109 protein-coding genes, 1 tRNA gene and 2 pseudogenes (1 of these 112 only partly in view) are annotated in these 111,018 nt (G+C 72.1%); 45 read left to right on the top strand and 67 right to left on the bottom strand.

Annotation, left to right across the window (positions count from 1 at the left end):
- From lepB to ffh, 10 genes are all read right to left on the bottom strand, one after another.
- Window positions 1-297 carry the 5' portion of a signal peptidase I gene (gene lepB, locus ACLJPY_RS24520; RefSeq protein ID WP_410591783.1) on the bottom strand. It extends 642 nt beyond the left edge of the window, so only the first 297 of its 939 coding nucleotides appear in the window; the start codon lies at window positions 295-297; its stop codon lies beyond the left edge, outside the window.
- Window positions 298-328: 31 nt separating this feature from the next.
- Window positions 329-697, bottom strand: coding sequence for a 50S ribosomal protein L19 (rplS, locus tag ACLJPY_RS24515; protein WP_091306793.1), 369 nt, complete (start codon window positions 695-697; stop codon window positions 329-331).
- A 165-nt stretch (window positions 698-862) separates the two neighbouring features.
- Entirely contained in the window at window positions 863-1,609 is a 747-nt protein-coding gene (trmD, locus tag ACLJPY_RS24510) for a tRNA (guanosine(37)-N1)-methyltransferase TrmD (RefSeq protein WP_410591782.1), read from the bottom strand.
- 1 nt (window position 1,610) lies between these two features.
- Window positions 1,611-2,123: a ribosome maturation factor RimM gene (gene rimM / locus ACLJPY_RS24505; protein WP_410591781.1), complete on the bottom strand. Its 513-nt coding sequence runs from the start codon at window positions 2,121-2,123 to the stop codon at window positions 1,611-1,613.
- A 22-nt stretch (window positions 2,124-2,145) separates the two neighbouring features.
- A complete protein-coding gene (locus tag ACLJPY_RS24500) occupies window positions 2,146-2,385 on the bottom strand; it encodes an RNA-binding protein (protein ID WP_003103110.1) in 240 nt (79 codons plus the stop codon).
- Entirely contained in the window at window positions 2,382-2,825 is a 444-nt protein-coding gene (gene rpsP, locus ACLJPY_RS24495; protein ID WP_043780385.1) for a 30S ribosomal protein S16, read from the bottom strand. Before rpsP ends, ACLJPY_RS24500 begins: the two co-directional genes overlap by 4 nt.
- Before the next feature lie 159 nt (window positions 2,826-2,984).
- A complete protein-coding gene (locus tag ACLJPY_RS24490) occupies window positions 2,985-3,788 on the bottom strand; it encodes a CPBP family intramembrane glutamic endopeptidase (RefSeq protein ID WP_410591780.1) in 804 nt (267 codons plus the stop codon).
- A gap of 100 nt (window positions 3,789-3,888) precedes the next feature.
- Complete coding sequence (locus tag ACLJPY_RS24485) at window positions 3,889-4,614, bottom strand: CPBP family intramembrane glutamic endopeptidase (protein ID WP_410591779.1); 726 nt, start codon at window positions 4,612-4,614, stop codon at window positions 3,889-3,891.
- Window positions 4,615-4,660: 46 nt separating this feature from the next.
- Window positions 4,661-5,737 carry an amidohydrolase family protein gene (locus ACLJPY_RS24480; protein ID WP_410591778.1) on the bottom strand — a complete coding sequence of 359 codons (1,077 nt, stop codon included), beginning with the start codon at window positions 5,735-5,737 and terminating at the stop codon, window positions 4,661-4,663.
- A complete protein-coding gene (gene ffh, locus ACLJPY_RS24475) occupies window positions 5,734-7,302 on the bottom strand; it encodes a signal recognition particle protein (RefSeq protein WP_410591777.1) in 1,569 nt (522 codons plus the stop codon). The genes ACLJPY_RS24480 and ffh overlap by 4 nt, the downstream gene beginning before the upstream one ends.
- A 195-nt stretch (window positions 7,303-7,497) precedes the next feature.
- Here ffh and ACLJPY_RS24470 point away from each other — a divergent pair, with 195 nt between their 5' ends.
- Complete coding sequence (locus tag ACLJPY_RS24470; RefSeq protein ID WP_410591776.1) at window positions 7,498-9,276, top strand: ABC transporter ATP-binding protein; 1,779 nt, start codon at window positions 7,498-7,500, stop codon at window positions 9,274-9,276.
- 9 nt (window positions 9,277-9,285) lie between these two features.
- On the top strand, window positions 9,286-9,765 hold the full coding sequence (locus tag ACLJPY_RS24465) for a MarR family winged helix-turn-helix transcriptional regulator (RefSeq protein WP_410591775.1): 480 nt from the start codon (window positions 9,286-9,288) through the stop codon (window positions 9,763-9,765).
- Window positions 9,766-10,040: 275 nt separating this feature from the next.
- Here ACLJPY_RS24465 and ACLJPY_RS24460 read toward each other — a convergent pair whose 3' ends face one another.
- Together ACLJPY_RS24460 and ACLJPY_RS24455 are read right to left on the bottom strand one after the other, a co-directional pair.
- Window positions 10,041-10,922, bottom strand: coding sequence for a Ku protein (locus tag ACLJPY_RS24460; protein WP_410591773.1), 882 nt, complete (start codon window positions 10,920-10,922; stop codon window positions 10,041-10,043).
- Window positions 10,923-10,975: 53 nt separating this feature from the next.
- A complete protein-coding gene (locus ACLJPY_RS24455) occupies window positions 10,976-11,338 on the bottom strand; it encodes a hypothetical protein (protein WP_410591772.1) in 363 nt (120 codons plus the stop codon).
- A gap of 120 nt (window positions 11,339-11,458) precedes the next feature.
- Between ACLJPY_RS24455 and ACLJPY_RS24450 the strand changes: the two genes are divergently transcribed.
- The 3 genes from ACLJPY_RS24450 to ACLJPY_RS24440 all read left to right on the top strand — a co-directional run bounded on the left by ACLJPY_RS24450 (window position 11,459) and on the right by ACLJPY_RS24440 (window position 14,835).
- Window positions 11,459-12,046: a TetR/AcrR family transcriptional regulator gene (locus ACLJPY_RS24450; RefSeq protein WP_410591770.1), complete on the top strand. Its 588-nt coding sequence runs from the start codon at window positions 11,459-11,461 to the stop codon at window positions 12,044-12,046.
- Window positions 12,047-12,069: 23 nt separating this feature from the next.
- On the top strand, window positions 12,070-12,822 hold the full coding sequence (locus tag ACLJPY_RS24445) for a glucose 1-dehydrogenase (RefSeq protein ID WP_410591769.1): 753 nt from the start codon (window positions 12,070-12,072) through the stop codon (window positions 12,820-12,822).
- A gap of 720 nt (window positions 12,823-13,542) precedes the next feature.
- Window positions 13,543-14,835 carry a diguanylate cyclase gene (locus tag ACLJPY_RS24440; protein ID WP_410591768.1) on the top strand — a complete coding sequence of 431 codons (1,293 nt, stop codon included), beginning with the start codon at window positions 13,543-13,545 and terminating at the stop codon, window positions 14,833-14,835.
- On the opposite strand, the gene ACLJPY_RS24435 is transcribed toward ACLJPY_RS24440, so the two are convergent.
- The 3 genes from ACLJPY_RS24435 to ACLJPY_RS24425 are packed head-to-tail and all read right to left on the bottom strand — an operon-like array spanning window position 14,832 to window position 18,878.
- A complete protein-coding gene (locus tag ACLJPY_RS24435; RefSeq protein WP_410591766.1) occupies window positions 14,832-17,144 on the bottom strand; it encodes a [protein-PII] uridylyltransferase in 2,313 nt (770 codons plus the stop codon). The genes ACLJPY_RS24440 and ACLJPY_RS24435 overlap by 4 nt on opposite strands.
- Before the next feature lie 10 nt (window positions 17,145-17,154).
- Window positions 17,155-17,493, bottom strand: a complete 339-nt coding sequence (locus ACLJPY_RS24430) for a P-II family nitrogen regulator (RefSeq protein WP_410591764.1) — start codon at window positions 17,491-17,493, stop codon at window positions 17,155-17,157.
- Window positions 17,490-18,878, bottom strand: coding sequence for an ammonium transporter (locus tag ACLJPY_RS24425; protein ID WP_410591763.1), 1,389 nt, complete (start codon window positions 18,876-18,878; stop codon window positions 17,490-17,492). Before ACLJPY_RS24425 ends, ACLJPY_RS24430 begins: the two co-directional genes overlap by 4 nt.
- A gap of 173 nt (window positions 18,879-19,051) precedes the next feature.
- Here ACLJPY_RS24425 and ACLJPY_RS24420 point away from each other — a divergent pair, with 173 nt between their 5' ends.
- On the top strand, window positions 19,052-19,900 hold the full coding sequence (locus ACLJPY_RS24420; protein ID WP_410591762.1) for a putative RNA methyltransferase: 849 nt from the start codon (window positions 19,052-19,054) through the stop codon (window positions 19,898-19,900).
- A gap of 18 nt (window positions 19,901-19,918) precedes the next feature.
- Window positions 19,919-20,545 (top strand): (2Fe-2S)-binding protein, encoded by a 627-nt coding sequence (locus ACLJPY_RS24415; protein WP_410591761.1) that lies wholly within the window; start codon window positions 19,919-19,921, stop codon window positions 20,543-20,545.
- Here ACLJPY_RS24415 and ACLJPY_RS24410 read toward each other — a convergent pair.
- Entirely contained in the window at window positions 20,542-21,396 is an 855-nt protein-coding gene (locus ACLJPY_RS24410; RefSeq protein WP_410591760.1) for a sigma-70 family RNA polymerase sigma factor, read from the bottom strand. The two genes, ACLJPY_RS24415 and ACLJPY_RS24410, sit on opposite strands and share 4 nt — an antisense overlap.
- Window positions 21,397-21,477: 81 nt before the next feature.
- Entirely contained in the window at window positions 21,478-22,386 is a 909-nt protein-coding gene (locus ACLJPY_RS24405) for a LysR family transcriptional regulator (protein ID WP_410591866.1), read from the bottom strand.
- A 71-nt stretch (window positions 22,387-22,457) separates the two neighbouring features.
- Between ACLJPY_RS24405 and ACLJPY_RS24400 the strand changes: the two genes are divergently transcribed.
- Window positions 22,458-23,276: a carbonyl reductase gene (locus tag ACLJPY_RS24400; RefSeq protein WP_410591758.1), complete on the top strand. Its 819-nt coding sequence runs from the start codon at window positions 22,458-22,460 to the stop codon at window positions 23,274-23,276.
- 1 nt (window position 23,277) lies between these two features.
- Here the strand turns inward: ACLJPY_RS24400 and ACLJPY_RS24395 are convergent, their stop codons facing one another.
- On the bottom strand, window positions 23,278-23,715 hold the full coding sequence (locus ACLJPY_RS24395; RefSeq protein ID WP_410591756.1) for a VOC family protein: 438 nt from the start codon (window positions 23,713-23,715) through the stop codon (window positions 23,278-23,280).
- A 75-nt stretch (window positions 23,716-23,790) separates the two neighbouring features.
- Between ACLJPY_RS24395 and ACLJPY_RS24390 the strand changes: the two genes are divergently transcribed.
- The 4 genes from ACLJPY_RS24390 to ACLJPY_RS24375 are packed head-to-tail and all read left to right on the top strand — an operon-like array spanning window position 23,791 to window position 26,556.
- Window positions 23,791-25,077 (top strand): O-acetylhomoserine aminocarboxypropyltransferase/cysteine synthase family protein, encoded by a 1,287-nt coding sequence (locus ACLJPY_RS24390; RefSeq protein WP_410591755.1) that lies wholly within the window; start codon window positions 23,791-23,793, stop codon window positions 25,075-25,077.
- Entirely contained in the window at window positions 25,074-25,550 is a 477-nt protein-coding gene (locus tag ACLJPY_RS24385) for a CoA-binding protein (RefSeq protein WP_410591753.1), read from the top strand. The genes ACLJPY_RS24390 and ACLJPY_RS24385 overlap by 4 nt, the downstream gene beginning before the upstream one ends.
- A gap of 35 nt (window positions 25,551-25,585) precedes the next feature.
- A complete protein-coding gene (locus ACLJPY_RS24380) occupies window positions 25,586-26,335 on the top strand; it encodes an MBL fold metallo-hydrolase (protein ID WP_410591752.1) in 750 nt (249 codons plus the stop codon).
- A 47-nt stretch (window positions 26,336-26,382) separates the two neighbouring features.
- Window positions 26,383-26,556 (top strand): hypothetical protein, encoded by a 174-nt coding sequence (locus ACLJPY_RS24375; RefSeq protein WP_410591751.1) that lies wholly within the window; start codon window positions 26,383-26,385, stop codon window positions 26,554-26,556.
- Here ACLJPY_RS24375 and alc read toward each other — a convergent pair.
- Together alc and allB are read right to left on the bottom strand one after the other, a co-directional pair.
- The gene (gene alc / locus ACLJPY_RS24370; RefSeq protein ID WP_410591750.1) at window positions 26,553-27,566 is read right to left on the bottom strand and encodes an allantoicase; all 1,014 of its coding nucleotides are present in this window, start codon (window positions 27,564-27,566) and stop codon (window positions 26,553-26,555) included. The genes ACLJPY_RS24375 and alc overlap by 4 nt on opposite strands.
- Window position 27,567: 1 nt before the next feature.
- Window positions 27,568-28,896, bottom strand: coding sequence for an allantoinase AllB (allB, locus tag ACLJPY_RS24365; RefSeq protein ID WP_410591748.1), 1,329 nt, complete (start codon window positions 28,894-28,896; stop codon window positions 27,568-27,570).
- Window positions 28,897-29,025: 129 nt separating this feature from the next.
- Here allB and ACLJPY_RS24360 point away from each other — a divergent pair, with 129 nt between their 5' ends.
- From ACLJPY_RS24360 to ACLJPY_RS24335, 6 genes are all read left to right on the top strand, one after another.
- The gene (locus ACLJPY_RS24360; RefSeq protein WP_410591747.1) at window positions 29,026-29,502 is read left to right on the top strand and encodes a helix-turn-helix domain-containing protein; all 477 of its coding nucleotides are present in this window, start codon (window positions 29,026-29,028) and stop codon (window positions 29,500-29,502) included.
- A gap of 79 nt (window positions 29,503-29,581) precedes the next feature.
- Window positions 29,582-30,046, top strand: coding sequence for a 2-oxo-4-hydroxy-4-carboxy-5-ureidoimidazoline decarboxylase (gene uraD / locus ACLJPY_RS24355; protein WP_410591746.1), 465 nt, complete (start codon window positions 29,582-29,584; stop codon window positions 30,044-30,046).
- On the top strand, window positions 30,043-30,360 hold the full coding sequence (gene uraH, locus ACLJPY_RS24350) for a hydroxyisourate hydrolase (RefSeq protein ID WP_410591745.1): 318 nt from the start codon (window positions 30,043-30,045) through the stop codon (window positions 30,358-30,360). Before uraD ends, uraH begins: the two co-directional genes overlap by 4 nt.
- Window positions 30,361-30,362: 2 nt before the next feature.
- The gene (gene pucL, locus ACLJPY_RS24345; RefSeq protein ID WP_410591744.1) at window positions 30,363-31,244 is read left to right on the top strand and encodes a factor-independent urate hydroxylase; all 882 of its coding nucleotides are present in this window, start codon (window positions 30,363-30,365) and stop codon (window positions 31,242-31,244) included.
- Between the two features lie 51 nt (window positions 31,245-31,295).
- Window positions 31,296-31,856, top strand: a complete 561-nt coding sequence (locus ACLJPY_RS24340; protein WP_410591865.1) for a TetR/AcrR family transcriptional regulator — start codon at window positions 31,296-31,298, stop codon at window positions 31,854-31,856.
- 119 nt (window positions 31,857-31,975) lie between these two features.
- Entirely contained in the window at window positions 31,976-33,547 is a 1,572-nt protein-coding gene (locus ACLJPY_RS24335; RefSeq protein WP_410591743.1) for a glycoside hydrolase family 27 protein, read from the top strand.
- Here the strand turns inward: ACLJPY_RS24335 and pucD are convergent.
- From pucD to ACLJPY_RS24315, 4 genes are read right to left on the bottom strand one after another with little or no spacing between them, the layout of a single operon-like run.
- Window positions 33,540-35,798, bottom strand: coding sequence for a xanthine dehydrogenase subunit D (gene pucD, locus ACLJPY_RS24330; protein WP_410591742.1), 2,259 nt, complete (start codon window positions 35,796-35,798; stop codon window positions 33,540-33,542). The two genes, ACLJPY_RS24335 and pucD, sit on opposite strands and share 8 nt — an antisense overlap.
- Entirely contained in the window at window positions 35,795-37,135 is a 1,341-nt protein-coding gene (locus ACLJPY_RS24325) for an 8-oxoguanine deaminase (protein WP_410591740.1), read from the bottom strand. The genes pucD and ACLJPY_RS24325 overlap by 4 nt, the downstream gene beginning before the upstream one ends.
- A complete protein-coding gene (locus tag ACLJPY_RS24320; RefSeq protein ID WP_410591739.1) occupies window positions 37,132-37,599 on the bottom strand; it encodes a (2Fe-2S)-binding protein in 468 nt (155 codons plus the stop codon). The genes ACLJPY_RS24325 and ACLJPY_RS24320 overlap by 4 nt, the downstream gene beginning before the upstream one ends.
- On the bottom strand, window positions 37,590-38,462 hold the full coding sequence (locus ACLJPY_RS24315) for an FAD binding domain-containing protein (protein WP_410591738.1): 873 nt from the start codon (window positions 38,460-38,462) through the stop codon (window positions 37,590-37,592). Before ACLJPY_RS24315 ends, ACLJPY_RS24320 begins: the two co-directional genes overlap by 10 nt.
- 122 nt (window positions 38,463-38,584) lie before the next feature.
- Here ACLJPY_RS24315 and ACLJPY_RS24310 point away from each other — a divergent pair, with 122 nt between their 5' ends.
- The 3 genes from ACLJPY_RS24310 (at window position 38,585) to ACLJPY_RS24300 (ending at window position 41,650) form a co-directional block, all read left to right on the top strand.
- On the top strand, window positions 38,585-39,904 hold the full coding sequence (locus ACLJPY_RS24310; RefSeq protein ID WP_410591737.1) for a PucR family transcriptional regulator: 1,320 nt from the start codon (window positions 38,585-38,587) through the stop codon (window positions 39,902-39,904).
- Window positions 39,905-40,018: 114 nt separating this feature from the next.
- Complete coding sequence (locus ACLJPY_RS24305; RefSeq protein WP_410591735.1) at window positions 40,019-40,507, top strand: MarR family winged helix-turn-helix transcriptional regulator; 489 nt, start codon at window positions 40,019-40,021, stop codon at window positions 40,505-40,507.
- Window positions 40,508-40,531: 24 nt separating this feature from the next.
- On the top strand, window positions 40,532-41,650 hold the full coding sequence (locus ACLJPY_RS24300) for a DUF2786 domain-containing protein (protein WP_410591734.1): 1,119 nt from the start codon (window positions 40,532-40,534) through the stop codon (window positions 41,648-41,650).
- A gap of 4 nt (window positions 41,651-41,654) precedes the next feature.
- Here ACLJPY_RS24300 and ACLJPY_RS24295 read toward each other — a convergent pair whose 3' ends face one another.
- Window positions 41,655-42,842 carry a DUF6986 family protein gene (locus ACLJPY_RS24295; RefSeq protein WP_410591732.1) on the bottom strand — a complete coding sequence of 396 codons (1,188 nt, stop codon included), beginning with the start codon at window positions 42,840-42,842 and terminating at the stop codon, window positions 41,655-41,657.
- Complete coding sequence (gene aceB, locus ACLJPY_RS24290) at window positions 42,842-44,428, bottom strand: malate synthase A (protein WP_410591730.1); 1,587 nt, start codon at window positions 44,426-44,428, stop codon at window positions 42,842-42,844. The genes ACLJPY_RS24295 and aceB overlap by 1 nt, the downstream gene beginning before the upstream one ends.
- A 112-nt stretch (window positions 44,429-44,540) precedes the next feature.
- Here aceB and ACLJPY_RS24285 point away from each other — a divergent pair, with 112 nt between their 5' ends.
- Together ACLJPY_RS24285 and ACLJPY_RS24280 are read left to right on the top strand one after the other, a co-directional pair.
- Window positions 44,541-45,314: an IclR family transcriptional regulator gene (locus tag ACLJPY_RS24285; RefSeq protein WP_410591728.1), complete on the top strand. Its 774-nt coding sequence runs from the start codon at window positions 44,541-44,543 to the stop codon at window positions 45,312-45,314.
- A gap of 41 nt (window positions 45,315-45,355) precedes the next feature.
- Entirely contained in the window at window positions 45,356-45,649 is a 294-nt protein-coding gene (locus ACLJPY_RS24280; protein WP_410591727.1) for a hypothetical protein, read from the top strand.
- Here the strand turns inward: ACLJPY_RS24280 and ACLJPY_RS24275 are convergent.
- Window positions 45,618-46,118 carry a GNAT family N-acetyltransferase gene (locus tag ACLJPY_RS24275; RefSeq protein WP_410591725.1) on the bottom strand — a complete coding sequence of 167 codons (501 nt, stop codon included), beginning with the start codon at window positions 46,116-46,118 and terminating at the stop codon, window positions 45,618-45,620. The two genes, ACLJPY_RS24280 and ACLJPY_RS24275, sit on opposite strands and share 32 nt — an antisense overlap.
- A gap of 148 nt (window positions 46,119-46,266) precedes the next feature.
- Between ACLJPY_RS24275 and ACLJPY_RS24270 the strand changes: the two genes are divergently transcribed.
- Window positions 46,267-46,716 carry a hypothetical protein gene (locus ACLJPY_RS24270; protein ID WP_410591724.1) on the top strand — a complete coding sequence of 150 codons (450 nt, stop codon included), beginning with the start codon at window positions 46,267-46,269 and terminating at the stop codon, window positions 46,714-46,716.
- On the opposite strand, the gene ftsY is transcribed toward ACLJPY_RS24270, so the two are convergent.
- On the bottom strand, window positions 46,713-48,065 hold the full coding sequence (gene ftsY / locus ACLJPY_RS24265; protein WP_410591722.1) for a signal recognition particle-docking protein FtsY: 1,353 nt from the start codon (window positions 48,063-48,065) through the stop codon (window positions 46,713-46,715). The two genes, ACLJPY_RS24270 and ftsY, sit on opposite strands and share 4 nt — an antisense overlap.
- A gap of 138 nt (window positions 48,066-48,203) precedes the next feature.
- Here ftsY and ACLJPY_RS24260 point away from each other — a divergent pair, with 138 nt between their 5' ends.
- The 4 genes from ACLJPY_RS24260 (at window position 48,204) to ACLJPY_RS24245 (ending at window position 51,862) form a co-directional block, all read left to right on the top strand.
- Window positions 48,204-49,412 carry an anhydro-N-acetylmuramic acid kinase gene (locus ACLJPY_RS24260; RefSeq protein WP_410591721.1) on the top strand — a complete coding sequence of 403 codons (1,209 nt, stop codon included), beginning with the start codon at window positions 48,204-48,206 and terminating at the stop codon, window positions 49,410-49,412.
- Between the two features lie 15 nt (window positions 49,413-49,427).
- Complete coding sequence (locus tag ACLJPY_RS24255) at window positions 49,428-50,987, top strand: sodium:solute symporter (RefSeq protein WP_410591720.1); 1,560 nt, start codon at window positions 49,428-49,430, stop codon at window positions 50,985-50,987.
- Window positions 50,988-51,075: 88 nt separating this feature from the next.
- A complete protein-coding gene (locus ACLJPY_RS24250) occupies window positions 51,076-51,576 on the top strand; it encodes a DUF3455 domain-containing protein (RefSeq protein ID WP_410591719.1) in 501 nt (166 codons plus the stop codon).
- Window positions 51,577-51,637: 61 nt separating this feature from the next.
- Window positions 51,638-51,862, top strand: a complete 225-nt coding sequence (locus tag ACLJPY_RS24245; protein ID WP_410591717.1) for a hypothetical protein — start codon at window positions 51,638-51,640, stop codon at window positions 51,860-51,862.
- A 6-nt stretch (window positions 51,863-51,868) separates the two neighbouring features.
- Here the strand turns inward: ACLJPY_RS24245 and smc are convergent, their stop codons facing one another.
- Both smc and ACLJPY_RS24235 read right to left on the bottom strand, forming a co-directional pair.
- Complete coding sequence (gene smc, locus ACLJPY_RS24240) at window positions 51,869-55,471, bottom strand: chromosome segregation protein SMC (RefSeq protein ID WP_410591715.1); 3,603 nt, start codon at window positions 55,469-55,471, stop codon at window positions 51,869-51,871.
- 156 nt (window positions 55,472-55,627) lie between these two features.
- Window positions 55,628-55,915, bottom strand: coding sequence for an acylphosphatase (locus ACLJPY_RS24235; protein ID WP_410591713.1), 288 nt, complete (start codon window positions 55,913-55,915; stop codon window positions 55,628-55,630).
- Between the two features lie 172 nt (window positions 55,916-56,087).
- Between ACLJPY_RS24235 and ACLJPY_RS24230 the strand changes: the two genes are divergently transcribed.
- Window positions 56,088-56,705 (top strand): hypothetical protein, encoded by a 618-nt coding sequence (locus ACLJPY_RS24230; protein WP_410591711.1) that lies wholly within the window; start codon window positions 56,088-56,090, stop codon window positions 56,703-56,705.
- A gap of 76 nt (window positions 56,706-56,781) precedes the next feature.
- Here ACLJPY_RS24230 and ACLJPY_RS24225 read toward each other — a convergent pair whose 3' ends face one another.
- A complete protein-coding gene (locus ACLJPY_RS24225) occupies window positions 56,782-57,423 on the bottom strand; it encodes a TetR/AcrR family transcriptional regulator (RefSeq protein WP_410591710.1) in 642 nt (213 codons plus the stop codon).
- Between the two features lie 65 nt (window positions 57,424-57,488).
- On the opposite strand from ACLJPY_RS24225, the gene ACLJPY_RS24220 reads away from it, so the two are divergent.
- On the top strand, window positions 57,489-58,655 hold the full coding sequence (locus tag ACLJPY_RS24220; protein ID WP_410591708.1) for an acyl-CoA dehydrogenase family protein: 1,167 nt from the start codon (window positions 57,489-57,491) through the stop codon (window positions 58,653-58,655).
- Here ACLJPY_RS24220 and ACLJPY_RS24215 read toward each other — a convergent pair.
- From ACLJPY_RS24215 to ACLJPY_RS24175, 9 genes are all read right to left on the bottom strand, one after another.
- Window positions 58,652-58,885, bottom strand: a complete 234-nt coding sequence (locus ACLJPY_RS24215) for a hypothetical protein (protein WP_410591706.1) — start codon at window positions 58,883-58,885, stop codon at window positions 58,652-58,654. The two genes, ACLJPY_RS24220 and ACLJPY_RS24215, sit on opposite strands and share 4 nt — an antisense overlap.
- Before the next feature lie 55 nt (window positions 58,886-58,940).
- Entirely contained in the window at window positions 58,941-59,111 is a 171-nt protein-coding gene (locus tag ACLJPY_RS24210) for a hypothetical protein (RefSeq protein WP_410591704.1), read from the bottom strand.
- Between the two features lie 69 nt (window positions 59,112-59,180).
- Complete coding sequence (locus ACLJPY_RS24205) at window positions 59,181-59,879, bottom strand: response regulator (RefSeq protein ID WP_364251484.1); 699 nt, start codon at window positions 59,877-59,879, stop codon at window positions 59,181-59,183.
- Window positions 59,876-62,425, bottom strand: coding sequence for a DUF4118 domain-containing protein (locus ACLJPY_RS24200; RefSeq protein WP_410591702.1), 2,550 nt, complete (start codon window positions 62,423-62,425; stop codon window positions 59,876-59,878). Before ACLJPY_RS24200 ends, ACLJPY_RS24205 begins: the two co-directional genes overlap by 4 nt.
- Before the next feature lie 4 nt (window positions 62,426-62,429).
- Window positions 62,430-63,020, bottom strand: coding sequence for a potassium-transporting ATPase subunit C (locus ACLJPY_RS24195; RefSeq protein ID WP_410591700.1), 591 nt, complete (start codon window positions 63,018-63,020; stop codon window positions 62,430-62,432).
- Between the two features lie 5 nt (window positions 63,021-63,025).
- On the bottom strand, window positions 63,026-65,074 hold the full coding sequence (kdpB, locus tag ACLJPY_RS24190; RefSeq protein ID WP_410591699.1) for a potassium-transporting ATPase subunit KdpB: 2,049 nt from the start codon (window positions 65,072-65,074) through the stop codon (window positions 63,026-63,028).
- A complete protein-coding gene (kdpA, locus tag ACLJPY_RS24185; RefSeq protein ID WP_410591698.1) occupies window positions 65,071-66,732 on the bottom strand; it encodes a potassium-transporting ATPase subunit KdpA in 1,662 nt (553 codons plus the stop codon). The genes kdpB and kdpA overlap by 4 nt, the downstream gene beginning before the upstream one ends.
- A 37-nt stretch (window positions 66,733-66,769) precedes the next feature.
- The gene (gene kdpF, locus ACLJPY_RS24180; protein ID WP_410591697.1) at window positions 66,770-66,862 is read right to left on the bottom strand and encodes a K(+)-transporting ATPase subunit F; all 93 of its coding nucleotides are present in this window, start codon (window positions 66,860-66,862) and stop codon (window positions 66,770-66,772) included.
- Window positions 66,859-67,092, bottom strand: coding sequence for a hypothetical protein (locus ACLJPY_RS24175; RefSeq protein ID WP_410591696.1), 234 nt, complete (start codon window positions 67,090-67,092; stop codon window positions 66,859-66,861). Before ACLJPY_RS24175 ends, kdpF begins: the two co-directional genes overlap by 4 nt.
- A gap of 174 nt (window positions 67,093-67,266) precedes the next feature.
- On the opposite strand from ACLJPY_RS24175, the gene asnB reads away from it, so the two are divergent.
- Both asnB and ACLJPY_RS24165 read left to right on the top strand, forming a co-directional pair.
- Complete coding sequence (gene asnB, locus ACLJPY_RS24170; RefSeq protein WP_410591694.1) at window positions 67,267-69,108, top strand: asparagine synthase (glutamine-hydrolyzing); 1,842 nt, start codon at window positions 67,267-67,269, stop codon at window positions 69,106-69,108.
- 34 nt (window positions 69,109-69,142) lie between these two features.
- A complete protein-coding gene (locus tag ACLJPY_RS24165; protein WP_410591693.1) occupies window positions 69,143-69,466 on the top strand; it encodes a hypothetical protein in 324 nt (107 codons plus the stop codon).
- Here ACLJPY_RS24165 and ACLJPY_RS24160 read toward each other — a convergent pair.
- Complete coding sequence (locus ACLJPY_RS24160; RefSeq protein ID WP_410591692.1) at window positions 69,422-70,252, bottom strand: LysR family transcriptional regulator; 831 nt, start codon at window positions 70,250-70,252, stop codon at window positions 69,422-69,424. The two genes, ACLJPY_RS24165 and ACLJPY_RS24160, sit on opposite strands and share 45 nt — an antisense overlap.
- A gap of 59 nt (window positions 70,253-70,311) precedes the next feature.
- Between ACLJPY_RS24160 and ACLJPY_RS24155 the strand changes: the two genes are divergently transcribed.
- Window positions 70,312-70,644: an ester cyclase gene (locus ACLJPY_RS24155; RefSeq protein WP_410591691.1), complete on the top strand. Its 333-nt coding sequence runs from the start codon at window positions 70,312-70,314 to the stop codon at window positions 70,642-70,644.
- Here ACLJPY_RS24155 and ACLJPY_RS24150 read toward each other — a convergent pair.
- Window positions 70,634-71,128: an SRPBCC family protein gene (locus tag ACLJPY_RS24150; protein WP_410591689.1), complete on the bottom strand. Its 495-nt coding sequence runs from the start codon at window positions 71,126-71,128 to the stop codon at window positions 70,634-70,636. The genes ACLJPY_RS24155 and ACLJPY_RS24150 overlap by 11 nt on opposite strands.
- Before the next feature lie 62 nt (window positions 71,129-71,190).
- On the opposite strand from ACLJPY_RS24150, the gene ACLJPY_RS24145 reads away from it, so the two are divergent.
- A complete protein-coding gene (locus ACLJPY_RS24145; protein ID WP_410591687.1) occupies window positions 71,191-71,772 on the top strand; it encodes a TetR family transcriptional regulator in 582 nt (193 codons plus the stop codon).
- On the opposite strand, the gene ACLJPY_RS24140 is transcribed toward ACLJPY_RS24145, so the two are convergent.
- Window positions 71,762-72,760, bottom strand: a complete 999-nt coding sequence (locus ACLJPY_RS24140; RefSeq protein WP_410591686.1) for a Gfo/Idh/MocA family oxidoreductase — start codon at window positions 72,758-72,760, stop codon at window positions 71,762-71,764. The two genes, ACLJPY_RS24145 and ACLJPY_RS24140, sit on opposite strands and share 11 nt — an antisense overlap.
- Entirely contained in the window at window positions 72,757-73,764 is a 1,008-nt protein-coding gene (locus ACLJPY_RS24135) for a LacI family DNA-binding transcriptional regulator (RefSeq protein WP_410591863.1), read from the bottom strand. The genes ACLJPY_RS24140 and ACLJPY_RS24135 overlap by 4 nt, the downstream gene beginning before the upstream one ends.
- 124 nt (window positions 73,765-73,888) lie before the next feature.
- Between ACLJPY_RS24135 and ACLJPY_RS24130 the strand changes: the two genes are divergently transcribed.
- From ACLJPY_RS24130 to iolD, 7 genes are read left to right on the top strand one after another with little or no spacing between them, the layout of a single operon-like run.
- Window positions 73,889-74,767: a TIM barrel protein gene (locus ACLJPY_RS24130; protein ID WP_410591684.1), complete on the top strand. Its 879-nt coding sequence runs from the start codon at window positions 73,889-73,891 to the stop codon at window positions 74,765-74,767.
- Window positions 74,768-74,791: 24 nt separating this feature from the next.
- Complete coding sequence (locus ACLJPY_RS24125) at window positions 74,792-75,787, top strand: sugar ABC transporter substrate-binding protein (RefSeq protein WP_410591682.1); 996 nt, start codon at window positions 74,792-74,794, stop codon at window positions 75,785-75,787.
- Entirely contained in the window at window positions 75,784-76,827 is a 1,044-nt protein-coding gene (locus tag ACLJPY_RS24120; protein WP_410591681.1) for an ABC transporter permease, read from the top strand. The genes ACLJPY_RS24125 and ACLJPY_RS24120 overlap by 4 nt, the downstream gene beginning before the upstream one ends.
- Window positions 76,824-77,603 (top strand): ATP-binding cassette domain-containing protein, encoded by a 780-nt coding sequence (locus tag ACLJPY_RS24115; protein WP_410591679.1) that lies wholly within the window; start codon window positions 76,824-76,826, stop codon window positions 77,601-77,603. Before ACLJPY_RS24120 ends, ACLJPY_RS24115 begins: the two co-directional genes overlap by 4 nt.
- A gap of 34 nt (window positions 77,604-77,637) precedes the next feature.
- The gene (gene iolC / locus ACLJPY_RS24110; RefSeq protein ID WP_410591678.1) at window positions 77,638-78,570 is read left to right on the top strand and encodes a 5-dehydro-2-deoxygluconokinase; all 933 of its coding nucleotides are present in this window, start codon (window positions 77,638-77,640) and stop codon (window positions 78,568-78,570) included.
- Entirely contained in the window at window positions 78,567-79,457 is an 891-nt protein-coding gene (gene iolB / locus ACLJPY_RS24105; protein ID WP_410591676.1) for a 5-deoxy-glucuronate isomerase, read from the top strand. The genes iolC and iolB overlap by 4 nt, the downstream gene beginning before the upstream one ends.
- Window positions 79,454-81,289: a 3D-(3,5/4)-trihydroxycyclohexane-1,2-dione acylhydrolase (decyclizing) gene (iolD, locus tag ACLJPY_RS24100; RefSeq protein WP_410591675.1), complete on the top strand. Its 1,836-nt coding sequence runs from the start codon at window positions 79,454-79,456 to the stop codon at window positions 81,287-81,289. Before iolB ends, iolD begins: the two co-directional genes overlap by 4 nt.
- On the opposite strand, the gene ACLJPY_RS24095 is transcribed toward iolD, so the two are convergent.
- From ACLJPY_RS24095 to ACLJPY_RS24080, 4 genes are all read right to left on the bottom strand, one after another.
- Window positions 81,274-82,227, bottom strand: coding sequence for a hypothetical protein (locus tag ACLJPY_RS24095; RefSeq protein WP_410591674.1), 954 nt, complete (start codon window positions 82,225-82,227; stop codon window positions 81,274-81,276). The genes iolD and ACLJPY_RS24095 overlap by 16 nt on opposite strands.
- Complete coding sequence (locus ACLJPY_RS24090; RefSeq protein ID WP_410591672.1) at window positions 82,224-83,456, bottom strand: MFS transporter; 1,233 nt, start codon at window positions 83,454-83,456, stop codon at window positions 82,224-82,226. The genes ACLJPY_RS24095 and ACLJPY_RS24090 overlap by 4 nt, the downstream gene beginning before the upstream one ends.
- Before the next feature lie 11 nt (window positions 83,457-83,467).
- On the bottom strand, window positions 83,468-85,021 hold the full coding sequence (locus ACLJPY_RS24085) for a discoidin domain-containing protein (RefSeq protein ID WP_410591861.1): 1,554 nt from the start codon (window positions 85,019-85,021) through the stop codon (window positions 83,468-83,470).
- Window positions 85,022-85,283: 262 nt separating this feature from the next.
- A complete protein-coding gene (locus tag ACLJPY_RS24080; RefSeq protein ID WP_410591670.1) occupies window positions 85,284-85,859 on the bottom strand; it encodes a TetR/AcrR family transcriptional regulator in 576 nt (191 codons plus the stop codon).
- A gap of 102 nt (window positions 85,860-85,961) precedes the next feature.
- Between ACLJPY_RS24080 and ACLJPY_RS24075 the strand changes: the two genes are divergently transcribed.
- Window positions 85,962-87,008, top strand: a complete 1,047-nt coding sequence (locus tag ACLJPY_RS24075; protein ID WP_410591668.1) for an aldo/keto reductase — start codon at window positions 85,962-85,964, stop codon at window positions 87,006-87,008.
- Window positions 87,009-87,142: 134 nt separating this feature from the next.
- Here ACLJPY_RS24075 and ACLJPY_RS24070 read toward each other — a convergent pair whose 3' ends face one another.
- The 19 genes and pseudogenes from ACLJPY_RS24070 to ACLJPY_RS23980 form a co-directional block, all read right to left on the bottom strand.
- Complete coding sequence (locus tag ACLJPY_RS24070) at window positions 87,143-88,201, bottom strand: NAD(P)-binding domain-containing protein (protein WP_410591667.1); 1,059 nt, start codon at window positions 88,199-88,201, stop codon at window positions 87,143-87,145.
- A gap of 377 nt (window positions 88,202-88,578) precedes the next feature.
- A pseudogene (locus tag ACLJPY_RS24065) lies at window positions 88,579-89,801 on the bottom strand (diguanylate cyclase).
- 1,258 nt (window positions 89,802-91,059) lie between these two features.
- Window positions 91,060-91,500, bottom strand: a pseudogene (locus ACLJPY_RS24060) (SRPBCC family protein); the annotation flags it as partial.
- A gap of 86 nt (window positions 91,501-91,586) precedes the next feature.
- Entirely contained in the window at window positions 91,587-92,441 is an 855-nt protein-coding gene (locus ACLJPY_RS24055) for an FAD binding domain-containing protein (protein WP_410591665.1), read from the bottom strand.
- Window positions 92,438-94,879, bottom strand: coding sequence for a xanthine dehydrogenase family protein molybdopterin-binding subunit (locus ACLJPY_RS24050; protein ID WP_410591663.1), 2,442 nt, complete (start codon window positions 94,877-94,879; stop codon window positions 92,438-92,440). Before ACLJPY_RS24050 ends, ACLJPY_RS24055 begins: the two co-directional genes overlap by 4 nt.
- A complete protein-coding gene (locus tag ACLJPY_RS24045) occupies window positions 94,879-95,403 on the bottom strand; it encodes a (2Fe-2S)-binding protein (RefSeq protein ID WP_325152881.1) in 525 nt (174 codons plus the stop codon). Before ACLJPY_RS24045 ends, ACLJPY_RS24050 begins: the two co-directional genes overlap by 1 nt.
- A gap of 202 nt (window positions 95,404-95,605) precedes the next feature.
- A complete protein-coding gene (locus ACLJPY_RS24040; RefSeq protein ID WP_410591661.1) occupies window positions 95,606-96,718 on the bottom strand; it encodes an XdhC family protein in 1,113 nt (370 codons plus the stop codon).
- Window positions 96,711-97,823, bottom strand: a complete 1,113-nt coding sequence (locus tag ACLJPY_RS24035; RefSeq protein ID WP_410591659.1) for a vWA domain-containing protein — start codon at window positions 97,821-97,823, stop codon at window positions 96,711-96,713. Before ACLJPY_RS24035 ends, ACLJPY_RS24040 begins: the two co-directional genes overlap by 8 nt.
- 23 nt (window positions 97,824-97,846) lie before the next feature.
- Window positions 97,847-97,920, bottom strand: a tRNA-Arg gene (locus ACLJPY_RS24030).
- A 283-nt stretch (window positions 97,921-98,203) separates the two neighbouring features.
- On the bottom strand, window positions 98,204-99,073 hold the full coding sequence (locus ACLJPY_RS24025) for an AAA family ATPase (RefSeq protein ID WP_410591657.1): 870 nt from the start codon (window positions 99,071-99,073) through the stop codon (window positions 98,204-98,206).
- An 18-nt stretch (window positions 99,074-99,091) separates the two neighbouring features.
- Window positions 99,092-99,670 (bottom strand): NTP transferase domain-containing protein, encoded by a 579-nt coding sequence (locus ACLJPY_RS24020; RefSeq protein ID WP_410591655.1) that lies wholly within the window; start codon window positions 99,668-99,670, stop codon window positions 99,092-99,094.
- Between the two features lie 455 nt (window positions 99,671-100,125).
- Window positions 100,126-100,959: an IclR family transcriptional regulator C-terminal domain-containing protein gene (locus ACLJPY_RS24015; protein ID WP_410591653.1), complete on the bottom strand. Its 834-nt coding sequence runs from the start codon at window positions 100,957-100,959 to the stop codon at window positions 100,126-100,128.
- A gap of 10 nt (window positions 100,960-100,969) precedes the next feature.
- Window positions 100,970-101,371, bottom strand: coding sequence for a 4-carboxymuconolactone decarboxylase (gene pcaC / locus ACLJPY_RS24010; protein WP_410571635.1), 402 nt, complete (start codon window positions 101,369-101,371; stop codon window positions 100,970-100,972).
- Window positions 101,368-102,144 carry a 3-oxoadipate enol-lactonase gene (gene pcaD, locus ACLJPY_RS24005; RefSeq protein WP_410591652.1) on the bottom strand — a complete coding sequence of 259 codons (777 nt, stop codon included), beginning with the start codon at window positions 102,142-102,144 and terminating at the stop codon, window positions 101,368-101,370. Before pcaD ends, pcaC begins: the two co-directional genes overlap by 4 nt.
- Before the next feature lie 4 nt (window positions 102,145-102,148).
- Complete coding sequence (gene pcaG / locus ACLJPY_RS24000; RefSeq protein WP_410591650.1) at window positions 102,149-102,703, bottom strand: protocatechuate 3,4-dioxygenase subunit alpha; 555 nt, start codon at window positions 102,701-102,703, stop codon at window positions 102,149-102,151.
- Window positions 102,700-103,437 (bottom strand): protocatechuate 3,4-dioxygenase subunit beta, encoded by a 738-nt coding sequence (gene pcaH / locus ACLJPY_RS23995; RefSeq protein WP_410591649.1) that lies wholly within the window; start codon window positions 103,435-103,437, stop codon window positions 102,700-102,702. Before pcaH ends, pcaG begins: the two co-directional genes overlap by 4 nt.
- An 11-nt stretch (window positions 103,438-103,448) precedes the next feature.
- Window positions 103,449-104,630 (bottom strand): thiolase family protein, encoded by a 1,182-nt coding sequence (locus ACLJPY_RS23990; RefSeq protein ID WP_410591647.1) that lies wholly within the window; start codon window positions 104,628-104,630, stop codon window positions 103,449-103,451.
- A gap of 199 nt (window positions 104,631-104,829) precedes the next feature.
- A complete protein-coding gene (locus ACLJPY_RS23985) occupies window positions 104,830-105,588 on the bottom strand; it encodes a CoA-transferase subunit beta (RefSeq protein ID WP_410591645.1) in 759 nt (252 codons plus the stop codon).
- Window positions 105,585-106,394, bottom strand: a complete 810-nt coding sequence (locus tag ACLJPY_RS23980; protein ID WP_410591643.1) for a CoA transferase subunit A — start codon at window positions 106,392-106,394, stop codon at window positions 105,585-105,587. The genes ACLJPY_RS23985 and ACLJPY_RS23980 overlap by 4 nt, the downstream gene beginning before the upstream one ends.
- Before the next feature lie 274 nt (window positions 106,395-106,668).
- Between ACLJPY_RS23980 and ACLJPY_RS23975 the strand changes: the two genes are divergently transcribed.
- From ACLJPY_RS23975 to ACLJPY_RS23965, 3 genes are all read left to right on the top strand, one after another.
- A complete protein-coding gene (locus ACLJPY_RS23975) occupies window positions 106,669-108,765 on the top strand; it encodes an alpha-galactosidase (RefSeq protein ID WP_410591641.1) in 2,097 nt (698 codons plus the stop codon).
- 70 nt (window positions 108,766-108,835) lie between these two features.
- Entirely contained in the window at window positions 108,836-109,780 is a 945-nt protein-coding gene (locus tag ACLJPY_RS23970) for a 2-hydroxyacid dehydrogenase (RefSeq protein ID WP_410591639.1), read from the top strand.
- Window positions 109,777-110,895, top strand: a complete 1,119-nt coding sequence (locus ACLJPY_RS23965) for a glycerate kinase (RefSeq protein WP_410591638.1) — start codon at window positions 109,777-109,779, stop codon at window positions 110,893-110,895. Before ACLJPY_RS23970 ends, ACLJPY_RS23965 begins: the two co-directional genes overlap by 4 nt.
- Window positions 110,896-111,018 lie beyond the last annotated feature (123 nt).

Raw genomic sequence — 111,018 nt, 5'->3', positions numbered from 1 at the left:
CACGCGGTCGACGAGGATCCGGTCGCCGGTGCACCCCGGACACCCGTGCAGGGTGGCCTCCATCGATCCCGACGGGATCATGAAGACCTTCGCCAGGAAAGTCTGGATCAGGATCGTGAGCACCAGCGCGATCACGAGCAGGATCGGCAGTTCCTTCCAGAACGACCGTTTCTTGGCGGGTTTGGCTCGCCGCCGCCGGGATCCCCCGCGCTCCTCGGAGCGGGACAGCCGGGGCTTGTCCTCCTCGGAGCGGTCGGGGTCGTCCTCGGGAGCGTTCTGGGACACGGGTTCGGCCACGTCGTCAGGCTACCGGTAACCGGGTGGTGACTCAGTTAGCCGAGGCCGTCTCGCGGTTCTCGCGGCGCTCCTTGATCTTGGCCTTCTTGCCGCGGAGGTCGCGCAGGTAGTACAGCTTCGCGCGCCGCACGTCACCGCGCTTGTGGACCTCGATCTCGGCGAGGTTCGGCGAGTGCACCGGGAAGGTGCGCTCGACGCCGACGCCGAACGAAACCTTGCGCACGGTGAAGGTCTCCCGGATGCCACCGCCCTGACGGCGGATGACCACGCCCTGGAAGACCTGGTTGCGCTCGCGGTTGCCCTCGATGACGCGGACACTCACCTTGAGCGTGTCGCCCGGGCGGAAGTCCGGGATGTCGGAACGCAGCGACTGCTTGTCCAGCGCGTCCAGGGTGTTCATCGGTGGTCCGTCCTCGTCTTCGGTATGGCTTGCGTACAGATCCCGGGCGCGCAACGGTGCCGCTGCGGGCGACCCGGGGGGCTGATGGCGGGCTCGTGAACGAGGCAGTCCACTCACGCCAACCTGTCAAGTATTACAGACCGTGCCACGCGTCAAGTAACCGGGCTAGGCCTGCTCGGGGTCCAAGCCCTCGAGGACCCCGAGATCGTGCTTGTCGAGACTACCTTCCGGCAGCCGCGCCAGGAGATCGGGGCGACGGCGGGCCGTGCGTTCCAGGGCCTGGTCACGCCGCCAGCGGTCGATCAGCGCGTGGTTGCCCGACCGCAGCACGTCCGGCACGGGCAGCTCCCGCCACACCTCCGGACGGGTGTAGCTAGGGCCTTCGAGCAGGCCGTCGGAGAACGAGTCCTCCGCGGCCGACCGCGCGTTGCCGAGCACGCCGGGCAGCAGCCGGACGACGGCCTCGACGATGACCAGCACCGCCGCCTCGCCGCCGACCAGGACGTAGTCCCCGATCGAGACCTCGTCGACCGGCATCCGGCGGGCCGCGTCGTCGACGACCCGCTGGTCGATGCCCTCGTAGCGGCCACACGCGAAGACCAGGTGCTTCTCCGCGGCATACGCGTGCGCCAGTTCCTGGGTGAACGGCTTCCCGGCGGGCGTGGGTACGACGAGCCGCGTCTCGGACGTGCAGACGTCGTCCAGGGCCGGGCCCCAGATCTGCGGTTTCATGACCATGCCGGGGCCGCCGCCGTACGGCGCGTCGTCGACCGCGCGGTGCACGTCGTGGGTCCAGTCGCGCAGGTCGTGCACGCCGACTTCGACGAGGCCGCGGTCGATCGCCCGGCCCAGCAGCGCGGCGCGCAACGGGTCGAGGTATTCGGGGAAGATCGTGACGACGTCGATCCGCATCTCAGGCGTCCAGGAGCCCTTCCGGCGGGTCGAGCACGACCCGGCCGCCCGCGACGTCCACCGTGGGGACGATCGCGCGGACGAAGGGCACCAGCACCTCACGGCCGTCGACGTCGAGCTCCAGGAGCTCGCCGGCGGGCGAGTGGACGACCTCGACGACCTTGCCCACGACCGTGCCGTCCGCGAGCTCGGCTCGCAGGCCGGCCAGCTCGTGGTCGTAGAACTCGTCCGGGTCCGACGTCGGCGGCAGCGTGTCGGTGTCGGCGAGCAGGAGCGCGCCCCGCAGCGTCTCGGCGACGTCGCGGGTCAGGACCTCCTCGAAACGCACCAGCAGCCGCCCGCTGTGTTCGCGGGCGGCTGCGATGGTGAGTTCCCTCTTGCTGCCGTCACGCAGCTTCGTCGTGACGGCCGCACCGATCTTGAACCGCTCGTCCGGCGAGTCCGTGCGCACGTCCACCGCGAGTTCCCCGCGGATGCCGTGCGCCTTCGCGATGCGGCCGACTACGACGTCCATCCTGACCGTTTTCCGTGGAGGCTCAGCGGTCGGTGTCGACGACGTCCACACGGACGCCGCGGCCACCGATGCCGCCCATGACGGTGCGCAGAGCGGTCGCCGTGCGACCGCCCCGGCCGATCACCTTGCCGAGGTCGTCGGGGTGCACGTGCACCTCGAGCGTGCGGCCACGGCGGGTGGTCAGCAGCTCGACCCGGACCTCGTCCGGGTTGTCGACGATCCCGCGCACCAGGTGCTCGAGGGAGTCCGCGAGGAAACTCACTCGGACTTCTCGCCCTCAGCGGCCTCCGCCTTCTCGGCCTCGGCCTTCTTCGGGGCGGACTTCTTCTTCGGCGTGGTGGCCTCGGTGGAGGGCTCCTCGCCGGCCGCGGCGAGCGCCGCGTTGAACAGGTCCTGCTTGGACGGCTTCGGCTCGGCCACCTTCAGGGTGCCCTCGGCGCCCGGCAGGCCCTTGAACTTCTGCCAGTCACCGGTGATCTCCAGCAGGCGCTGGACCGGCTCGGTCGGCTGCGCGCCGACACCCAGCCAGTACTGGGCGCGCTCGGAGACGACCTCGATCAGGCTCGGCTCTTCCTTCGGGTGGTACTTGCCGATCGTCTCGATGGCCTTGCCGTCCCGGCGGGTGCGCGCGTCGGCGACGATGATGCGGTAGTACGGCGCACGGATCTTGCCGAGGCGCTGCAGCTTGATCTTGACGGCCACGGGTGTGGGTTCTCCTCGAATCTCTCTGGTGCTGGGCTGGGCGCACGCGGGCCGAGTGGGGACACGGACGCGGGCACCCGAAGGTCAGGAGCTTTCGCACGGTGAGAGGGTCCGGCGGAAGCAGGCAGTGACCCATTCTGCCAGACGGCACCCGCGCACCTAGAAAGAGGCCACCCCGAGGGCCCCGAGCAGGATGGTCAGCGCCGGGAGGAAGTTGTTGACCTGGTGCGCGACGATACTGCCCGGCAGGCGGCCGGTGACCAGCCGGGCCAGGCCGATCGGCACCGCGATGACCAGCAGCAACGTCGTCCGCAGCGGCTCGAGGTGGCTCGCCGCGAACACCGCCGTCGACAGCAGGAACGCCGCGACGCGGCCCCAGCGCTCGCTGCGCCACTGCAGCTGCTCCGCCGCGCCCCAGAGCAGGCCCCGGTAGATGACCTCCTCGCAGATCGGGCCCAGCAGCCAGAGGTAGACGAACATCACCAGGGCCGCCGGGATCGACATCCGGCGGTCCTCGACCAGCGCGCTGATCGCCGACGTCGCGTTGGCGTTGCCGACCAGGTGCGTCCACAGGTACGCGGCGAGGGTGGTGAAGACGAGCCCGACGCAGCCGTACCGGAAGCCGGTCTTCACGTCGGCCCAGCGCCACTCCAGGCGCAGGTCGGACACGGGACCGTTGCCGCGCACGTAGGTGATCAGCACCGCTACGCCGGCCGCGATCATCGTCGGGAGCATGGTGCCGAGCAGCACGACCCGCATCGGCAGCGGACCGGGACCGGTGTCGCCGACCAGTGCGGACACGAAGGCCGCGGACGCCAGCAGCACGGCTTCGACGAGCAGGAAGGCACCGAAGCCCCACCGGTGCCGCGGCGTGGGCGGCAGGAAGGCGGTCGCGGCGGGCTCCTCGGGCTCGGGCAGCGGCGTGGCGCCGGCAGCGGGGTCCCGAGGCTGGGAAGTGGTCACGCCTTGCCCTCCGCGTCGCTCGGCTCCTGCGTCGAGCCTAGCTGCCGCGATGTGATCGCACAGTATCCGTCCAGCTACTGTCCATCGATCTTCGCAACGGTCAATGCGTGACGAACAGCAGCACCGCCGGCGGGAGGTTGTTGGCCGCGTGCGCGATCACGCCGGCGCTGACCCGGCCGGACAGGTGCCGGGCCAGCCCCATCGCGATGCCCTGGCCGAAGAGGGCGATGGTGCGGGTCGGCTCGCCGTGCAGCTGGGCGAACACCAGCGAAGTGAGCACCAGCACCACCCACGGCGGGACCCGGTGGAACGACAGCGCGTTCCACAGCGTGCCGCGGACCAGCAGTTCCTCGGTGATCGGCGCGCCGGCGATGACGATCACCGCCGCCAAGACCAGCCACACCGTGTCGCCGTCGAAGGTGTCGGCGAGGTCGGTCAGCGGGCTGTCGGAGACGTCGTCGGCGCCGTAGACCGCGATCAGCACGAGGTTCAGCAGGTAGCCGACGACCAGGGCGAGCACACCGCACGCCAGGCCGATCCGGACGTCGCGCCAGGTCGGCTTGAGGCCGAAGTCGGTGCGCAGGCCTTCGCCCCAGCGCCAGGACCCCGCCGCGGGACCGAGGCCGAGCAGGAGGTTGGGCACGAACGCCAGGAGCAGGAGCGGCCCGATGTCGTGCAGCTCCAAGGGGTCGAACTCGCCGACGTTGCGGTTGACCGCCGCGGCGATGATCAGGTTGGTCAGGTAGTAGCCGGCGATCCCCGCGAAGAACGCCACGAAACACCAGTGCGCTCCCAGCACGCGCCGTGCGCCGTCGTCGTCCGTCACCCGTCCCACGCTAAAGTGCCGACCCCGCAAGGAAAACAGCGGGGGTCTAGGCGTACACGACGCCGCCGAGCACGATGTGCGAAGGGTGCCGCAGGACGCCCAGGTCCGCACGCGGATCGGCGGCGTAGACCAGCAGGTCGGCGGGTGCGCCGTCGTCGATGCCGGGGTGGCCGAGCCAGTCGCGGGCCGCCCAGGACGCGCTCGCGAGCGCCTGCTCACGGGTCATGCCCGCGCGGTGCAGCGCCTCGATCTCGTCGACGAGCCTGCCGTGCTCGACCATGCCTCCGGCGTCGCTGCCCGCGAAGACGCGTACGCCCACTTCGATGGCTGAAGCGACCATCTCGCCGACGCCGGCGTGCAACGCACGCATGTGCGCCGCGTAGGTCGGGTACTTGCCCGCCTTCTCGGCGATCCCGGGGAAGTTCTCGATGTTGATCAGCGTCGGGACCAGGGCGACCTCGTGGCGCGCCAGCTCGGCCAGCTGCCCGGCGCTCAGGCCGGTGCCGTGTTCGAGGCAGTCGATGCCGGACGCGATCAGGCCGGGCAGGGCCGCTTCGCCGAACACGTGCGCGGTGACGCGGGCGCCGTGGTCGTGCGCCACCTTCACCGCTTCGGCCAGGACGTCGTCCGGCCACAGCGGCGCGAGGTCGCCCACCCCGCGGTCGATCCAGTCGCCGACGAGCTTGACCCAGCCGTCGCCGTCCCTGGCCTGCTCGGCGACGGCTTCGGGCAGCTGCTCCGGGTCTTCGAGCTCGATGCCGAGCCCGGGGAGGTAGCGCTTGGCCAGTGCGAGGTGCTGCCCGGCGCGGATGATCGTCGGCAGGTCGGCACGCTGCTGGAGCGGCCGGACGTCGATGGGCAGGCCGCAGTCGCGGATGAGCAGCGTCCCGGCGTTCCGGTCGGTGACCGCTTGGGCGGCCGCCTCGTCGAGGGAAACGGGGCCGCCGACGCCGATGCCGGGGTGGCAGTGCGCGTCGACCAGTCCGGGCACCAGGAAGACGTCCTGGCCGAGGGTCTCGGCGTCCGGCACCGGCTCGAACGAAATCCGGCCGCCGGTGATCCACAGCTCCCCCGGCTCGCCGCCGGGCAGGATCACCCCGGCGGCGTGGAGCGCGGTGCTCAATTGTCCTTCGGGTTCTTCGGGAGCTTGAACTTCGACGGGTCGAAGCCCGGGATGTCGTTCATGCCGCCGAGCTGCGACAGGTCGGGCATCCCGCCGGGCATCTGCCCGCCCGGGGGCAGCATCGGCATGCCGCCGGGGAAGCCGCCGCGGACCTTGGGGGGCGTGGGGCCGCGGCCCTTCTTGCCCTTCTTGCCCTTGCGGGACTTGGAGCCGCCCCCGCCGCCGAAGCCGAACCGGCCGGCCATCTGGGCCATCATCTTGCGGGCTTCGAAGAACCGGTTGACCAGGTCGTTGACCTCGCGGACGGTGACGCCGGAGCCGTTGGCGATGCGCAGCCGGCGCGAGCCGTTGATCATCTTCGGGTCTTCGCGCTCGGCCGGGGTCATGCCGCGGATGATCGCCTGCAGCTTGTCCAGGTGCTTGTCGTCGACCTGGGCGAGCTGGTCCTTCATCTGGCCGGCGCCGGGCAGCATGCCGAGCAGGTTGCCGATCGGGCCCATCTTGCGGACCGCGAGCATCTGCTCGAGGAAGTCCTCCAGCGTCAGCTGGCCGCTCGACAGCTTCTCCGCGGCCTTCTCGGCCTGCTTCTGGTCGAAGGCCTGCTCGGCCTGCTCGATCAGGGTGAGGACGTCACCCATGCCGAGGATCCGCGACGCCATCCGGTCCGGGTGGAAGGTGTCGAAGTCCTCGAGCTTCTCGCCGTTGGAGGCGAAGAGGATCGGCTGGCCGGTGACCTCGCGGACGCTCAGCGCGGCACCACCGCGGGCGTCGCCGTCGAGCTTGGTGAGCACGACGCCGGAGAAGCCGACGCCGTCCTGGAACGCCTGGGCCGTGGTGACGGCGTCCTGGCCGATCATCGCGTCGACGACGAACAGGACCTCGTCCGGCTCGACCGCGTCGCGGATGTCGGCGGCCTGCTTCATCAGCTCTTCGTCGACGCCCAGGCGGCCCGCGGTGTCGACCACGACGACGTCGTGCTGCGCGTGCTTGGCCTCGGCGATGGCGCGGCGGGCGACGTCGACCGGGTCGCCGACGCCGTTGCCGGGCTGCGCTGATGCACCGGTCGCTGTCGCGCCCGGATGTGGCGCGAAGACTGTGACGCCGGCGCGCTCGCCGACGACCTGCAGCTGCGTGACGGCGTTCGGGCGCTGGAGGTCGCAGGCGACCAGCATCGGCGCGTGGCCCTGCTTCTTCAGCCACAGGGCGAGCTTGCCGGCCAGCGTCGTCTTACCGGCACCCTGGAGACCGGCGAGCATGATCACGGTCGGCGGGGTCTTGGCCAGGTTCAGCCGGCGCGTCTCGCCGCCGAGGATCCCGACGAGCTCCTCGTTGACGATCTTGACGACCTGCTGCGCGGGGTTGAGCGCCTGCGAGACCTCGGCGCCCTTCGCCCGCTCCTTGATCTTCGCGATGAAGGTCTTGACCACGCCGAGGGCGACGTCGGCCTCCAGCAGCGCGATGCGGATCTCGCGCGCGGTGGCGTCGATGTCGGCGTCGGACAGCTTGCCCTTGCGCGTGAGCGTCTGCAGGGCGGCGGTGAGCCGATCGGAGAGGGTGTCGAACACGGGTGTGCACGCTCCAGCTGGGTCGATGGTGGCGCGCCGGACTCGGCCGGCCCTGTCGAGGGTAGTCGCTCCGGCTGCTTCGTTCCGCGGGCCTGCGTCGATACTAAACGCCGGTTTACCAGCTGTGTAGTCCACTTTCGCGTGAACACACGAAAACCGGTGGCGCTCGCGGCTGATTTTAGTAAACATAGGTGCATGACCGCTGTTGCCGTCCTCCGAGAGCCGGACACCGACGCCGACGAACCCGTCCCCCTCAGACGGATCGCCGGGCTGTTCCGCCCGCACCGCGGGCCGCTGGCCGCGCTGTTCGCGCTGATCGTCGTGCAGGCGGGCCTCGGCGTCGTCTCGCCGTTCCTGCTCCGCGAGATCCTCGACGACGCCCTCCCGCACCGCGACACCCTGCTGATCAGCCTGCTGGCGGCCGGCATGATCGTCTGCTCGGTCGGCAGCGGCTCCCTCGGCGTCGCCACCACCGGGCTGTCGAACACCATCGGGCAGCGGGTGATGAACGAGCTGCGCGTCTCCGTCTACGGCCACCTGCAGCGGATGTCGCTCGGCTTCTTCACGCGGACGAAGAGCGGCGAAGTGCTTTCGCGGGTGTTCAACGACATCGGCGGGGTGGACAACGTGATCACCACGACCGCCGGGTCGGTGGTGCAGAACGCGACCACGACGATCGCCATCGCCACCGCGCTCGTCCTGCTCGACTGGCAGCTCGCCGCGTTGTCCCTGCTCGTCGTGCCCCTGTTCCTGCTGTTCACGCTCAGGCTGGGCGAGAAGCGGCGGACGCTGGCCCGTGGCCGCACGCGGCGGATGGCCCGGCTGACGACCATGGTCGAGGAATCCCTGTCGGTCACCGGGGTGCTGCTCGCCAAGACGATGGGCAACGAGCGGGCGGTGCGGGAGCGCTTCGGCGCGGAGTCGCGGGAGATCGCGTCACTGGAACGGGCCGCCGCGCTGGCCGGCCGCTGGCAACGGGCGTCGCGGGCGATGAGCCTCACCGTGATCCCGGCGCTGGTCTACTGGATCGCCGGGCTGGCGCTGGCAGGCGGTGCGTCGCCGATCTCGCTCGGCACCGTCGTGGCGTTCACGAGCATGCTCAACCGGCTGGTCGCGCCGGCGAGCGCGATGCAGACGATCGGGCAGAACGTGGCGACGTCGAAGGCGCTGTTCGGCCGCATCTTCGAGGTCATGGACCTGCCGGTGGAGATCGCGGACAAACCCGGCGCCCAGGTGCTGGAGGTGCGCCGCGGGGACGTCTCGATGCGCGGCGTCTCGTTCAGCTACGACGAAGGCGGCCCGCCGACTCTGCGCGGGATCGACTTCGACGTGCCGGCCGGGACCACGACCGCCCTGGTCGGGTCGACCGGTTCGGGCAAGACGACGCTGGCCTACCTCGTCGCCCGGCTCTACGAGGTGAGCAGCGGGTCGGTGACGATCGACGGCACGGACGTCCGGGACGTCACGCTGGCGTCACTCGCGGCCGGCGTCGGGCTGGTGTCGCAGGAGACGTACCTCTTCCACGACACCGTGCGGGAGAACCTGCGCTTCGCCAAGCCGGACGCGACGGACGACGAGATCGAGCGGGCGGCGAAGGCGGCGCACATCCACGACACCCTCGCCGCGCTGCCCGAGGGGTACGACACGGTCGTCGGCCAGCGGGGCTACCGGTTCTCCGGCGGGGAGAAGCAGCGGATCGCGATCGCCCGGATCCTGCTGCGGAACCCGCCGGTGCTCATCCTCGACGAGGCGACCAGCGCGCTCGACACCCGCACCGAACGTTCCGTGCAGGCCGAACTCGACCGGCTCGCCGCGGGGCGCACCACGCTGACGATCGCGCACCGGTTGTCCACTGTGGAGCACGCCGACCAGATCGTCGTACTGGACGAAGGGAGGATTGCCGAACGCGGGACGCACGAGGAACTGCTGGCGCGCGACGGGCGTTATGCCCGGCTCGTCCGCGGCACCACCTAGTGTGGGGCCATGCACAGCGAACCGGCCCGGACCCTCGACGAGACCGCCACGCGGGTCACCGCGGATGCCGAGCTCGCCGAGTTGTCCCGGCGGGTGCGCGAAGGCGTCGGGCGGCTGAACTGGCGGATGCGCGCGGAAGCGGACCGGCACATCCCCGGGCCGGCTGTGCTCGCGGTGCTGAGCCGGCTCTACCGCGCGGGCACGCAGACGCCGACCGAGCTGGCCGAGGCGGAACGGCTGCAGCCGCAGTCGCTCACCCGGATCCTGGCTTCGCTCGAACTCCGCGGCCAAATCGAGCGGACGCCGGATCCCGACGACGGGCGCCGGTCACGGGTCAGTATCACCGACGAGGGCCTGGCCGTCCTGCGCCGGTACACCACCCAACGCGAACGCTGGCTGGCCGCGGCGCTCGAATCGACGTTGTCGCCGACCGAGCAGCAGTTGCTCCGGCTGGCCGCCGACCTGCTGATCCGGGTCGCGGACGCCTGAAAGCTGCCGTGGAGACCCCTCGATCCCTCCACGGCAGCCTTCGGACACCCCCTTGCCCGCGCCGCCTCCCCGCGGTGCGGGACGGGTCCCGGGAACGGGCCGCTCCTCCTCCGGCCCGCCCCGGAACCCTGGCGCCCGGACGGCTCACCTCCCCAGGGGCCGTCCGAACATCCCCCCTCGCCGGCGATCCGGTACTCGCTGGCAGAAGGAAGTCTGCCGCGCCCAGGACGGCGGGTTGAGTGTGAGAACCCTCAATTACCCGTGGGTAGTACTACCTAGCCGGACGTCTTCGTGCGTCCACGGCTGCGCGTCGCGGCTCGCTTCGCCGTCGTGCGCGCCTTCGCGGCCCTCGAAGCGGCCGCCTTGGCCTTCGTGACGGCCGCGTTGCGCGTGTCCTCCGCTTCGGCGGCGCTCTCCTGCAACGCCGCCAGCAGGCGGGTGACCCCCTCGGCCTGCTCGGCGGCCGTGGGCTGGACGACTTCGGCGCCGTCGATCTTCGCCTGGACCAACGCGTGGAACGCCTCGCGGTAACGGTCGGGGTAGCGGGCCGGGTCGAACTCACCGGTCAGCTCCTCGACCAGGTTCACCGCGCGCCGCAGCTCGCCGGGCCGGATGTCGACGTCGGCGTGCTGGAACGGGAAGTCCGGCGTGCGCACCTCGTCCGGCCACCGCATCGTCTCCAGCACGATCACCTGGTCGCGCACGCGCAGGGCACCGAGCGTCTCGCGGCGGCGCAGTGCGACGGTGACCAGCGCGAGCCGGCCCGACTGCTGGAGCGCCTCGCTGAACAGGACGTACGGTTTCGTACCCGCCGGCTCGGGCTCGAGGTAGTAGCTCTTCGCGAACCAAAGTGGGTCGACGTCGGGCACCGGCGCGAACCCGCGGATGGCGATCGTGCGACCCGGCATCGGGAGCGACGCCAGCTCGTGCGCGGACAGCAGGACGACGTCGCCGCCCGGGACGGGGTAGCCGTGGACCATCTCCTCCGGCGGCACTTCGGCGCCGTCGACCTCGCACACGCGCTTGACGCGGACGCGGCCGCCGTCGGTCTCGTGCACCTGGTGGAGCGGGATCTCGCGCTCCTCAGTGGCGCTGTACGCCTTCACCGGGATGGCGTAACTGCCGAACCCGATCGTGCCCGTCCACACTGCGCGCATCCGTGCCACCTCCGCAGCTCCCAGGCTAGACAGCGGCCGCGGCGGATCGACAGCTACAAACGGGTGTCAGGCGAGACGGATTCGCTCACACATTCGAACGACGGCGTGACCTCGTCGAGCGCTTCCGCCGAGCACCGGGAGGCGATGGCGGCCGCGCGGAGCACTTCGGTGACGACCTCGACGTCCAGCGGCGGGGCCGCCGCAAGGGCCTCGGACCCGCCTTCGACACGCGCGGCCAGCCCGGCGAGGGCGTGCGAAATGGCTTCTTGCCCGGCGACGAGCTGGGCGACGACGTCGGTGAGCTCGGCCGTCGTGGCGCCGGGACCGCCGCAGCGCAGGCCGGCGGCGAGTTCCTCGGCGCAGGAGCGCAGGTGGACGGCGACGACGGTCGGCGGCAACGTCAACCGATCTTGCATCGTTCACCCCTTTGGCCGGTGGAAGCAGCCATAGTGCCATCGCACGCGCCGTCACCGGATCCGACACACCGCCGCTCGCATATTTGACCGAGCGTTCTCGATACGGCTAGGGTTTCGATCATGTCCCGGGTCAAGGAGTTCGACGTCGGCGAAGCCTGCGACAGCGCGCTCACGCTCTTCCGGCGCCAGGGGTACGAGGCGACGTCGGTGAGCGACCTCGTGACGCACGTCGGCGTCGCCAAGGCCAGCCTGTACGCCACCTTCGGCACCAAGCACGACCTCTACGTCACGGCATTGAAGCGCTACGCGGAACGCACCGACGCGCGGGTGATGGCGCAGCTCTCGGAGCCGGGTTCCGGGGTGGCGGCGGTGCGCCGGCTGTTCGACGGCTACGCAGCGGAAATCCTGGGCGACGAGACGAGGATGGGCTGTTTCGTCGTCAACGCGGCGATCGAGCTGCTCCCCCATGATCCCGACGTCGCCCGGTTGGTCGAACGCAGCTGGGACACCCTCGAGGTCGCCCTCACCATGGCGCTGGAACGCGCGAAGGCGCAGGGAGAACTCCCCCGCGGCAGCGACCCGGCGACGCTGGCGCGATTCCTGCTCACCGTGCTGCAGGGCCTGCGGGTCCTCGGCAAGGGAACTGACGCCGCGGGCCGGGTCGACGCGGCGGTCTCACAGGCCATGCGCCTGCTCATTCAAGAATGATCGGACCAGAAAGAAGGTACACGATGGGGGCACGTTTCGCAGGCAAAGTCGTCCTCGTGACGGGCGGTGGCTCGGGTATCGGACGGGCGACGGCGCGGGCGTTCGGGGGCGAAGGCGCGACGGTGGTCGTCGCCGGGCGCGACGGGCAGCGGCTGGCGTCCGCGGTGGCGGAAATCGGCGGCGACGCGAGTGCGGTGACCGTCGACGTGACCGACTCCGCGGACGTGGCGCGGATGGTGGAGACGGTCGTCGCACGGCACGGGCGGCTGGACGTCGCGTTCAACAACGCGGGCATCCTCGGGTCGCCGGCGCCGGTCGCGGACCTCGACGAAGACGGGTTCGCGGCGGTGCTGGACACGAACGTCACCGGGACGTGGCTGTGCCTCAAGCACGAGGTCGCGCACATGCGGGCGCACGGCGGCGGCGCGATCGTCAACATGGCGTCGAACATCGGCGCGCACGGCAGGCTGCCGAACATGGCGGCCTACGCAGCGTCTAAGGCCGCTGTGAGCGCGCTGACCAGGACGGCGGCGCGCGACCACATCGCCGACGGGGTCCGCATCAACGCGGTCAGCCCCGGTGCGACGGACACGGACATGTCCCGGCGCCCCGGCGAGACGGACGCCGATCGGGCCGCGCGGCTGAAGAACGCGATCCCGCTGGGCCGGGTGGGCGCCACCGCCGAGGTGGCCGCCGCGGTGCTGTGGCTGGCTTCGGACGAAGCCGCGTTCACCGTGGGGCACGACCTGGTGGTCGACGGCGGCGCGACCGCCTGAGCGGTCCCACCCGGGCCCGCGGATGAGGGGTGGCCGGAGCTCGCTCCGGCGGGAGTTCACGACTCACGGTTGCGCATGGTGACGATTCCTTCCTCGGACGGGAACGGACGGGGTACGCGGCTGGGGTCAGGACTCGCGGTTGCGCACGGCGGGTCTCCTTTCGGGGCGCGCTGGGCCGGGTGGGCATCGGTTCAGGACTCGCGATTACGCACAGCGGGCCTCCTTTCGGGCGCGGAGCATTCGGCAGACAACGACTCAGGACTCGCGGTTGCGCACGGCGGCTCTCCTTCCGGGTGCGATCGGCCGGGTGAACATCAGCTCAGGACTCGCGATTACGCACGACAGGCCTCCTTCCAGGCACGACGCGTTCAGCGGGCAACGACTCAGGACTCGCGATTACGCACGACAGCTCTCCTTCCGGGGCGCGACGGACCGGGTGGGCATCAGCTCACGACTCGCGATTACGCACGACAGACCTCCTCCCGAGCACGGATGAACGGCGACCACAACAGCTCAGGACTCGCGGTTGCGCATGACGGCCTCCCTCCGGCGGTTCGCGCGGACTTCGGGGGACTCGGGGGCCTCAGGACTCGCGGTTGCGCATGGCGGCGGCCTCCCTTCACTGCTCCGAACGTGTGGCAATCGTCGATCGCGGCCGCCCGGTGTGGTGGGGTGGATGCGGATCGTCGGATCACCCAGGGGAGTTGCACCGCCTTGAGTATGGACGGCGCCCGTCCGGCCGAACCCCGCGTGGGCCGGATCCGTGGGGCGCTGAACCCTGCTCGCTGGACGCTCTGGCGGCAGCGGCGGTCGCTGATCTTCTACTGCTTCCTCGTCGAGTCGGTTGCGCTCTTGGCCACCCTCTGGAGCGCCGCCGCCGTGCCCGTGCGGTCCTGGGACCTGGTCGTCCTCGGGGTGCTCGCCGGGCTCGGGGTGCTGCAGGCCGAACTCGGGCGGCAGGTCGAACGCGTCCGGCGGCTCGTGTCGGACACCCCGCACATCAACCTGACGTCCGTCTGGACGTTCGGCGGCGTCCTGCTCCTGCCGCCGGCGCTGGGCGCCGCCCTGGTCGTCGTCCTCTACGTGCACCTCGGCACCCGCAGCCTGGCTCGGATGAAGCGCGTTCCGCCGTTCCGGGTCGCGCTGAACGCCACTCTGGTCGTCCTCACCTGCTACTCGGCGGACGCCGTGCTCGCGTGGCTCGGGGTCGGCGGCATGCCGGCCGCGCTGACGGCCGGCTGGCGCGGCGTCACGGCCATCGCGCTCGCGGCGGTGACCTACTTCCTGGTCGCGGCCATCACGATCGTCCCCGCGCTGACCATCACCACCCGCTCGGTGAAGGCGTTCTTCGGCGGTCTCGGCGACAACCTCCTGGAAGTCGCGACGCTGTGCCTGGGCATGCTCACCGCGCTGACCCTGGCGACGCTGCCCGCGCTCACCCTGGCGATCGTGCCGCCGCTGCTGGTGCTGCACCGGGCGGTGCTGATCAAGCAGCTGGAGATCGCGGCGACGACCGACGAGAAGACCGGCCTGTTCAACACGACCGGGTGGCACCTGCTCGCTTCGCGCGAACTGGCGCGGGCGCAGCGCAGCACGCGGAGCACGTTCGGCGTCCTGATGATCGACCTGGACCACTTCAAGCTGATCAACGACCAGCACGGCCACCTGGCGGGCGACACGGTGCTGCGCGCGGTGGCGTCGACGATCAAGAGCGCGGTCCGCGACTACGACTCGGTCGGCCGCTTCGGCGGCGAGGAGTTCGTGGTCCTGCTGCCGGACATCGGGCCGGCCGCGGTCCTGGCGGTGGCCGAGCGCATCCGCTCGGCCATCGAAGCGCTGAAGGTCGAGTACGAGGAGGGCCTGATCGCCGACCTCTCGGCCTCGATCGGCGTGGCGACGTACCCGGACGGCGGAACGGCCGTCGACCGCCTGCTGCAGGCCGCGGACAAGGCCCTCTACCGGGCCAAGGACGCGGGCCGCAACCAGGTGGTCGACGGCACGGCGACCGCCTAGGAAGCCGCCGTCAGGACGGCCTGTTCCACCTCACGGCGCCAGCCCGGCTCGATGCGGCCGCTGCGGGGGGTCACCGCGAACGAGTCCACCACCGCTCCGCCCAGCGTCGACGCCTTCGCCCAGCGGACCTCCGCGTCGCAGCGGCGCAGGGCGCCCGCCACCCGGAACAGCAGGCCGATGCGGTCGGCCGCGCGCAGTTCCAGGACCACCGTGTCCGGGCCCGATGTCTCGTCGTCGAACCACAGCACCTTCGGGGGCACCGGGGCCTCCGGGGATGCGTAGTCGCGTTCCTTGGCCGCCAGGCGCTGGGTCAGGGGCAACGTGCCCGCCACCGCCCGGGCGAACTGCTCGCGCAGCAGGGTCGCGTCCGGCAGCGACCCGAACTTCGGGGACGCCGTGAACACCCCCGCCCGGCCGCCGTCGTGGCCGCGCAGGACCGCCGAGTGGACCTCCAGGGAGTTCAGCGCCAGCACGCCCGCCGCCGGGGCCAGCAGTTCCGCGCGGGCCGGGACCGCCAGCAGGACCGTCACCACCTTGCCGTGCGCGCTGATCCGGATCTCGCCCGTGCCCGAGGCCACCGCCGAGGCGACGAGCTCGCGTTGTTCCTCGTCCATCGGCGAAGGAGCCGTGAACCCCTTGCCGCGCAACACTTCCTCGCAGCCCGACACGAGCTCCGCGAGCAGGCGCGCCTTCCAGTCCGTCCAGACCCCCGGACCGGTCGCCAGCGAGTCGGCCTGGGTCAGCGCGTGCAGCAGCTCGACCAGGACGAGGTCGCTGTCCAGGGTCTTCACCACCCGGGCCACCGTGGCCGGCTCGCTGATGTCGCGCCGCGTCGCCGTGTGCGGCAGCAGGAGGTGGTGGCGGACCATCGCCGACACCGTGCCGGCGTCGGCCGGGCTCAGGCCCAGCCGGGTCGCGACCTGGGCCGAGATCTTCGCGCCCAGCTCCGAGTGGTCGGCGTCGCGGCCCTTGCCGATGTCGTGCAGCAGCGCGCCGATCAGCAGCAGGTCCGGGCGCGGCACCGTGGTGGTCAGCTTGGCCGCCTCGACGCACGTGCGCACCAGGTGGCGGTCGACCGTCCACTGGTGCACCGGCGAGCGCGGCGGCAGGTCGCGGACCGCGCCCCACTCCGGGAACAGCCGGGACCACAACCCCGTCCGGTCCAGGGACTCGACCGCGTCGACCAGGCCCTCGCCCGCGCCCAGCAGCTCGACCAGCGCGTTCAGCGCTTCGGCCGGCCACGGCGCGCGCAGCTCGGGTGCCGACTCGGCCAGCGCCTTGAGCGTGCCGAGCGCGATCGGCTTGCCCGTGCGCGCCGACGCCGCGGCCACCCGCAGCAGCAGCGCCGGGTCCTTCGCCGGGACGGCGTCGCGGGCCAGCGCGACCTCGTTCCCGTGCAGCACGACGTTTTCCGCCAGCGGCGTCCGCGAGGGACGCCGGCCGAAGCGGCTGCGCGGTGGCTCCACTGTGGACCGCAGAGCGACGTCCAGTGCGTAGGCGATCGTGCGGCCCGCTCCGGAAAGCTTGCGGGCCAACGTGAACCGGTCGCCGAAGCCGAGTTCGCCGGCGACCAGCTCGGCTTCGGGCGCGGACAGGACGTCCCGTTCCCGCCGGATCTCCCGCCGCAGCTCCGTGCGGACGTCGAGCAGGAGGCCCTTCGCTTCCAGCAGTTCCTCGCCCGGTCGCGCGGTGAGCTGCGCCGCGGCGAGGGCTTCCAGGACGGCGAAGTCCCGCAGCCCACCGCGCCCGTGCTTGAGGTCCGGTTCGGCGGACTGCGCGATTTCGCCGCTGCGGGTCCAGCGCTGCCGGACCGACGCCGTCAGGTCCGGGAGCTGCTTGCGCGCCGTGCGGCGCCACTGGTCCCGCGCCGCGGCCACCAGCCTGCCGCTCAGCTCGGCGTCCCCGGCGAGGTGCCGGGCGTCGAGCAGGCCCATGGCCACGCGCAGGTCCTCCGAAGCGACCTTCAGCGCCTCGCCCGGCGTGCGCACCGAGTGGTCGAGCCCGATTTTCGCGTCCCACAAGGGATACCAGAGCGCGTCCGCGATCTCGGCGACGCCGCTGTTGCCGTTGTGCACCAGCAGCAGGTCGAGATCGGAGAACGGCACCAGCTCCCGCCGGCCGAGCCCGCCCACGGCGACCAGCGCGACACCCGGTTCCGCGGTGTCGACGCCGGCCGCCGAGGCTCCCCTGCCCAGCCAGAACTCGTAGAGGTCGACCAGGGCCGCCCGCAGTGCGGACGACCCCAGCCTCCCGTGCCTGCCCTCGAGCAAACGCTCGGTGGCCTTGACCAGTTCGCCCCCGTCGGCCATCCCGGACGTCCTAGAGCGCGTCCGTGCCGCGCTCGCCGGTCCGGACCCGGATCACCGTCTCGACCGAGGTCACCCACACCTTGCCGTCGCCGATCTTCCCGGTGTGCGCGGCCGTGGTGATGGCGTCGAGGACCTTCTCCACGTTGGTGTCGTCGGTGACGACCTCGATCTTCAGCTTGGCGACGAAGTCGACCGAGTACTCCGCGCCGCGGTAGACCTCGGTGTGGCCCTTCTGCCGTCCGTAGCCCTGGACCTCGCTGACCGTCATGCCCAGCACGCCCAACTGCTCCAGCGCGGAGCGGACGTCGTCGAGCGTGAACGGCTTGACAATCGCCGTGATGAGCTTCATGCCTTGCTCTCCTCGAGTTTCGCGGCCGGGGTGGCGGACTTGACCGGGATGGTGTTCGGGTGGCCGAGGCCTCCGCCCGTCCCGGTGAAGTCGTAGGCGCTCTCCGCGTGCTGGGCTTCGTCGATGCCGCTGACCTCGTCCTCGGTGCTGACGCGGAAGCCGCCGGCCTTCTTGATCACGAAGCCGATGATGAAGGACAGCACGAAGGAGTACGCGAGCACCGCACCGGCGGCCGCCGCCTGACGCCCCAGCTGGGTGAACCCACCGCCGTAGAACAGGCCGTCCGCGCCGAGCGAGTTGACGCTGGTGGTGCCGAAGAAGCCGATCAGCAGCGTGCCGACGATACCGCCGACCAGGTGGACGCCCACGACGTCGAGCGAATCGTCGAAGCCGAACTTGAACTTGAGCGAGATGGCGAGCGCGCAGACCGCACCGGCGATGAGGCCGATCGCGATGGCCCCGAGCGGGCTCACGAAACCACACGCCGGGGTGATGGCGACCAGGCCCGCGACCGCACCCGAAGCCGCGCCGAGCGTGGTCGGCTTGCCGAACTTGAGCTGCTCCACCAGCAGCCAGCCGAGGACGGCGGCGGCGGTGGCGACGGTGGTGTTGGTGAACGCGACGGCGGCGAGGTCGTTGGCGGCCAGCGCCGAACCGGCGTTGAAGCCGTACCAGCCGAACCACAGCAGCGAGGCACCGAGGAGCACGAACGGCACGTTGTGCGGGCGGCCGGTGTCCTTCGGCCAGCCCTTGCGCTTGCCGAGCACGATCGCCAGCGCCAGACCCGCGGCACCGGCGTTGATGTGGACCGCGGTGCCACCGGCGAAGTCGAGTGCCTTGAGGTTGTTGGCGATCCAGCCGCCGACGGCGTTCTCGCCGATGAAGCCGTTGAAGGAGAACACCCAGTGCGCGACCGGGAAGTACACGACCGTCACCCAGATGACGACGAACAGCGTCCAGCCCCAGAACTTCGCGCGGTCGGCGATGGCGCCGGAGATCAGCGCGGGCGTGATGATCGCGAACATCAGCTGGAACATCACGAAGGCGAGCACCGGCAACGCGTCCGTGCCGGGCCAGGCGACCGCCGGCGAGGTGTCGGTCGCGGCGACCGCGAAGCCGGCGAGCTTGCCGAAGGTGTTTTCGAGGCCGGCGAAGTGGAAGTTACCGAGGAAACCTCCGAACGCGTCGTCGCCGAAGGACATCGAGAAGCCGTACAGGGCCCACAGCACCCCCACGACGGCCAGCGCGATGAAGTTGATCATCAGCATGTTCAAGACGCTCTTCGCGCGGACCATGCCGCCATAGAAGAACGCCAGTCCTGGGGTCATGAGCATGACCAGCGCGGCGCTGGCCAATACCCACGCGGTGTCTCCTGCGTTCAGCACATCGTCCTCCCGTGCCCTGGGTTCGTGCGTTGGCAGTTTTGGCGCGCGGTGTTTCACGGGGCGGCGCGTGAGGTTTCACCCGCGTGAACTGTCCGCGCCGGGTTGTTACGGCCAGGTTTCCCAGGACCCCTCCTCGGGTGTCCGGTTGCGAAACGTCGTGGTCGAATACCCCCATGACACCGGCCGACCACGGGAATGACCCACTGCCACCCCCGGTCGTCGCGGCACTGCGGTGTTCGGTGTGCGGCGACCCGATCGGCGCAGCGGGACGCACGCTGCGTTGCGGGAACCGCCACTCTTTCGATCTAGCTCGGCAGGGTTACGTGAACCTGTTGCACGCGCGAATCCCGGCCGGGACGGCGGACACCGCGCCCATGGTCGCGGCCCGCGCGGACTTCCTCTCCTCAGGCGCGTACGCACCCCTCGCCGACGAGCTGGCCCGCGTCTGCGAGGACGTCGACGGCCTGGTGGTCGACGCGGGCGCGGGCACGGGCTACTACCTCGCGCGGGTGCTGGAAGCGTCGGCGGCGTTCGGCCTCGCGCTGGACGTCTCGGCGGTCGCGCTGCGCCGGGCGGCGCGGGCCCACCCGCGGCTGGGCGCGGCGGTGTGGAACCTGTGGGAGCCGTGGCCGGTCGGCGACGGCGTGGCGTCGGTGGTGCTGAACGTCTTCGCGCCGCGCAACGGTCCGGAGTTCCACCGCGTGCTGCGGCCCGGCGGCCGGCTGGTGGTGGCGGCCCCGGCCCCGGACCACCTGCGCGAACTGGGCGACCTGGTCCTGGCCGTCGACGAACGCAAGGACGAACGTCTCGAGAACACCCTCGGCGAGTACTTCACGCGCGCGGAGCGCACGGAGGTCCGGCGCGAGGTCGAGTTGACGCCGCGGCAGGTGCGCCAGGCGGTCGAGATGGGCCCGGCCGGGTTCCACCTGGACCGCGACGGCCGCCGGGAGCGCCTGGAGGCGCTGACCGAGTCCCAGGTCGTCACGGTGTCGTTCACGGTGTCGACGTACCGGCGGCGCTGAGTCTGGAAGGGTGAAGGGGTGAAGCCCGACTGGACCGCGCCCGCGACCCACCTCGCGGACGCCGAGTGGGTGCGGGCCCGCATCGGCGGCGCGGCGAAGCTGTACGGCTGCGCGCGGCCGGAGGTCCTGGCCACGATCTGGTGGTACTCGCTGTCGTCGGTCCTCGTGGGCCCGGCCGTGGAAGGCCTGGTCGCCGGGACGCTGGTGGATCCCTCCCTGGACGCGATGGAACTCGACCTCGTCGCCGACGGACGCTTTCTCGGCGCCCGGTCCACGCGGTCCTTGGGCGGCGGCCTCCCCGAGCTGGGTGCCCGGCTCAACGCCGCTTTGGGCACCGCGATCGCCACCATCGCCGCCGTCAGCGGGGCGCGGGAGCGGGCGCTCGGCGCGATCGCCACCGACTCGATCGGCAACCGGCTGCTGTGGACGCCGGACCCCGAACGCGCGATGACGCTGGCCGAGCCCTTGGTGGACGCGATCGGCCTGGGGCTGCCGAAGCCGCGCTTCGTGCGCGTCGGCCGCACTCCGGCCGTCCGGCGTGCTTCGTGCTGCCTGATCTACGAAGCCGGCAACCCCAAGTGCGTGAGCTGCCCGCGTCAGACGCCCGAAGAGCGCGAAGCCCGCCTTCGCGCCGCTTTGGGTTAGCAGACCGCCAGCTGCAGCGCGTCGAGCCGCTCCGGATCGGCGATGACCTCGATGCCCGTGATGCGGTCGCCGTCGACCTGGAACGCCAGGACGACCGCCAAGCGGCCCTCGCGCACCATGAGCAGGCCAGGGGTCCCGTCGACCAGGACGAGTTCGCTGGTGCGCGCCCGCTCGGACGCCAGGATGGCGCCACGGCGGACGCTCTCGACGCCGCGCAGCACGATCGGTGCCGCGCTCGGGCCGACGAACCGGTCGGCGTGCAGCACCACGTCCGGGTCGAGCAGGGCGAGCAGCGCTTCGAAGTCGCCGCCGCGGGAGGCCGCCAGGAACGCCTCGACGACCTTGCGCCGCCGGGGCAGGTCCGCGTCCGGCGTCTCGCCGCCCTTCACCCGGCGGCGGGCGCGGCTGGCGAGCTGGCGGGTGGCGGCCGGGCTCTTGCCGAGCACCGGCGCGATCTCGTCGAACGGCACGGCGAACATGTCGTGCAGCACGAACGCCACCCGCTCGGCCGGCCCCAGCGCGTCGAGCACCACCAGCAGCGCCAGCCCGACCGAGTCGGCCAGCTCCGCCTCCTGGCCGGGGTCGCGGCGGTCGTCGTCCGGCTCCGGCTGGGCGTCCAGAGGCTCTTCGCGGTGGTTGCGGCGCGTGCGCAGCAGGGAGAGGCACACGCGGGCGACCACCGTCGTCAGCCAGGCGGGCAGGTTGCCGATCTCGCCCGCGTCGGTCCGGTGCAGCCGCAGCCACGCTTCCTGGACGGCGTCATCGGCTTCGGCCGCCGAGCCCAGCATCCGGTAGGCGACCGCCCGCAGCCGCGGCCGCTCCTGCTCGAACCGCTCGGTCAGCGCGTCCACCGTGTCTCCTTCCCTCCGCCGGGGTCGTAGCAGTAGACCCCGCGGCGGCGGGCGATGTGACCGGAACGCGCGTGATCTCCGTCATCCCGCGGCGACCCGGCGCAGGGCCGCGGCCAGCAGCGACGCCGGTTCGGACAGCGGCCCCGGCAGCCGCGCCAGCACCACCCGCCGCCGTTCGGACGGCCCGCCGCGGACCTCCAGCACCCGTACCCCCGGCGGCACCGCCTCGGCCAGCGAAGCGGGCAACGTCGTCAGCCCGCAGCCGGCGGCGACCAGGTTCAGCTTCGCCAGCCAGTCGCGCGCGGTGTGGGCGATCTCGGGCCGCTCGTCCAGCCCCGGCCACACGCCCATCAGCGTGGCCTCTCCCGCCGACGGCCCGGCGATCCACCGCTGCCCGCGCAGGTCGGCGACGTCGACCGGGCCGGCACCGGCCAGCGGGTGGCCCGCGGGCACGGCGAGGCGGAGGCTGCGCTCGGCCAGCGTCTCCAGGCGCAACGCCGGCGTCTCGGCGTCCGGTGGCCGGAACGGCGGGACCGAGCCGAGCACGGCCAGGTCGAGCGTGCCCGCGCGCAGGGCCCGGACGAGGACCGGCGTGGTGCCCTCCCGGGTGACGACGGTGACGGCCGGGTGCGTGCGCCGCAGGTCGGCGACCGCGTGCGGCACCAGCACCGCGCCCGCGCTGGGGAACCAGCCCAGGCGCACGGTGCCGGCGTCGGCGGGCAGGCCGGCCAGCTCGCGCCCGGCGGCGTCGATCTCGTCGAGCACCGCGATGGCCCGCCGCAGCACGATGGTCCCGGCGGCGGTCAGCCGCACGCCGTCGGGCCGTCGCTCCAGCACGGGCGTGCGCGTGGCTCGTTCGAGGGACGCGATCTGCCGGGACACCGCGGACTGCGTGTAGCCCAGCGCCGCGGCGGCCGCGGTGAGCGTGCCGCGTTCGGCGACCTCGCGGAAGACGCGCAGGGCGACCAGGGAGACGTCACCGAAGTCCATGACGTCCACGCATACCAGGGATGCTTCTTTCTCGCTTTTCGCATGGCTTTGTCCGGCTTAGCGTGGCCGGTATGACACGTACCGCCGTGGTGACCGGGGCCAACCAAGGCCTCGGCTTCGCCCTCGTCCGCGGGCTCGCCGCCCGTCTCGCTCCCGAAGACCTCGTCCTGCTCACCGGCCGCGACGCCGGGCGCGTGGCTTCGGCGGCCGCCGCCGTCGCCGCCGACCCGGCGACGCGCAGCCGGGTCGAAGGCCGCGTCCTCGACGTCTCGGACCCCGGCGCCGTCGCCCGCTTCGCCGAGCCGGTCGACATCGTGCTCTCCAACGCCATCGGCCCCCTCGACCCGGACCGGCCGCAGGCCGAGCAGGCCGACGTCTTCCTCGACGTCGCGAACGGCGGCACCCACGCCGTGCTGCGGTCGTTCGGGCCGCTCCTGCGGCCGGGCGGGCGCCTGCTGGTCGTGGCCAGTTCGCTCGGCACCCTCGGCCACCTGCCCGAGCCGCTGCGGGCGCGCTTCGACGGCGTTTCGCTGGACGACGTCGAGAAGGCAGTCGAGGAATGGCGTTCGGCGATCCACGACGGCACCGCCGCCGCGCAGGGCTGGCCGGACTGGATCAACGTGCCGTCCAAGGTGGCCCAGGTCGCGGCGGTCCGCGCGGTCGCGGCGCAGCGCCGGGACGCGGACCTGGCGAACGGCACGCTGGTGGCGGCGGTCTGCCCGGGCTTGGTGGACACGCGCGCGTCCCGGCCGTGGTTCACCGATTTCAGCCAGGCCCAGACACCCGACGAGGCGGCGCGGAAGGTGCTGGACCTGGTGTTCGCCGACGTCGACCCGGCGACCTACGGCGAGCTGGTCCGGTTCGGCCGGGTGCTGCCGTGGCGGAGCTGATTCACAGCACGCAGAACTCGTTGCCTTCCGGATCCGCCATGACGAAGTGGTCGGGCCGGTCGTCCAGCCGGTCCTCCCGCAGGACGGTCGCGCCCGCGGCGGTCAGCCGGGCGACGGCCTCGACGACCCGCTCCCAGCGCGTCTCCCACGGCACCTCGCGGCCCCCGCCGGCCTGGACGTCCAGGTGGAGGCGGTTCTTCACGACCTTCGCCTCGGGCACCTTGAGGAAGCTCAGGCTCGGCAGGACGCCTTCGGGGTCGGTCAGGTACGCGCCGTCGTCCCAGTCCGCTTCGGGCACGCCGTGCCGGGTGAACCACGCTTCCCAGCTCGCGAACCCGGACGGGGGCGGGCGTTCGATGTAGCCGAGGGCCACCGCCCAGAACCGGGCCAGCGCGCGGGGTTCCGCGCAGTCGATCGTCACGCTCCAGCGCACCGTCACGGGTGGGAGCGTAACCGCGCCCACGCCCTGAGAGCGCGTGTCATCCGGGGGATGCTGCGGCTACCGTGGACCACGATGAGTGAACGCAGCTGGGGCTTCCGCACCCGCGCCCTGCACGCAGGCGGTACGCCCGATCCGGCGACCGGGGCGCGGGCCGTGCCGATCTACCAGACCACGAGCTTCGTCTTCGAGGACGCCGCCGACGCCGCGAACCTCTTCGCGCTGCAGAAGTACGGCAACGTCTACAGCCGGATCGGGAACCCGACCGTGGCCGCCTTCGAAGAGCGGATCGCCAGCCTCGAAGGGGCCATCGGCGGGGTCGCCACCGCGAGCGGGCAGGCCGCCGAGTTCCTCACCTTCAGCGCGCTCACCGAGGCCGGCGACCACCTCGTGTCCGCGAGCGGTCTCTACGGCGGCACAGTCACCCAGCTCACCGGCACCTTGCGGCGCTTCGGGGTCGAGACGACCTTCGTCAGCGGCGGCATCGACGACTACGCGGCGGCCATCACCGACCGGACCCGGCTGCTCTACACCGAGGTCGTCGGCAACCCCGGCGGCGGCATCGCCGACCTCGCGGCGCTGGCGGACCTCGCGCACGCCCACGACATCCCGCTGGTCGTCGACGCGACGCTGGCGACGCCGTACCTGTGCCGCCCGATCGAACACGGCGCCGACATCGTGCTGCACTCGGCGACGAAGTTCCTCGGCGGCCACGGGACGACGCTCGGCGGGATCGTCGTCGAGTCCGGGAAGTTCGACTGGGGCAACGGGAAGTTCCCGCGGATGACCGAGACCGTCGACAGCTACGGCGGCCTTCGCTACTGGGAGAACTTCGGCGAGTACGCGTTCTGCACCCGGCTGCGCGCCGAGCAGCTGCGGGACATCGGCGCGGTCCTGTCCCCGCACTCGGCCTTCCTGCTGCTGCAGGGCGTCGAGACGTTGCCGCAGCGGATGGACGCGCACGTCGCGAACGCGCGCGCGGTCGCCGAGTACCTCGAAGCGGACCCGCGCGTGGCCTGGGTGTCCTACGCCGGGCTGCCGTCGCACCCGCACCACGAGCTGGCGCGGAAGTACCTGCCCGCGGGGCCGGGCGCGGTGTTCTCCTTCGGCATCGACGGCGGCCGCGCGGCCGGGGAGAAGTTCGTCGAATCGGTGGAGCTGCTGTCGCACCTGGCGAACGTCGGGGACGCGCGGACGCTCGTCATCCACCCGGCTTCGACCACGCACGCCCAGCTGTCGGCGGAGCAGCTCGCCGCGGCGGGCGTCGGACCCGACCTGATCCGGCTGTCGGTCGGCCTGGAGGACGTCGACGACATCCTCTGGGACCTCGACCAGGCACTGGGCAAGGCGGTGGCGGGATGACGCACGACGTGAGCGCCGTCGAGCGGCGCGCGATCCTGCGCCGGACGCAGTCGGTGACGCTGGTCGGCGCGTCGGCCAACCCGGCGCGACCCAGCTACTTCGTCGCGACCTACCTGCTCTCGTCGACGCGTTACGAGGTCAACTTCGTCAACCCGCGGCTGGACACGCTGCTCGGGAAGCCGGTGTACGCGTCGCTGAAGGACGTCCCGGGCGAGCTCGACCTCGTGAGCGTCTTCCGCAAGCACGACGACCTGCCGCAGGTGGCCGAGGAGGTCATCGACGCCGGCGCGCGGACGCTGTGGCTGCAACTCGGGTTGTGGCACGAGCCGGTGGCCGACCGGGCGCGGGAAGCCGGGCTGGACGTCGTGATGAACCGGTGCGTCAAGATCGAGCACGCGCGCTTCGCCGGCGGGCTGCACCTGGCGGGGTTCAACACGGGCGTGATCAGCTCGCGACGGCTGTCGGCGCCGTAGGGAAGACGGCGGCACCCGCCGCTGTTGGCCCGGGTATGACCTTGGGGATCACGTTCTCCGGCGGCCCGACCGCCGTCCTGGAGCTGGGTGGCGTCCGGCTGCTCACCGACCCGACCTTCGACCCGCCCGGCGACCACCCGATCGGCGAGCGCGTGCTGGTCAAGACCGAGGAGCCGGCGCTGACCGAGGACGCGATCGGCGTGGTGGACGCCGTCCTGCTGTCCCACGACCAGCACCCGGACAACCTCGACGACCGCGGCCGCGCCTACCTCGCGACCGTGCCGCTGACGCTGGTCACGCCCAGCGGCGCCGCGCGGCTCGGCGGAACTTCGCGGGGCCTGGAGCCATGGGCTTCGACGCGGGTCGGGGCGCTGACCGTCACGGCGGTCCCGGCGTTGCACGGGCCCACCGGCGCGGCGCGGCTCACCGGGGACGTGACGGGGTTCGTGCTGACGGGTGCCGGGCTGCCGACGGTGTACGTGAGCGGGGACAACGCGTCGGTGGACCTGGTGCGCGAGATCGCGGCGCGGTTCCGCGTCGACATCGCGCTGCTGTTCGCCGGAGCGGCCCGGACGGCGTTGTTCGACGGCGCTCCCTTGACGCTGACCAGCGCGGACGCCGTCGAAGCGGCGAAGGTGCTGGGTGCGGCGAAGGTGGTTCCGCTGCACCTGCGGGGCTGGGGGCACTTCAGCGAAGGACCGGAGACGCTGCGGTCGGCGTTCGAGGCGGCGGGGCTGGCGGACCGGCTGGTGCTGCTGGAGCCGGGGCAGCACGCGGAGGTCTGACCAGGGCAGAGCGCGGGTACGGCAGCGGGGCGTGAGAGGCTGGCGCCATGGCCAAGCCGACCCCGCTGCAGTTCCGGAACATCCTCGTCGCCCTCCTCGCGGCGGCGGGCTTCGTGTGGAGCGTCGTGGTCGGGCTGCCGTGGTGGGTGAGCGCGCTCGTGGGCTGCGCCTGCGTCCTGTCGCTCGCCTCCGCCTACCTCAACCGGCCCGGCGCGAACTAGCGCGTCTTCGCGAACCGCGCCTTCAGGTTCGTCCGGCCCGCTTCGGTGAGCCGGCCGAACAACCTGAGCCGGGCCAGGCCGCCGTCCGGGTAGATGTCCAGCCTGGCCTCCGTCACCTCCGGGCCGTCCGGGAGGGCGAACCGGTGGCGGGTGTCCGGCTGCAGCCGCGTCTTCGGCAGCAGCGGCACCCACTCGCCGTACGTGTCGCGGCCGCTCACCGACGCCCAGCCCGGCGCGTTGCCCTTCAGGTTGCTCGTGTCCAGCTCCGCGAACCGGACGATCCCCGCGCCGGCCAGGCGGAGGGTCACCCAGTCGTTGCCGTCGTCGCGGCGGCGGGCCGTCTCCCAGCCCTCCGCCTGGTGGGCCGCCAAGCCCGGCGACAGGATGTTGTTCGGGGACGAATAGAACCGGTTGCTGCAGCCCGTGACGATCGCGCCGTTCTCCAGGGCCGCCAGGTCGAGCGCGTCCAGGTCGAGCAGGGCCGGGTCCGGGATCGGCGCGCCGTGGACGCGCAGGCGCGCCACTCCCCCGTCCGGGTGCTGCGTCAGCCGGACGTGCGTGTACCGCCGGGAACCGTTGACCGCGTAGCAGTTCTCCGTGTGCCCCGCGGCCGGGGCGCGGTCGACCAGGACGTCCCAGTCCGCCGCGGCCACCTCGGCCGCCGACGGGTAGCCCGGCAGCGACGTCGCCTCCACCGAGACGAACGGCGGGTAGTTGCCCTTGAAGAACGCCGTGTCGACGATGACGCCGGTGACCGTGCCGGCCAGGCCGAGCCGGACGATGGCCTGGTCGTCGCCCGGTTCGCGGTGGCGGCGGGTCTCCCAGCCGTCGTAGACCTGGCCCTTCGGCCCGAACGTCTCCGCGCGGTGCGCCGGCGCCCACGGGTTGACCAGGTTCTCCTTCTCGGCGAACAGCTCGTCGGTCGCCCACATCACCGTGCCGCCGAAGCGGCGGGACGCGAGGTCGGGCAGTTCGGTCCACTCCGGACGGTCGGACACCTTGGCCTCCATGTCAGCAGTTCCCCCGGGTCAGCAACGCGCCGCGCGGCTCGTCGCCGGTGATCTCCGCGCCCCGCAGCCAGGTCGAGCGCACGACGCCGGCGAGCGGCCGCCGGTCGTAGGCGCTGACCGGGTTGCGGTGCTTCAGTTTCGCGACGTCGACCACGAAGGCCTCGTCCGGCGCGAACACGCAGAAGTCGGCGTCGTAGCCCACCGCCAGGTGGCCCTTGCGGCGCATCCCCGCCTGCGCGGCCGGCCGCTCGGCCATCCAGCGCACGACGTCGGTGAGCGCGAACCCGCGCTGCCGCGCCTGCGTCCAGATCGCGGGCAGGCCCAGCTGCAGGCTGGAGATCCCGCCCCACGCCTGGCCGAAATCGCCGCTGTCGAAGCGTTTCAGCTCCGGTGTGCACGGCGAGTGGTCGCTGACGATCGTGTCGATGACGCCGTCGGCGAGGCCCTGCCACAGTTGTTCGCGGTTGGCCGCCTCGCGGATCGGCGGGCAGCACTTGAACTGCGTGGCGCCGTCGCGGATTTCCTCGGCGACGAAACTCAGGTAGTGCGGACAGGTTTCGGCCGTCAACGCCACGCCGTCGCGGCGCGCCGAAGCGATCAGCGGCAGCGCGTCCGAAGAGGACAGGTGCAGGATGTGGGCCCGCGCCGAGTGGCGGCGGGCCGCCTCGATCACGTGCGAGATGGCGAGGTTCTCCGCCTGCCGCGGCCGCGAGTGCAGGAAGTCGACATAGCGACCGCCGTGCGGCTCGGGCGCGGAATCGATTTCGTGGGCGTCTTCGGCGTGGACGATCATGAGCGCGTCGAAGGAACTCAGCTCCCGCAACGCTTCGTCGAGCCCGGCCGGGTCCAGCGGCGGGAACTCGTCGACGCCGGAGTGCAGCAGGAAGCACTTGAAGCCGAACACCCCGGCGTCGTGCAGGCCCCGCAGGTCGGGGGCGTTGCCGGGGATCGCGCCGCCCCAGAAGCCGACGTCGACGTGCACCCGGCCGGCCGCCGCCGTGCGCTTGACCTCCAGGGCCGCGACGTCGACGGTCGGCGGCAGGCTGTTGAGCGGCATGTCCACGATCGTGGTCACCCCACCGGCGGCCGCCGCCCGGGTGGCCGTCTCGAACCCCTCCCACTCGGCGCGGCCGGGGTCGTTGACGTGGACGTGCGTGTCGACCAGCCCCGGCAGCAGCACGACGTCGCCGCCGAGGTCGAGGACGCGGTCGCCGGCCAGCGCCACGCCGCCGGGTTCGACGGCGACGATCCGGCCGCCGTCGACGCCGATGGTCGCCGGCACCTCGCCCTCGGCCGTCACGGCCCGGGCGGCACGCACCACAAGATCCATCCGAAAGCCCTTCTGCGGGAGGATGACCACCGCCGATTTCACAGAACGGAAAGGCGGTTTCGCACAACGACAGTAACCACGGCGCGCGCCGCTCGTCAACGACGGACGTCGCGCGTTACGGTCGTGTTCGTGCGGCTAGAAGCGGAGTTCACCAGCGAACCGTTCCACGGCGAGGGTTCGCCGCCCGAACACGCCGTCGCCGCCCGCGACGCCGCCACCGAAGCCGGGCTGGACACCGACTTCGGCCCGCTCGGCACCCTGGCCCGCGGCGAGGCGAAGGAGCTGCTCGAAGCCCTCCCGGCCATCGCGAAGGCGGCCCTGGAGGGCGGCGCCACGCGGGTCACGCTGCAGCTGCGCCGGGCCGACGACCCGGGTGGCGCGCCCGTCGTCGAGCTGAACGACGCGCTGGCCCGGCTGATCGCCGACGTCGAACGGGAACTGGGCGCCAAGCTGGGCGACCTCGACCGGACGGGCAAGCAGCGCGCGGTGCGGCTGCTGCGTGAACGCGGCGCCTTCGGCCTGCGGAAATCGGTCTCGTCGGTGGCCGACGCGCTGGGCGTCACCCGGTTCACCGTCTACAACTACCTCAACCGGGAAGCGGACTGACCAGCGCATTCAACAAAATGTTGACGGAACTCCGGCGCCGACGTACGGTCAGCGGGACGCCACCCACGAGGAGTTCCCCGTGCCGCTCACCCTCTCCGACTTCAACACCGCCGACGCCGGCGTGGTCCGCCCGATCCTCACGGCCTGCCTCGACGTCCCGCGCTGGGTCGAGGCGATCCTGGACCACCGCCCGTACTCCAGCCGCGAAGCACTCGAAGCCGCCGCCGACCTGCCCCTGAGCAGCGACGAAATCCGGCAGGCGATGGCCGCGCACCCCCGGATCGGCGAGAAGCCGTCCGGTGGCTGGGCGCGGGCCGAACAGTCCGGTGTGGACAACGCCGAGGCGTTCGCCGCCGCGAACGCCGAGTACGAAGCCAAGTTCGGGCACGTCTACCTCGTCTGCGCCAGCGGCCGCAGCGGCGATGAGCTGCTGAAGGTCCTGCGCGAGCGGCTGGACAACGACCCGGCGACCGAACTCGCCGTCGCCGGCCGGGAACTGCTCAAGATCGCCGGACTCCGCCTCGCGAAAGCGGTGACCCCGTGAGCCTCGTGACCACCCACGTCCTCGACACGGCGGCCGGGCGCCCCGCCGCGGGCATCGCCGTCCGGTTCGAAACCGCCGAGGGGAAGCCGATCGCCGAAGGCCGCACCGACGACGACGGCCGCATCCGCGACCTCGGCCCGGACTCTCTGGCGCCGGGCGCCTACCGCCTGGTCTTCGACACCGGCGCCTACCTGGGCCCGGACGGTTTCTTCCCGGAGGTCGCGCTGACGTTCCGGATCACCGACGGCACTGCGCACCACCACGTGCCGCTCCTGCTCAGCCCGTTCGCCTATTCGACCTACCGAGGGAGCTGACCGTGGCCATCACCCTGGGCCCCAACCAGTACGGCAAGGCGGAGGTCCGCCTGGTCACGGTGCGCCGCGACGGCCCGGTCCACCACCTGAAGGACCTGACGGTGTCGACGTCGCTGCGCGGCGAACTGACCGCGACGCACCTGACCGGCGACAACGCCGGGGTGCTGGCGACCGACACGCAGAAGAACACCGTGTACGCCTTCGCGAAGGAGGCGCCGGTCGGCGAGATCGAGGAGTTCGGCCTGCGCCTGGCCCGCCACTTCGCCGGCACGCAGGACAACATCACCGGCGCGCGCATCAAGATCGACGAGCACGGCTGGGACCGGATCGCCGTCGGCGGCTCGCCGCACGACCACGCGTTCAGCCGGTCCGGCGACGAGCGCCGCACGACGGCGGTCACGGTCCAGGACGGCCGGGCGTGGATCGTGTCCGGCATCGACGGGCTGACGCTGCTGAAGTCGACGGGTTCGGAGTTCCACGGCTTCCCGCGCGACCAGTACACGACGCTGGCGGAGACCGACGACCGGATCCTCGCGACGGCCGTCACGGCGAAGTGGCGCTACCAGGGCGAAGACGTCGACTGGGCGGAAAACCACCGCGAGATCCGGCGGCTGCTGCTGGAGACGTTCGCGACGAAGCACAGCCTTTCGCTGCAGCAAACGCTGTACGCGATGGGCGAGGCGGTGCTCGAGGCCCGCGAAGAGGTCGCCGAGGTGCGGTTGTCGCTGCCGAACAAGCACCACTTCCTGGTGGACCTGAGCCCGTTCGGGCTGAAGAACGACAACGAGGTGTTCTACGCGGCGGACCGGCCGTACGGGCTGATCGAGGGGACGATCCTGCGGGACGACGCCGAAGACGCGGGGCCGGCCTGGGACATCCACTGAGTTGGTAGAACGCTCTACCATCGAGGGGTGGCAGGGACCAAGGAACGCATCATGGCCGCCGGCGCCGAGCTCTTCCGGCGCAACGGCTACGCCGGCACCGGGCTGAAGCAGATCGTCTCCGAGGCCGGTGCCCCCTTCGGGTCCCTGTACCACTTCTTCCCCGGCGGCAAGGAACAGCTCGGCGCCGAGGTCATCCGCACCTCCGGGCTGGCCTACACCGCCCTCTTCGACCTCTTCATCGCCCCGGCCGAGGACCTGATCAGCGGGATCGAAGCCTTCTTCGCCGCCGGGATCGCGACGCTCGAGGCCACCGACTACGTCGAAGGCTGCCCGATCGCCACCGTCGCGCTCGAAGTCGCCGCCACCAACGAACCGCTGCGGCAGGCCACGGCCGAGGTCTTCACCGCCTGGATCGACGCCGGGACCGAGAAGTTCGCGAAGTTCGGGCTGTCCCGCGAAGCGGCCCGGACCCTCACCATCACCGCCGTGAACAACCTCGAAGGCGCCTTCGTCCTCTGCCGCTCGCTGCGGGACACCGAAGCCATGGCCGTCGCCGGGGCCGCGACCGTCGACGTCGCCCGGCGACTCCTCCAGGAGCGCACACAACTTTAGTCGGGGATCCAACACGAATCACCAAAGTGGCGCTTGACCGCGCAGCATCCGACACGGAAGCTGCTGTCGAACAGTGGTCTAGTCCTCCTGCCTCACACCGCCGTCCGGTTGGAGCCGCCATGCGCCGTGTCCTCGCCGTCGCCGCAGCCGCAATAGCGGCCGCAGCACTGGCCACCCCCGCCCAAGCCCTCGAAAACGGCCTCGCCCGCACCCCGCCGATGGGCTGGAACACCTGGAACACCTTCGAGTGCAACATCAACGAAACCCTGGTCAAGCAGACCACCGACCTGATGGTCAGCTCCGGGATGCGCGACCGCGGCTACACCTACGTCAACCTCGACGACTGCTGGATGACCCACTCCCGCGACAGCGCCGGCAACCTCGTCGCCGACTCCGCGAAGTTCCCGAGCGGCCTGAAGGCCCTGGGTGACTACATCCACGCCCGCGGCATGAAGTTCGGCATCTACGAAAGCGCCGGCTCCGAGACCTGCCAGCACTACCCGGGCAGCCTGGGCCACGAGCAGGCCGACGCGAACCTCTTCGCGAGCTGGGGCGTCGACTACCTCAAGTACGACAACTGCGGCAGCCCGGCCGGCGAGACCCAGCAGGACTACGTCCGCCGCTACTCCGCGATGCGCGACGCGCTGAAGGCCACCGGCCGCCCGATCGCCTACAGCATCTGCGAATGGGGCAACTTCAGCCCGTCGACCTGGGCCCCGGACGTCGGCAACCTGTGGCGCACCACCGGCGACATCACCAACAACTGGGGCAGCATCGACTCGATCTACCACCAGAACGTCGGGCTCGCGGCCGCCGCGAAGCCGGGGGCCTGGAACGACCCCGACATGCTCGAAGTCGGCGACGGCATGGACTTCCAGGAAGACCGCGCCCACTTCACCCTCTGGGCCGCGATGGCCGCGCCCTTGATCGCCGGTGCCGACCTGCGCAGCGCCAGCGTCGCCACCTTCTCGACGTACCTCAACGGGGACGTCATCGCCGTCGACCAGGACCCGCTGGGCAAGCAGGCCACGCGGATCTCGTCGTCAGGCGGCGTCGACGTCCTGGCGAAACCGCTCCAGAACGGCGATGTCGCCGTGGTGCTGTTCAACGAGAACAGCACCACGAAGACCGTCTCGACCACGGCGGCCGCGGCCGGGCTGCCCGCCGCGTCGAGCTACCGGCTGACCAACCTGTGGTCGAAGGAGCTCACCACCAGCACGGGCACGATCAGCGCCAACGTCCCGTCGCACAGCACGGTGATCTACCGCGTGAAGGCGAACTCCTCCGGCACCAGCACCGGCACCGCGCACCCGATCCAGGGCGCGTCCTCGTCCCGCTGCATCGACATCAACGGCACCGCCCCCACGCCCGGCCCGCAGGTCGACATCTGGGACTGCGACGGCGGCGGCAACCAGTCCTGGACGTTCACCAGCGCCGGAGAGCTGCGGGCCAACGGCCTCTGCCTCGACGCCAGTGGCGGTACCAGCGCGTCCGGGACCAAGCTGATCGCCTGGAGCTGCCACGGTGGCGCCAACCAGAAGTTCAAGCTCGAGGCGGACGGCTCGATCACCCAGGCGGGACTGTGCGTCGACGTCACCGGCGGCGACAAGCCCGCCGGCAACGTCAACGGCACGCAGCTCGAACTGTGGACCTGCAACGACGACGCGAACCAGAACTGGCAGCTCAGGTAGCGGTCAGGTGCTCCGGCCGCACCGGGACACGGGTGAGCGCGAGCCCGGTCGCGGCCCGGATCGCGGCCACGATCGCCGGGGTCGAGGAGATCGTCGGCGGCTCGCCGACCCCGCGCAGGCCGTACGGCGCGTGCGGGTCCGGGCGCTCCAGGACGTCGACGTGCATCGGCGGCATGTCCAGCACCGTCGGGATCAGGTAGTCGGTGAAGGAGGGGTTCCGGATCTTCCCGCCGGAGGTCTGGATCTCCTCCATCACCGCGAGCCCGAGCCCCTGCGCCGAGCCGCCCTGGATCTGGCCCAGCACGGCCTGGGGGTTCAGCGCCTTGCCGACGTCCTGGGCGCAGTCGAGCGCGACCACCTTGACCAGGCCCAGCTCGGTGTCGACGTCGACGACCGCCCGGTGCGCGGCGAACGCGTACTGCACGTGCGCGGTCCCCTGCCCGGTCTCCGGGTCCAGGGCCTGGGTCGGCCGGTGCCGCCACTCCACGGTTTCGTCGAAGACGTCGTCGCCGAGGACGTCCGCCAGGTCGGCGAGCACCTGGCCGTCGGCCGCGACGAGCTTGCCGCCGACCACCCGCACCCGCTGGTCGAACCGGGACAGCAGCCGCGCCCGCACCGCCACGCACGCGGCCTGCACCGCGCCGCCGGTGACGTAGGTCTGGCGGGACGCCGACGTCGAGCCGCCGTTGCCGATCGAGGTGTCCATCGGCAGGACCGTCACCTGGTCGACGCCCAGTTCGGTGCGGACGATCTGCTGCATGATCGTCACCAGGCCCTGGCCGACCTCGCAGGCGGCGGTGTGCACGGTCGCCGCCGGCTCGCCGCCGACCAGCTGCAGGCGCACCCGGGCCGTCGAGTAGTCGTCGAAGCCCTCGGAGAAGCAGACGTTCTTGATGCCGACGGCGTACCCGACCCCGCGGACGACCCCTTCGCCGTGCGTGGTGTTGGACACCCCGCCCGGCATGTGCCGCAGGTCGAACGGCCGGTCCGGCGGCATCGGCATCGCCCGCACGCGGGTCAGCAGCTCGGCGACCGGCGCTTCGGCGTCGACGACCTGGCCGGTCGGCATCAGGTCGCCCTCGCCCATCGCGTTGCGGACGCGGACTTCGACCGGGTCGAGGCCGCAGGCGGCCGCGAGCTTGTCCATCTGCGACTCGTACCCGAAAGCCGCCTGCACGGCGCCGAAGCCGCGCATCGCACCGCACGGCGGGTTGTTCGTGTACGTGCCCCAGCAGTCGACCGCCACACTGTCCACTTTGTACGGCCCGACGCCGAGCGTGGCCGCGTTCGCGACCACCGCGCCGGTCGAAGACGCGTACGCGCCGCCGTCGAGGAACAGCCGCGTCTTCACGTACACGAGCCGGCCGTCGCGTGTGGCGCCGTGCTCGTAGTACATCTTCGCCGGGTGGCGGTGGACGTGCCCGTAGAAGGACTCTTCGCGGTTGTAGACCATCTTCACCGGCTTGCCGGTGTGCAGCGCGAGCAGGCACGCGTGGACCTGCATCGACAGGTCTTCGCGGCCGCCGAACGCCCCGCCGACCCCGCCGAGCGTCAGCCGCACCTTCTCCACCGGCAGGCCCAGCGCGGCGACGATCTGCTGCTGGTCGACGTGCAGCCACTGCGTCGCGACGTAGAGGTCGACACCGCCCTCGGTGTCCGGTACCGCCAGCCCGGACTCCGGGCCGAGGAACGCCTGGTCCTGCATGCCGACCTCGTAGACGCCGGAGACGACGACGTCGGTGGCGAGGTCCTGCGGACCGCGGCGGATCTTCACGTGCCGGACGACGTTGCCGCCTTCGTGCAGCGAAGGGCCTTCGCCCGCGACAGCGGCTTCGGAGTCCGTCACCGGCTCGAGCTCTTCGTACGTGACGTGGATCCGCTTCATCGCGCGGCGCGCGGTTTCCGGGTGGTCGGCGGCGACCAGCGCCACCGGCTCGCCCTGGTAGCGCACGACGTCCGACGCGAGCACCGGCTGGTCGGCGTGCTCCAGGCCGTAGCGGTTGACGCCGGGAACGTCCTCGTGCGTCAGCACCGCGTACACACCGGGTACGGCGAGGGCTTCCGCGATGTCGATCGAGGTGATCCGCGCGTACGGGTGCGGGCTGCGCAGGGTCACACCCCACACCATGTCCTCGTGCCAGAGGTCCGAGGAGTAGGCGAACTCGCCGCGCACCTTCACCGTGCCGTCGGGACGCCGCGGCGAAGCACCGACGCCGTTCGCGGTCGAGGTGGCGACGGACGTGGTGGTCATCGGTCCTCCCGCAGTCTCGCGCTCGCCGCCGCCAGCTCACGGGCGATGGCGGACTCGTCGGCTTCGCGCAGGGTGCCGTCCTCGACGACGGCCTTGCCGCCGACGAACAGCCGCCGCAGCGGCGGGACCGTGCCGAGCACCAGCGCCGCGACCGGGTCGGCGATGCCGGCGTGGTTCAGCCCGGTCAGGTCCCAGACGGCGAGGTCGGCGAGCTTCCCGGGCTCGATCGAGCCCAGGTCGCCGGCGCGGCCGAGGCAGCGCGCGCCGCCCATCGTGCCCATCCAGAGCGCTTCCCGTGTGGTCAGCCCGCGCGGGCCGCCGCGCTGGCGGGCCTGCAGCAACGCCTGGTGCAGCTCCTCGGCGAGGCCGCCGGACTCGCTGGAGGCGGCGCCGTCGACGCCGAGGCCGACCGCCACCCCCGCGTCCAGCAGGTCCCGGACCGGCGCGATGCCGGAGCCGAGGCGGCCGTTGGACGTCGGGCAGTGCGCCGAACCCGTGCCGGTCGCGCCGAACCGGCGGATCGCCTCCGGCGCGAGGTGGACGGTGTGCGCGAGCCAGACGTCGTCGGCGAGCCAGCCCAGCTTGTCGGCGTACTCGGCGGGCGTGCAGCCGACCTCGGCGAGGCACTGGCGTTCTTCGTCCAGGGTCTCGGCGAGGTGGGTGTGCAGCCGGACGCCCGCGCGCCGGGCCAGCTCGGCCGCGCCGGACATCAGGCGCTCGGTGACCGAGAACGGCGAGCAGGGGCCGACGGCGATCTGCAGGTGGGCGCCGGGCGAGTCGTCGTGGAAGCGGCCGATCGCCGCTTCGGTGCCGGCCAGCGCGTCCTCGGTCGACTCGACCAGGTTGTCCGGCGGCAGGCCGCCGTCGGACTCGCCGCGGTCCATCGACCCGCGGACCACGTGCAGCCGGACGCCGATGCGCTGGCGGGCGGCGACCAGCGCCGCGACCTGGTCGCCGCCGTCACGGGGGAACACGTAGTGGTGGTCGGCGACGGTGGTGCAGCCGGTCAACGCGAGCCGCGCCAGCCCGGCCGTGCCCGCGGCGTGCGTGATCTCGTCGTCGAGGCGGCCCCAGACCGGGTAGAGCTGCTTGAGCCACTCGAACAGCGTGTGGTCGGCGGCCATCCCGCGGGTGGCCCACTGGTAGAGGTGGTGGTGGGTGTTGATCAGGCCGGGGGTGACCAGGCAGCCTTCGGCCTCGACGCGTTCGTCGAACTCGCCGGTGTACACGCCTTCGCCGACTTCGGCGATCCGGTCGTTCTCGACGACGACGTGCCCGCTGGCGTACTCCTCGCCGGTGACCGTGGCGATCGCCGCGTTCGCGATGAGCGTCCTCACGCGACACCTCCCGTGGCGGCGGCGCGGACCGCGTCGAGGATCTTTTCGTAGCCGGTGCAGCGGCAGAGGTTGCCGGCCAGCGCTTCGCGGATCTCCTCGTCGGACGGGTCGGGGACGCGGTTCAGCAGGTCGTGCGCGGCGACGACCAGGCCCGGGGTGCAGAACCCGCACTGCACCGCGCCCTGGTCCACAAAGGACTGCTGGACCGGGTGGAGCGTGTCGCCGTCGGCCAGCCCCTCGACCGTGCGGACCACGCGGCCTTCGGCCTGCCCGGCCGCGACCAGGCAGGCGCACACCGGGACGTCGTCGAGGTAGACCGTGCAGGAGCCGCATTCGCCCTGCTCGCAGGCGTTCTTCGAGCCCGGCAGGCCCAGCCGCTCGCGCAGCACGTACAGCAGGCTTTCGCCTTCCCAGACGTCGTCCGCCTGCCGCGGCTCGCCGTTGATGGTGACATTCAGGCGCATGCGCGCTCTCCCGTCCGGTGCTCGTCCCAGGCCCAGGTCAGGGTCCGTCGCGCTAGTACCCCCAACGCGTGCTTCCGATACGCGGCACTGCCCCGGACGTCATCGATCGGCGACGCCGCCAACCCGACCAGGTCGCCGAAGCGGCGTTTCAGGGAGTCCGGCAGTGGCTCGGGTGACGTCCACGGCAGCTCGGCGGCCAGGAAGTCCTCGGCCTCGCGGGCGCGGCGCGGGGTCGGGGCCGCGGAGCCGATCGCCGCGCCGACCCGGCCTTCGCGCAGGCACAGCGCGAAGGAGCAGACCGCGATGACCATGGCGTTGCGCGTGCCGACCTTGGCGAACTGCTGCGGTCCGGCGTGCGCGGGGAGGTGGACGGCGGTGATCAGCTCGTCCGGCGCGAGGGCGTGGCGTTTCACGCCGACGTAGAACTCCTCCGCGCGGAGGAGGCGGGTCCCCCGGACGGAGGCCACCTCGATCCGCGCGTCGAGAGCGAGCAGCACCGGGTGGGTGTCCCCGGCGGGCGAGGCGGCGCCGAGGTTGCCGCCGACCGTGCCGCGGTTGCGGATCTGCGGCGACCCGACGGTGCGCGAGGCCATGGCCAGCGCGGGGACGGAGTCACCCAGTTCGGCGATGACCCGGCTGTACGGGACGCCGGCACCGAGCCGGACCGCGCGGTCCGGGTGCTCCACAGTGGACCAGGTCGCCAGCTCGGGGACCCTGGTCAGGTCGAGCAGGGCCGCCGGGCGCCGGTGGTCGAAGTTCAGCTCGACCATGACGTCGGTGCCGCCGGCGATCGGCACGGCGTCCGGCCGCCCGGCCTTGAGGGCCAGGGCCTCGGCGAGCGTCGCGGGACGCAGGAACTCCACTCGTTGCTCCTTCGTGGGGGCGATAGCCCAGTAGACGACGGATCACGGCCGGGCGGCAACGGCGCCACGCATGAACCGCACAGGAGCGGACCCGGGGTCGTTTGTGCTTTCCTACAAGCCTCATGACGACCGTGAAAACTCTGCTGGGCCTTTCCGGCCTGCGGCTGCGCCCGCGGGCCGGGGCCGACCTGCTCGACCGGCCGGTGACGCGCATCTACGTCACGGAGCTGTCCGACCCCGGACGGTACCTCTCGGCCGGTGAGCTGGTGCTTTCCGGCCTGCTCTGGTGGCACGCCCCGGGCGACGCGGAGCCCTTCGTGGCCGCGCTGGCCCGCTCCGGCGCGGCGGCGCTGGCCGCGTCCGGTGCGGACTCGGGCGGGATCCCGGACGACGTCGTCGACGCCTGCGTCCGGCACGGGATCCCGCTGCTGGAGGTGCCCGCCGACCTGTCGTTTTCGGTGATCACCGAGCAGGTGGTGCTGGCACTGGCGGCCGCGTCGGACGGCGCGCGCAAACGTTTGCAGGCGGCCGCGGAGGCCCCGGTCGAGACCCTGCTGGAGCGCGCTTCGGCGGAGCTCGGGCTGCCTTGCTGGGTGGTGTCGGGCCTGGGCCGGCTGATCGCCGGGACGGCGCCCCTGCCGCTGCCGCCCGACGACGTCGTCCGCCGGTACGCCGCCCGCGAGCCGGGGCCGCTGACGGTGGTGCCGGTCGAAGGGCGGCAGGCGGTGCCGTGGCTGATCGCCGTCGGCGGGCCGCTGAGCACCGCGCAGGCCGAGCTGGCGGAGGAGCTGGCAGGGCTCGTCGGGATCACGCGGGCTCGGGCCTCCCGGCCCAAAGCGTCGTTGCCGGACGAGGTGTGCGTGGTCGCGTTGCGGACCGAAGGCAGCGACGAGAGCCGCGACGTCCTGAGCGAGTGGCTGCCGGACGCGCTGTTGCTCGAATCGTCGGGGGACACTTCGTACGCGGCGGTGGCGCAGCCGTCGCTCACCGGGTTGTCCACTGTGGAGCCGCTGCTGCGGGCCACGCGGATCCTCTGCGGCATCGGCGATCCGGGCCCGCGCGCCGAGGCGACGGAGAGCGCGCGGTACGCGGTGGCGGTGGCAGCACGGCGGCCGGGCCCGGTGGTGGTGGTCCGGGCCGGTGAAGTGGACGTGCACGAGCTGCTGCTGGCCGGCGCCCCGCACGGGCTGCGCGCGGCCCTGCGCCGCCGGGTGCTGGGCCCGCTGCTGGCCTACGACGCGGAGCAGCACACCGACCTCGTGCACACGGTCCGGGTGTTCCTGGAGTGCTCGGGCTCCCCGACCCGGGCGGCGAAGGCCCTGCACGTCCACGTGAACACGCTCCGCTACCGCATCGGCCGCGCGGGCGAGCTGCTGGGCGCGGACCTGACCGGGTTCACCGACCAGCTCGACGTCTACCTGGCCTTGCGGGCGGGCGACTGACACGTCGAGGGCGGGGGCTTCGTCCGGACGCCGCTCGGCGCACGCCACGCACCTCGCACCCCTTCGCCCGCCGTCTCGCGTTGCGCGCCTCGGTGCGCGGGGGAGGATTGAGGCGTGGACCCCGAACTCACCTCGGCCCGGCAGGCGGCGGACGACGCCCGCGTGCTGGCCTTCGGGCGGCTGCGAAGCGCGGCGAACCGGCTCGAGTACCTGCTCGGGCGGGCGCTGGAACGCGAGTTCGGCATCACGCACCTGGTCTACGAGGTCCTGCTGATCGTCGGCCGCACCGGGGACGACGGGCTCACCATGCGCTCGATCGCCCAGGAGCAGGTGCTCACCACCGGTGGCGCGACCCGGCTCGTCGACCGGATGGAGGCGCTCGGGCTCGTCACCCGCACGGCCGACCCGGGCGACCGGCGGGTGCAGCTGGTCCGCCTCACCGCGCTCGGCGAGGAGACCACCGTGCGGGCCAGCCGCGTGCACGTCGAGAACATCGAGCGGTTCTTCTTCCGGCCGCTGCCCGAGGACCACCGGGCGCGGTTCGCCGAAGACCTGCGGACGCTGAGCCACGCCGCCCGCGACGCCCTCCCCCGGCTGCGCTGAGCGCCCTGCGGCACACTCGGCGACGTGAGCGAGACCGACCTGCGCGACGCCCTGCTCGCCGCCGCCCAGGACCCCAAGCGGGCCCGGCAGCACGCCCGCCGGCTCGCGCCCGGCTTCGAGCTGCCCGCCGGGCTCGCCGAGGCCGCGGACCGGGCCGCGGGGCCGCTGATCGTCCGGGCCTGCCGGGGCGGCTGGCTGCCCGAAGACTTCCGCCAGGCCGCGAGCCGCCGCGTCGACGAGTTCGCCGGCTCCTACGTGCTCGACGCCCTCGCCGCGCACGCCACGGCCGTGGATCCGGAAAGCCTCGCCGAGGCGGGTGCCGTCCGCTGGTGGACCGGCGCCGAACCGCACCTGATGCAGTGGGCGGCCAAGCACATCCTCACCCCGGCCGAAGCGGTGACGGCGGTGGTCGAAGCCCTCGGCCTGCTGCTGACCCTGCCGGTCCTGGCGACCGCTCCGCACCCGCGTCCGGCCGCCCACCCCGGCGGCGGCGGTGTCGACGGCGTTGACGGCAAGCGGCTGGGCCGGGTCCGCGCGCTGCTGGCCAAGGCCGAGTCGAGTTCGTTCCCGGAGGAAGCCGAGGCGCTTTCGGCGAAGGCACAGGAACTCATGACCCGGTACGCCTTCGACCGCGTGCTGGTCGAGGCAGCCCCCGACGTGGCCTCGTCCCGCCGGATCTGGCTCGACACGCCGTACACCGACGCCAAGTCCCTGCTGGTGCACGTGGTGGCGCAGGCCAACCGCTGCCGGGCCGTCTTCGACGCGCGCTGGGACTTCGTGACCGTGGTGGGCGACGAGGCCGACCTCGACGCCGTCGCGCTGCTGACGACGTCCCTGCTCCTGCAGGCCACCCGCACGATGATCGCCGACCCGGCCGGCCGGTCCCGGCCGTTCCGGAAGTCCTTCCTCGTCTCCTACGCCACCCGGATCGGCGAGCGGCTCGAACAGGCGGCGGACAGCACGCTGGCCGCCGCGCCGGACTCGGCGGACCTGCTCCCGGTGCTGGCTTCCCACGACAAGCGGGTGGCGACGGCGTTCAGCACGCTGTTCCCGGAAGTGGTGCACAAGTCGGTGACCGTCCGCAGTCACGAAGGCTGGGGCGCGGGCCGGCAGGCCGCCGACCGCGCCCGGCTCGGTGAGTGACTCCTCACGCCAGCCGCAGGGCGTACTTCTCCAGCTCCGGACGGCCGAACGGCAGTTCGCCCTCGTCCAGTGCCCCGCCGTCCAGGCCCCGCAGCAGGTACACCGCCAGCGCCTGGGCCGTCGCCGGCTCGTCCAGCACGCCGCCGGCCGTCTTCTCCGCGTACGCGCGCAGCCGCTCCACCGCTTCCGGGAAGCCCGACCGGTAGAACGCGTACGTCGCCGCGAAGCGGGTCGGCAGCTGGTGCGGGTGCAGGTCCCAGCCCTGGTAGAAGCCGCGTTCCAGGGAACGGCGGACCAGCCGGAGGTGCTCGGCCCACGCCGTGGGCAGCGCGTCGCCGATCGGGAGGCGGTTGGTCGAGCCGTCCGAGAGGCGGACGCCGGTGCCCGCCGCCGCGACCTGCATCAGGCCCTTGGCCAGGTCCGCCGCCGGGTGTTCCATGCTCTGGTACGCGGCCGCGACGCCCAGGCCCGCGCTGTAGTCGTACGTGCCGTAGTGCAGGCCCGAAAGCCGCCCCGAAGCGGCGTGCACGATCCGCGCCACCGACAGCGTCCCGTCGAGGTCCACAATGGACTGGGCCGTCTCGATCTGGACTTCGAAGCGCAGTGTGTCCGCCGGCAGGTCGTACGCGGACTCCAGGCGCGCGAGCACTTCCGCGGCCACCGACACCTGCTCGACCGCCGTCACCTTGGGCAGCGTGACGACGAACCCGGGCGGCAGCGGCCCGTTGTCCAGCAGCGCCCCGAGGAACAGGTCCAGGGTGCGGATGCCCCGCCGGCGGGTCGCCGCTTCGAAGCTCTTGAACCGGATGCCGCAGAACGGCGTCCCGCCGGTCGTGGCCAGGGTCTGCCCGGCCGCCAGCGCGGCGGCGTCCTCGACGTCGTCCGGCACGCGGCCGAAGCCGTCCTCGAAGTCGATCCGCAGGTCCTCGATCGGCTCGGTCAGCAGCTTGGCCCGCACGCGTTCGTACACGTCCGCGTCGACGCCGAGGAGGTCGCCGTGCTCGACGAACACGCGCATGGCCTGCTTGCCCCAGTCGGCGACCAGGCGCGTCTTGTACCGCGACGCCGGGACGTAGACGGTGTGCACGGGCTGGCGTCCCGGCCGCTCCCCCGGGTACGACGCCGCGACGCGCGCGTCGGCCGCAGCCAGGCGCGCGTCGGCGGCGTCGTAGACGTCCTCGGGCAGGCGCACTACTTGATCTTCTCGTACGCGGGCAGCGTCAGGAAGTCCGGGAACTCCTCGGCCAGCGCGACCTGCTCGAACAGCTCCACCGCGGGCTCCAGCAGCTCCGGCTTGAGCTCGCCGGCCAGCTCGCCGCGGACGTCGGCCAGCACGCCGCGCACCAGCTCCGCGGTCACGACGTCGCCACTGTCCAGAGTGGTCCCGTTCTTGACCCACTGCCAGATCTGCGAGCGCGAGATCTCCGCGGTGGCGGCGTCCTCCATCAGGTTGTGGATGGCCGCCGCGCCGTTGCCGCCCAGCCAGGACGCGATGTAGCGGACGCCGACGTCGACCGCGGCGCGCAGGCCGGCCGCCGTCGCGCCACCCGGCGTCGAAGCGACGTCGAGCAGCTGGTCGGCGGTGGCAGTGAGATCCCAGTCCTCGTCACGCCTGCGCTCCAGCTGGTTCGGCCGGTCGCCGAGGACCTTGTCGAACTCCTCCTTGCAGAGCTCGACCATGCCCGGGTGGGCGACCCAGGAGCCGTCGAAGCCGTCGCCGGCCTCGCGCGACTTGTCCGCGTGGACCTTCTCGAAGGCACCCTTGTTGGTCTCGGGGTCCTTGCTGGGGATGAACGCGGCCATGCCGCCGATCGCGAAGGCGCCGCGCTTGTGGCAGGTGCGCACGAGCAGCTCGGTGTAGGCGCGCATGAACGGCGCGGTCATGGTGACGGAGTTGCGGTCCGGCAGCACGAACTTCTCGCCCGCGTCGCGGAAGTACTTGATCACGCTGAACAGGTAGTCCCAGCGGCCGGCGTTGAGGCCCGACGCGTGGTCGCGCAGCTCGTAGAGGATTTCCTCCATCTCGAACGCGGCCGGGATGGTCTCGATCAGCACGGTCGCGCGGACGGTGCCGTGCTCGATGCCGAGGGTCTTCTCGGCGTGGGTGAAGACGTCGTTCCAGAGCCGCGCTTCGAGGTGGCTCTCCATCTTCGGCAGGTAGTAGTACGGGCCCTTGCCGCGCTTGAGGAGTTCGGCGGCGTTGTGGAAGAAGTGCAGGCCGAAGTCGACGAGCGCGCCGACGCCCTCGCGGCCGCCGAACGTCAGGTGGGCTTCGGGCAGGTGCCAGCCGCGCGGGCGGACCACGATGGTGGCGTGCTCGACGTCGTCCTTCAGCGCGTAGCTCTTGCCGCCGCTTTCCAGGGTGATCGTCTCGCGGACGGCGTCGTACAGGTTGACCTGGCCGGAGACCACGTTCTTCCAGTGCGGGGTGTTGGCGTCCTCGAGGTCGGCGAGCCACACCTTCGCGCCGGAGTTGAGCGCGTTGATGGTCATCTTGCGGTCGGTCGGCCCGGTGATCTCGACGCGGCGGTCGCGCAGCGCGGGCGGCGCGCCGGCGACCCGCCAGTCGCCTTCGCGGATCTCCCTGGTCTCGGGCAGGAAGTCGAGCCGGCCGGTGGTCCGGGCCTCTTCCCGGCGCTTGCTCCGCGCCTGGAGCAGCTCGTCGCGGCGGCCGGCGAAGGCGTCGTGGAGGCCGGCGAGGAAGGCGAGCGCCTCCGGCGTGAGGATCTCGTCGCCGCGCTCGACCGGGTCGCCCAGCACCTGGACTTCAGAAGACATGGGGAAACACCTCGAGGGTTCGGATCTTTGGATAACGGCCCTACGGTTTTCTACCAGCCGGACTATAGTTTCTGCATAGCGGAAGCTCAACGCCGACGTAAGGAGGGCCACCGTGCCGGCGGAGAAGAACGGTCGCGACGGCGGCGTCCAGTCCCTGCAGCGCGCCTTCGAGCTGCTGGAACACCTCGCGGACACCGGCGGCGAAGCCAGCCTGTCCGAGCTGGCCACGCTGTCCGGGCTGCCGATGCCGACGATCCACCGGCTGATCCGCACCCTGGTCGACCTGGGGTACGTCCGCCAGAACACGAACCGCCGCTACGCACTGGGCGCGCGCCTGATCCGGCTGGGCGAGAACGCGAGCATGCAGTTCGGCGCGTGGGCGCGCCCGCTGCTGGCCGAGCTGGTGGAGGAGGTCGGCGAGACGGCGAACCTGGCGGTCCTGGAGCGCGACGAAGTCGTGTACGTGGCCCAGGTGCCTTCGAAGCACTCGATGCGGATGTTCACCGAGGTCGGCCGGCGGTTGCTGCCGCACGGGACGGGGGTGGGCAAGGCGATGCTGGCCCACCTGCCCACCGAGGAGGTGCGCTCGTTGCTGTCGCGGACGGGCATGCCGGCGTACACGGAGCACACGTTCACGGACCCGGACGCGCTCTTCGTCGAGCTGTCGCGGATCGCCTCGCAGGGGTACGCGCTGGACGAGGCGGAGCAGGAGCTCGGGGTGCGGTGCGTCGCGGTGGCGGTGCCGGGCGCGCCGGTGCCGGCGGCGGTGTCCGTGTCGGGCCCGTCCGGGCGGCTGACCGCCGAGGCGGTGGCGCACATCGCCCCGGCGGTGCAGCGGGTGGCGGACGCGCTGGGGGCGAGCCTGTCGCAGGCCGTCACGGTCTAGCGCTGAGTTACGACCGATCACGGAACCGATACGATCGCGCTGTGTCCGACCTGTTCCGCACCGAGCGGGCTGCAGAAATCCGACGACTCCTCGCCCGCCAGTCGGCGCTGCTGGACGACCTGCTCGAAGGTCAACGCGAATTCGGTCGGCGGCTTGGCGGCAGCACCGGCCTCACAACGGAACTCAGCGGTCTCCCGGCCGAGCTCGACGGCTTGGAGCACACTACGGACCGGGGATTCGCCGAGTTGAACAGCCGGATCGAGCACGTCACGCAGCTCGTCCGGCAGCTCGTGGACATGAAGGCTAAGTCAACTCCCCCGCCAGCAGGTCCATGAGCAGCCCGTCGTGCCAGGTGCCGTCCGGGGCGCGCTCGTAGTCGCGCAGCACGCCGACCGGGCGGAAGCCCACCTTCGTGTACACCCGGATCGCCGTCTCGTTGGCCGCCGCCGGATCGATCGTCAGGCGGTGGTGGCCCTGGGCGAACAGGTGCGCGGCGAGCGTCCGGATGGCGTCCGTGCCGAGGCCGCGGCCGTGGAAGCCCGGGTGCACCGAGATGTCGATGCCCGCGTGGCGGTACTGCGGGTCCAGCTCTTCGCAGCTCTGGATCAGGCCGACGACTTCGCCGCCGAACTCGATCACGTAGACGTCGTAACCCTCTTCGACCTCGTACAGGCCTTCGGTTTCCCGATCCGGGTCGCCCCACCAGCGGGCGACTTCGGGCGTGGCGAGGATTTCGCGCACGCGGGCGCGGTCGGTTGAGCCGATCGGGCGCAGCCGCACCCGTTCGCCGTCGATGGCGGTCATGATGGTTCCTCACTCTTGTAGCGGATGACGGTTTCGGAGCGTCTGCTACGAGGAGGGGCACGTGCGGAAGTGCGTCAACCGGGCATACCGGGATTGTGCGCCGGCGCGGGCCGCCCGTCACCCGGATTTCCGCCGGAGGGAGCCACCGATGGAACCGCAGCTGAACTGGCTCGCCGCCGCCCACGTGGACCGGCTCGTCAACCGCGCGCTCGACGGCTTGCCGTCCCCCGCCGTGTGGCCGCACCCGCCCAAGGCGGCCGGCGGAACGGTCGAGATCTCGGTCCGGCACCACTCGACCGTGAAGGTCCGCACGCCGGTGATCCTCACGCTGCAGGAGGAGAACAGCCGCACCGGCACGGCGTTTTCGGTGGTCCTCGGCCACACGGCCCGCATCGCGATGCCGGGCGGCCGCTACTTCGGCGCGGCGATGGTCGTGAACCCGGCGCGCCGCACCCTCGACGGGATCGGCTGGTCCAGGCTGGCGGTGAACGCGCACCGGACGTCCCCGCTGGTCATCCCGGCCCAGCGCCCGTCGGCGCAGCTGATCTTCCAGCTGGGCCTGCGGAAGGCGGACGGGACACCGCTGTTCCGGCTCTAACCGAGCAGCGCGTCCACGAAAGCGCCGGGCTCGAACGGCGCCAGGTCGTCCGGGCCCTCGCCCAGCCCGACCAGCTTCACCGGCACCCCCAGCTCCTTCTGCACCTGGAACACGATCCCGCCCTTGGCGGTCCCGTCCAGCTTCGTCAGCACGATGCCCGTCACGTCGATGACCTCGGCGAACACGCGGGCCTGCATGAGCCCGTTCTGGCCCGTCGTCGCGTCCAGGACGAGCAGGACCTCGTCGACCTTCGCCTGCTTCTCCACGACGCGCTTGACCTTGCCCAGCTCGTCCATCAGGCCCGTCTTCGTGTGCAGGCGGCCGGCCGTGTCGACCAGGACCGCGTCCACGCCCGTGTCCACGCCGCGCTTGACCGCGTCGAACGCCACCGCCGCCGGGTCCGCGCCCTCCTTGCCGCGGACGACCTCCGCGCCGACGCGCTCGGCCCACGTCTGGAGCTGGTCGGCCGCCGCCGCGCGGAACGTGTCCGCCGCGCCCAGCAGCACCGTGCCGCCCTGGGCCACCAGGACCCGGGCGAGCTTGCCCGTGGTCGTCGTCTTGCCCGTGCCGTTGACCCCCGCGACCAGCACCACCGCGGGCTGCTTGCGGCCGTCGACGGTGTGCGGCAGCGCCCGCACCGCGCGGTGGCCGTCGGTGGACAGCTGCGCCGTCAGCACCTCGTGCAGCACCTCGCGCGCCTCGGCCGACGACCGCACCGCGCGGCGGGAGAGCTCGTCGCGCAGGCGCTCGACGATCTGGTTCGTCGTCGCCGCACCCAGGTCGGCCATCAGCAGCGTGTCCTCGACGTCCTGCCAGGAGTCCTCGTCGAGGTCGCCCGCGCCGAGCAGGCCCAGCAGGCTCGTCCCGAACACCGAGCGGGACTTCGACAGCCGGCCGCGCAGCCGTTCGATGCGACCCGCCGCCGGCTCGATCTCCTCGGCGGGCGGGGCCGCCTCGGCCGGTTCGACGACCTCGGCGTCCGCCAGTCCGGCGTCCGCCAGTCCGGCGTCCGGCAGTGCGGCGTCCGGCAGCTTGACGTCGCGGACCGTGCGCTGCGCCGAGTCGCGGGGCACCGCCGCGTCGTCGCCCACCGCGGGCTGGCCGTCGACCTCCGGCCGGTCCTCGACCGGGTGCTCGACGGCGGGTTCTTCCAGCGGCGTCGCCGTGCCGCCGGGCGCGAGGGCGATGCCCCCGCTGGCGGCGTAGGAACCGCCCTTCGGTTTCTCCTCGACCTCGCGCTGGGCGTCCAGGCTGATCCGCCGCCTGCGGGCGACCAGCAGGCCGGTCACCAGCAGGGCGACCAGCACGACGACGGCGACGACTACGAACAGGAACCAGGTGCTCGACACGGGCCCATCCTTCCATCCGCGCTCCCCGCGCGCCGGACCCCGTCCGCACAGGCAATTCGTCACCACCTAGATCCCGATTGGGCCAAGACTTCACCACGTGGGTTGCGTCACACGGAACGCTCCACTAAACCCCACCCGATGGGGATGAGCGCCGACCACGGCTACCGGGTGATCGGGTTGATTTCGGGCACGTCGATCGACGGGATCGACGTGGCCGCCGCCGACCTGCACGCCGAGGGCGGCACGGTGGTCCTGACGCCGCTGGGCGAGCTCGACGTCCCCTACCCCGAGCCGCTGCGGGAGGGCCTGCTGGCGGCGTTGCCGCCGAACCCGTGCGGCGCCGGCGAGCTGACGCGGCTGGACACCGGCGTCGGGCAGGCGTTCGCCGACGCGGCGCAGCGTGGGGTCGCGGAACTCGCCGACGGCCGCGCCGACCTCGTCGCGTCGCTGGGCCAGACGGTGTTCCACTGGGTCGAGGGCGGGCGCGTCCGCGGCACCCTCCAGCTCGGCCAGCCCGCCTGGATCGCCGAGCGCACCGGGCTGCCGGTGTGCGCCGACCTGCGGGCCCGCGACGTCGCCGCGGGCGGGCACGGCGCGCCGCTGGCGAGCACGCTCGACCACCTGTGGCTACGCGGCCTCGCCGAGGACACCGGCCGCCCGGTGGCCGCGCTGAACCTCGGCGGCATCGCGAACATCACCGTCGTCGCCGAAGGCGAGCCGGTGACCGCCTACGACACCGGACCCGCCAACGCCCTGCTCGACCTCGCCGCGCACCGCGTCACGGGCGAGCGCAGCGACGTCGACGGCCGGCTCGCCCGGAGCGGGTCGGTGCGCGCCGACCTGCTCGGCCGCCTCCTGGCTGACCCCTACTTCGCCGCCGCGCCGCCGAAGTCCACCGGCAAGGAGCACTTCACCGCCGGCTACCTCGACGCCGCACTGGCCGGGCTGGACCCGGTCGAGCCGGGCGACCTGCTCGCGACGCTGACCGAGCTGACCGCCGTCACCGTGGCCGGTGCGTGCCGCCGCCACGGCGTCACGACCGTCATCGCCTCCGGCGGCGGGGTCCGGAACCCGGCCCTGATGGCGGCGCTGGCCCGCGCCCTGCCGTCGGCGGTGTGGAAGACCAGCGACGACGTCGGGCTGCCCGGTGACGGCAAGGAGGCGTACCTGACGGCCCTGCTGGGCTGGCTCACCTGGTGCGGCGTACCCGGTACGGTGCCGTCGGCGACCGGTGCCCGCGGGCCGCGCCTGCTCGGCGCGCTGGTCCCGGGCGCCGGCCCCCTGATCCTTCCCGCCCCGCTGGGGGGCGCCGTGACGCGGTTGCGAGTCGCGGAGAAAGCCGGATGAAGGTAGGAGAAGTCCATGCGCGGTGTTGACCTCGCCATCATCGTGGTCTACCTGGCGGCGATGCCGCTGATAGGCGTGCTCGTCGGCCGGAAGCAGCGGTCGGCGGCCGACTACTTCGTCGGCGAACGCAGCCTCCCGTGGGGCGCGGTGATGCTGTCCGTGGTGGCCACGGAGACTTCGACGCTGACCGTGATCAGCACGCCCGGGCTGGTCTTCGGCAACGCGTTCCTGTTCCTGCAGCTGGCGTTCGGCTACATCATCGGCCGGACGATCGCCGCGTTCGTGCTGCTGCCGCGGTACTTCCGGGGCAACCTGGTCAGCGCGTACGCCTTCCTCGGGAAGCGGTTCGGCTCCGGGCTGCAGGGCACGGCGTCGGTGACGTTCGTGGTCACCCGGCTGCTCGCCGAGGGCGTGCGCCTGTTCGCCGGCGCGATCCCGATCAAGGTGATCCTGGGGCACTACGGCGTCCACCTGGACTACTGGGTGATCGTCGTGATCCTCACCGCGCTGACGCTGGTCTACGCCTACATCGGCGGGATCAAGGCCGTGGTCTGGGTCGACGTCATCCAGCTGACGCTGTACCTGGGCGGCGCCGCGGTGGCCGCGATCGTGTTGCTGAACAAGCTGCCCGGCGACTGGGCGTCGCAGGCGTCCGCGGACGGCAAGTTCATGCTCGTCGACTTCACGAAGAACCTGCTGACCAGCCCGTACGCCTTCGTGACGGCGGTGCTCGGCGGCGCGGCGCTGTCGATGGCGTCGCACGGCGCCGACCAGCTGATCGCCCAGCGGCTGCTGGCCACGCGCAGCCTGCGCGACGGCCAGAAGGCGCTGATCGGCAGCGGCATCATCGTCACCATCCAGTTTGCGCTGTTCCTGCTGGTCGGGGCGATGCTGTGGGTGTTCAACGGCCGCAAGTCGGTGGCGCAGCTCGGCCTGCAGAGCCCGGACGACGTGTTCTCGCGGTTCATCATCGACGACCTGCCCGCCGGCGTGTCCGGCCTGCTCATCGCGGGGGTGCTCGCCTCGACGATGGGGGCGCTGGCCTCGGCGCTGAACGCGCTTTCGACGTCCACCGTGGCCGACCTCTACCAGCGGTTCACCCACCGTTCGCCGGAGGATTCGAAGCTGCTGCGCCACGGTCGCATGTGGACACTGATCTGGGCGGTCGTGTTCGCCGTGTTCGCTTCGCTGTTCTCCACCACGAAGAACTCGGTGATCGAGCTCGGCCTGGCCATCACCGGCTACACCTACGGCGCGCTGCTCGGCTCGTTCCTGCTCGGCCTGCTGGTCAAGAAGGCGCGGCAGGTGGACGCGATCGTCGCGTTCGTCGTCACGGTCGTGGTGATGGCGTTCGTCATCCTCGGGGTGAAGTTCAGCGCGAAGACCGGCGGCCTGATCGGCGTCGACTTCAGCAAGGCGGCCGGGGACAAGGTGGCGCTCGCCTACCCGTGGTACACGCTGATGGGCGTGGTGATCACGCTGGTCGTCGGCGGCCTGCTCTCGCTGCGGCACCGCACGCCCGACCCGAAGGCGGCCGAGGCCGACGCGGCGGCGGAGGAAGTCACGGTCGCCTGATCCTCCGTTGAACCGTTTCCGGCGGGCGCCCGTGTCCGATGACGGGAGCCCGCCGAGAAGCGGCGGGAGGATTTCGAAGGTGGATTCCATGAAGCGGATGACGGTGGCGCTCGCGGTGGGTGCCCTCCTGGTCGGCGGCGCGGCGACGGCTTCGGCCACCCCGGCGGCCCCGAAGGTGCCGGACGCGATCCAGGTGCCCGCGGGCAACCAGCCACTGGCGACGTACGCGGCCGAAGGCGTGCAGATCTACGGCTGCACGAACGGCGCGTGGGCGCTGATCCAGCCCGCCGCGGTGCTGACCCGGCACGGGAAGCCGGCGGCGCTGCACAGCAAGGGACCGGTGTGGACGTCCACTGTGGACGGCAGCACGGTCGGCGCGACGGCCGCGGCTTCGGCACCGCGGGAGGACGCGATCCCGGAGCTGCTGCTCAAGGCGAACCTCAACACCGGCGACGGAGTGTTCGGCAAGGTGACGTACGTCCAGCGCCTGAACACCCGCGGCGGCGTGGCTCCGGCCGGGACGTGCGCGGCGGGCGCGCAGACGGCGGTCCGGTACTCGGCGGACTACGCCTTCTGGGTGGCCGGCTGAAAACCCCGGTTTGCTCCCCTGCTCTCCCGTAGCCTGACGCCGGGAGAGCGGGGGGTTCTGCATGGTGTTCTTCGTCGGTCTCGGCGCGGTCCTGGCGGTGGTGCTCGTCGTCGCGCTGGTCGTGGACCGCTCCGACCGCAAGCGCGGGGTCAAGCACGGCATGCTCCGGCCACGGGGGCGGCGCCCGACGATCGGCGACGCCGGCAGCGTCGGCAACGACCTCCGGCACTACGAACCCCGCGTGCGCGGCGAAGACCGCCGCGCACCGCGGGAAGACGAGGTGTGAACGCCCTCAGCCGGCCGGGACCGGCTCTTCCTCGGTCGTGCGCAGGCGCTGCGAAATCACCTTCGTGATGCCGTCGCCCTGCATGCTCACGCCGTAGAGCGCGTCGGCGATCTCCATCGTCGGCTTCTGGTGGGTGATGATGATCAGCTGCGACGAGTCGCGCAGCTGCTCCAGCAGCCCGATCAGCCGGCGCATGTTCGTGTCGTCGAGCGCCGCCTCGACCTCGTCCATGACGTAGAAGGGTGACGGCCGCGCGCGGAAGATCGCGACCAGCATGCCCACCGCGACCAGCGACTTCTCGCCACCCGAGAGCAGCGACAGCCGCTTGACCTTCTTGCCCGGCGGGCGCGCCTCGACGTCGACGCCGGTGCTCAGCAGGTCGTCCGGCTCGGTGAGGACCATCCGGCCCTCGCCGCCCGGGAAGAGCACGCCGAACACCGTCTCGAACTCGCGCGCCACGTCCGCGTACGCACCCGCGAAGACCTCGAGGATCTTCTCGTCGACCTGCTTGATGACGGCTTCGAGGTCCTTGCGGGTGTCCTTGAGGTCCTCCAGCTGCGTGGAGAGGAACTTGTACCGCTCCTCCAGCGCCGCGAACTCCTCCAGCGCGAGCGGGTTGACCTTGCCCAGCAGCGTCAGGTCCTTCTCGGCGCGCTTGGCGCGGCGGGCCTGGGTTTCGCGGTCGTAGGGCATCGGCGGCGGCGGGGTGACGTCCTCGCCGCGCTCCTTGGCCGCCTCGTACTCGGCCATCTCGCCGGCGCTCGGCGGGACCGGGACGTCCGGGCCGTACTCGCGGACGAGGTCCTCCAGCCCCATGCCGAAGTCCTCGGCGATCTTGGCTTCCAGGGTCTCCAGCCGCAGCCGCTGCTCGGCGCGCAGGACCTCGTCGCGGTGGACGGCGTCGGTCAGCTTCTCCAGCTCGCCGGTCAGCTCGCGGACCTTGGCGCGGACCCCCGTCAGCGCCTGCTCGCGGCTCTGGCGGCGGGCCTGGACCTCGTCGCGTTCGGTCGCGGCGCGCTGCACCGACTGCTCGATGCGCTCGAGGGCGATCTCGCCGGCGTCGACGACGGCGTTGGCGATCTCGGCCCCGCGCTTGCGGGCCGCGGCGGCGCGCTCGGCGCGTTCCCGGGCCTGCTGCTCGGCGTGCGCGGCGCGGCGGAGGCCTTCGGCCTTGCCGGCGATGCTGCGGGCACGCTCTTCGGAGGTGCGCTGCGCGAGCCGCGCCTCCATCTCTTCCTGCCGCACGACGGCCAGCTCTTCGACGGCGGCGTCGCGCTCGGCGGTGTCCGGGTCGTCCTCGACGGGCTGCTCGGCGACGGCGGCGAGCCGTTCCTCCAGCTCGGCGAGCTGGGCCAGCGCGTGGACGCGGCTCTGCTCGACCTTCGCGCGCTGCCCGGTGAGGCGCTCGACCTCGGCCTGGGCCTGGCGGGCGGCCTGCTGCAGCCGGTTGAGCCGCTCCGAAGACCGGGCCTTCCGGACCTTCGCCTCGCCGAGGGCGTCCTTCGCCTGCGAGACCTCTTCGCGACGCGCCTGCTGCTCGGCGCGGGCGCCTTCCAGCTCGGCTGCGTACCGCTCCAGCGAGCGTTCGGCCAGGCGCAACCGCTCCGCCGCCTCGTCGACGGCGGCCTGGACCTCGATCACGCTCTCGCGCTTGCCGGAGCCGCCGATCGCCCAGCGGGCGCCGAAGACGTCGCCCTCGGCGGTGACCGCGCGGACCTCGGGGTGCACCGCGACGAGCCGGCGGGCCGCGTCGAGGTCGCGGACCAGCGCCAGCTTCTCGAGGGCCTGCTCGACGGCGGGCCGCAGCTGCGCCGGCGCCGTGACGACCTCGCGGGCCCAGCGCGCCCCTTCCGGCAGCGACGGCCACGCCGAAGTGTCCACAGTGGACTCGGGACCGCCGAGCAGGATGCCCGCGCGACCGGAGTCGGTGTCCTTCAAGTACTTCAGAGCACGCAGGGCGTCTTCGCCGCCCGCGACGGCGATCGCGTCCGCCACCGGTCCGAGCGCCGCGGCCAGCGCGACTTCGTGGCCCGGCTCGACGGTCAGCAGCGCCGCGACCGAGCCCAGCAGGCCCGGCAGCTCGTGGGACGCGCCGAGCAGCGCACCCGCGCCGTCCTTGCGCTTGAGCCCCATCGACAGCGCCTCGACGCGGGCCTTCTCCGACGCGATCTCGCGCTCGGCCGCCCGCTCGGCCTTGACCAGCTCTTCGACGCGGGCCTTGGCGGCGTTGTTGGCCTCGACCGCGCGGTCGTGGCGGTCCATCAGGCCGGCGTCGTCGGACTCCTCGGCCCCACCCTCGGCCTGGGCCATCTCCAGCTCTTCGACGGCGAGTTCGGCGCGCTCGGCGGCTTCGGAGATCGAGACGCTGAGCCGGTCGATCTCGTCGGTGGTGGCGCCGTTCTTGCTGCGCAGCGCCTCGACCTGGCCGGTCAGCTTGGCCATGCCCTCGCGGCGGTCGGCGATCGCGCGGACGGCCGCCCAGTGCGCGCGCTCGGCGGCCTGGACGCGCTGTTCGAGGTCTTCGCGGCGCAGCACCGTCTCGGCGAGCAACTCCCGGGCCTCCATGACGGCCTCGTTGAGCTCTTCTTCCTGCTCGGCGACGCGCTCGGCCTCTTCGAGCAGCTCTTCGGGGTCGCGGCCGCCGGTGTGCGTGGAGACGTCGGCGGAGAGGTGGCGCTGACGCTCGACGGCGAGGCGGACGGTGCCGCGCAGGCGTTCGGCCAGCGCGGACAGCTTGTACCAGGTCTCCTGGGCGGTCTGCAGCAGCGGCGCGTCCTCGGCGAGCGAGGCCTCCAGCTCGGCTTCCTCGGCGGAGACGATCTCGAGGGTCTGCTCGACCTCGGCGCGGCGCGCGCGGGCCGTCTTCTCGTCGGCCTCTTCGCGCGCGATCGCGGTGCGCTGGGTGACGAGGTCGTCGGCGAGCAGGCGCAGGCGGGAATCCCGCAGCTCGGACTGGACCGACTGGGCCTTCCGCGCGATCTCGGCCTGCTTGCCCAGCGGCTTGAGCTGGCGGCGCAGCTCGGTCGTCAGGTCGCCGAGGCGGTCGAGGTTGCCCTGCATGTTGGCCAGCTTGCGCAGGGTCTGTTCCTTGCGCTTGCGGTGCTTGAGGACGCCGGCGGCCTCCTCGATGAACGCGCGGCGCTCTTCGGGCTTGGACTCGAGGATCGCCGAGAGCTGGCCCTGCCCGACGATGACGTGCATTTCGCGGCCGATGCCGGAGTCCGACAGCAGTTCCTGGACGTCCATCAGGCGGCACCGGTCGCCGTTGATCTCGTACTCGCTGGCGCCGTCGCGGAACATCCGGCGGGTGATCGAGACCTCGGAGTACTCGATCGGCAGCGCGCCGTCGGCGTTGTCGATGGTGAGGGTGACCTCGGCGCGGCCGAGCGGGGCGCGGCCCGCGGTGCCGGCGAAGATGACGTCCTCCATCTTGCCGCCGCGCAGGTCCTTGGCGCCCTGGGTGCCCATGACCCAGCGCAGCGCGTCCAGCACGTTGGACTTCCCCGAGCCGTTCGGCCCGACCACGCAGGTGATGCCCGGCTCGAAGCGCAGCGTGGTGGCCGAGGCGAAGGACTTGAAGCCCTTGAGCGTCAGGCTTTTCAGGTGCACGTGGTGCTGACCCCTCTGGCCGCGGGTACTGGCGGTTCAATCGTCCCAGGCTACCCGGCGGCGTCCGGCGACCCCCGGACGCGCCCCCTCCTCGGCGCGCCTAGCACAACCGCAGCGGCCTCAGCAACACCAGCAGCCACACCGGCCCCGGACGGCCTACCGCTCGACGAACCCGGTGAGTCCCCCTTTCGGGTCGGACCACCGCTCGGCGACGTGCTCCACACTTCCGGGTGATTCTCCCGACCGCAACGCGGCCAACAGCCGCTGACAGTGGTCACGGCTACCCTCCGCGACGACCTCGACACGGCCGTCGGCGAGGTTGCTCGCGCTCCCGACCAGCCCGAGTTCGAGCGCCCGGCTGCGCGTCCACCAGCGGAAACCGACGCCCTGCACCCGGCCGCGCACCCACGCCGTCAGCCGGGTGTGGGTTTCTTGCTCACTCACAGCATTCCTCCCGTCCGGGTCAACCGACCGCGCACAGTAACGGATCAAGGCCACTACCTGGGCGAATACCCGCACGCCGGTGATAACCTCGCCGCCGAGGTCGCTCCCCCGCGGTGGCTGTGCCCCGATCCGACCTCGCCCGCGTCTCCCCGAATTCCCCAAGGAGCCCCGTATGCCCCGCCCCGCCGGGTCGGATTCGAGCTCTCGGATCACCAGGATCGACACCGCGCCGCCCAAGAGCAGCAAACCGAACCGCACCGGGTACGTCGTGCTCGGGGTGGCCGGGCTGGTCGTCGCGACCGCGTTCGCCGCCGTGGCCGAGCTCGCCGGGCCGGCCCCCGCATCGACCGCGGGCGGCACGGGCGGCCCCGGCGGCCAGGGCACCCTCCCGGCCGGCGTCCAGACGCTCCCGAGCACGTCGGTCTCGACCGGCCCCTCGACGGCCGGCGCGCCGCCGGCCACGCCGAGCTCCACGTCGTCCAGCGCGCCGACGACGGTGGTGTCGGTGAGCCCGGACGGCAAGACGACGACCACGGTCGTCACCCAGCCGGCGCCGCCCCCGCCCCCGCGCAGCGACACCGGCGGCGGCAACCCGCCGCCGGTGACGAGCCAGCACCCGACGCAGCCGACGACCACCAAGACCCCGCCACCGCCGGAGACCACCCCGACGACTCCGTCCACGGAGCCGCCGCCGGCGACGACCACGGCGACCGGGGGCGGCTCCAGCTCGGTGGGTGCCCCCTCGTCGACCACGACCGGCGCCGGCACCAGCACCAGCACGCTGGCTTAGTCCCGAGCGCCCCAAGGCGGCCTTGGTTGCGTCCCACGCACCGAAGGCCGCATTGGGGCGCTCGAGTCCGGTGCGATCAGGCCAGGACGGCCGCCACCATCGCGTCCCGCAGGAACTTGCCGTAGCGCTCCGGGGTCCACCCGCGCTCGAGGCAGAGCAGCTCGTACTGCTCGGGCCCGTGGTAGGTCCACAGGATGTCGCGGACGTCGTCGGCGGTCAGGTCCGGCTTGACTTGTCCCGTACCCAGCAGGTCGGCCGAAAAGTACGTCATCGCCATCAGCATTTCCTGCCGCATCTGCGCCCACACCTCCGCGGCCGCGGGGTCGGCGGCGGCCGCGTCGCGGGCCAGCAGCTGCACCGGGGACACCGCCGGGGCCGTCCCGACCAGGTGGGCGAGGTACAGCTCGATCTTCCGCACGGCGTCCGGCTCGGCCTGGATCTCGGCGATGAACTCACGGCCGGCCATCGGGACCTCCTCGTCGTCGCCGGCGAGCGTGACGTCGAAGACGGCCTTGAGCAGCGTCGCCTTGTTCGCGAACGCCTTGTAGACGGTCTGCACCGCAACGCCCGCGGCCTTCGCCACCTCGGGCATCGCCGTGCCCGCGTACCCCTTCTCCCGGAACAGCACCGCCGCCGCCGCCAGGATCCGGCGGCGGTTCTCCCGCGCCTGCTCCTGGCGCCGCGACGTGTCGTACCGGCGCTTGACAGGCCCGTCCATTTAGGTAGAGACTCCTCTATCCAATAGATGCACATCTATCATGACACCCTGAGGGGGCGCTGACCATGATGGAACAAGCCACCACCGACGCCGTCACCGCCGCGCGGGAGCTCGCGCCGGAGCTGAGCGCGCGGGCCGTCGAAGCCGAGCGGCTCCAGACGCTGCCGCGCGACCTCGTCGAGCGGGTCCGCGAAGCCGGGCTCTTCCGCCTGGCGACGCCGCGCGGGCTCGGCGGGCAGGAGCTGCCGCCCGCCACGATCGTCGAAGTGGTCGAGGAGCTCTCGCGCGCGGACGGCTCGGCGGGCTGGACGATCACCATCGGCAACGCCTCGGCGTTCCTCGCCTGGCTCGATCCGGCGGTCGCGGCGGAGTTCGTCGCCACCACCCCGGACCCCATCGGGGGCGGCGTCTTCGCCCCGGCGGGCCGGCTCACCCCGGACGGCGCCGGGAAGTTCGGCCTCGCGGGCCGCTGGGGGTTCTGCAGCGGCAGCGCGCACTCCGACCTGTTCTTCAACGGCGCCATGGTCTTCGACGGCGACGCACCGCGGATGGTGCCCGGCCGCGGGCCGGACTGGCGGCTGGCCGTCGTCCCCGCCGCGCAGACGCGGGTGATCGAGAACTGGGACGTCACCGGCCTGCGCGGCACCGGCAGCCACGACGTCGCGATCGACGCGGTGGTGGGCGAGGAACACACGATCTCGCCGTTCACCGAACCGGCGCGCCACGACGGGCCGCTGGGCCGGTTCCCGTTCTTCACGCTGGTCGGCACGATGCTGGTGGGCGTCCCGCTCGGCATCGCCCGGCGCGCGCTGGACGAGTTCACCGGGTTCGCCCCGGCCAAGTTCCGCCCGCCGGGCCCGGGCCCGATCGCCGAGGACGGCGACGTCCAGCTCGCCCTGACCCGCGCGGAAGGTCGGCTGCGGTCGGCCCGCGCGTTCGTCTTCGAGGCACTGGGCACCCTGTGGGACACGGCGTCCGCGGGTGACGTCCCGGACGTCCGGCAGCGGGGCCAGTTCCTGCTGGCGGCCCAGCAGGCGATGCAAGCCTCGCTGAGCGCGGTTAACATCGCGTTCGGCTACGCGGGTGCGGGCGCGCTGCACGCGGACCAGCCGATGCAGCGCTGCTTCCGCGACCTCCACGCGGCGGCCCAGCACATCTACTTCTCGGCCGCGGCGTCCAAGCGGTACGCGAAGCTGCGGTTCGGGATGGAGCAGCCGACCTTCTGGTTCTAGCTGCCCCGGTCGCGCCGGCGCCGGACGGACAGCGTCCAGAACCAGGCCGCGAGCAGTCCCTGCCCGGCAATGGCGGCCATCCGCAGCCAAGCCCGCCAGCCGGGGAAACCGCCTTCGTCGACGAGCAGCAGCACATTGCCGAGCGCGACGAGCGTCGTCCCCGCCGCCAGCCACGCGGCGATCGCCGCAGACGGGCCGCCCCACGACCCCTTCTTCGACCCCTCAGTCACCCACCGGGGGTACCCGGTGGGTGCGACCTCGAAGCGGGACGCAAGCGAGCAGGTTCTAGGGCGGCGCATCGCGCCGGATCCGGCCGAACCAAAGGTTCGCGATCACCGGGCCGAGGAACGCGCCCAGGCCGACGATGCCCTGGCTCCACGGGTCCGGCCGGTGCAGGAGGGCGCCGATCCCGACCCCGGCCAGGTAGACCAGCACCGAGCCCAGGAGCAGCAGCACCGCTTTCCGGCCGCGTCGTCTCGTTCTTCCGGATTCCCCCTCGGTCACCTGAAGGAGTTACCCACCGGGTCAGACCTCGAAGCGGTACCCCATCCCCGGTTCGGTCAGCAGGTGCCGGGGCCGGGACGGCTCCAGCTCCAGTTTCCGCCGCAGCTGGGCCAGGTACACCCGCAGGTAGTGGGACTCCGTCTCGTACGACGGGCCCCACACCTCGTGCAGGAGCTGCTTCTGCGCCACCAGCCGGCCGCGGTTGCGGACCAGCAGCTCCAGCACGCCCCACTCCGTCTTCGTCAGGTGGACCTCCACGCCGTCGTGGCGGCGGACCTTCTTCGCCGCCAGGTCGACGCTGAACGACGCCGTGTCCACCACCGCGTCCGCGCCGTCCGCGCCCGCCACCGCCGAGCGGCGGACCGCCGCGCGCAGGCGGGCCAGGAGCTCGTCCATGCCGAACGGCTTCGTCACGTAGTCGTCGGCGCCCGCGTCGAGGGCCTCGACCTTGTCCGCCGAGTCGCCGCGGGCCGACAGGACGATGATCGGGACCGTCGTCCAGCCGCGCAGGCCCGCGATCACCTCGGTGCCGTCGAGGTCGGGCAGGCCGAGGTCGAGCACGACGACGTCGGGCTTGGTCTCGGCGACCGCCTTCAACGCGGCCGTGCCGTCGTGCGCGGTGATCACCTTGTAGCCGCGGGCGGTCAGGTTGATCCGCAGTGCCCGCACGATCTGCGGCTCGTCGTCCACCACCAGCACGGTGGCGCCCGGGTCACTCATCGCACCCCCTCCTCCTGGAACTCCACACTGAACGCGGGCAAGGAGACGACGATCGTGAGCCCGCCGCCCGGGGTGTCCTCGGCGCGGATCGTGCCGCCCATCGCCTCGGTGAACCCCTTCGCCACCGACAGCCCGAGCCCGACGCCCGGCGTCGCGTCCCGGTCGCCGCCGAGCCGCTGGAACGGCGCGAACGCCGAGTCCGCGGCGCCCTTGCGCAGGCCCTTGCCGTGGTCGACGATCCGCAGCTCGACCTGCCCGGAGTGCGCGCTGGCCCGTGCCGAAACCGGGGCCCCGCCGGTTTCGTCGACGCCGTGGCGCAGGGCGTTGTCCAGCACGTTCGCCACCACCCGCTCCAGCAGGCCGGGGTCGGCCAGCACCGACGGGAGCCGGTCGTCGACGGCCACCACGACGTCGTCCGACCTGTCCACATTGGACAGCGCGTGCGCGACGACCTCGTCGTAGCCCACCGGGCGCAGGTGCGGGCGCACCGCCCCGGTGGCCAGCCGCGACGAGTCGAGGAGGTTGTCGATCAGCCCGGCGAGCCGGTCGGCGGACAGCTCGATGGCCTCCATCAGTTCCGCGGTGTCCTCTTCGGACAACTGCAGGTCCGCGGCACGCAGGCTGCCGATCGACGCCTTGATCGACGTCAGCGGCGTCCGCAGGTCGTGGCCGACGGCCGAAAGCAACGTCGTGCGCAGCTCGGTCGCCTCGGCCTTGCGCTCGGCGCGCGCCGCCGCGGCCGCGGCGCGCTGCTGCCGCAGGGCCAGGAACGCCTGGCCCGCCACGGCTTCCAGCACGCGCCGGTCGGCCGCGGGCAGCGCCCGCCCGCGCAACGTCAGGTGCACGTCGGCGGTGACGGCGATGTCGGCGTCGGCCTCGTCCGGGTCGGCGCAGGGGTGCTCCCCGGAGGTCGCCACGCACTGCCAGGCGCCGTCCCGCTTCTCCAGCAGCGTCACCGACGTCAGCGCGAAGTTCTCGCGGACCTTCGCCAGCAGCCGCTCGATCGGGTTCGCGTGCGTGAGCACGGTCCGGGCGTAGGAGGCCAGCAGCGCCGCCTCGGTCCGCGCCCGCGCCGCCTGCGTGGCCCGGCGCGCAGCCTGGTCGACGACCAGCGCGACCAGCACCGCGACCACGACCATCGCGATCAGCGTCACGAGGTTCTGCGGGGTGTGCACGTCGAGGGTGTACAGCGGCGGCGTGAAGAAGAAGTTGAGCAGCCCGGCGCCGAGCACGGCCGCGACCAGCGCCGGCCCGAGGCCGCCGACCAGGGCGACGACGACGGTGACCAGGACGTAGGCGATGACGTCGGTGGCGAAGTCGAGCCCGGTCGGCACGAAGACGCCGACGAGGGTCACCAGCACCGGCAGCACGACCCCCAGCACCCAGCCCGTCACCAGCCGGGACAGCCCGAGCGGGCTGGCCGCCAGCCCGGTTCGCAGGCGCCCGCCCGCCTCGGAGTGGGTGACCATGTGCACGTCGATGTGCCCGGACCGGCGGACCACCGAGGCGCCGATGCCCTCGTCGAACAGCCGCGCCACGCGCGAGCGCCGCGAGGTCCCGAGCACCAGCTGGGTCGCGTTGACCCCACGGGCGAAGTCCAGCAGGGCACCCGGGACGTCGTCGCCGACCACCGTGTGGAACGTCGCCCCGACCTCTTCGGCGAGCTTGCGGTAGCGGGCCATCGCGGCCGGCCCGATCCCGGTCAGGCCGTCGCCGCGCAGGATGTGCACCACCTGCAGCTCGGCGCCGGCGCGGGTGGCGATGCGGCTGGCCCGGCGGATGAGCGTCTCGCTCTCCGGCCCGCCGGTGATCGAGACGACGACGCGTTCGCGCGCCTCCCACGTGTCGGTGATCCGCTGCTCGGCGCGGTAACGCTGGAGCGCGACGTCCACTTGGTCGGCCACCCACAGCAGCGCCAGCTCCCGCAGCGCCGTCAGGTTGCCGGGGCGGAAGTAGTTGCCGAGGGCGGCGTCGATCCGCTCGGCCGGGTAGACGTTGCCGTGCGCGAGCCGCCGCCGCAGCGCCTCCGGCGTGATGTCGACCAGCTCGAGCTGCTCGGCGCGGCGGACGACCTCGTCCGGGACGGTCTCCTGCTGCGTGACGCCGGTGATCCGCTCGACGACGTCGTTGAGGCTCTGCAGGTGCTGCACGTTGACCGTGGACAGCACGTCGATGCCCGCTTCCAGGAGCTCTTCGACGTCTTGCCAGCGCTTCGCGTTGCGCGAGCCCGGCACGTTGGTGTGGGCCAGTTCGTCGACGACGGCGACCTCGGGCGCGCGGGTGAGGATCGCGTCGACGTCCATCTCGTCGAACGCGCGCCCGCGGTGCTCGGCGTGCCGCCGCGGGACGGTCTCGAGGCCGTCGAGGAGTTCCGCGGTCTTCGCGCGGCCGTGCGTCTCCACCAGCCCGATGACGACGTCGGTGCCGCGGTCGAGGCGCCGGCGCGCTTCGCCGAGCATGGCGAACGTCTTGCCGACGCCCGGCGCCGCGCCGAGGTAGATCCTCAGCTCTCCCCGGCGCGGCTTCGGCGTGTCTTCGGTGGTCACGCTGTCAGTGTGCCTCTCCGGCCGCCGCGCGCACGGCCAAGTTGAGCGGGAGCACATCCACCCCGGGGACGCCGATCCCGGCCCCGCTCGTGTGCTGCGCGATCAGCTGTTTCACCCGGTCGAGGGGCAGGCCGGTGTTCCGCGCGACCCGCGCTGCCTGGAGATCGGCGTAGGCGACGCTGATGTCGGGGTCGAGGCCCGAGCCCGACGCCGTCACGGCGTCCGGCGGTACCTGACCGGGTGACACGCCTTCGCGCTTCGCGATGGCGGCTTTGCGCTCCCCGATGGTCTTCACGAGGTCCTCGTTGTAGGGCCCCTTGTTGGACGCGCCGGACGGCACGTCGGGGGTGGCCGCCGAGGGCCGGGTGTGGAACCACGGGTCGTGCGCGGGGTCGGCGGGCACCGGGTCGACGCCGATCAGCGACGACCCCACGGCCTGGCCGTTCTGCGTGACGACCGAGCCTTCGGCGTGGCCTTCCAGGCCGGGGATGCGGGCGATCGCCCACACCGCCAGCGGGTAGAGGACGCCGAGCAGGACGGTCATGACGAGCAGGACGCGCAGCCCGGCCCAGGTCTGTTTGACGAGCGTGTGCACGGTGTTCACCCGATTCCGGGGACGAGACGGACGAGCAGGTCGATCAGCCAGATCCCGAGGAAGGGGCTGACGATCCCGCCGAGGCCGTAGACGAGCAGGTTGCGGCGCAGCAGGGCCGAAGCCGACGACGGCTTGTACCGCACGCCGCGCAGGGCCAGCGGGATGAGCACGACGATGATCAGCGCGTTGAAGATGACCGCGGAGAGGATCGCCGACTTCGGCGTGGCCAGGTGCATGACGTTCAGCCCGCCGAGCTGGGCGTAGATGCCGGTGAACATCGCGGGCAGGATGGCGAAGTACTTGGCGAGGTCGTTGGCGACGCTGAACGTGGTCAGCGCGCCGCGGGTGATCAGCAGCTGCTTGCCGATTTCGACGATCTCGATCAGCTTCGTCGGGTCGCTGTCGAGGTCGACCATGTTCCCGGCTTCCTTGGCGGCCGAGGTGCCGGTGTTCATGGCGACGCCGACGTCGGCCTGCGCGAGCGCCGGGGCGTCGTTGGTGCCGTCGCCGGTCATCGCGACCAGCCGGCCGCCCTCCTGCTCCCGCTTGATCAGCGCCATCTTGTCTTCGGGCTTGGCTTCGGCGAGGTAGTCGTCGACACCGGCGTCCGCGGCGATGGCCTTCGCGGTGAGCGGGTTGTCGCCGGTGATCATCACCGTCTTGATGCCCATCGCGCGCAGTTCGGCGAAGCGGTCCTTCATGCCCGGCTTGACCACGTCGGACAGCCGGATCACGCCGCGCACCACGCCGTCTTCCGCGACGACCAGCGGCGTGCCGCCCTGGGCGCTGATTTCGTCGACCACCCGCTCGGTCTCGTCGGGGAACTCGCCGCCGTTGTCGCGCACCCAGGCGCGAACCGCGGACGCGGCGCCCTTGCGGATGCGCCGGCTCCCGAGGTCGAGACCGCTCATCCGGGTCTGCGCGGTGAAGGGCACGAACTCGCCGCGCTCGTCCTGCGCCGCGTACTCCGCCGTCAGCTCGACGACGCTGCGGCCCTCGGGGGTCTCGTCGGCCAGGCTGGCCAGCCGGGCGGCGCGGGCGAGTTCGTCCGGGGTGGACGTGCCGACCGGGATCAGCTCGGTCGCCCGGCGGTTGCCGAAGGTGATCGTGCCGGTCTTGTCGAGCAGCAGCGTCGAGACGTCGCCCGCGGCCTCGACCGCGCGGCCGCTGGTCGCCAAGACGTTGCGCTGCACCAGGCGGTCCATGCCCGCGATACCGATGGCGCTCAGCAGCGCGCCGATCGTCGTCGGGATCAGGCAGACGAGCAGCGCGGTCAGCACGACCACCGACTGCTCGGAGCCGGAGTAGCGGGCCATCGGCTGCAGCGCGACGACGGCGAGCAGGAAGATGATCGTCAGGGTCGAGAGCAGGATGGTCAGCGCGATCTCGTTCGGCGTCTTCTGCCGCGAAGCGCCTTCCACCAGCGCGATCATGCGGTCCACGAAGGACTCGCCGGGCTTGGTGGTGATCCGCACGACGATCCGGTCGCTGAGCACGGTCGTGCCGCCGGTGACGGCGCTGCGGTCGCCGCCGGACTCGCGGATGACCGGGGCCGACTCGCCGGTGATCGCCGACTCGTCGACGGTCGCGATGCCCTCGACGACGTCGCCGTCGCCCGGGATGACCTGACCCGCCTCGACGACGACCAGGTCGCCGACCTTGAGCTCGACACCCGGTACCTGTTCTTCGGAGCCGGTTCCGGTGAGGCGCCGGGCGACGGTCTCCTTCTTCGACCGCCGCAGGCTTTCGGCCTGGGCCTTGCCGCGGCCCTCCGCGACGGCCTCGGCGAGGTTCGCGAAGAGGACCGTGAACCACAGCCAGACGGCGATCAGGATGGTGAACACGCTCGGGTCGGCGACGGCGAAGACGGTGGTGAGCGCGGACCCCGCCCACACCACGAACATCACCGGGTTGCCGAGCTGGTGCTTCGGGTTCAGCTTCCGCAGCGCCTCCGGCAGCGACGTCCAGAGCTGCCGCGGGCTGAAGACGCCGGCGCCGACCCGGCTTCTGCATTCGGCGGGAGTCACCTGGGGGCGTTCTTCGGTGACGGTCATGCGAGTGCCTCCGCGATGGGCCCGAGCGCGAGCGCCGGGATGAACGTGAGGGCCGCGACGAGCCCCACCGTGCCGGTGAGCAGGGTGGCGAACAGCGGCCCGGTGGTCGGCAGGGTGCCCGCGGTTTCGGGCACCTTCCGCTGGGCGGCCAGGGAACCGGCCAGGCAGAGCACGGCGAGGATGGGCACGAACCGGCCGAACGCCATGGCGACGCCGAACGACGACTGGAACCAGTCGCTCGTCGCGGTCAGGCCGCCGAACGCGCTGCCGTTGTTGTTGCCGGTCGACGCGTAGCCGTAGAGGATCTCGGAAAGCCCGTGCGCGCCGGAGTTGCCCAGCGCGCCCGCCGTGCCCGGCAGGAGCAGGGCGATCCCGGAGCCGAGGAGCACGACCGTCGGCATGGCGAGCATGGCGATGGCCGCGCAGGTGACCTCGCGCTTGCCGAGCTTCTTGCCGAGGTACTCCGGCGTGCGCCCGACCATCAGGCCGGCCAGGAACATCGCGATGATCGCCAGCACGAGGATGCCGTAGAGGCCGGTGCCGACGCCGCCGGGCGAGATCTCGCCGTAGAGCATGTTCAGCAGCGGCCCGCCGCCGCCGAGTCCCGAGAGACTGTCGTGGGCGCCGTTGACCGCGCCGGTCGACGTGCCCGTGGTGGTGTCGGCGAAGAGCGATGTCGCGCCGATGCCGAACCGCTGTTCCTTGCCCTCCATGCTCGCGCCCGCGGCCAGCGCGGCCGGATTGGTCGCCTTGGCCTCGGAAAACCAGATGAGCGCCAGCGAAGCCGCCCACAGCAGGCTCATCACGCTCAGCAGGACGTACCCCTGGCGGCGGTTGCCGACCAGCGTCCCGAACGCGCGCGTCAGGCTGACCGGGACCACCAGGATCAGGAACAGCTGGACGAGGTTCGACCACGCGGTGGGGTTTTCGAAGGGGTGCGCGGAGTTGGCGTTGAAGATGCCGCCGCCGTTCGTACCGAGTTCCTTGATGGCCTCCTGGCTCGCCGCCGGGGCCAGCGCGATGGTGCTGTGGCTGCCGTCCGGGTTCGTGACGGCGACACCGGCTTTGAGGCTCTGCACCACGCCGAGCGCGACGAGCACGAGCGCGAACGCGAACGCCATCGGCAGCAGCACGCGAACCGTGCCGCGGGTCAGGTCCACCCAGAAGTTGCCGAGCCGGTCGGTCTTCGCCCGGACGAACCCGCGCGTCACCGCGATCGCCACGGCCAGGCCGACGGCCGCCGACAGGAAGTTCTGCACGGTCAGCCCGGCCATCTGCACGAAGTGGCCCATCGTCGTCTCGGGGACGTAGGACTGCCAGTTCGTGTTGGTGACGAACGAAACCGCCGTGTTGAAGGCGACGGCGGGGCTCACCGAGCCGCGCCCCAGGCTCCACGGCAGCAGCGGCTGCAGCCGCTGGAGGAGGTAGAGCAGGACGACCGAGACGAACGAGAAGCCGAGCACGCCCGCGGCGTACGTCGGCCACCGCTGCTCGGCGTCCGGGTCGACGCGGAAGAGCCGGTAGAGGCCCTTCTCGAGCTTCAGGTGCTTCCCGGTGGAGAAGACGCGCGCCAGGTAATCGCCAAGCGGTTTGTAGACCGCAGCGAGGGCGGCGAGGAGCAGACCGAGCTGGATGAGCCCGGCCGTCGTGTCGGTCATTTCGGCCCCTCCGCGGGGAAGAGTACGTCGGGGCGCATCAGAATTTCTCCGGCCTGATCAGCGCGACGAACAAGTAGACGAGCAGGCCGAGCGCGAGCAGCCCGCCCACGACGTTGGCCACGGCGCTCACAGCTTTTCCAAGCCGCGCAGCACCAGCGCCAGCACCACGAACACGCCGATCAGCAGAACGGCGTAGAGCAAGTCGGCCACAGGGCACCTCTCAGGACAGGTCACCGGGTTCGGTGACCGCGACGACGTCACTCTGCGGCTTCGAGCGGCCCTTGCGGCGTCGGCTGATGGCGCCTTGATGCGTTCCTGACACGCCTTTACGCGCCCTTGATGGCCGGTGGCGGCCGTCACGCAAACGTTTGCCCGTTGCTCACCGTATGCGGTTGGTTAGTGACTCGCGACACAACGCGTGACGGAACAGGTGCGGAACGTGCAATTCGGGCAGACAAGATCTTCGGGTCGTGTTACACCTGTGTTACCGATAGTTGTATCGGCTAAGCAAATCTTCGGGAGAGGGGATCACCTATGTGCGGTATCGCCGGCTGGGTTTCCTACGACGCCGACCTCACCCGCCGCCGGGACGTGGTCGACGCGATGACCGCGACCATGTCCTGCCGCGGCCCGGACGACGAGGGCACCTGGGTGCGCACGCACGTCGCGCTCGGCCACCGGCGGCTGGCCATCATCGACCTGCCCGGCGGCCGTCAGCCCATGACGGTGCACACGCCGAACGGCGACATCGCGATGGTCTACAGCGGTGAGGCCTACAACTTCACCGAGCTGAAGGAAGAGCTGACGAAGCTCGGCCACAAGTGGGAAACCGACAGCGACACCGAGGTCGTGCTGCACGGTTACCTGCAGTGGGGCGACGCGGTCGTCGACCACCTCAACGGCATGTACGCCTTCGCGATCTGGGACGAGCGCGACGACCGGCTGGTCATGATCCGCGACCGGATGGGCATCAAGCCGTTCTACTACTACCCGACGCCCGACGGCGTGCTGTTCGGCTCCGAGCCGAAGGCGATCCTGGCGAACCCGCTCGCGAAGAAGGTCGTCGACCTCGACGGCCTCCGCGAGCTCGCCGGCTTCACCAAGCGGCCGGGCTGGTCGCTGTGGAAGGACATGGAAGAGGTCCAGCCCGGCACGATCGTCACGGTGTCCCGCGAGGGCATCCGGACGCGCACGTACTGGAAGCTGGACGCGAAGCAGCACACCGACGACCAGGAGACGACGGTCGCGCGGGTGCGCGAGCTGATGACGGACATCGTCAACCGGCAGCTGGTCGCCGACGTCCCCCGCTGCGTCCTGCTCTCGGGCGGCCTGGACTCCAGCGCCGTGACCGGCCTGGCCGCCGCGCGCCTGGCCGAGCAGGGCGAGCAGCTGCGGACGTTCTCCGTCGACTTCTTCGGCCAGGAGGAGAACTTCAAGCCGGACGAGATGCGCGACACGGCGGACTCGCCGTTCGTGCGGGACGTCGCCCAGCTGGTGAACTCCGCGCACGAAGACGTCATGCTGAACCCGGGCGACCTCACCGATCCCGAGGTCCGGCGCGCGGTGCTGCGGGCGCGCGACATCCCGGCCGGCCTCGGCGACATGGACACCTCGCTGTACCTGCTGTTCAAGGCGATCCGCGGCCAGTCGACGGTGGCGCTGTCGGGCGAGTCGGCCGACGAGGTGTTCGGCGGCTACCGCTGGTTCCACGACGAGAAGGCGGTCAACGCGGACACGTTCCCGTGGCTGGCGTTCCGCACGTCGATGATGGACGAGCGGTCGACGCTGTACACGCCGGAGCTGGTGAAGAAGCTCGACGTCGAGTCCTACATCGCCGACCAGTACGCGACGGCCGTGTCCGCGGTCGAGCACCTGGACGGCGAGTCCGCGATCGAGGCGCGGATGCGGACGATCTGCCACCTGCACCTGACCCGGTTCGTCCGGATGCTGCTCGACCGCAAGGACCGCGCGTCGATGGCGGTGGGCCTCGAGGTCCGCGTGCCGTTCTGCGACCACCGCCTGGTCGAGTACGTGTACAACACCCCGTGGTCGCTGAAGACGTTCGACGGCCGCGAGAAGAGCTTGCTGCGGCACGCGACCAAGCACGTCCTGCCGGAGTCGGTGGCCCAGCGGGTGAAGAGCCCGTACCCCTCGACCCAGGACCCGGGGTACGCGGCGGCGTTGCAGCAGCAGGTCAAGGAGGTACTGGCCGAGCCGAAGCACGAGGTGTTCGAGCTGGTGGACCGGTCGTGGGCGCACCGGGCGTCCGAAGTGGACTCGGCGACCATGGACCCGGCCATGCGCATCGGCCTGGACCGGCTGCTCGACCTGTACCACTGGATCGAGATGTACTCCCCCACGCTCGAACTCTCTTGACTTCGAGCGCCCTTGAAGTGTGATCCTGGGCGGCATGAAGGTGCTGCTGTTCGGCCGCAACCCGGCCACGGTTTCGAGGGTGACGGCGGCGCTGTCCGCGGCGGGTTTCGCCGCGGACGGCGTCGCTTCGGAGGAAGCCGTTCTGGCGCGGCTGGGGTTGGTGGACGCCCTGGTGCTGGGCGCGGGAGTGGTGGGTGAACTGCGGGAGCGGGTGACCGCCGCGGCGGTGCGGCACGGGGTCGTCTGGGTGCAGGGGCCGCACATCCTCCCCGAACGGGACGGGCTGGAGTACGTGCGGACCGAGATCCTGCCGCTACTGGCCGAGCGCGGCACGCACGAAGGCCGCCACCCGCGGTGAACGGGAGGTCTCCGGCCAGGCCACCTGGAGCCGCGCCTCGCTGAGCCCGTCGATCCGGCGGTACGCGATCCCGTCGCGCGGGTACCGCCGGGCGACCGACTCCGGCAGGAACGTCACCGCCTGGCCGAGTTCGACCCACCGCAGCGCCTCGGCGAGGTCCTTCGCCGGCGGCCCGTACCTCGCCGGCGGAGCGTCGGCGGGTTCGGTGTCCCGCGCGCGGTAGTACGCGTCGAGCCGCTCGTCGACACCCGGCCACGTCACCGCCGGGCGAGCGAGCACCTCCGCGAGCGTCGTCGCCTCCCGGCCCCGCGGCTGGGCCGCCACCCGTGGCTCGGCGCGGACCTGCTCGACGTCCAGCCCCATCCGGTCGAAGGGCGCGGCCAGCAGGGCGACGTCCCCGCGGCCGTCGCGCAGCATGCGGGCCGCTTCGTCACCCGTCGTCGCGAACAGCAGTTCGGCGGGCTCGGCCAAGGCCGCGAGGATGCCCGGCAGGAGGCCGCCGTCACCGTCCGGTTTGGACACCACCACCAAGCCTCCCGCGCGACGCGCCCGGCGCCCGGCGGCCTGGGCCGCGTCCACGACGGTGCGGGCGTCGGGCAGCATCGCCTCCCCTTCGGCCGTCAGCGCGACGCGGCGGGTGGTGCGGTCGAAGAGCGTCACGCCGAGCGCGCGCTCGAGCCCGCCGACCGCCCGCGAGAGCGTCGGCTGGCTGACGCCCAGCCGGTCGGCGGCGCGGCCGAAGTGCAGCTCCTCGGCGACCGCGACGAAAGCCTCGAACCCATTCATACGCCATCAGCATAAATGGCGTATTTCCGTTCCCGCCGGGCCGCTGGTTGCCTGGCGGCATGACCAACATTGACGTCGTCCGCCGCTACCTGGCCGCGTTCAACCGCGGTGACCTCGCCGCCTTCGACGAGCTCATCGACCCGGCGTACGTCAACCACAGCCCGAGCCTGCCGGACCTGCCGCGCGGTCCGGCAGGCCTCAAGCCGATCGTCGAGGACCTCCGGCGGCAGGCGCCCGGCCTGCGGTTCGAGGAGGTCCACCTGCTGGCGGACGGCGACCTCGTGGCCGCGCACCTGCTGGTCCACGGCTTCGGGCCGGAACCCGCGCGGCAGATGCAGATCGAGCGGCTCCGGGACGGCCGGATCGTCGAGCACTGGCGCGTCACGGCCTGAGCGCCGCCGGCCGCCCGGGGCGCAGCCGCCCCAGCCCGCGCAGGAACCGGACGCAGGGCGACCACCGGACCGGCTCGGCGACCCGGCCGGTCAGCTCGAACTCCGCCCGGTCCAGCAGCTGCTCCAGCACGGCGTCGTGCAACGGCCGGAAGAACAGCGGCCACGTCAGCCGGGCCCAGCCGTGCAGGGTCGCCGACAGGACGTGGGTCAGCGCGTCGCCGTCGATCGCGAACTCGTGGTGTCCGTGGACGCCCGCCGGGGCCGTGAACCGGAAGCGGAGGCGGTCCGGGGCGACGTCGGTGAGCACGTAGCGGACCGGGCCGTGGCCGGCCGGGGTGCCCGGGACCCGGGGGCCGTCCAGCCGCGCCGGCGGCCAGTCCGCCACCGGCCACAGGCGGTCGCCGGGGGTGCCGAGGGTTTCGAGGAGCTCGGTGAGATGCGCCCGGGACGCGGGGAACCGCCGGGTGTGCACGTTGCGGACCACGGTGAGGCCCTCCCGTTCTGGAGACTGTCCTCCAGAACGTATTAGAGCATAGTCTCTACAACATGGGCCGGCCCGCGACGCACACCACAGCGCAGTTCCTCGACGCCGCCGCGGCGCTGTTCGCCGGCGGGGGTGCCCGGGCGGTCACGATGGCGGCCACCGCGAAGGCCGCCGGCGCGCCGAACGGCTCGATCTACCACCGCTTCCCGGACCGTCCGGCCCTGCTCGCCCGGCTCTGGCTCCGCACCCTGCGCGACTTCCAGGACACCTTCACCGCCGCCCTCGGCGACGCAACCGACGTCGAAGCGGCGGTGGCGGCCGCGACGAGCGTCGTCCACTGGTGCCGCAAGCACCCCGAGGGCGCGCGGGTCCTCGACGCGGGCCTGCAGGCCTTCGAGCCGGCCGGCTGGTCCGCCGAGGCGCACGCGGCCCTCGCCGAAGCGGAACAGGAACTGCGCGGCGCGCTGAAACGCGCGACGCTGAACCTGCCGCCGCTCACCGGCGCCACGGACGAAGAGGTCGTGCTCGCCCTGGTCGAAATTCCGCGCGCGGTCGTCCACCGCTACCTCTCGACCGGCCGCACTCCCCCGCCGAAGGCCGCGGCGCTCGTCGAGCGCACGGTCCGCAAGCTGCTCAGCGCCTGACCTCGGCCAGCCGGACCGGCCGCCGGTCCCGGCGCGACACCTCGCACGCCTCCGCGATGTAGAACGCCTCCAACGCGTCCGCCGCCCCGCACGGCACCGGCGCCCGGCCCGCGACGACGTCCAGGAACGCCCGCAGCTCCGTCGTGTACGCCGGCCGGAACCGCTCCATGAACCCGGGGTAGGCCGGCCCGGGCAGCGGCGCCACCCCCGGCTCGACCGACCGCAGCGGCGCCCGGTCGTCCAGCCCGACCACCACACCGGAAACCGAGCCGAGCACGTCGAGGCGCACGTCGTACCCCGCGCCGTTGTAGCGGGTCAGCGACACCGTCGCCAGGGTGCCGTCGTCCAGGGTCAGTGTCGCCGCCGCCGTGTCGACGTCGCCCGCGTCGCGGAAGAACCGCTCGCCGCGGTTCGCGCCGATCGCGTACACCTCCTCGACCTCGCGGCCGCTCACCCAGCGGATGATGTCGAAGTCGTGGACGCCGCAGTCGCGGAACAGCCCGCCCGAGTGGGCCACGTACTCCGCCGGCGGGGGCGCCGGGTCGAACGTCGTCGCACGCAGCGTGTGCAGCCAGCCGAGCTCACCGGACCCGACCGCCGCCCGCGCCGCCGCGTAACCGGCGTCGAACCGGCGCTGGAAACCGATCTGGACCGGGACGTCCGAAGCGCCGATGCGGTCGATCACCGCCAGGGTGCCCGGGATGTCCGCCGCCACCGGCTTTTCGCAGAACACCGGGATGCCCGCGTCGACGGCCGCGATGATCAGGCCCGGGTGCGCGTCCGTGGCCGCCGTGACGACCACGCCGTCCAGCCCCGCGGCGAACAGCTCGTCCAGGGGAACCGGTTCGACACCGAGCTTCGCGGCGGCCGAGGCGGCCCGCGCGGGGTCGACGTCGGCCACGACGACCGACTCGACCTCGTCGAAGCCCTTCAGCGTTTCCGCGTGCGCGGTGCCGATCCGGCCGGTGCCCGCCAGTCCCAACCTCATCGTGAAGCTCCTTCTCCTGCGGTGGATTCGGCGGTGGTCGCGCGGACCACCAGTGACGGGTGCAGCAGGTGCCGGACCGGCTCCGTGCGCTCCCCGCGGACGCGCTCGAGCAGCGCCGCGAAGGCCAGCCGCGCCATCTCCGTGCGCGGCTGGTCCACCGTGGTCAGCGACAGGTGCCGCAGCGCGGCCAGCGACGTGTTGTCGTAGCCGACGACCGAGACGTCCTCGGGCACCCGCAGCCCGGCCTCCTCGAGCGCCGAGATCGCGCCCACGGCGTTGAAGTCGTTGCCCGAGACCAAACCCGTCGGCAGGTCCGGGCGGAGGTACGCGGCGAGCAGCTCGCGCACGGCGTTCTCACCCCCGATGTCGGTGTGTTCGCTGCGCACGACGATCGGCTCGAGGCCGTGCCGCCGCATCGCCGCCTCGAACCCGCGCCGCCGCTGCGCCGCGCCGGCCGCGCCGCCGCCGTCGAGGTGCGCGATGCGCCGGTGCCCGAGGCCGACCAGGTGGTCGACCGCCAGCGCCGAGCCCGCCTCGCCGTCGTCGTTCACCGTGTCCACAATGGACGACCGGACCGTCCGCGAGACCAGGACGACCGGGCACTGCTTGGCCGCGATCTGGATCGACGCCGCCGGGACGACCGGCGAGAGCAGGATGATCCCGGCCGGGCGGAAGGAAAGCAGGTTGTGCAGGGCGTTCCACTCCCGCGTGGGACTGCGGCCGCCGGTGTTGAGGATCAGGTCGAACCCCGCCGCCTGCGCGGCAGCGTCCAGTTCCTCGACGATGTCGGCGAAGAAGGCGTTGCGCAGGTCGTTGACCATCACGCCGAGCACGGTGGACGTCCTGCTGGCCAGCGACCGCGCCATCACGTGCGGCTGGTAGCCGAGCTCTTCGGCCGCGCGCAGCACGGCGGCGCGCCGCGCGTCGGACACCTTCGGTGAATTCCGCATCACCAGGGAGACCAGCGCGCGGGAAACTCCCGCCCGCGCGGCGACGTCCTCCATCGTCGGACGCACGACCCCACCCCCCTGATCTCGGAAAACTCGGCCTTGACTTGGTGTGACGGACGCTACAAGATTAGAGCGCTCTAATCAATAGAGCGCTCCAACGGACCAACGGAGGCCCCTTGTGACAGCGACGATCCGCGTGGCCGCCGCCCCGATCTCCTGGGGCGTCTGCGAAGTACCGGGCTGGGGCCGGGTGCTGGACGCGGCCACCGTGCTGGCCGAGATGGCGGCGCTCGGCGTCCAGGCCACCGAGCTGGGGCCGCCCGGGTACCTGCCCCGCGAGCCCGCCGCCCTGCGCGAGCTGCTGGCGGGGTACGACCTGACGCTCGTCGGCGGCTTCCTCGCCGTCGTCCTCCACGAGCACCCGGAGCGGGCGCTGGCCGAAGCCGAGGAGTCGGCCGCGCTCTTCGCGGCCTGCGGGGGTGACGTCCTCGTCCTCGCCGCCGCGACGGGCCTCGAGGGCTACGACGAGCGCCCGCGGCTCACCGACGCCGAATGGGCGACCCTCGTCGGCACCGCCGGGAAGATCCGGGACGTCGCGGCGCGCCACGGCCTGCGCACGGTGCTGCACCCGCACGTCGGGACGCACGTGGAGCAGCAGGCCGAGGTCGAGCGCTTCCTCGCCGATTCCGATCTCGGGTTGTGCCTCGACACCGGGCACCTGATGATCGGCGGGACGGATCCGGTGGAGCTGGCGAAGCGGTATCCCGAACGGGTGGGGCACGTGCATCTCAAGGACGTCCGGGAAGACCTCGCGGCCGAAGTGCGCGCGGGCCGGCTGGCCTACACCGACGCGGTCGGGCGGGGCATGTACACCCCGCTCGGCGAAGGCGACGTGGACGTGGCGGCGCTGGTGCGCTCGGTCCAGGCCGCCGGCTACGACGGCTGGTACGTCCTCGAACAGGACACCGCCCTCGGCGAGGAGAGCCCCAACGACCTGCCCCGGCGGGACACCGGGCGCAGCCTGGCCCACCTCGCGACGATCACCGACTCCCTCTGAAAACCTGGTCCCGAAGGAGTGACTGTGTTCTCTCTCAAGAAGCTGGCCGGCGTGGCGGCGATCGCCGCCGCCGGGCTGGTCCTCTCCGCCTGCAGCGGCCCGGCCGCCGACAACTCGAACAGCAGCTCCAGTTCCTCGGCCGCCCCGGCGCCGAGCACGGGCGGCCCGCTCAAGGTCGCCGTGGTCACCCACGGCAGCGCCGGCGACGCCTTCTGGAACGTCGTCAAGAACGGCGCCGAGCAGGCGGGCAAGGACCTGAACGTCGGCGTCGACTACTTCTCCGACGGCGACCCCGGCAACCAGGCCCGGCTGATCGACAACGCGGTGGCGCAGAAGGTCGGCGGCCTGGTCGTCTCGATGGCGAACCCGCAGGCCCTGCAGACGTCGATCCAGAACGCGGTCAAGGCCGGCATCCCGGTCATCACCATCAACTCCGGCGAGGACTTCAGCGCCCAGTTCGGCGCGGTCGCGCACGTCGGCCAGAGCGAGGGCCTGGCGGGCCAGGGCGCCGGGCAGCGGCTCAAGGCGGCGGGCAAGACCAAGCTGCTGTGCGTCATCCACGAGGCCGGCAACATCGGCCAGAACCAGCGCTGCGACGGCGCGAAGCAGACGTTCGGCAACGTCACGACGCTGCAGGTCGACATCTCCAACCCGACCGACGCGCAGGCCCGGATCCGCGGCGCGCTGCAGTCCGACCCGTCGATCGACGCGGTGCTGGCGCTGAACTCGCAGGTCGCTGCCCGCGCGGTCGCCGCGGCCAAGGAAGCGAGCTCCAAGGCCCAGGTCGCCACCTTCGACCTGAACGCCGACGTCGTCACGGCCATCAAGGATGGCAGCATCCTCTTCGCCGTCGACCAGCAGCAGTACGAGCAGGGCTACCTGCCGATCGTGTTCCTCAAGCTGTACAAGGAGAACGGCAACACCATCGGCGGCGGCCACCCGGTGCAGACCGGCCCCGGCTTCGTCGACAAGACCAACATCGACACCATCGCCCCGTACGCGCAGCGCGGCACGCGATGACCGCAGCGATCCAGGCGCAGCCCGACGAGCGCGTCGCCAAGAAAGGGCTGACCGACCGCCTGGTCGTCCGCCCCGAAATCGGCGCGCTCCTCGGAGCCGTGCTGGTGTTCGTCTTCTTCTCGGTCGTCACCGGCCAGTTCCTCAGCCCGCTGGGCGTCGCGACCTGGCTCGACGACTCCTCGACGCTGGGCATCATGGCCGTCGTGGTCGCGCTGCTCATGGTCGGCGGCGAGTTCGACCTCTCGGCCGGCGTCATGACGGCGTCGACGTCGCTGGTCACCGCGATCCTGGCGACGCAGGCGGGCTGGAACGTCTGGCTCGCGCTGCTGGCCTCGCTGGTCTTCGCGCTCGGCGTCGGCGCGTTCAACGGCTGGCTGGTCATGAAAACCGGGCTGCCCAGCTTCATCGTCACGCTGGGGTCGTTCCTGGCCCTGCAGGGGCTCAACCTCGGCGTGACGCGGCTGGTCACCAACACCGTGCAGGTGTCGGGCATGCGCTCGACCAGCGGTTACGCCTCCGCCGGCAGCCTGTTCGCCTCCACGTTCGACATCGGCGGCACGCAGTTCCAGTCCTCGATCATCTGGTGGATCGTCGTCACCGCGATCGCCGCGTGGCTGCTGGTGCGGACCCGGTTCGGCAACTGGATCTTCGCGGTCGGCGGCTCGCAGGTATCGGCCCGCTCGGTCGGCGTGCCGGTGGTGCGCACGAAGATCCTGCTGTTCGTGGGCACCGCGCTCGGCGCGTGGCTGGTCGGCTCGATCAACATCCTGCGGTTCGCCAGCGTGCAGGCGAACCAGGGCATCGGGCTGGAGTTCCAGTACATCATCGCCGCGGTGATCGGCGGCTGCCTGCTCACCGGCGGGTTCGGCTCGGCGGTGGGCGCGGCGATCGGCGCGCTGATCTTCGGCATGGCGCGGCAGGGCATCGTGTTCGCGCAGTGGAACAGCGACTGGTTCATGCTGTTCCTCGGCGTCATGCTGCTGGCCGCGGTCCTGGTCAACAACGCCTTCCGGCGCCGCGCGGAGAGGGTACGCCGATGAGCTTGCTCGAAGTACGCGAGATCGGGAAGACCTACGGCAGCGTGATCGCGCTGCGCGATGTGTCCACTGTGGTCCACGCCGGCGAGGTGACCTGCGTGCTCGGCGACAACGGCGCCGGGAAGTCCACGCTGATCAAGATCCTGGCCGGGGTGCACCAGCACGACCGCGGCGAGTTCCTGGTCGAGGGCGAGCCGGTGCGGTTCTCCTCGCCGCGCGAGGCCCTCGACCGCGGCATCGCGACGGTGTACCAGGACCTCGCGGTGGTGCCGCTGATGAGCGTCTGGCGGAACTTCTTCCTCGGCTCCGAGCCGACGACCGGGTTCGGCCCGTTCCGGATGCTCGACCGTCGCAAGGGACGGGAGACGACCAAGCAGGCGCTGTCCGACATGGGCATCGACTTGCGGGACGTCGAGCAGCCGGTCGGGACGCTCTCGGGCGGTGAGCGCCAGTGCGTGGCGATCGCGCGGGCGGTGCACTTCGGCGCGAAGGTGCTGATCCTCGACGAGCCGACGGCCGCGCTGGGTGTCAAGCAGGCCGGGGTGGTGCTGAAGTACGTCGCCCAGGCTCGTGACCGCGGGCTCGGCGTCGTGCTGATCACGCACAACCCGCACCACGCCTACCCGGTGGCCGACCGGTTCCTGCTGCTCAAGCGGGGTGCGCCGCTCGGGGCGTACGAGAAGAAGGACATCGACATCAACGAGCTGACCCGGCAGATGGCGGGCGGTGCCGAACTGGAAGCCCTCGAGCACGAGCTGCGGCAGGTGGAGAAGGCGTGAGGCCCGCCGACGCACTCTTTCCCGCGGAGGCGGCATGACCATCGACGCACTGACGATCGGTCGGGTCGGGGTGGACCTGTATCCCGAACAGAGCGGCGTGCCGCTGGCCGGGGTCAGCACGTTCGCCAAGTCGCTCGGCGGGACCGCGACCAACGTCGCGGTCGCCGCCGCGCGGCTCGGCCGGCGCACGGCGGTGCTCACCAAGGTCGGCCCGGACGGCTTCGGCGACTACGTCCGGCAAGCCCTCGACGGCTTCGGCGTCTCGCCGGAGTTCGTGGGTACGTCACCGGATCTGCAGACGCCGGTGGTGTTCTGCGAGCTGAACCCGCCCGCGGACCCGCCGCTGCTGTTCTACCGCTCCCCCATCGCGCCCGATCTGACGCTGACCGACGAGGACGTGCCGTGGGACGTCGTCGAGTCGGTGCCGCTGCTGTGGGTCACCGGCACCGGCGTGTCCGTGGAACCGGCCCGGGCGACCCAGCGGAAGATCCTCGAAGCCCGGGGCCGGCGGGAGCACACCGTCCTGGACCTGGACTACCGGCCGATGTTCTGGCCGTCGGCCGAACAGGCCCGGGCCGAGATCGGCGGGCTGCTCGGCCACGTCACGGCCGCGGTCGGCAACCGCACCGAGGTGGAGGTGGCCGTCGGCACCGCGGACCCGGACGAGGCGGCCGACCGGTTGCTCGAACGCGGCCTCCGGCTGGCCGTCATCAAGAAGGGCGCCGAGGGCGTCTTGGTGGCGACGCCGGAGGGCCGGTCGACCGTGCCGCCGCAACGAGTCGAGGTGGTCTGCGGGCTCGGCGCCGGCGACGGCTTCGGCGGGGCGCTGATCCACGGTCTGCTCTCGGGCTGGGAGCCGGTGCGGATCGCCGAGTACGCGAACGCGGCGGGCGCGCTGGTGGCGTCCCGGCTGGCCTGCGCCGACGCCATGCCGACCACCGAGGAGATCGAGGAGCTGCTGAAGTGAGCAAGCTGCACCGTCCACTCGGGACACTGTCCGACGACGCCGACCCGGTCCGGCTCACCCCGGACAGCGCGGGCTGGACGTACACCGGGCTGCGGGTCCTCTCGCTGGCCCCCGGCGAGACGCGGGTCCTGCACACCGGCGAGTTCGAGGCGTTCGTGCTGCCCCTGGCCGGGGCCGCGACCGTGCGCGTTGACGGCCAGGTCTTCGAGCTGCGCGGCCGCGAGTCGGTCTTCACACGCGTCACGGACTTCGCCTACGTGCCGCGCGACGCCGAAGTCGAGTTGTCGACAACGGACGGCCTGGAAGTCGCGTTGCCGATGGCGCGCTGCACCCGGCGTCTGGCACCGAAGTACGGACCGGCCGAGGACGTGCCGGTGGAGGTCCGCGGCGCCGGGCAGGCGACCCGGCAGGTGACCAACTTCGGCGTGCCCGGTGTCTGGGACCACGCCGACAAGCTCAACGCGTGCGAGCTGATCACCCCGGGCGGCAACTGGTCGTCGTACCCGCCGCACAAGCACGACGAAGCGACCGAGTGCGAGGTCGTCAACGAGGAGATCTACTACTTCCGCATCGCCGGCCGCGACGGCGTCACGCCGTCCCGCGAAGGCTTCGGCCTGCACCGGACGTACACCGCCGACGGTGACCTGGACGAGGACGTCGCCGTGCGCGACCACGACGTCTTCCTGATCCCGCGCGGCTACCACGGGCCGTGCGTGGCCGCGCCGGGCTACCCGATGTACTACCTGAACGTCCTGGCCGGGCCGGCCGCGGAGCGGTCGATGGCGTTCTGCGACGACCCCGCGCACGGCTGGGTCCGCGACACGTGGGCGACGCAGGACCTCGACCCGCGGTGTCCCGTCACGAGTCATGAAGGGCGTGTGCAGTGAAGCTGACGACGGCACAGGCGCTGGTCCGCTGGCTCCTCGCCCAGCGCTCGGAAACCCTGGACGGGCGTGAGGTTCCGCTCTTCCCCGGCGTGTTCGCGATCTTCGGGCACGGCAACGTCCTGGGCCTCGGCACCGCCCTGGAGGAGCACCGCGGGGAACTCCCGGTCTGGCGCGGGCACACCGAGCAGGGCATGGCGCTGGCCGCGGTCGGGTACGCGAAGGCCACGCACCGGCGGCAGGTCGGCGTCGTGACGTCGTCGATCGGGCCGGGTGCGCTGAACATGGTGACCGCGGCGGGTGTCGCGCACGCGAACCGGCTACCGGTCCTGCTGCTGCCGGGCGACACGTTCACCAACCGGGCGCCGGACCCGGTGCTGCAGCAGATCGAGCCGTTCGGCGACGCGACCGCGACGGTGAACGACGCCTTCCGCGCGGTCTCCCGCTACTTCGACCGGATCAGCAGGCCCGAGCAGCTGCTCTCGACGTTGCCGCAGGTCGCCCGGGTGCTCACGGACCCCGCCGACGCGGGACCGGTGACCCTGGCCCTACCGCAGGACGTCCAGGCGGAGACGTACGACTTCCCGGAGGCGCTCTTCGAGCCGGTGACGCACCGGCCGTTGCGCCCGCGCCCGGACCGGCGGTCGGTCACCGAGGCGGCCGGGGTCCTGCGCGCCTCTCAGCGTCCCCTGCTGGTGCTCGGCGGCGGCGTCCGGTACTCCGGCGCCGGGCAGCGCGCGCGGGAGTTCGCCGAGCGGCACGGGATCCCGCTCGTGGAGACCACGGCGGGCCGCACGCTGGTGCCGCACGACCACCCGCTGCACGCCGGGCCGCTGGGCATCACCGGCTCGACGTCGGCGAACGTCCTCGCGGCGGCGGCCGACGTCGTGCTCGCGGTCGGGACGCGGCTGCAGGACTTCACCACGGCGTCCTGGACGGTCTTCTCCCCCGACGTCCGGCTGGTGTCGCTCAACGCGGCCCGCTTCGACGCGGTGAAGCACGGCGCGCTGTCGGTGGTCGGGGACGCCGACGCGGGCCTGACCGACCTCGCCGCCCAGCTGGAGAGCTGGCGGGTGGACCCGTCGTGGACTTCGCGGGCGTCGGCCGAGCGGGCTTCCTGGGACGCGCACATCGACTCGCTGCGGTCCGCTCCGGGCGAGCTGCCGTCGTACGCACAGGTCGTCGGCGTGGTCAACGATCTCTCGGCCGCCGACGACTACGTCATGACGGCGTCGGGCGGGCTGCCGGGCGAGCTGATCGGCGGCTGGCGCGGCTCCGGCTCGGTCTCGATGGACGTCGAATACGGCTTCTCCTGCATGGGTTACGAGCTGTCCGGGGCCTGGGGCGCGGCGATCGCGCACCCGGGCCTGGTGACGACGCTGCTGGGCGACGGCTCGTACCTGATGCTGAACTCGGAGCTGTTCTCGGCCGCGTTCGCCGGTCACCCGTTCGTCGCCGTCGTCTGCGACAACGACGGGTACGCGGTGATCGCCCGGCTGCAGGAGGGCCAGGGCGGGAAGCCGTTCAACAACTTCTACGCCGACTGCACGACTTCGCACGCTTCGCCACCCCGAGTGGACTTCGCTCGCCACGCCGAATCGCTGGGCTGCATGGTGTTCACCGCGTCCACTGTGGACTCACTTCGGGACGCCTACGCCTCAGCCAGGGAAGCGGCTGTCTCGGAACAGCGCCCAGCCGTGGTCGTGGTGAAGACGCAGCCGTCGGCGTGGACCGAAGCCGGGGCCTGGTGGGAGGTCGGCGTGCCCGAGCACCTGGCCGGGCGGGACGGCTACGAGCGCGGGAAGGGCGGCCAGGTGCGTTACCTCGGGTCCTGAGTGACAGCCGGCGACGCGGCCCCGGCGACCAGCTGCCGGGGCGCGCCGGAGCCGTCGGCCGGGACCGCCCAGACGGCGTTCTCGAGCCCGTACAGGATCGTGCGGTCGTCCTGCCAGAGTGCCTGGTCGTCCACGCTGCGGGTCTCGGCGAGTCCGGTCTCGCGCATGCTCGCGAGGTCCAGGACGGACAGCCGCCAGACGCCGTCGCCGACCTTCTTCTTGAAGGCGATCCGCCGGCCGTCCGGCGACAGCGACGGGCACTCGACGTTCTCGCGCAGCGTCTTCCCGCGGAAGCGCCGGTAGTCGCCTTGAACGAGGTACGTCGTGCCCTTGCTGCCGAGGGTGGCGTAGAAGCGGTTGCCGTCGGCGGCGAAGGTGATGCCCCAGTAGTTGACGTCGGCCGCGAAGTAGCGGTCGTCGCCCTTGAACACCGGCAGTTCCTCGATGGTCTTGACGAGCCGTCCGGTGTCGACCTCGTAGAGGCCGGCCAAGGTCGAGAAGCCGGTCTGCGCGTAGGAGTCGCCGGTGACGAACAGCGTCCAGTCGACGCGCTTGCCGTCCGGCGAGACGCGCGCCCGGCTCGGGGTGCCGGGCAGGGTCTCGGTGTGGCGGACGGCGAGGTGGTCGTCGAGGACGAGGACGTCGGTGATCGCCGGGAGCGTGCCGGGCCGGACCGCCAGGCAGACCGCCGTCTGCCGCGCCACCGCGAACCGGTCGCACTTCAGGCCGCTGAGCTGCGGTTTCGCGTTGGTGTCGCCGAGCGGGACGGCCCCGACGCGGCCGGTGGCGGTGTCGCGGAACAGCAGCTGCCCGGGCGCCAGGGTCAACGCGGCGGCGGGCTCGGCGGCCGCGGTGTCGTGCCGCGCGCTGACCGTGTACGTGACGGCGGCGGCGATCAGCAGGGCCGTGCCGCCGAGGGCGAGAACGAGTTTCTTCACGGGCGCACCGGTTTCACGAAGGCGGCGGCGAGGGCGACGGCGGCCAGGCCGGCCGCGGCGACGAGCACCGCGGGCCGCAGGTCCCACAGCGTCCACGCCAGTCCGAAGAGGACGGAGGAGAGCATCCGGGCCGCGGCCTGGCCCGTCTGCACCACGGCCAGCCCGGTGGCGCGCAGGCCGGCCGGGATGAGCGGGCCGGCGGCGGCCATCAGGACGCCGTCGGTGGCCGCGTAGAACACGCCGTGCAGGCCGAGCGCGACGCAGGCGAGCCACAGCCCCGCCTGCGGACCGCAGAGCAGCACCAGGGCCAGGCACAGGGCCGCGTGCCCGCCGAGGAACACCGGCCAGCGGCCGACGCGGTCGGCGAGCTTGCCCAGCGGCACGGCCAGCAGCAGGTAGACCCCGGCCGTGCCCAGGGGCAGCAGCGGGAAGTACGTCGCCGCGATCTCCCAGCGCCGCTGCAGGACCAGGTAGACGAACGAGTCGCCGACCGTCACCAGGCCGAGCAGGGCGGCCCAGAGCGCCACGCGCCGGAAGTCCTGCTGCCGCAGCAGGCCGAGCGCGGCCCGCGCGGACACCGCGGCGCGGTCGACACCGCCCGGGTGGTCGCGGACGAACAGGACCAGCAGCAGCACGGCGATCGCCGCGATGCAGAAGCTGGTGACGAACACGCTGGGGTAGCTGCCGAGGCTCAGCGCGAGCACCGCCATCGCCACCAGCGGGCCGAGGAACGCGCCGACGGTGTCCATCGCCCGGTGCACGCCGAACGACCGGCCGAGGGCCGCCGGCTCGCTGGACAGCGAGATCAGCGCGTCGCGCGGGCCGGTGCGCAGGCCCTTGCCGGTGCGGTCGGCGGCGAGGACCAGGCCGATGGCCGCGACCGAGTGACCGGCCGCGACCAGGCCGAGCTTGCACACCGCGGACAGGCCGTACCCGAACCCGGCGACGGCCTTGAGGCGCCGCCACCGGTCGGCGAGGTGCCCGCCGAGCACCCGCACGACCGCCGTGGAGCCCGCGTAGAGCCCGTCGAGCAGCCCGAACTGCAGCGGGTTCAGGCCGAGGCCGAGCACCAGGTAGAGCGGGAGGACGGCGGTGACCATCTCCGACGAGACGTCGGTGACCAGGCTGACCATCCCGAGCGCCACGACGTTGGCGGACACCCGCTTGAGCGCCGGTTTGCGGTCGGTTCCCGACGCCAGGTCCGAGGTACGGCTGGCCGCGATGTACATGCGCGCGCCTCCTAGTGGCAGGTGTAGGTCGGGCTGCTGTCGAGGACCTTGCCGTCGACGCCGATGAGCTGCGTCTGGAACGTGGTGTCCGTCATCGACAGCTTCAGGACGCCGTAGGTCTTCAGCAGCTTGGCCGTCGTGGCGTGCGCCGGGCTCAGGTCGTACAGGCCCGCGCCGCCGCTGCCGCCGACGATCTCGACCGGGCCGTTCGCGTCCGCCTTGCCGTCGGCGTTCTGCGGGACGAACCGCTCGTAGTCGTGGTCGTGGCCGTTGAGGACGAGGTCGACCTTGTTGGCCACCATCAGGTTCCACAGCTCGGTGCTGTCGGTGTTGTCGCCGTGGTCGCCGGAACTCCACCGCGGGTGGTGGTAGTACGCGGCGACACAGCCCTTCTTGTTGGTGGCCAGGTCCTGCTTCAGCCAGGTGATCTGGGGCGGCTCGGCGAACTCGTCGTGGGTGACGAAGTCGTTGGAGTCGAGGGCGATGAAGTGCCAGTTGCCCATTTCCCAGCTGTAGTACCGCTGGCCCTGCGGCTTGGCGATGGCACCGAAGTACTGGTCGTAGCCGGTGAACCCGCTGTAGGACTCGTGGTTGCCGGGGACCGGGTGCGTGATGCTCTTGAACTTGCCCCAGCTCTTGTCGTAGTAGTTCTTGAAGTCCGACAGGGTGGGCTCGTCGTACTGGTTGTCACCCATGGTGATTACGGCCGCGGGGTTGAGGTTTTCGACGAGCTTCGCGGTCTTCGGGTGAACGCAGCCGGAGCTGCTCGCGGTGCACTGTTCGGCGATGTCGCCGGCCGCGGCCAGCACGAAGCCGGCGCTCCCGGCCGCCGTCTTGACCGTGATCGGCGTGCTCGCGGCCGACGTGTTTCCGGCGGCGTCGCGGGCGCGGACCGCGTAGGTGTAGCTCGTGGCCGGGGTGAGCCCGGTGTCGGTGTAGGACGTCGTCGCGCTGGTCGCGACGACCGTGCCGTTGCGGAGGACGTCGTACCCGGTGACACCGACGTTGTCCGTGGCGGCGCCCCAGGTCAGCGGGACGCTCGTGGCGGTCGCCGGGCCCGCGGCGAGACCGGCCGGGGTGGTCGGGGCCTGCGTGTCGCCGGAGGAGTCCGTGGTGCCGAAGACCTGCATCTCCCAGAAGGAGTAGCCGTAGCTCGTGGCGCGGGTGAGGCCGACGAAGCGCACGAAGCGACCGCGGGCGGTGAGGCCGCCGAGATCGTCGGTCTTGCCGTCACCGGCGTCGACGGTGGCGGCCGTGGTGAACGACGTGCCGTCGTCGGAGACCTCGATGCGGTACTTCTTCGCGTAGGCGGCTTCCCAGTTGAGGACGACGCGGTGGACGGTCGCGCTCTGGCCGAGGTCGATCCGCAGCCACTGCGGGTCGGCGCCTTCGGCGCTGGCCCAGCGGGTGGTCGTGCTGCCGTCGACGGCCTTGGCACCGGTGTACGACGAGCTTTCGACGGTCGAGGTGGCGACGGGTTTTCCCTGCGACAGCAGGACGTCGGCGGCCTGGGTGGTGGCGGCCGCGGCGATCGCGGACGGCAACAGCACCACGGCGGCGAGCACCGGGGTGAAACGGGCTAGGGGACGTAGTCGGGTGGACGGCACGTCGCGCTCCTTACGGGCCTGGCGGTGGCTGGTGGGCTGCGGCGTTGGTTAACTGTTAGGAAAGTTTCCTAACTAAGCGGAGGGTAACGAGCGGACGTTCCGGCTGACAAGACTCGTCTTGACCTTGAATCGGTCAAGAGGGTGAGTTCTTCACCGTTTCCGCTGCTCACGGCCCGTCCCGGTGAGCGGGGCACTGCTCCGCACCCCGGGACCGCCGCTTTCAGAAGGGCTGCGGAGGCGCCTGAAGCCCTTCGAACACCGCCGCGATCAGCCGTCGTCCCTGGGCGGCACCTTCGTCGTTGTTCGCCACCCGCCAGAGGAAGCTCATGAGCATGATGATGTCGGCGGGGTCGTGCCCGGGCGCGATGGTGCCTTCGGCCACGCACGCGTCGACGAGCTTCTTGACGGCCGCGGTGGTGGGCGCCCACGAAGCACTGATGAGCTCCTGTGCCGCCGCGCCGTGCAACGCGTCCCCGAGGCCGTGCTTGATGCGGATGTAGGCCGAAAGCGTTTCGAACCACTCGACGAAGGCGGCCTTCGCCGAGGTGTGGCGGGCCAGCACGTCGTCCGCGGTCGTCGTCAGGCGCTCGATGTCGTGCTGGTAGGCGGCGAGGATCAGGTCTTCACGGGTCGGGAAGTGCCGGTAGAGGGTGCCGGCGCCGACGCCGGCGCGTTTGGCGACCTCGCTCAGCGGCACCAGCGGGTTCTGCGCGAACAGCTCGTGGGCGGCCTCGATGATCGCGACGCGGTTGCGCGCGGCGGCCTTGCGCTGGGTGCCGTACGTCCCCTCGGTCATCCCCCGATCATGCCTCATCTTTGACATGCGGAGAATCCTCCGCTAGTTTCGGAGTCAGATCCGGAGAATCCTCCGCGAGTTGCCTTCCCCTGGAGAACCCCCATGCGTTACGTGAAACTGGGCACCACCGGCCTGGACGTCTCCCCCGTCGCGATCGGCGCGATGTCCTACGGCGAGCCCGACCGCGGCCACCCCGTCTGGTCCCTCGGCGAGGAGCGGGCCCGGCCCCTGATCAAGCACGCGCTCGACCTGGGCATCAACTTCTTCGACACCGCGAACATGTACTCGAACGGGTCCAGCGAGGAGATCCTCGGCCGCGCGCTCAAGGACTTCGCCGACCGCGACGACGTCGTGATCGCGACCAAGCTGCGGCACCCGATGCGGCCGGGCCCCAACGGTCGCGGCCTGTCCCGCAAGGCGATCATGACCGAGGTCGACCATTCGCTGCGGCGGCTGGGCACCGACTACATCGACCTGTACCAGATCCACCGCAACGACCACGAGACGCCGCTCGAGGAGACGCTCGAAGCGCTCAGCGACCTGGTCAAGGCGGGCAAGGTGCGCTACCTGGGTGCGTCGTCGATGTTCGCCTGGGAGTTCGCCAAGGCCCTGCACCTGCAGAAGCAGCACGGCTGGGCGCGGTTCGTGTCCATGCAGGACCACTACAACCTGCTGGCCCGCGAGGAAGAACGCGAAATGCTCCCGCTGTGCCTGGACGAGGGCGTCGGCACGATCGTCTGGAGCCCGCTGGCCCGCGGCCGGCTGGCCCGCGCCTGGGACGACGCGAAGGCGACCGCTCGCTCCGGCACCGACGGGGCCTACGCGGACCTGCTGTACACGCCCGCGGAAGAGGCGTCGAACCGCGCGATCGTGGAGGCGGTCGGGAAGGTGGCGGCCGCCCACGGGGTGAGCCGCGCGGCCATCGCCCTGGCGTGGCTGCACCGGCAGCCGGTCGTCACAGCCCCGCTGGTGGGCGCCGGTTCGGTGGAGCAGATCGACGACGCGGTGGCTTCACTGGACGTTTCGCTCGGCGATGACGACGTTCGCGCTCTCACGGCGCCGTACACGCCGAGGTACGACTGGCAGGGCGTCTCCGACGAGGCGACCATGGCGGCGATCCGCGCCCGGGTCCCGGGGATGGCGCTCTGAGCTTTTTGTTGCGGCACAACGGAATTCTTCCGCTCCGGATGATCACCCGATTCAGCGATTCCGTTCGCACAGATGTTCGGTAGCTTGGGTCTATGACGCCTTCGCCCCGCACCTTCGCCGCCCGGCGAAGACCTTCACCCCAGCAGTTTCCGGATCTCCGTCACGGCGGCCCGGCCCGCCCGGTTGGCGCCGACCGTGCTGGCCGAAGGCCCGTAGCCGACCAGGTGCAGGCGCGGCTCGAGCACCACCCTGGTGCCGTCCACGCGGATGCCGCCACCGGGTTCGCGGACGTGCAGCGGCGCGAGGTGGTCGATCGCCGCACGGAAGCCGGTGGCCCAGAGGATCACGTCGGCGTCGAACCGCTCACCGCCGGGCCAGACGACACCGCCGGGCGTGATCCGCTCGAACATCGGCCGCCGGTCGAGGATCCCGGCGGCGCGGGCGGCCCGCACCTCCGGCGTCACGGCCAGATCGGTCACGCTGACAACGCTTTCGGGCGGCAGCCCGGCCCGCACCCGTTCGTCGACCTTGGCGACGGCACTGCGTCCCCAGTCCTCGCTGAAGGGCTCGTCACGCCAGACGGGCGGCCGCCGGGTGACCCAGGCGGTGGCGCGGGCGAGCGGGGCGAACTCCATGAGCAGCTGCACGGCGGAGGCGCCCCCGCCGACCACGACCACCCGCCGGCCGCGGAAGTCTTCGGGTCCGGTGTAGTCGGCGGTGTGCAGCTGCCGCCCGGCGAAGGTTTCCTGGCCGGGGTAGCGCGGCCAGAAGGGACGGTCCCAGGTCCCGGTGGCACTGATGACGGCCCGGGCGGCCCAGGACTCCGCCGGGCTGGAGACGACCAGCCGGTCCCCCGCCCGCGTCACGGACTGGACATCGACGGGCCGGAGAACGGGAAGGTCGTAAACGCGCTCGAAGCGCGCGAAGTATTCGGAGACGACTTCGGAAGCGGGCCGCGTCGGGTCCGGAGTGCCGAGCGCCATGCCGGGAAGGTCGTGGATGCCGTGCACTTTCCCGAGAACGAGCGAAGGCCACCGGTACTGCCAGGCACCCCCGGCCCGTTTCCCGTGATCGAGAACGACAAACCCGCTCCGGTTGGCGAACCCGGCCCGCCGAAGGTGGTAGGCAGCGGACAGCCCGGCCTGCCCGGCCCCGATGACCACCACGTCCGTCTCGTGATCCGCGCCGCTCATACCGGTGTAAGCAGCAGCCGGGCGGGCATATTTCGCGCTCTGCATCACAGCGGTTCGTCGCCGTCCGGGGCAGCAGACCCCGGCAGGCGTCCGCCCACGTCAGCCGGCCACCGCCGACGCCGCCACCGCGAACCGGCCCGCTGCCGTGCACCCACCGCAGCTACCCGCGCAGGCCAACCGGTGTCCCCATCCGGCAACCGGGCCCCGACCAGCCCCACCACCCACGTCAGCCAACCACCACCGACGCCATCACAACGCAACCGTTGCCTCACGCCCGCAGCAGCTACCCGCACAACCAACCCGCCTCGCACCCCGCGACCGAGCCCCAACCGCCTACTCCGGCCGATCCCATTAGCGCGGACCCACCTCCGCCGCCGTCACACCGCGACCCGGTTCCGGCCCGCCTCCTTGGCCCGGTACAGCGCCGCATCGGCGGTGCGAAGCACGTCGTCCAGCAGCGGACCGGCGTCCGGGTACCGCGCGACCCCGATCGACACCGACAACCCGCTCACCCGCACGGTCCCGCTTCCCGTCGAAATCACCACGTTCAGCTCGCCCACCGCCACCCGCACCCGTTCGGCGACCGTCAGCACGTCCGCGCGCCCGATGCCCGGCAGCAGCACCACGAACTCCTCACCGCCGAACCGGCCCACGGTGTCGCCCTGGCGTACCGAACCGGAGATCGCCACCGCGACCGCGGCCAGCACGTCGTCGCCGGTCAGGTGGCCGTACGTGTCGTTGATCCGCTTGAAGTGGTCCAGGTCGATCATCAGCACCGCGAAGCCCCCGCCGGCGCCGCGGCGCAGGGCGCGGGCGTGCTCGCGCGTCGCGGAGTCGTGCCAGCCCGCGGTGTTGAGCAGCCCGGTCTTCTCGTCGGTGACGGCCGCGACCTGCAGCTGCTGCTTCAGCAGCAGGTACCGGTGCAGCAACAGCACGGCGCCACGACGAACACCACCAGCACCGGCTGCTCGACCAGCGCGAGGGCCGCGAGCCCGCCCAGGCAGAGGGTCGCCAGCTCGAACGCGTTGTCCTCCCACGTGCCGATCAGGTCGGCCGCCGAGCGCTGGCTGGTGTACAGGTAGATGCCGGCCGCCACCAGGCCGATGTTCACCAGCTCGAACACCGCGGCCGCCAGGCACAGCGCGAACAACCCGCGCGGTGTCTGCAACGGCGTCCCGTGCAACCCCTGGACAGCGAGAACGGAGGAAGCGGCAAAACACGAGAGCATCGCCCAAGCCGTACTGGCCACGAACCGGTGCGCCGGGCGCGTACGGACCTGTCGCCACACGCGCACCCACAGGTGCGTGTAGAGCACGACGGCCAGCAGCGCCACCCACGCGGGCGGGAGCAGGACGACACCGGCGAGGTACCAGACGGACGTCACGTTGATGTGCATCTGCCCGCTCATCCACCGCCGCAACCGCTCGATCCGGCGCGACATCTCGGCCTGCGCCACCCCGAGCGCGACCAGCACGGCGAACCACCCGGGCCGCACCGGCCCACCGAACCCGGTGGCCAAGGCGGTCCCGGTAGCGACGACGGCGAGGAGCTCACACCCGAGGGCGTAGACGATCCAGCGGTTCTTCGCCCCACTCCACATCGCCCACCGCGTGGGCCACGCGGGCCAGGTGGAAGGCGCTCCCCGACGCACGGCGGCCTGCGCTTTCAAGAACCGAGGCCACAGACGTGACGAACCGCCATCGTGACGTACCCCTTGCGCAAGTTCGGCCGATAGGTAGCCCAGCGTAGCCGTTCCGGCGAGCCGCGTCGCCAGTCCGGGCGAATTGCGCTCGACGCCGACATCGGAAGACCCGCGCAAAGTAGATCACCGCAGCTCAGCAGCCAATCACCATTCAGGCACGCCAGCCCAGCCGACAACACCGACCGGCCAAACCGGAGATTCGCGCGGCGCGAGGGCACAGCGGACATCGCCGACCGACCAAAGCGGAGGCTCGCGGCCCTGGCCGTAGCGGGGGAGGGCAAATCAGTGCAGACGCCGAGCCGAGCCGTCGGGCCGTGCCCGGCGGGCCACACCGGCCGCGCCCACCGCGAGCCCGCGGCGCCTCGATGCGGTCAGCTCCAACGCGGGTCAGCGCAGCTCGACGCCTGAGCACGCCAGGCCGAGCCGTAGAGCCATGCCTGGGGCGCCATACCGCGCGCCCACCGCGGGCGCCTCGATGCGGTCAGCTCGAACGCGGGTCAGCTCACTTGCGCAGCGCCCGGACGATCGCCACCAGACCGATCACCGCGGCAATGCCCGCCAGCACCGGGACCAACCGCTTGAGCACCGACTGACCCGCGTAGTCGAGCAGGTCGATCGCCTCGGTCTCCGGGGGCGCGGGAACGCTGCGCAGCGCCGGCCGCTCAGCCGGCTTTGGCTTCGGTTCCGTGTTGATCTCCGGCGTGGTCGGCGCAGCCTTGACCCCAGACGGCGGCTTCCCAGCCGACTGGGCGGCGCCCTCCCCCGCAGCCCCGGCAGCGCCCTGCGCCGGGGCACTCCCGGCCGAGGCTTGCGCCGAAGAGCCCGCAGCCGAGCCAGCCTCCGCCGCAGTACTCCCGGCCGCGGCAGCCCGCGCCGATCCCTCCTGCGCCGCGGTCTCCGCCCCGCCTGCCTGTGCCGAGGTCTTCGCCGCAGCGCCCTCCGCCGGGCCGCCCTGAGTCGAATCCTCCGGCGCCGAGCCAGCTTGCGCCGAAGTGCCGCCAGCCGCGTCGGCCTGCGCCGGGGCGCTGCCAGCCGAGGAGCTCGCAGCCGAGCCAGCCTCCGCCGACGCACTCCCGGCCCCGGCAGCCTGCGCCGAAGTCCCTGCCGCCGAGCCCGCCGCCGAACCGCTCCCTGCCGAAGCCGTCTCTCCTCCGCCCGAGGCCAGCTTGCCCGACAGACACCCGGCGAACGTGTCCAGGATCTTGCCGCCCACCTCGCTGATCAGTCCCCGGCCGAACTGGGCCGGCTTGCCCGTGATCGCCAGGTCCGTGGCCACCGCTCCGTGAGTTCCGCCGTCCGTCTCCGTCAACGTCAGCGTCACCGTGGCCGCCGCCGTGCCGGCTCCGCGGGAATCCTTGCCCGAGGCTTTGATCGTCACCTTGCGGGCGCTCTCGTCCTTCTCGAGGAACTCGCCGTTCCCCTTGTACAGCAACGAAATCGGCCCTAGCTTGACCTTCACCGTTCCGCTGAACCTGTCGCCTTCGACCTTGGTCAGCGTCGCTCCTGGCATGCACGGGGCGACGCGCTCGGGGTCGACGACCGCCTGCCAGACCTCGCCGATCGGTGCCGGGACGGTGAATTCGTGGTCGAGCCGCACGGGCCGACCTCCTTCCTGAAGACGGACGGGTCCGGTGCCCACCCTAGCCGCCGCCGGGGCGACGGCCAGGGTGGCGAACCCGTGCCTCAGGCCCCCGCCGCCGCCGCGATCGCGCGGCCGGTCAGCACGCGGGCCAGGTGACGGCGGTATTCGACGTCGGCGTTGCTGTCGACCGGCGGATTCGTGCCCTCCGCCGCGTGCGACGCCGCCGCCGCGATCGAGTCCGCCGAGGCCTGGACGCCGACCAGCGCCGCCTCGACGCCCGAGGCCCGGACCGGGGTCGAGCCCATGTTCGTCAGCGCGACCCGGGCCTCCTCGATCACGCCCGCCTCCGTGCGGACGGTGACCGCGACCGCGACCATCGACCACGCCTGGGCGACGCGGTTGAACTTCTCGTAGTGCGCCCGCCACCCCGTGTGCTTGGGCACGCGAACCTCGACCAGCAGCTCGTCCGGGGCCAGCGCGGTGGTGAACAGGTCGCGGAAGAAGTCCGCGGCCGGCACCGTCCGGCGTCCCGACGGCCCGGCCACCACCAGCGAAGCGTCCAGTGCGAGCACCGGCGCCAGCAGGTCGCCAGCCGGGTCGGCGTGCGCGATCGCGCCGCCGAGCGTGCCGCGGTGGCGGATCTGCGGGTCGGCCACCGTGTCCGTCGCCTCCTTGAGCAGGGCCGCGTGCGAAGCGACCAGCGCGTCACGCTGCACGTCGTAGTGCGTCGTCATCGCGCCGATCACCAGCTCGTCGCCCTCCTCGCGGACGCCGCGCAGTTCCGCGACGCGCCCGAGGTCGATCAGCGTGGTCGGTGCGGCGAGCCGCATCCGCAGCACCGGCAGCAGGCTCTGCCCGCCAGCGAGGACCTTGGCGTCCTCGCCCGCCGCCGCCAGCGCCTGCACCGCTTCGTCCACTGTGGACGGCCGGACGTACTCGAAGGGAGCCGGGATCACTGCGCACCTCCGGTGGCGTCGATCGAACCGAGGCCGCCACCGGCTTCGCCGCGGCCGGGGCCGCCCGCGTCGGTGGTGCCGTGCTGGATGGCGTGCCACACCCGCATCGGGGTCAGCGGCATTTCGATGTCGTTCACGCCGAAGGGCCGCACGGCGTCGACCACCGCGTTGACCACCGCCGGGGTGGAGGCGATGGTGCCCGCCTCGCCGACGCCCTTGGCGCCGAGCGGGTTCGTCGTCGACGGCGTTTCCGTGCGGTCGGTGGTGAACGACGGCAGGTCGGCCGCCGACGGCAGCAGGTAGTCGGCGAACGTGCCGGTCGTCAGCGTGCCGCTTTCGTCGTGCTCGGTGCCTTCGAACAGCGCCTGCGCGATGCCCTGCGCGAGCCCGCCGTGCACCTGGCCTTCGACGATCAGCGGGTTGACCGCGACGCCGACGTCGTCGACGCAGACGTACGAACGCAGCTTGACCCGGCCCGTCTCGGTGTCCACCTCGGCGGCGCACAGGTGCGTGCCGTGCGGGAACGAGAAGTTCTCCGGGTCGAACGTGGCGTCCGAGTCGAGCGACGGCTCCACGCCGTCGGGCAGGTTGTGCGCCGCGAACACCGCGAGCGCGACGTCGCCCAGCGTCGTGGCCGTGTCGGTGCCCTTCACGGTGAACTTGCCGCCCGCGAACTCGAGGTCGTCCTCCGCGCATTCGAGCAGGTGCGCCGCGATCGGCTTGGCCTTCGCCACGACCTTCTCGGCCGCCTTGACGATGGCGATCCCGCCGACCACCAGCGACCGCGAGCCGTAGGTGTCGAGGCCCTTGTGCGACGACTGCGTGTCGCCGTGCAGGATTTCGACGTCCTCGAACGCGACGCCGAGCTGGTCGGCGACGATCTGGCTCCACGCCGTCTCGTGGCCCTGGCCGTGCGCGGACGCGCCGGTCGTGACCTCGACCTTGCCGGTGGGCAGCATCCGGATCGACGCGTACTCCCAGCCGCCGGCGCCGTAGTCCAGCGAGCCGAGCACCCGCGACGGCGCGAGGCCGCACATCTCGGTGAACGTCGAGATGCCGATGCCGAGCTGGACCTTGTCCTTCGCCGCGCGGCGCTTCTCCTGCTCGGCGCGCAGGCCGTCGTAGTCGAAGAGCTGCTTGGCCTTCTCGGTGGCGGCCTCGTAGTTCCCGGAGTCGTAGGTCAGCCCGCACACCGTCGTGAACGGGAATTCCTCGTGCTTGATCCAGTTCTTCTCGCGCAGCTCGAGGGGGTCCACGCCGAGCTCGACGGCGAGTTCGTCCATGATCCGCTCGATGGCGAACGTCGCCTCCGGGCGCCCGGCACCGCGGTAGGCGTCGGTCAGCGTGGTCGTCGTGTACACGTTGGTGCACGCGAAGTGGTACGCCGGGATCTTGTAGATCGCGTTGAACATGAACGCGCCGAGGATCGGCACGCCCGGCCCGACCAGGCCGTTGTACGCGCCGAGGTTGGCGAGCAGCTCGACCTTGAGGCCGGTGACCTGGCCGTCGCGGGTCGCCGAGATGGTGATGTCCTGGATCTGGTCGCGGCCGTGGTGCGCGGCGAGCATGGTCTCCGACCGCGTTTCGTTCCACTTGACCGGCTTGCCGAGCTTCCGCGCGACCAGCAGCGCCATCATCTCTTCCGGCAGCACGCCGATCTTGCCGCCGAAGCCGCCGCCGACGTCGGGGGCGATCACGCGCAGCTTGTGCTCGGGGATGCCGAGCGTCAGCGCCGACATCACGCGCAGGATGTGCGGGACCTGGGTGGCCGACCACATCGTGATCTGCGTGCTGGTCGGGTCGACGACGCAGGCGCGCGGCTCCATGAACGCCGGGACCAGGCGCTGCTGGCGGAAGCGGCGCTTGAGGACGACCTCCGAGGAGCTGATCGCGTCCTCGACGTTGCCGCCGGTGCCGGCCTCGGCCGAGTCGAACTTCCAGACCGCGCTCGTGTTGGTGCCGAGGTCCTCGTGGACCAGCGGGGCACCGTCGGCGATCGCGGCTTCCATGTCGAGGATGACCGGCAGTTCGTCGTAGTCGACGTCGATCTGCTCGAGCGCGTCGTGCGCTTCGGCGGACGAGCGCGCGACGACGACCGCGACGCCTTCCCCGGCGAAGTTGACCGTGCCGGCGGCGAGCACCGGACGGCGCGGCGCTTTCATGTCCGGCGTGATCGGCCACGCGCACGGCATGCCGATCGAGCCGTCCGGGTCGAGGTCCTCGGCGGTGTAGACGGCGATGACGCCGGGCGCGTCCTTCGCCGCCGACGTGTCGATCGAGACGATCTTGGCGTGCGCGAACGGGCTGCGCAGGACGGCCAGGTGCAGCAGGCCGGGCAGAGTGATGTTGTCGGTCCAGCGGGTGCGCCCGGTGATCAGCCGCTCGTCCTCCTTGCGGCGGCGGGACTTGCCGACTTCCGGTTCGATCGTCGCGGTCATCAGTCACCACCCACGCCGACGTGCTTGTTTTCGGCGATCCGTTCGGCTTCGGGGCCGGCGCCGGGACTCATGTGCTGCGCGGCGTCGCGGACCGCGCGGACGATGTTCTGGTAGCCGGTGCAGCGGCACAGGTTGCCTTCGAGCCCTTCGCGGACGGCCTGTTCGTCCGGGTCGGGGTTGTCGGCCAGCAGGTCGATCGACTGCATGATCATGCCCGGCGTGCAGAACCCGCACTGCAGCGCGTGGTTGTCGTGGAAGGCCTGCTGCACCGGGTGCAGCTTGCCGTCGCGGGCCAGGCCTTCGACGGTGGTGACCTCGCAGCCGTCGGCCTGCACGGCCAGCACGGAACAGGACTTCACGCTGTGCCCGTCGAGGTGGACGGTGCAGGCGCCGCAGTTGCTGGTGTCGCAGCCGACGACGGTGCCGACCTTCCCGAGTTTTTCCCGTAGGTGGTGCACGAGGAGGGTGCGGGGTTCGACTTCGTCGGTGTACTTCGTCCCGTCGACGGTGACGGTGATGCGCATCAGGCCTCCAAAAGCCGGCTCGGGAACGGCCCGCCCGACAGTGATCGGGCTCACAAACCCGAGCGTGCTACGCGACCTTCGCGTCGACAAGCCCTGATGTCACACGTTCAACTACTTGTTCCGCAACTGCGTACGTATCACCGATGCAACTCCGTAGGTGCGGAAGTCCGGATGGGTGAACTTTGTCGGCCACCCGGATCAGTCAGCCGTGAATCCGTCCCGAGAGCTCCGCCAGGCGCTTGCCGCCGCCGCCCCACCGCAGCGCGATGATCTCCGCGGCGATGGACACGGCCGTCTCTTCGGGCGTGCGCGCCCCGAGATCGAGCCCGATCGGCGACGACAGCCGGTCCAGCTCCGCCTCGGTGATGCCCGCTTCCCGCAGCCGCGCGAACCGGTCGTCGTGGGTCTTGCGGGAGCCCATCGCGCCGACGTACCCGACGTCCAGGCGCAGCGCGACTTCCAGCAGCGGCACGTCGAACTTCGGGTCGTGGGTCAGCACCGCGATCGCCGTGCGCTGGTCGATGCGGCCCGCGTCGGCCTCCGCCTGCAGGTAGCGGTGCGGCCAGTCGACGACGACCTCGTGGGCGTCCGGGAACCGGCTGGCGGTGGCGAACACCGGCCGCGCGTCGCACACGGTGACCTGGTAGCCGAGGTAGGCGCCCATGCGGGCCATCGCGGCGGCGAAGTCGATCGCGCCGAAGACCAGCAGCCGCGGCGGCGGCTCGAAGGAGTTGACGAACACCGCCATCCCCTCGCCGCGGCGCTGCCCGTCCGGGCCGTAGTGCAGGGTGCCGGTGCGGCCGCTGGCCAGCAGGCCGCGCGCGTCGTCGGCCACGGCGTCGTCCATCCGCGACGACCCGAGCGAGCCCGCGGTCCGGTCCGGCCAGACGATCATGTGCTCGCCGACCAGGCCCGCCTGCTCGTGCTCGACGATCGTGACGACCGCGACCGGCTCGCCGCCGCGCACCGACGCGACCACGTCGCCGAGCTCCGGCATCGACTCGCGGTCGACGTGCTCGACGTAGATGTCGATGATCCCGCCGCAGGTCAGGCCGACCGCGAAGGCGTCGTCGTCGCTGACGCCGTAGCGCTGCAGCACCGGCTTGCGCTCGGCGACGACCTCCTGCGCCAGCTCGTAGACCGCGCCCTCGACGCAGCCGCCGGACACGCTGCCGGCGACCGTGCCGTCCGGGGCGACGACCATCGCGGCGCCGGGCGCCCGCGGCGCCGAAGAGAAGGTGGCGACCACGGTGCCGAGCCCGACCGTCTCCCCGTCGGACCAGCGGCGGAACACGTCGTCCAGTACGTCACGCATCGGAAATCTCCCCGAGCAGTCGTTCCAAAGTGGCCAGGGTGTGCCCGGCCAGGAGCCGGTCGATGTGGGGCAGCGCGGCGACGATGCCCGACTGGACCGGAGCGTACCCCGCACGGCCGGCGTGCGGATTCACCCAGAACACGGCGTGCGCGAGCCGGCGCAGCCGCCCCAGCTGCTCGCCGAGCAGGCCGGTGTCGCCGCGTTCCCAGCCGTCGGAGAACACCGTGACCACCGCGCGGCGCGCCACACCCCGCCGGCCCCAGCGGTCGAGGAACGCCTGGAGCGTCTCGCCGAGCCGGGTCCCGCCCGCGAAGTCCGGCACCGCGGAGCCCGCCGCGAGCATCGCGCGCTCCGGGTCGCGCTGCCGGAGCTGGCGCGACACCCGGGTCAGCCGCGTGCCGAGCGTGAACACCTCGACCGACGGCGGCGCGGACCGCGTGAGGACGTGGGCGAACCGCAGCAGGGCGTCGGCGTACGGGCTCATCGAACCGGAGACGTCGATGAGCAGCACCACCCGCCGCGGCCGGCGGCCGCGCCGGGAGCGCACGAGCTTGAGGGGTTCACCGCCGCCGGCCAGCATGGCGCGCAGCGTGCGCGAGGGGTCGAGGCGGCCGCGCCGGGCCGGCGTCCGCCGGGCGGCCGGACGCGTGGGGAGCGCGGGCTTGAGGGTGGCCAGGAGTTCGCGGAGGTGTTCGCGTTCGGCGGTGGTCAGCTCGGCGAGGTCGCGGTGCCGCAGGACCTCCTGGGCACTCGCGGCGACTTTCAGCTGGTCGGAACCTTCGCCGCCGTCGGCGTCCCCGCCCTCGGCTTGGCCGAGCGGGGCGATCCGCGCCTGCTTGGGCGCGGCGGCTTTCGCGCGTTGTGGCGTGCTGGTCTCGATCGAAAACCACTGGCTGAAGGCTTCTTCGTAGCACGGGAGGTCGTCGGGGCTGGAGCAGAGGGTGAGCCGCCCGGCCCAGTAGAGCTGCGTGGGTTCGGCGACGTCGATCTCGGCGACGGCCGAGAGGTACGCCTGCACGCGGTGCGCATCGCAGGCGACACCGGCTTCGCGCAGCGCGGCGGCGAACCCGGCGTACCCGGCGACGGGATCGGCGGCGGTGGTCATGTCTCCATTGTGCGCTCGTTCGGCGTCCCGGCGAGGAGTCGAACCTCGGACCTCGGCGTTCGTAGCGCCGCGCTCTGTCCTGCTGAGCTACCGGGACGGGGGCGGCCTGCGCACGCGCCCCTCCCCGGGCAGGCGCGCAGACCGCGCTCTTCGCCGCGGCCGACCCAAGGTAGCGGCGGGTGGGCGCGAAGAGCCTTCGGAAAGAAAGGGAGTTTCAGCGAACGACGCGGGAGATCGCGCCGCAGGAGTTCCGGTCTTGCCGTCGGGTCACGATCTCCTCCTCTCGGTGTGCTGTGGTGAGGAAAAGAATGCCTGAGTCCGCCGGGAGCGGCAACGGAATTAACCGCGCGCCCAGCGTGGTCCTTTGTGGACAGTCGAGGTCAGGCGAACAGGGCGTCGAGTTTCGCGCGGACCCGGTCGAGGTCTTCGCTGTACTTCAGGACGGCTCCGAGCGTCCGCGCCGCCGTCGCCGCGTCCAGTTCGTCGCGCTGCAGCGCGAGGAGCGCCCGCGCCCAGTCGAGCGACTCCGCCACTCCCGGCGGTTTGAGCAGGTCCATGGCGCGGAGCCGGTGCACCGCTTCGGCGATCTGCCGGGCCAGGACTTCGCTGGCGTCCGGAATCCGGCGGCGCAGGATGGCGACCTCCCGGACCAGGTCCGGGTGTTCGAGCCAGTGGTAGAGGCAGCGGCGCTTGAGGGCGTCGTGCACCTCGCGGGTCCGGTTGGAGGTCAGGACCACCAGCGGAGGTTGCTCGGCGCGGACTTCGCCGTACTCGGGGATGGTCACGGCGTGCTCGTCGAGCAGCTGTAGGAGGAAGGCTTCGAACTCGTCGTCGGCGCGGTCGATCTCGTCGATCAGCAGCACGCACGGGGCGCTGATCAGGGCCTGCAGCAGCGGCCGGGCCAGCAGGAAGCGCTCGGTGTAGAGCGAGCGCTCCGCGGTTTCGACGTCGAGGTGCCCGTCCCCGGCCGCTTCGAGCGCCCGCAGGTGCAGGAGCTGGCGCGGGAAGTCCCATTCGTAGAGGGCTTGGGCGGCGTCGATCCCTTCGTGGCACTGGAGCCGGACGAGCGGCCGATCCAGGGCGGCGGCCAGGGCGAGGGCGAGTGACGTCTTGCCGGTGCCGGGCTCGCCCTCGCAGAAGAGCGGGCGGCCCATCCGGAGGGCGAGGAAGCCGGCGGTGGCCAGCCCGTCATCGGCGAGGTAGCCGGTCGCATCGAGCGCGGCGGCGAGGTCTTCGGGCGAGTCCGTCACGCTTCCGATCGTAGGTGTTCACGCGGGCCCCGCCAGATCAGCGGGCCGATCGACGTCCCGGCCGCTGCCGAGGTCCCCGCACTCGACGAGGGTGAGGTCGTCGCGGGTGGCGAGCCAGTCCCGGGCCCCGCGGTCGCCCCGGGCGGTCTCGGCGATCTCGCCCCACCACCGGCGCCCGAGCAGTACGGGGTGCCCGGGCACGCCGTCGTAGGAGGCCCGGGCGACGGTCGTGGAGGAGGCCCGGGCGGCGACGCGGGCGAGGATCTCCGGCCCGACCCAGGGCAGATCGACGAGGTGGACGAGCGCGGCGGCCCGATCGGTGCCGTCGAGGGAGCCCAAACCGGCCCGGAGGGACGCCCCCATGCCGCTCGCCCAGTCCTCGGCCACGACGGCTTGGCCGGGATCGGGCAGCAGGGCCCGGACTTCCTCGCCCGAGGCGCCGACGACCACCCGCACGGGCTCACACCCGGCAGCGGTGAGGGCGCGGAGGGCACGAAGGACAAGAGGTTCCCCATCGAGTTCGACGAGGGCTTTGGGCCCACCGAAGCGCCGGCCGGCCCCGGCGGCGAGAAGAAGCCCGGCGACGGGAGTGCTCATGGGACGAGTCTGCCGCGGCTGCGGCTCCGACGGCCACGGGCCCGCTCGAGCCGGGCTTGGCGGCGGCGGACGGCTGTGGGATGGCGGCTCGGCAGGGTTCGGGGTGGTGACGACCGCTCGGGCGGCCGCGCGGTGGCGGCTCAGCGGGGTTCGCGGCGGTGGCGACCGCTCGGGCGCTACAGGGTTGCGAAGTGGTGGCTCGGCCTTGGGCGCGGCCGGTGGTGGCTGCGCGGCGGGAGATATCGGCTAGCCGCGCCGGGAGCGAGTGCGAGGCAGCAGCTGAGCTTTCAGTGCTGCAGCCAGCGGCTCGGCCACCAGCACCGGCCGGTGCGCGGCCGCCGCTATGCCGACTTTCCTCAGGCGATCGATTCGGCCTCTGGTGCGCGACCAGCCGCTTCGCTTAGCCCTCGACCGCGGCGTCCTCCAGCCCGGCGGCGGACCTGCCCTTGGGGCGCTCAGCCGCGGGCGTGGCTCGGGGCCGCTATGGCCAGGTCCGCTTCCATCGCGCGGGCCGTCTCCAGGAGTGGGGGTACCAAGTCCTTCCTCACCGACTCCGCCGTGGTGCGGCTTGCGTGGGTCGAGAGGTTCACCGCGGCCACCACGCGGCCCGTGCGGCCTCGGATCGGGGCCGCCACCGAACGCAGCCCCTCCTCCAGTTCCTGGTCCACCATCGCCCAGCCCTGGGCGGCCACCTTGGCCAGTTCCGTGCGCAGGCGGTCGGGGGCCGTCAGCGTGTGCTGCGTGAGGCGGTCCAGGCTCGCCACCGCGAAGTACTCCTCCAGCTCCGCTTCGCTGAGCCCAGCCAGCAGGACGTGGCCCATCGAGGTGGCGTAGGCCGGGAAGCGGGTGCCTACGTTGATGCTCACCGTCATGATGCGGGAGACCGCCACCCTGGCGACGTACACGATGTCGGTGCCCTCCAGCACCGAGACCGAGCTCGACTCGTGCACGCTCGCCGACAGGTGCTCCAGGTGCGGCTGGGCCACCTCCGGCAACGTCATGCTGGACAGGTACGAATAGCCCAGCTCCAGCACCCGGGCCGTCAGGGAGAAGTACTTGCCGTCGGTGCGGACGTAACCCAGGTCGGTCAGCGTCAGGAGGAACCTCCTCGCCGCCGCGCGGGTCAGGCCCGTGGCGCGGGCCACGTCGCTCAACGTCAGCTCGGACGCGCCCGCGTGGAACGCCTTGATCACGGCCAGGCCGCGCTCCAGCGACTGCACGTGGTGGGCACCACGGTGCGCGGGTTCGCTCTCCAGTTCGACTTCGAACGACGGCCTCGTCGCGTCCATGCCCGGCACCCTATCCGGCGTCGGCGGGCCGGGCGCTCGGCTCGCCGAGCTCGGCCAGGGTGCGCTGGGCGATGGCGAACGCCGCGTTCGCCGCCGGGGCGCCGGCGTAGACCGCCGTGTGCAGCAGGACTTCGCCGATCTCCGCCGCCGTCAGGCCGTTGCGGACCGCCGCGCGGACGTGCATCGCCAGCTCGTTGTGCGCCTGCAGCGCCGTCAGGGCCGCCAGTGTCACGCAGCTGCGCGTGCGGCGGTCCAGGCCCTCGCGGGACCACACCGAGCCCCACGCGCCCTCGGTGATGTAGTCCTGGAACGGACGGCTGAAGTCCGTCGTCCCCGCGACCGCGCGGTCGACGTGCTCGTCGCCGAGCACCTCTCGCCGCACCTTCATGCCCTGCTCGTGGCGGTCCGTCACGCTCGCTCCAAGTGGTCCAGGATCAGCCGGCCGAACTCCGCCGGCTGCTCGTAACTGCCCAGGTGCGCGGCGTCCGCCACGACCTCCAGCCGCGCGCCGGGGATGCCCTCGGCGATCGGCCGCGCGTGTTCCTCCGGCGAGGTGGCGGGGTCGTCCGCGCCCGCGATCACCAGTGTGGGCGCGGTGATCTTCGGGAGCAGGTCCAGCAGGTCCATCCGCTCGATCACGCCGCAGCAGGCCGCGTAGCCCTCCGCCGGGACCGCCGCGATCATCGCCCGGAGGAACTCGGCCCGGTCCGGGTGCCGCTCGCGGTACCCGCCGGTCAGCCACCGGCTCACCCCGGCCTCGGCCACCGCCGCGGTGCCCTCGGCGCGGACCGTGCGGGCCCGCTCCGCCCACATCGACGGCGGGCCGAGCTTCGCGGACGTGCAGCAGAGCACCAGGCTCGCGACGCGCTCCGGCGCGTGGATGCCGAGCCACATCCCCGTCATGCCGCCGAGCGACAGGCCCACCAGGTGCGCGCGCTCGACGCCGAGCTCGTCGAGGAGGGCGAGGACGTCGGCGCCCAGGTCGTCGAGCTCGTAGGGACCCGGCGGCACCGGCGACGCGCCGTGCCCGCGCGTGTCGTACCGGACCACCCGGAACCCGCGCTGCACCAGCGGCGCGACCTGGGGTTCCCACATCCGCAGGTCGCTGCCGAGCGACCCGCCGAACACCACTACCGGCCCGTCCGCGGGGCCTTCGGCGACCCGGTGCAGCTTCACGGCGCTCACGGCGTCACACCCGGAAGAAGACGGTTTCGCCGTCCCCTTGCAACCGCACGTCGAAGCGGTAGCCGTCGTCGGTCTTCGCGGCGATCAAGGTGCCGCGCCGCTCCTCCGGGACCGTCGCCAGCACGGGGTCTCCGGAGTTGTCCTGGTCCTCGAAGTAGATCCGCGTGACGACCCGGTTCAGCAGGCCACGCGCGAACACCGAGACGTCGATGTGCCGGGCCTGCGTGGTGCCGCCCTCGCCGGGCACCACCCCCGGGAGCACGGTGAGGATCCCGTACGTGCCGTCGGCCTCCGTCGGGCAGCGGCCGAAGCCGCGGAACTCTCCGTTCGCCGTGCCGCGCGGGTCGTCGGGGTGGCGGAAGCCGCCTTCCGGGTCGGCCTGCCAGGTCTCGATCATCGCGTCCGGGACCGGATCGCCGTTGCCGTCACGGACGGTCCCGCGGATCCAGAACGCCCCCGTCGTGCCCTCGGGTACGACGTGCGGGCCGTCGGACCAGGGCAGCCCGATCGACAGGTACGGGCCGACGGTCTGCGAAGGGGTGGGCAGCAGCTTGGTCATTCGTCCTCGTCCTCTTCCTCTTCGAAGACCGACGCGTCGCGCCCGCGCAGCACGATGTCGAACTGGAAGCCGAGCGCCCACTCGGCCTGCGTGATGGTGTGGTCGTACCGCGACACCATCCGCTGCCGGGCCTTCTCGTCCGGGATCGAGTTGAAGATCGGGTCCTGGGAGAACAGCGGGTCGTCCGGGAAGTACATCTGGGTGACCAGGCGCTGGGTGAACGCCGAGCCGAACACCGAGAAGTGGATGTGCGCCGGCCGCCAGGCGTTGTCGTGGTTCTTCCACGGGTACGCGCCGGGCTCGATGGTGGTGAAGGTGTAGCGGCCGTCGCTGTCGGTCAGGGTGCGGCCGACGCCGTCGAAGTTCGGGTCCAGCGGGGACGGCCAGCGGTCGCCGGTGTGCCGGTAGCGGCCGCCCGCGTTCGCCTGCCAGATCTCGACGAGCGAGTCGCGCACCGGGCGGCCGTCGCCATCGAGGAGCCGCCCGGTGACGATGATGCGCTGCCCCTGCGGTTCGCCGGCGTGCTGCCGCGTGAGGTCGTTGTCGAGCTCGCCCAGGCGGCCGGGGCCGAGCAGTGGGCCGGTGACCTCGGTCAGCATCTGCGGCAGCAGGACGAGGTCCTGCTTCGGGTGCCGCAGCGCCGTCGAGCGGTAACCGGGGTAGCCCAGCGGCGGGTGCGTGCCCTCCGGGTCTTCCCCGTAGCGCGGCAGCCTGAATTCGGTCGGAGTGGCCACGTTTTTCTCCCTTACCGGCCTTCGAGGACGACGGCCAGCCCCTGGCCGACGCCGATGCAGATGGCGGCGAGTCCCCAGCCACCGCCGCGGCGGTGCAGGTCGTGCGCCAGGGTGCCGAGGATCCGGCCGCCGGACGCGCCGAGCGGGTGCCCGATGGCGATCGCGCCGCCGTGGGTGTTCACGATCTCCGGGTCGAGGTCCTTCCAGTCACGCAGGCAAGCCAGCGACTGCGCGGCGAAGGCCTCGTTGAGTTCGACCGCGGCCAGGTCCTCCCAGCCGATGCCGGCGCGTTCGAGGGCGATCTCCGCCGCGCGGACCGGGCCGATGCCGAAGACGTCCGGGTCGACACCCGCCGCGCCGCGGCCGGCGATCCGGGCCAGGGGCGTCGCGTCGAGCCGGCTCGCGGCTGCTTCGTCGCCGAGCAGGAGGGCCGAAGCGCCGTCGTTCAGCGGGGAGGCGTTGCCCGCGGTGACGGTGCCGTTTTCCGCGCGGAACACGGGCTTCAGCTTGGCGAGCTTCTCGGGGCTGGAGTCCGGCCGGATGCCTTCGTCGCGGGCCAGGTCGACGCCCTCGACCGGGACGACGAGGTCGTCGTAGAAGCCCTCGTCCCAGGCCTTGGCGGCGTTGACGTGGCTGCGGGCGGCGAAGGCGTCCTGCTCGTCGCGGCCGATGCCGTAGCGCTCGGCGAGCTGCTCGGTGGACTCGCCGAGGGAGATCGTCCACTGCGACGGCATCGCCGGGTTCACCATGCGCCAGCCGAGGGCGGTGTTGTAGAGGGTCTGGTTGCCCGCGGGGAAGGCCTTCTCCGGCTTCGGCATGACCAGCGGCGAGCGGGTCATGGACTCGACACCGCCGGCGACGACCAGGGAGGCATCGCCGGTCTGGATCGCCCGGCTGGCCTGGATCGCCGCGTCGAGGCCGGAGCCGCAGAGGCGGTTGACCGTGCTGCCCGGGACGGTCGTGGGCCAGCCGGCGAGGAGGGCGGCCATGCGGGCGACGTTGCGGTTGTCCTCGCCCGCGCCGTTCGCGTCGCCGAGGGTGACCTCGTCCACTGTGGACGGATCGAGGTCGTTGCGCTGCTGGAGCGCCTTGAGGACCCCGGCGGCGAGGTCGTCCGGGCGGACGCCGGCCAGTGCGCCGCCGTAACGGCCGAACGGGGTGCGGATCGCGTCGAGGATGTAGACGTCGGTCATGCGTTCGCCTTCCGGGGTGCCGGGGTGGTCGGGTGGCTCGGCTCGGTGGGACTCGCTTGTGGCGGCGCCCACCGCCTCGCGGTGGTGGTCATCGGCTCACCCTGCCACGGCTTCGGCCGCGCGGGGTGGTCGTGCCTTCGACTTCCGGGGCGGGTGGCCGCGGTGCAGGGGTTGCCCGGGTGCGCGACCGATCGGCCGATCATGCGCTGACCTTTTCCAGGTTTCGCAGGACCGTCAGCTCCTGGTCCGTCGGGGCCGGAGTGGTCTTGAGGTCGTCCGACACCTTCAGTTTCCAGCCGGTGGCCGCCAGGACCTGGTCCAGTTCCACACCCGGGTGCAGTTCGGTCAGGGTCAGCTCGGCCGTCTCGGGGTCCGGGCGCAGCAGGCCCAGGTCCGTCACCACCAGCGTCGGACCCCGGCCGGGAAGGCCGAGCTTCTCGCGGTCGCCCTTGCCCGTTCCGTGGCCGAACGACGTCACGAAGTCCACCTTCTCCACGAACGCCCGGGGGTTCTGGCGCAGGACGATGAACACCTCGCCGCACGAGGCGGCGATCTCCGGGGCGCCGCCCGCGCCCGGCAGGCGGACCTTCGGGTCCCGGTAGTCCGAGCCGATCACCGTCGTGTTGATGTTGCCGAACTTGTCGAGCTGGGCCGCGCCGAGGAAGCCCACGTCGATGCGGCCCGGCTGGAGCCAGTAGTTGAACACCTCGGGCACGCTGATCACCGCGTCCGCCGTGTCGGCCAGCTCGCCGTCGCCGATGGACAGCGGCAGGCGGGACGGCTTCGCGCCCAGGCAGCCGGATTCGTAGATCAGCGTCAGGTTCGGGGCGTGCGCCCGGCGGGCGAGGTTCGCCGCCTTGCTCGGGAGACCGATCCCGACGAAGCAGGACATGCCGTCGCCGAGCGCGCGGGCGGCCGCGACGCTCATCATCTCGTCGGCGGAGTACTCGGTGCTCATGCCGTCACCCCGGTCAGCTCGTTCAGCCACTTCGTGAACTCCTCGCGGTCGCGCCCGACCTCGTCCCACGCCTGGTACGCCGCGTTGTCCCGCTCGTAGTACCCCGCCGCGTACGACGGCTTCGCGCCGCCCGGGACCTCGGCCACCGCCGAGACCACCCACGCCGGGAGCACGACCGCGCCCGGACGGGGCTCGAGCTCGTCGACGATCTCCTCGACCGTCACCAACGACCGCTTCGCCGCCAGCACCGCTTCCTTCTGGACACCCGTGATGCCCCACATCTGGACGTTTCCGGCGCGATCGGCGCGCTGCGCGTGGACGATCGCGACGTCCGGGTTCAGGGCCGGGACCGCCGTCAGCCGTTCGCCGGTGAACGGGCAGGTGATCGGTTTGATCGTGTCCGTCTGGGCCGGGAGGTCCGTGCCCGTGTAGCCGCGCAGCACCGCGAACGGCAGCCCGGACGCCCCGGCGACGTACCGGTTCGCCATGCCCGCGTGGCTGTGTTCCTCGATTTCCAGCGGTACCGGCCAGTCGTGCTGGACGGCGTCGCGGAACCGGTGCAGCGAGCCGACGCCCGGGTTGCCGCCCCAGGAGAAGATCAGCTTGCGGGCGCAGCCCGCGCCGATGAGCTGGTCGTACACGATGTCGGGCGTCATCCGCACCAGCGTGAGGCCCCGGCGCCGCTGCCGGATGATCTCCTGCCCGGCAGCGACCGGGATGAGGTGCGTGAACCCTTCGAGCGCGACGGTGTCCCCGTCGTGCACCAGCCGGGCCACGGCCTCCTCCAGCGACAGCAGCTCCGCCATCACACCCTCCGAACTGTTCGCATGACGCACACTCGTTCTGCCACCGAACATAGCACGAGGTATTGCGACCGACCAGACGTCTTCCACCCATTGGATGACGGGCCCACGTGGAAGGGGACTTTTCAGGTGTCGGCAGCGAAAAGACTCTGGATGGCCACGGCGGCCGCGCCGCGGGCCCACTCCTCGAACGGCAGCGGCCGGATCACGGGGCGGTACGGCCGCCGGAGGCGAGTTCTTCGAGGTAGATGCCCTGGTCAGCTCTACTCTGTCGGGCATGTCGCTCGTCGAACACGGCCCCGCGCACCGGCTCTGGCTGTTGCACACACCCGAGAGCTCCTACGCGTTCCGGCTGGACGCCGACGACCGCCCGCGGCACGTCCACTGGGGCCCGCCACTGACGCTGGCCCAGGCCACGCAGGTCGCCGCACGCCGCCACCCGGCCGACAGCAGCTTCGACGAGCCCGGCGACGAGCGGCAGGAACTCCCGGTCGAGGGTGGCGCCTTCTTCGGCGTCGCGGCGCTGGCCGTGCGGTACGCCGACGGGACTTCGGCGCTCGAATGGCGATACGACGGCTTCGCGCTCGAAGACGGCGCACTCGTCGTGCGGCTCGCCGACCGGCACTACCCCCTGCAGCTGTCCCTGCACTACCGCGTCCGCGGCGACGTCGTCGAGCGCTGGACGTCGCTGCGGCACACCGGGGCCGGCGAGCCGATTGCCCTGCTGCGTACGGATTCCGCGTCCTGGACGCTCCCGCGGCGCGACGGCGTGCGGCTGAGCCGGACGTCGGGGGCGCGGAGCGCCGAGTACGGCCTCCGGCGCGAACCGGTGCCGGTCGGCGAGACCACGCTCACCAGCCGCCGCGGCGCCTCCAGCCACCAGGTCGACCCGTGGGTCATGCTCGACGCCGGTGACGCGACGGAGACCGCCGGCGAGGTCTGGAGCAGCGCGCTGGCGTGGAGCGGGAGCTGGCGGATCACCGTGGAACGCACGCACACCGGCCGCGTCACGTGGACCGGCGGGTTCGGGCACGAGCACGTCAGCTGGCTGCTGCAGCCAGGGGAAACGTGGGAGACGCCGGTGTTCGCCGGGCTTTACGCGGCCGACGGCTTCGGCGGGACCAGCCGGCGTTGGCACGCCTACGTCCGCGAGTTCGTCCAGCCGCACCCGGACGAGCTGCGGCCGGTCGTCTACAACTCCTGGGAAGCGACCGGCTGGGACGTCGACGAGAAGACGGAGACCGAGCTCGCCGCGGCGGCCGCCCGGCTGGGGACGGAACTGTTCGTCATGGACGACGGCTGGTTCGGCGCCCGCACCGGCGACGCGGCCGGGCTCGGCGACTGGATCGCCAACGAACAGCGCTTCCCGCGCGGGCTGGGGCCGCTCGTCGACGCCGTGCACGCCCACGGGATGCAGTTCGGGCTGTGGGTCGAGCCGGAGATGGTCAACCCGGACAGCGACCTCTACCGCGCGCACCCGGACTGGGTGCTGCACATGGCCCACCGCTCCCGGACGACGTTGCGCAACCAGCTCGTGCTGAACTTCGCGCGGCCGGACGTGGCGGACTGGGCGCACCGGTGGCTCGACCGGCTGGTCGGCGCGCACGGCATCGACTACCTCAAGTGGGACATGAACCGCGCGTTCACCGAAGCCGGCTGGCCCGACGCGGGGCCGGACGCGCAGCGGCTGTGGGTCGGCCACATCCGGGCGGTGTACGCGATCCTCGACCGGCTGCGCGCCGACCACCCGGACCTGCGGATCCAGGGGTGCGCGGGCGGCGGCGGGCGCACCGACCTGGGCATCCTCGCGCGCACCGACGAGATCTGGGCGTCGGACAACACCGACGCCGCCGACCGGATCACCATCCAGCACGGCTACGGCCAGCTCTACCCGGCGGGCACGATGTCGGCCTGGGTGACCGACAGCCCGAACCCGGGCACGCGGCGGGAGGCGCCGCTGAGCTTCCGGTTCCACGTGGCGATGGCGGGCGTGCTCGGCCTCGGCGGTGATCTGCCGCGGTGGAGTTCCGGCGAACTCGCCGAAGCGGCGTCCCTTGTGGCGCTGTACAAGGAGATCCGGCCCGTGGTGCAGCACGGCGTGCTGTACCGGCTGGCGGACCCGGCGACGTCGGCGCTGACGGCGGTGCAGTACGTGCTCGGCGATTCCGCCGTCGTCTTCTTCTGGCGGCGGCCCACGGAGTTCGCGCGGCCGTTCACCCCGCCGCGGCTCGCCGGGCTGGATCCGGCGGCGCAGTACCGCGACCAGGACGGCGTCGTGCACCACGGCGCGGTGTTGCTCAGCCACGGGTTGAACCTCGACTTCCCCGGCAGCGGGTACGCGAGCGCGGTGGTGCGGCTGACGCGCGTGGACTGAATCGGCAGTGACATCCGGGGCCGCCACCCGAGCCTCCGAAAATGTCGGTGGGGTGCCTTACTCTGTCGTCGTGGCCAAGATCGCGGTGACCCGGTGGATTCCCGACGACGCGGTGCAGCTCCTCGCCGAGGCAGGCGACGTGGAGGTGTCCCCCGCCGATCGTCCGCTGACGCCTGCGGAACTGCACGAGTTCGTCGCGGGGGCGTCGGCGGTGGTCGGGATGCTGCACGACCGGCTCGACGGCGCGCTGGCCGACGCCGCCGGTCCCGGGCTGAAAGTGGTCGCGAACGTCGCGGTCGGGTACGACAATGTGGATGTCCCGGCGCTGGCTTCGCGCGGGATCGTCGTCACCAACACCCCGGGCGTGCTCACCGACGCCACCGCCGACCTCGCCTTCGGGTTGCTGCTCGCCGTCACGCGGCGCCTCGGCGAGGGCGAACGGGTACTGCGCGGGCGCACGCCGTGGTCGTTCCACCTCGGCTTCCTGCTCGGCTCCGGGCTGCAGGGCAAGACCCTCGGGATCGTCGGGTTCGGGCAGATCGGGCGGGCGATGGCCCGCCGGGCGGCGGCGTTCGGGATGACGGTCGTCTACTCCGGACGGTCCAAAAAGGACACTGACGCCGAGTACGTCTCGTTCGAGGAGCTGCTGGCGCGCTCGGACGTCGTCTCGCTGCACTGCCCCTTGACGCCCGAGACACGGCACCTGATCGACGCCGCCGCGTTGCGCGCGATGAAACCCGGCGCGTACCTGGTGAACACGACCCGTGGGCCGGTGGTCGACGAGGCCGCGCTGGCCGACGCGCTGGAAGCCGGGGAGATCGCCGGTGCCGCGCTCGACGTGTTCGAAAAGGAACCCGAGGTCGAACCGAGGCTGCTCGGCCGGGACGACGTCGTGCTCAGCCCGCACCTGGGTTCGGCGACGGTCGAGACCCGCACCGCGATGGCCGTGCTGGCCGCGCGCAACGTCACGGCGGTGCTCGCCGGGCGTCCCCCGCTGACGGAGGTGAAGCCGTGACCCGTGTCGTCATCGCGCCCGACAAGTTCAAGGGCAGTCTCACCGCGGTGGAGGCCGCGGAAGCGATCGCGCTCGGCGTGCGAGATGCCTTGCCGGAGGCGGAAATCGTCACGTGCCCGGTCGCCGACGGCGGCGAAGGCACCCTCGACGTGCTGGAAGCGGCGGGCGCGCGGATCGTGCGGCTGACGGTCCGCGGGCCGTTGGAGGAGCCGGTGAAGGCGCGTTACGCGGTGCTGGACGGCACGGCGTACATCGAATCCGCGCGGGCGTGCGGGATCGAATTCGTCGAACCGACGCCGGCGACGGCGCTGGCCGCGCACACCTGGGGCGTCGGCGAACTGCTGGCGGACGCGCTGATCCACGGCGCGCAGCGGCTGGTGCTCACGGTCGGCGGCACGGCGAGCACCGACGGCGGGGCCGGGATGCTGGGCGCGCTGGGGGCCGGCGTGCTCGACGCGTTCGGCGCGCCGGTCGGCCTCGGCGGCGGAACGCTGACCCGGGTGGCTTCGACGGAGCTGACCCCGGTGCGGGAGCGGCTGGACGGCGTGCGCGTGGCGGTTGCGACGGACGTGACGAACCCGTTGCTGGGCCCCGAAGGCGCGGCGGCGGTGTTCGGGCCGCAGAAGGGCGCGGGGCCGTCGGAGGTCGCGGTGCTGGACGAGGGCCTGACGCGGTGGGCGCACGCGCTGCAGGTCGGCGGCGCCCCGGACGTCACGCGGGTGCCCGGATCGGGCGCGGGCGGCGGGGTAGCGGCGGCCGCGATCGCGCTCGGCGCGGGTGTCGAGTCCGGGTTCGACCTCATCGCGGGGCTGACCGGAGTCGAAGAGGCGCTCGTCGAGGCGGACCTGGTCATCACGGGCGAGGGATCACTGGACGAACAGAGCCTGAACGGCAAGGCCCCGGCGGGAATCGCCGAACGGGCGCGCGGGATTCCGTTGCTGGCGCTGGCGGGCCGGATCCAGCTGGACGCGGCGGGGCTGGCGCGGTTGGGGGTGGTGAGGAGCAGCGCGCTGATCGACCACGCGCCTTCGCTGGAGTACGCCCGGAGGCATGCGGCGGAGTTGCTGCGGGGCCGGGCTGCGGAGCTGGTTCGCGCTTGGTGGGAGGGTCGCTAGGGAAGGAATTCTAGGGAGAGAAGATTCGCCGGGGGCGGGTGGCGGAGGAGCCACGCGGTGAGGTGGGGGTGCGACTCGCTTCGCCTGCGGCCGACGCCGGTTCGGTGATCGCGCAGGCGGCGG

The organism is Amycolatopsis sp. lyj-23, from assembly GCF_046549135.1.
In the GTDB taxonomy this organism is placed as follows: Bacteria; Actinomycetota; Actinomycetes; order Mycobacteriales; family Pseudonocardiaceae; genus Amycolatopsis.
The sequence above is the reverse complement of the archived record's forward strand: the minus strand, read 5'-3'. Positions and strand labels throughout refer to the sequence as shown.

What these genes read in the sequence shown, in the direction of transcription:
- alc (WP_410591750.1), bottom strand. Translation starts at nt 27,566, where the DNA reads ATGGAGGCCAAGGTGTCCGACCGTCCGGAGTGGACCGAACTGCCCGAC.
- ACLJPY_RS24470 (WP_410591776.1), top strand. Translation starts at nt 7,498, where the DNA reads ATGACCGCTGTTGCCGTCCTCCGAGAGCCGGACACCGACGCCGACGAA.
- ACLJPY_RS24420 (WP_410591762.1), top strand. Translation starts at nt 19,052, where the DNA reads ATGACACCGGCCGACCACGGGAATGACCCACTGCCACCCCCGGTCGTC.
- ACLJPY_RS24465 (WP_410591775.1), top strand. Translation starts at nt 9,286, where the DNA reads ATGCACAGCGAACCGGCCCGGACCCTCGACGAGACCGCCACGCGGGTC.
- ACLJPY_RS24455 (WP_410591772.1), bottom strand. Translation starts at nt 11,338, where the DNA reads ATGCAAGATCGGTTGACGTTGCCGCCGACCGTCGTCGCCGTCCACCTG.
- ACLJPY_RS24160 (WP_410591692.1), bottom strand. Translation starts at nt 70,252, where the DNA reads ATGAATGGGTTCGAGGCTTTCGTCGCGGTCGCCGAGGAGCTGCACTTC.
- ACLJPY_RS24035 (WP_410591659.1), bottom strand. Translation starts at nt 97,823, where the DNA reads ATGACCACCGCCGCCGATCCCGTCGCCGGGTACGCCGGGTTCGCCGCC.
- ACLJPY_RS23990 (WP_410591647.1), bottom strand. Translation starts at nt 104,630, where the DNA reads ATGACCGACGTCTACATCCTCGACGCGATCCGCACCCCGTTCGGCCGT.
- ACLJPY_RS24390 (WP_410591755.1), top strand. Translation starts at nt 23,791, where the DNA reads ATGAGTGAACGCAGCTGGGGCTTCCGCACCCGCGCCCTGCACGCAGGC.
- ACLJPY_RS24430 (WP_410591764.1), bottom strand. Translation starts at nt 17,493, where the DNA reads ATGAAGCTCATCACGGCGATTGTCAAGCCGTTCACGCTCGACGACGTC.
- ACLJPY_RS24220 (WP_410591708.1), top strand. Translation starts at nt 57,489, where the DNA reads ATGATGGAACAAGCCACCACCGACGCCGTCACCGCCGCGCGGGAGCTC.
- ACLJPY_RS24460 (WP_410591773.1), bottom strand. Translation starts at nt 10,922, where the DNA reads ATGCGCGCAGTGTGGACGGGCACGATCGGGTTCGGCAGTTACGCCATC.
- pucD (WP_410591742.1), bottom strand. Translation starts at nt 35,798, where the DNA reads ATGACCACCACGTCCGTCGCCACCTCGACCGCGAACGGCGTCGGTGCT.
- ACLJPY_RS24120 (WP_410591681.1), top strand. Translation starts at nt 75,784, where the DNA reads ATGACCGCAGCGATCCAGGCGCAGCCCGACGAGCGCGTCGCCAAGAAA.
- ACLJPY_RS24245 (WP_410591717.1), top strand. Translation starts at nt 51,638, where the DNA reads ATGGTGTTCTTCGTCGGTCTCGGCGCGGTCCTGGCGGTGGTGCTCGTC.
- ACLJPY_RS24440 (WP_410591768.1), top strand. Translation starts at nt 13,543, where the DNA reads ATGGACGGCGCCCGTCCGGCCGAACCCCGCGTGGGCCGGATCCGTGGG.
- pcaG (WP_410591650.1), bottom strand. Translation starts at nt 102,703, where the DNA reads ATGACCAAGCTGCTGCCCACCCCTTCGCAGACCGTCGGCCCGTACCTG.
- ACLJPY_RS24135 (WP_410591863.1), bottom strand. Translation starts at nt 73,764, where the DNA reads ATGGAGGACGTCGCCGCGCGGGCGGGAGTTTCCCGCGCGCTGGTCTCC.
- ACLJPY_RS24250 (WP_410591719.1), top strand. Translation starts at nt 51,076, where the DNA reads ATGAAGCGGATGACGGTGGCGCTCGCGGTGGGTGCCCTCCTGGTCGGC.
- ACLJPY_RS24075 (WP_410591668.1), top strand. Translation starts at nt 85,962, where the DNA reads ATGCGTTACGTGAAACTGGGCACCACCGGCCTGGACGTCTCCCCCGTC.
- ACLJPY_RS24165 (WP_410591693.1), top strand. Translation starts at nt 69,143, where the DNA reads ATGAAGGTGCTGCTGTTCGGCCGCAACCCGGCCACGGTTTCGAGGGTG.
- kdpA (WP_410591698.1), bottom strand. Translation starts at nt 66,732, where the DNA reads ATGACCGACACGACGGCCGGGCTCATCCAGCTCGGTCTGCTCCTCGCC.
- ACLJPY_RS24230 (WP_410591711.1), top strand. Translation starts at nt 56,088, where the DNA reads ATGCCCCGCCCCGCCGGGTCGGATTCGAGCTCTCGGATCACCAGGATC.
- ACLJPY_RS24140 (WP_410591686.1), bottom strand. Translation starts at nt 72,760, where the DNA reads ATGAGGTTGGGACTGGCGGGCACCGGCCGGATCGGCACCGCGCACGCG.
- trmD (WP_410591782.1), bottom strand. Translation starts at nt 1,609, where the DNA reads ATGCGGATCGACGTCGTCACGATCTTCCCCGAATACCTCGACCCGTTG.
- ACLJPY_RS24225 (WP_410591710.1), bottom strand. Translation starts at nt 57,423, where the DNA reads ATGGACGGGCCTGTCAAGCGCCGGTACGACACGTCGCGGCGCCAGGAG.
- ACLJPY_RS24145 (WP_410591687.1), top strand. Translation starts at nt 71,191, where the DNA reads ATGGGCCGGCCCGCGACGCACACCACAGCGCAGTTCCTCGACGCCGCC.
- allB (WP_410591748.1), bottom strand. Translation starts at nt 28,896, where the DNA reads ATGGATCTTGTGGTGCGTGCCGCCCGGGCCGTGACGGCCGAGGGCGAG.
- ACLJPY_RS24260 (WP_410591721.1), top strand. Translation starts at nt 48,204, where the DNA reads ATGGGGATGAGCGCCGACCACGGCTACCGGGTGATCGGGTTGATTTCG.
- rimM (WP_410591781.1), bottom strand. Translation starts at nt 2,123, where the DNA reads ATGGACGTCGTAGTCGGCCGCATCGCGAAGGCGCACGGCATCCGCGGG.
- ACLJPY_RS24050 (WP_410591663.1), bottom strand. Translation starts at nt 94,879, where the DNA reads ATGACCGCGACGATCGAACCGGAAGTCGGCAAGTCCCGCCGCCGCAAG.
- ACLJPY_RS23980 (WP_410591643.1), bottom strand. Translation starts at nt 106,394, where the DNA reads ATGGCGGAGCTGCTGTCGCTGGAGGAGGCCGTGGCCCGGCTGGTGCAC.
- ACLJPY_RS24015 (WP_410591653.1), bottom strand. Translation starts at nt 100,959, where the DNA reads ATGGACGCGACGAGGCCGTCGTTCGAAGTCGAACTGGAGAGCGAACCC.
- ACLJPY_RS24205 (WP_364251484.1), bottom strand. Translation starts at nt 59,879, where the DNA reads ATGAGTGACCCGGGCGCCACCGTGCTGGTGGTGGACGACGAGCCGCAG.
- ACLJPY_RS24450 (WP_410591770.1), top strand. Translation starts at nt 11,459, where the DNA reads ATGTCCCGGGTCAAGGAGTTCGACGTCGGCGAAGCCTGCGACAGCGCG.
- ACLJPY_RS24375 (WP_410591751.1), top strand. Translation starts at nt 26,383, where the DNA reads ATGGCCAAGCCGACCCCGCTGCAGTTCCGGAACATCCTCGTCGCCCTC.
- ACLJPY_RS24405 (WP_410591866.1), bottom strand. Translation starts at nt 22,386, where the DNA reads ATGGACTTCGGTGACGTCTCCCTGGTCGCCCTGCGCGTCTTCCGCGAG.
- iolC (WP_410591678.1), top strand. Translation starts at nt 77,638, where the DNA reads ATGACCATCGACGCACTGACGATCGGTCGGGTCGGGGTGGACCTGTAT.
- ACLJPY_RS24385 (WP_410591753.1), top strand. Translation starts at nt 25,074, where the DNA reads ATGACGCACGACGTGAGCGCCGTCGAGCGGCGCGCGATCCTGCGCCGG.
- ACLJPY_RS24435 (WP_410591766.1), bottom strand. Translation starts at nt 17,144, where the DNA reads ATGGCCGACGGGGGCGAACTGGTCAAGGCCACCGAGCGTTTGCTCGAG.
- ACLJPY_RS24255 (WP_410591720.1), top strand. Translation starts at nt 49,428, where the DNA reads ATGCGCGGTGTTGACCTCGCCATCATCGTGGTCTACCTGGCGGCGATG.
- ACLJPY_RS24270 (WP_410591724.1), top strand. Translation starts at nt 46,267, where the DNA reads ATGGAACCGCAGCTGAACTGGCTCGCCGCCGCCCACGTGGACCGGCTC.
- ACLJPY_RS24045 (WP_325152881.1), bottom strand. Translation starts at nt 95,403, where the DNA reads ATGCGCATCACCGTCACCGTCGACGGGACGAAGTACACCGACGAAGTC.
- ACLJPY_RS24115 (WP_410591679.1), top strand. Translation starts at nt 76,824, where the DNA reads ATGAGCTTGCTCGAAGTACGCGAGATCGGGAAGACCTACGGCAGCGTG.
- ACLJPY_RS24090 (WP_410591672.1), bottom strand. Translation starts at nt 83,456, where the DNA reads ATGTACATCGCGGCCAGCCGTACCTCGGACCTGGCGTCGGGAACCGAC.
- ACLJPY_RS24400 (WP_410591758.1), top strand. Translation starts at nt 22,458, where the DNA reads ATGACACGTACCGCCGTGGTGACCGGGGCCAACCAAGGCCTCGGCTTC.
- ACLJPY_RS24070 (WP_410591667.1), bottom strand. Translation starts at nt 88,201, where the DNA reads ATGAGCGGCGCGGATCACGAGACGGACGTGGTGGTCATCGGGGCCGGG.
- ACLJPY_RS24275 (WP_410591725.1), bottom strand. Translation starts at nt 46,118, where the DNA reads ATGACCGCCATCGACGGCGAACGGGTGCGGCTGCGCCCGATCGGCTCA.
- asnB (WP_410591694.1), top strand. Translation starts at nt 67,267, where the DNA reads ATGTGCGGTATCGCCGGCTGGGTTTCCTACGACGCCGACCTCACCCGC.
- ACLJPY_RS24080 (WP_410591670.1), bottom strand. Translation starts at nt 85,859, where the DNA reads ATGACCGAGGGGACGTACGGCACCCAGCGCAAGGCCGCCGCGCGCAAC.
- ACLJPY_RS24310 (WP_410591737.1), top strand. Translation starts at nt 38,585, where the DNA reads ATGACGACCGTGAAAACTCTGCTGGGCCTTTCCGGCCTGCGGCTGCGC.
- ACLJPY_RS24155 (WP_410591691.1), top strand. Translation starts at nt 70,312, where the DNA reads ATGACCAACATTGACGTCGTCCGCCGCTACCTGGCCGCGTTCAACCGC.
- ACLJPY_RS24445 (WP_410591769.1), top strand. Translation starts at nt 12,070, where the DNA reads ATGGGGGCACGTTTCGCAGGCAAAGTCGTCCTCGTGACGGGCGGTGGC.
- ACLJPY_RS24335 (WP_410591743.1), top strand. Translation starts at nt 31,976, where the DNA reads ATGCGCCGTGTCCTCGCCGTCGCCGCAGCCGCAATAGCGGCCGCAGCA.
- ACLJPY_RS24320 (WP_410591739.1), bottom strand. Translation starts at nt 37,599, where the DNA reads ATGCGCCTGAATGTCACCATCAACGGCGAGCCGCGGCAGGCGGACGAC.
- ACLJPY_RS24020 (WP_410591655.1), bottom strand. Translation starts at nt 99,670, where the DNA reads ATGAGCACTCCCGTCGCCGGGCTTCTTCTCGCCGCCGGGGCCGGCCGG.
- rplS (WP_091306793.1), bottom strand. Translation starts at nt 697, where the DNA reads ATGAACACCCTGGACGCGCTGGACAAGCAGTCGCTGCGTTCCGACATC.
- kdpB (WP_410591699.1), bottom strand. Translation starts at nt 65,074, where the DNA reads ATGACCGTCACCGAAGAACGCCCCCAGGTGACTCCCGCCGAATGCAGA.
- ACLJPY_RS23975 (WP_410591641.1), top strand. Translation starts at nt 106,669, where the DNA reads ATGTCGCTCGTCGAACACGGCCCCGCGCACCGGCTCTGGCTGTTGCAC.
- aceB (WP_410591730.1), bottom strand. Translation starts at nt 44,428, where the DNA reads ATGTCTTCTGAAGTCCAGGTGCTGGGCGACCCGGTCGAGCGCGGCGAC.
- ACLJPY_RS24040 (WP_410591661.1), bottom strand. Translation starts at nt 96,718, where the DNA reads ATGCGTGACGTACTGGACGACGTGTTCCGCCGCTGGTCCGACGGGGAG.
- ACLJPY_RS24340 (WP_410591865.1), top strand. Translation starts at nt 31,296, where the DNA reads ATGGCCGCCGGCGCCGAGCTCTTCCGGCGCAACGGCTACGCCGGCACC.
- ACLJPY_RS24380 (WP_410591752.1), top strand. Translation starts at nt 25,586, where the DNA reads ATGACCTTGGGGATCACGTTCTCCGGCGGCCCGACCGCCGTCCTGGAG.
- ACLJPY_RS23985 (WP_410591645.1), bottom strand. Translation starts at nt 105,588, where the DNA reads ATGAGCACCGAGTACTCCGCCGACGAGATGATGAGCGTCGCGGCCGCC.